The sequence below is a fragment of the Colwellia psychrerythraea genome (genome assembly GCF_000764185.1).
Lineage (GTDB): Bacteria > Pseudomonadota > Gammaproteobacteria > Enterobacterales > Alteromonadaceae > Colwellia > Colwellia psychrerythraea_B.
Genome location: NZ_JQEC01000016.1, coordinates 115,343 through 230,685, shown reverse-complemented (window position 1 = coordinate 230,685; position 115,343 = coordinate 115,343). Strand labels below are relative to the sequence as shown.

Sequence of the window (115,343 nt, the reverse complement as noted above, 5' to 3'; positions counted from 1 at the left end):
TTTTTTTTAGGTGCAGGTTTACTTGTGTAACTTAATTGTTCAGGTTTATGGATATAATATCCTTGAGCATAATCCACTCCTATTTCTTTTAATTTCTCTAATATATCCTTGTTTTCAACAAACTCAGCGATGGTTTTTAATCCCATAGTATGGCCTACCTCGTTAATCGACTTCACCATAGCGTAAGAAGTTGAATCATTGACTATTTCTTTAACAAATGAGCCATCAATTTTTAAGTAATCTACGGTTAAGTTTTTAAGGTATGAAAAAGATGATAACCCCGAACCAAAATCGTCAAGTGAGAATTGAAAACCCAAGGCCTTTAAATTTTTGATCAATATAAGGCATTTATCAATATTTTGAATGGCTGCGGTTTCTGTAATTTCAAAGGTGATACGTCTGGCATCAATATCATGGATTTTTTGTAATGATTCAATATATTGCGCTAAGGTTGGGTCACACGTAGATAGCCCTGAAAGGTTAATGGAATAATTGGTTTTCTTGTCAATATTCGAAAAAGCACATTCGATAACCCAACGATCAATTTGAGGCATAAGATCGTATCTTTCGGCCGCTGGAATAAATGCATTAGGGGAGGTAAAGCTGCCGTCTTCATTTTTTAGTCGTATCAATATTTCATAATGCGCTGTCGAGGTGGTTTGATTAATATCTGAAATTTCTTGAACAAAGAGCCTGAATTGGTTGTCTTTAAGTGCTTTGGTTATTTTGGGTAACCAAGCGACTTGTTGTTTGTGTTGGTTATATTCCCCTGTTTCCAAGGAGGCAACATGGATTTGATTACGACCCTCATTTTTAGCTATTTGGCAGGCATTGTCAGCAGAGTTAATAATGTGGCTCAATTTATTGTTTTGTTGATTGATAACGGATATTCCAGCGGAAATACCTACCTTAATAGAGTGACCTTCATAAATAAAAGCCATCTCATCAACTGCCTTTCTGATAGCTTCTGCTATTTTTTCCGCCATTTTTAAAGGGCAATCGGCTAATAATACCGCAAATTCATCACCGCCAATTCTTGCAACTATATCTCTATTTCTAACATTACTTAAAAGGATAATAGCAACTCGTTTTAATAGCTCATCTCCTGCGGCGTGGCCTGCAATATCATTAACAGGCTTAAATCTATCTAAATCGATAAATAAAACGGCACCCGGTAAGTTATGTTCCACAGCTTTATGAATGTAGGTTTCGACACAGTCTTCAAAATCTTTCCTGTTACCTAAGTTAGTAAGGCTGTCATGGGATGCTTGATAACGTAACTGCTTTTCAAGTTTTACTTGTTTCGTTACGTCTTCAATAATGATTAATGAACCATTAAATAGTTCACGAATACGAAAATTCACTATGTTGAGGCTAATAGAAATGTCGAGAACATCAGCTTCAAATTTATCACCAGACTTAACCAGCGCTTGAAATTTTTTTAACATTTTTGATGAATTAACAAAAGTATCATTATAGCTTGCGTCAATTAAATCATCAGGGTTAGAGTTTTCAAAGCCGAGTAACCTTATTGCTTCGGCATTAATAATCCCTACTTCATGATTAACCGAAAAAGTAATAATGCCAAAGGGAGCGTTGCCAATAATACCTGTTAGGTATTTTCTAAGGTGAGTCGTTTCTACTAATTCATTCATAAGATTTTATCACTATAATAGTAGCGTCGTCATCGGCACGTGCATGGTTATCAAAAATATGTTCGGCATGTTTTTTTGAGTTAAGTGCTAAAGTGTCTATTTTGGGGAGCGAAACACTGTCAATGCCATTGGAATGTAATGCAAAGCAAAACGGGGAAGAAAGTTTAATATGAGTTATTATTAAGCTAGGAGGGAAGTTACTTCCCAAACCGCCTGATAGTTTTTGAATTGGATTCGATGTTGGTAATAAAGTTGTGATTGAAATATTACCAACGATAAGTGATTCTGCGCTGCTTGGTGTTATCCGCAACAATCCCATGTCCATACTCCTTGTATAATTTGCTCCTTTTAACAGCCTATGACAGCCTATAACTAACTCTTTTAAAGGTAGATCATAATGTTCGTTAATAAAAGTATTTATTAATAATAAAGCAGCTTGAACATTAGTTTTAGTTTCGTAACTATCAAACAAAGCAATTAAAATACATTCCCCTTGATAGGTTTTAATACAGAAATTATCTCTTTTATAGTATTCCCCCATTTTAGGAAAAGAAACGCTACCAATGTCTATTACTTCTCTGGGGATGGGTAAGTAACTAGTTAAAGTGATGGCAGTTCCCTTTGAACTGGTATTAATAACCATCTTATCAACAGTTCGTTTAGCTGCTGCTAGTCCTAACCCTAAGCTATTGTGAGTGCTGTAACCTGAGGCCATTGCTTGCTTGATATTTTTAATGCCTGGCCCAGTATCTTCAACTAGGATGCTTAACCCTTTCTGGTTAGTTGTTTTATATACATGGATCTTAGCCCCATTTGCATAACGAACTGCATTTATAGTGATTTCTGAAACAGCTAAAGAGATAAGGCTTGATTGAAACGAATCAAACCCTAGGTTGATAGATGCCTGTTTAACTTGTGCAGAAAATGAATATGCTTGCTCCTCTGTTGATAAAAACAAGGAGGGGAGAATAACCTGGTTATGTTTCGATAACGAGGTTGTGTTTTTACTCATCGTTATTTGTCAGATTAAATGTCAACTATTTTTTGATTGGATAACTCTAGGCTTTTAATCAGTGCTGACTTTAAGTCTCGACAAGTAATATAACGGCCTAAATTAACGCCGGCTGAAATCATTGTTTTTGCGAGCTCAGATGAAATACCGCAAAAAATGGGAATCACGCCTACCAAGCGTAAAACATCTCCCAATTTCACTAAATGCCCTGCAACTGATGAGTCAATGGCTTCGACATTGCCTAGATCAACAATAACCAAACTAATCTGTCTCGCACTCGCTATGGTAGTAACTTTATCTATAATGATGGCCATTCGAGATGAATCTAATGAGCCAAAAAGACCTGAGTAAATACAAGTGTCGGTAATTTCTGTTGCAACCATTGGGACTTCACCACCGATTTGCTTTCGGCTCAGGGCTACTTTTTGAGGTGCCATATAAACTTTCCATGTTGAGTGACTAAGTGGTTAACCTTAGAGTTATAAATATACAATAACAAGAGGCGTATTGATTTGTTTTTAAAGTAAATTAGTCAAGTGGTCAGATGTCTTGAGCGAGTTAGGGTATTAGTACAAATTTTAGGGGTACCTTAACTCATTTAAATTAGCAGAGAGTGTAATTTGCTAACCATGAAGGAAGTTACTTAGGACATTGCTGGGCGGCAAGAAAATTAACAAACAAGAAGTATAAATCACTTAGAAAAGTGATTTATACTTCTATTATTTAAAAGGGGACGGAAGTCAAAAAATTGATAATATACCCGTTAGCATTCAAGAGCTCACTGAAAGCAAGTGCTTTGAATGGTGAGCTAAAAACTCATTTTTAAACCTATATAAGGGAATACACCAATATCTTCTTCACCGCTGATATTAAATTCGGTTGGGGTATCGCCCTCTTCAGGTTCATAATAATAACCAGAGACATTCTTCTGTGCCATGGCATTAATAATAGCCATAGTCCACTGCGCGTCATAACCCCAGTACGTTGTTTGGTAATTCGCTTCTAAATCTAAGCGGTGATAAACAGGTAAAGTTTTTGCGTTTAACTCGCCATATTCAGGTAAGAAATGATCTTCATAGTCTGGGTTTTCACGTAAACCCGTAATAGGTGTATATTTAGCGCCACTACGCAGAGTAAAACGTAAACCAAAATCCCAGTGTTCGTTTAGTTGATAATTTGCTACCACATTGGCAACCAGAGGCGTATCTAGATAATAATCAGCTGAAACATTGGTTAAATCATCAGTACGCTGGCTTTGAGACCAACTTAACGATGCCCAACCAAACCAGCCATTATTTCGCTCATGCCTAACCAGCCATTCAACGCCTTGTGCATCACCAGAAGTATCATTAGTGTAATGTAATTCAAAGTCAGCCTCGGCTGAATGTTCATCGATAGAGCGTGGTAATTCTGTTAACTCTTTATGGTAAATATCAAGAGAGGTAAACCATATGTCGTTCAACTGGTAATCAACACCAAGTGAGTAATGAGTTGATTCCGGAGATTTTATTGCAGGATTACCTAACTTGTTTAATGCGGTATCAACATCAGGGAAGCGACTATAAGTACCGAACTTTGCTTTAAAAGTTAGCCCGTCTGCAGCAAACCAATCTAAAGCAAGTCGAGGGTGAATAAATGTTTGGTCGGTATAATCATTACTTTCAGCTCTCACGCCATAGGTTAATTGCCAGCTTTCACTCATTTGCCAAATATCATGAACATAAATGGCGATATCTTCATCAGTTAAGTTAGCATTGTCTTGAATTCGATCGCCTTTATTTGAGTCACAATCAGCATCATTTTCTGTGCAGTAATAAGGAATGATATCGAAACTGTAATCGACGTCTGATTTACTGTAATCAAGGCCAAAACCTAATTTGTGATCTTCAAGCCAAGTGATTTGTGATGAAAAGCGCAGGTTATATATTTCTTCATCAACTTTTATAAATTGTCCTTTACCAAATATTTCATCGGTTGTATTGACAGTGTGGCCTGCGACTAACTGCATGATCTTTTGTTCATCACCATAATATTGCCAAGAAATACTTTGGCTATCAAACGCGGTTGTTATTTTGAGGTCACCAACGCTATCTGGGTCAATACGACCATCTTCAGATTCTTCAGATATATTAACGCCGCCAGTATCACTGGCACCTGAGGCACTAAAGGTTAGTTTATGAGAGTCACCGATTAACCACTGATACTTACCTTGGTAATCTTCACTAACAGGGGCTTTAAATATGGTATAGCCTTCATCTTCTTCACCTTCAGGTAAAAACAGATGAATTTGGCTACGACGATAAGATATATAAAATGCTTGATCGTCAAAAGTTTCACCTTCAACCATGAAACCACTTTTTAGCATGCTTAGGTCGATGGTGGTTTCAATTTCTTGCTGGCGAGGATCACGTAGTTTTACATCAAAAACGCCACCCGTGGCATTCCCATATTCACTACCAAATGCTGCAGGGTGAAGGCTAAAGTCTTGAATGAGATTTTCATTAAAAATACTGTCACCGAACAAATGAAAAATATAACCCACGGGTATGTCATCTATATAAAAAGCGTTGTCATCAGGAGACGAGCCACGAACAGCGGGTGAGCCAGTATCACCGCCGGCATATACAATACCAGGTAAACTATAAACAGCGCTTAGAGGGTCATTACCAATACCAGCAACACTCATTAGTTGCTCAGTTTGTTCGGTCATTTCACTGTTAGCTTGATTACGTTTTGAGGTAACTTCGATAACCTCAAGACCTTCTTCAGCCACTTTTTTCTGAGTTGTTTTTGCTTTATCTTTTTCTGGTGCAGTTTCAGCAGCAGTTTCTATAGCCATAATGGGTAGTGAAAAACTGAGCAATAAAAGTGAACTTGCCATGCCTGTGGTTGAAGTTAGTCTCATGAGTGGGCGATCCCTGTCCTATTTTAATTGTATATGTGTATTTTGTATGGGTAAATTTTGTCGTACATTGATGTGTAAATCAGTAACCTAAGTGTCGAAAAACTGTCAACTAACTGTAAGAAAGTGTCAGTTCGTATACTCAAGCTGCCTCAATATGCAAGATTCAGTAGTGTTGAAACGTGCACCTTAAACTGGTTTGGCGATGAATTTTATTGTTCTAGCTCATCATGACGCTTGTATTGGATTGACTTGTGAAAGCTTTCCATTAGTATTTCGTGATATAACGCGGAAACAGCAACTCTAGGTGAATTTCATGTCAAATATTAAAGCAAATAAAGCTAGTCAAACGGGTAAGGGAAATAAAGTCCATTTTAATTGGCAAGATCCATTATTACTTGATTCTTTACTCTCTGAAGAAGAGCGTTTACTTCGAGATACAGCACATCAGTATTGCCAAGAAAAACTCATGCCACGTATCCTTTTGGCTAATCGTCATGAAAATTTTGATGTAGAAATTATGAAAGAATTTGGCGCAATGGGCTTACTGGGCGCTACTATTGAAGAGAAATACGGCTGTGCGGGTATTAACTATGTTAGTTATGGCTTAATTGCCCGTGAAGTAGAGCGAGTTGATAGCGGCTATCGCAGCGCTATGAGCGTGCAGTCTTCACTGGTTATGCATCCAATTCATGCCTATGGCAGTGAAAGCCAGAAAATGAAATATTTACCAAAACTTGCCACGGGTGAATATATCGGTTGTTTTGGTTTAACTGAGCCTAATTCAGGCTCAGATCCCGCCAGTATGGCGACTAAAGCCGTTGCGGTTGAAGGCGGTTATCAACTCAATGGCAGTAAAATGTGGATCACTAACTCACCCATTGCCGATGTCTTTATTGTTTGGGCCAAGCTCGACGGTATTATCAAAGGGTTTATTTTAGATAAAGGAATGGTTGGGTTATCAGCGCCTAAAATAGAAGGTAAATTCTCTCTTCGTGCCTCAATTACCGGCGAAATAGTGATGGAAGATGTTTTTGTACCAAGCGAGAATTTACTGCCCAAAGCCAGTGGTTTATCTGGCCCTTTTGGCTGTTTAAATAAAGCACGTTATGGTATCGCTTGGGGAGCACTAGGCGCAGCTGAATTTTGTTGGCATGGTGCTCGCCAATATACCTTAGACAGAGAACAATTTGGTAAACCGTTAGCAGCAACGCAACTCATTCAAAAGAAGCTTGCTGATATGCAAACAGAAATTACTACTGGTTTGTTGGCTTGTTTACAAGTAGGTCGTTTGATGGATGCTAACAACCTTGCACCAGAGGCTATCTCCTTAATTAAACGTAACTCATGTGGAAAAGCGCTCGATATTGCCAGACAAGCACGCGATATGCATGGCGGCAACGGCATTAGTGATGAATTTCACATTATTCGTCATGTGATGAATCTTGAAGCCGTTAATACTTATGAAGGCACCCATGATGTGCATGCCTTAATATTAGGGCGCGCTCAAACGGGAATCCAAGCGTTTTTTTAGCGCCATAAAGAGCGAAAAATACTAATGTAGTCACTAAATTAGTAAGCTGATTTAAGCTCAGTGATCCAAAAATATAAATTGTTTCTATACTTAAGAAACAATTTTATTTTGTCTTACTGATTTTGATTCATAAAGCCCTCACTTTATCTTTGATCACCTTGCTGGTTTTTATTAGCTCGGCTTTGCTTTATTCAAACTTTCAATCTAGTTGGCAGCCGCCGCAATATTCCGTCATGATTGCTGTTTCAAAAACCCCTTTGTCTACACCTTTTTATGTCGCTAAAGCCATTGGTGCTTTTGATGGTACTTGTGTAAGTGTTGAATTTGATCAGGTTGTTGGCGGTCAAAGAGCCTTTGCTAAAGTGATAAGTGGTGAAGTCGACTTTGGCACCAGTTCAGACTCGGTGATTGCCTTTCAGAGCTTGGCCAATAAAGCATTTGTTAGCCATGCTATGTTTGTTCAGTCCGATAATGATGTCAAATTGATTACTCGCCCATCGGCAAAAATCAACTCATCTATTGACCTTAAAGGTAAGCGCATAGGTGTCACTAAAAAAACGGCCAGTGAATACTTTCTTAGTACTTTGTTAGCCCTTGAAGGATTAACTACTGAGGATGTTGAACTTATTCATTTTAAACCAGATGAACTTATAAATGGTTTTATTAATAATGAAGTGGATGCCTTTGTACCTTGGGAACCTTTTGCTTTTCAAAGTGCTCAATTACTGAATGACCAAATAAAAATTCATAATACTAAAAGCTTAAATATACTCAGTTTTAATCTAATTTCTCAAACAGCTGATACGTTATTGGTGGATAAAGCAAAGTGCATAATTCAGGGGCTAAACATTGCCATTGATTATATTGTTTCGAACCCAGCTGAATCCAAGCAGATTGTTATTAATGAACTAGAACTTTCAGCAGAGCTTATTGATTGGGTCTGGCCAGATTATATTTTTAAATTAGCATTGAACCAGTCTTTAATATTGAGTGTAAAGTATCAAGCCATTTGGGCTATTGAAACCCAAATGAGTGAATTTGATGAGATTCCCCAAGTGGAGCAATTCATTGACAGTAGGGCGATGTTGCAAGTTAACCCTAGCGCGGTAAATATCCCCCAATAAAGGAAGAGTGGTCATGAATGGAAGCTTGTCACAACGTATTTACCTATTTACGCTAAGTTGTTGTTTATTATTTACTATATTGTTAGGCAGTGTTATTTGGTCTTCACAAACGGTAGAGCTGGCTTTTAGTCGAGATAGCTATGCACAACAACTCGATAATCAATTAAATACCTTAAAGCAGTTGGTTGTCAGTGATAATATTTATGCCAATCATTACAGTGTTGGTAATTGGCTAGTTTTACAACGAAAACTGACTAGCCTACTCAAGTCATCGCCGACATTAACACCGCAACAGAAAACCATTCAAACCAGTATCAAAAGCCAAAATGACAGCCTAAAACATTTGTTTGGACAAATAACCAAAAACAAATTAAAAAATGCCAGTGTGGCGATTAAGAATCATTTAAAAGCGAGGTTAATGACACAGTTAGAAGCCCTTCGGTCTGATTCTTTGCAATTGTCGGCCATCGCCCATAAAGATATTCATAATACGATTAAACATGAAGCGTTATTCATTATTTCTGTCTCTGCTGCCAGTATTGTTGCGTTGTTATTTGGCGCCTTTACCTTCACAAATATAGTGAGCAAGTCTCTTGATGAAGTAAAACGAGCATTTAAACAAAACCACAGTGGTCACTTTCAAAAAATTCGACTTTCTCATCGCTCTCAAGAATTTGATAGCATAGTTAAAGCTTTTAATACTATGAATGAAAAGTTAAGTGAAACTACGGTATCTTTGGAAGTAATGAAAAAGGTAGTGGAGGAAAGGACGCATGTATTAGAGCACCTTTCTAATACGGACCCATTGACTAAAGTGGCTAACCGGCGGGCATTGTTTGAGCGAGCCAATATGGAATACTCTCGGGCAGTGCGAAGTAACAATAAACTGACCTTACTTTTACTTGATTGTGATTTATTTAAAAACGTCAATGATGAATTTGGCCACTTATTTGGCGATGAATTGTTGATACATATCTGCAAAATTTGTGGCCAAGAGATACGAGATATTGATTTTTTGGCCCGTTATGGAGGTGAGGAATTTATCATTGTTTTACCTAATTGTGATATCGCCGGCGGTGTTGAAACAGCTAATCGCATTCAACAATCATTAGCACAACATTGCATAGCAATAGAAGATAAAGAAGTTTTCGTGACTTTAAGTATCGGCGTTAGCACGCTAACTGAGCGACATAAGAGTTTAGATCAATTAATCAATGATGCCGATAAAGCCATGTATCAAGCGAAGGACAATGGTCGTAATTGCATTGAAGTACTTACCCCCTCTAATTTACATTAAAGGCTTTCACTCAAATCCATCAGTTATACCAATTATCAATTGTTTACCAAATTGTTACATATTTTGAAACAAGATACTCATTGCTCAAAAAAAACTCTGATATAAACTGTCATTTTGACCCAAGGCGCTGCAATCACTAAACATGTGCTCTGCGCTCTATATTCATTAACGACAGCCAAGGATATAACAATAATGATGAAGACAATTCAAGGTAAATTTCCTGCCAAATTAGCTGCTAAGTTAGCCGCACTATCTACAATAAGTTTATTAGCTTTTGCTACGCCACTTTTAGCCGGAACATTGGATTTATCTGGAAGAAGTGATAAAGATATCGAGCAAGATCTTACCCGAAAACCTGTGCAAATTATCGATTTTGTCGGCGTTAAAAAAGGTGACAAGGTGCTCGATTTGTTAGCTGGCGGCGGCTACTACTCTGAATTATTATCCCGTGTTGTGGGTGATAAAGGTGCAGTTACCCTGCAAATACCCAAAGCTTACCTTAAATATGCAGAGAAAGCCTTGGATGTTAGGCTTGCCAATGACCGACTAAAAAATGTTACTTACTTGCTTAGTGAAGCAGATAACTTAAAACTGAGTGAAAACACTTATGACAGTGCATTCTTGGTATTGGGTTTTCATGACATGTTTTTTCAAGATAAAGGTTGGGATTTCACTGCTGATGAAGTAATGCCACAAGTACTTAAATCACTTAAAAAAGGTGGCAAGTTGTTAGTTATCGATCATGATGCGGCAGAGAATAGTGGTATTCGCGATGTTAAAACACTGCATAGAATTGATAGCGCCTTTGTCAAAGCTGATTTAGAAAAGCGTGGTTTTAAATTTATTAAAACTTCAAAATTATTGGAAAATGATAACGATGATCATTCTAAGTTAGTCTTTGTACCTGAATTACGTCGTAAGACCGATCGCTTTGTTATGTTGTTTGAGAAAATTTAACGATAACTATTGGCATGCTCATCTATTTTTAAGGAAACACTTTGAGAAAAATACTCGTTTTTGGTAATTCGGCCAGTGGTAAATCTACCCTAGCCAAAGAATTAGCTAGCACAGAAAACCTGGCGCATTTAGATCTGGATTTGTTAGCCTGGCAAGCGACTAATCCACCGACAAGGACACCTTTAACTGAAAGTGCGCAAGCCATTGAGCATTTTATGCAGCAGCACAATAGCTGGGTTATTGAAGGCTGTTACAGTGATTTATTATTGATTGCTGAGACTGCATCGACAGAAATTATATTTATGAACTTATCGGTTGATAACTGTATTAGTAATGCTAATAATCGACCTTGGGAGCCTCATAAATATGCCTCAAAAACCGCACAAGGTGCTAATTTAGCCATGTTAATAGAGTGGATTTCACAATATGAGTGCAGAGATGATACTTTCTCTAAAGCAGCGCACCTGAATTTTTATCAAAATTATGCCGGTACTAAAACAATGTTAACCAGTAATGTAACGGCTAATGCACAGTATGTTGAACCCTAATGATAGAAAGCTATAGAGAAAATGGTTATTTGCTTATTCGAAACTTCCTTAGTGATAATGAAATAGGCGAACTACGCACAATTCTTAATGAATTTCACCGTTTATGGCAACAAGAAAATGCTGAGTTCTATCAGCAACAGGCGGTTAACTCGGCTTATTTAACCCGTAACGAATTTTTAAATAGCGAACAACGAGAGCGGTTATTTCAATTTATTGGCTCTGAAAAAGTAATGGCTGTTGTTAAGGCTCTGCTGCCTAAACAGCCGTGTTTTTTAAATACTCAGTTATTCTTCAATCCAGTAAATAAAAAGCAGACTAACTATTGGCATCGAGATCCGCAATATCATTTATCAATTGAGCAACAACAGGCGGCTTTAGCATCTTTTGATGTTATGCACCTTCGTTTGCCATTATTAGATGAGCCAGGCATTGAATTGGTGCCAGGAACACACAAACGTTGGGATTCTACAGAAGAGCTGCAGGTGCGTTTAGAACAAGATGGTCATAAAAATAATCAGTCTCTTGCACAGGGAAAAGTTATAAAACTGTTTGCTGGTGATTTATTGGTATTCTCAGCCAACATGATCCATCGTGGTTTGTATGGTATGGATCGTTTGGCGCTAGACATACTTTTTTGTCCGCCAGAGCCAAGTGTCATTGAGTTTGTCAGAGAAGATTGTTTGCCGAATAACGATATTTTAGCTGAGATTGAAGATAATAGTGCTTTTGTTAATACTATCAAGTTAAAAGCACTAAACTAATAGCATTAAATTCAATGCACAGGTAACAAACAATATATCTCATCAAGCACTAAATTCGTCAGTAATAAGTCAGTAAGCACTATGTCAATTAATACTATACCAGTGAACATTAACTCAGTAAAAAAGCCGGCTAATCATAAATTGTCTATAGTTACTTCATTCAGTCGTTAGGTTTATTATTTCTACATTCGCACTGTAGCTACTTTCTTGGGGCAAACATGGCAAAGATATTTACCAGAGCAAACAACTATTATTGGGCCTCCATCGTGATGTCTTTAGGTGTGTTGTTTAATTTACTTAAGCAAAACTTTGTTGGTGTTGGAATATTCCTTATTTTATCGGCTTTATTGATCGCCATTGGTTTTACCATAAGCCGAAAGCATTCAATGAAAGATGAACATGAATAAGCACTAATAATCAAAAAATAATGATTTTTAATATTCATTAACTAACCTGAACTTTGGATAAGCAGCACTTACTCAATATCCCCCCCTTTATCCGATTCTCAGCGTTATAACGTCGATAAATAACCCGTTATTCATAAATGTTTTGCCTTGATAATCGAATAAATTGAAACATTGATAGAGTCTATCGCTACGTAACATAGTTGCTAGTAATCTAAGCTGTTGTTTTTACTTAAACATCAAGTACTCATTACCCAGAGTTTAGGTTAACTAATATTCTATTTTCTTACCCTTTGTTTGTGTTGCTTTTTGTTTGACTACACGTTTATCAACTTGCACCATTTTAATGGTTTGTTCGACCATAGGGTCAGGGCTGAACATCTGCACAAAGACACCAAAAGCAAAGGCTATGCCTTTACGTTTTTTAGCCAATTTTAATAACCAACAGGCAGCAATAGCCAAAACAACAAAAAATAGCCACGGGGCTAGCATTAAATAAAATAAATCTTGCATGGGATTTTCCTAAAATAAACTGTTATCAGCTGCCATTACCAAAAAATATGGTGATAGCGTAAAGTTAAATTAAGAAAAATTTTGTTGGTGTTGTTCTCTTGCTTGATAGCTAGGTTTTTGGGTATACAAAGCGTTATGTCTAGCTTGGATACCTATGTGAATACTGAGTTGTGTTTGATAGGTTTGCTGTATCATCGCCTGCGCAGTTATCTGAGCATTTTTTTGCACAATATCGATATCAAGTTCATTTACTAACCTAAGATAAAGCCTCATAACTAGGCGGTAGTTATGTTCTTGTTGTAATAATGTTAGTAGGCTTTTTTGCAGTTTTGATTGATTATATTGCGGAGAAATAAAATCGTTAAGCTTGGTATTAGCGTTTATCTGTTCTACAAGCACAACACTATCTGTGGTCGCGTAGTAGTTAGTTGCCAATAGCGAAGATAACGGTAATGCCAGTGCTGAATGTACGGATAGGGAAGCACAAAGTAGTAGTATAAATTTTATCAAAAACTGTATGAAAACGTTATGCATTACTTGTTGCCTCCTTTATCTTTTATTAATCCATGACAGCATTAAGTGAATAACTGCTGTCGCTATTGTTGAGATTGGGCTAGAAGTTGAATTTTCAAGATGGGCATTCAATAAAATAAAAAATCCGGCACATGGCCGGATTTTTATGTACAGGATGTACGGTATTAAGCAATTGCAGGACGCACATTTGCGATAATTTTACAATATTACTAAGTTAAAGTTTACTCAACAATATCCATTTCTTCAATTAAGTTAGTGGCGCCATCTACATGCTCCATAACCCAAAGCATATAACGTACATCAACGTGTATTGAGCGATTTAACTTAGTATCGTAATCCCAATCACCAATAATACTTTCATAAACGCCATCAAATACTAAACCAACAAATTCAGCTTTGTCGTTTAACGTAGGAGAGCCTGAGTTACCACCGGTAATATCAAGCGTACCTAAATAGTTAACCGGTACTGAGCCAATAGCCGGTTTAGCATATTCGCCATATTGTTTTTTCTTGATTAAATCTAACTGTTTTTGTGGTGCGTCAAATGGCGACACACCAGTATCTTTAGCAACAATACCTTCAAGAGTAGTATAAGGCGTAGCCGTTAAACCATCTTGAGGGGAGTATCCTTTAACGTTACCGTAAGTAATACGCAAAGTGCTGTTAGCATCGGCATATACTGGTAAGTTATTATCGTTAAAGTAGGCAATAAGTGCTGCCATGTACTTAGGGCGGAAAGCTTGGATATTACCCGCTAACTCTTTTGATTTATCTTCAATAACTTTACGCTCTTTAAACGTAGTAACAGCTAATTGAATAAACGGGTCTTTACTTTTGTTAAAATCGTCTACTGATTTCGTCATTAGCGCTAAACGCTGTTCTTGAGAATTAAGCTTGGTGCTTTTGTACATTCTTTTTAATTGTTTACGTAACTTTTTCTCGTTAAAGTTTTTAGCTGTGGTATTGGTTAAACCAAAGAATTTATCAAATGAGTTGATACGCTCAGCTTTAGGTAAGGCAACGTAGTGCGTTAACATAGCGACAAGAATTTCTTTATCAATTTTCTCATCGTATCGACGATCAACAGATTTCATGCTTTGTTCAAAACGGGCGATATCACGTTCTTGGTAACCACGTTCACGTTCAATGTTTGGTTTAGTGTTTTCTATGGCTAAACGGTGCAGTGATTTCGCCGTAGACAACATTTTGCTGTAACGCATGTAACCTAAAATTAAATCGCGAGCTTGTTGTTTATCATCTTGTTTAACTAATTTATCTAAACCAGATAACGCTGCACCGTATTGTGCTTTACGCTTTGAACTGCTCTTTAACCATTTTGTTAGGTTTGTTTCAAGTTCTTGTTTGCGTTGTAAAAAAGTACCCTTGTTGTAGCTGTGGATCATAGAACCATAGTTTTTAGCATAATTTGCTAAACCAGCTAAGGTGCTTTCGTACTTAATACGCGCTTCACTGCCAACTGCTGAGTGTGTATGAATTAAATCAATAATCTCTTCGCGGTAAGCTTTCGCATGTGGGTAAGTCCAAGAGAAAGTATTTTCAACTTCATAAGCGGTGCGGTAGCGGTTAGTTCTGCCTGGATAGCCAAGCACCATGATGTAATCACCGTCATCAACACTGCTTTTGTTTACTTTTAAGTGATGTTTAGGTTTGTATGGCACATTGTCTTCATGGAAATCAGCAGGTTGACCATCTTTGCCAACATAGGCGCGATAAAAACCGTAATCGCCAGTGTGGCGTGGCCACATCCAGTTATCGATATCGCCGCCGTATTTACCAATACTGCTTGCTGGCGCATGTACTAAACGCACATCACGAATAGTAAGCTGTTTGAATAAATAATATTCTAAACCGCCGTGAAAGTTAACGACACTACAGCGGTATCTATCATCATTTTCACACTCAGCGACTAATTTTTTTGAATTAGTATCAACGGCCTTATAACGATCACTACCTGACATTTTGCTTGAAACACCTGATTTTACCAGTTCAGTAACTTCGGTAATTTCTTCGGTAACATAAATGCGACTACCCGGTGTTGCTGGTAATTCTTCAGCGAATTTTTTAGCTAAAAAACCATTTTTTAATAAGTTGTTTTCTGCTGTTGAATTATATTGTACTGAGCCGTAAACACAGTGATGGTTAGTCGCCACTAGGCCTTGATCAGATACGAATGAAGCAGTACAACCACCAAGACTAACAATGGCGCCCATAGGGAAACCTGTTAGCTCGGTTAAATCATTTGGATTTAATTTTAATCCCGCTTTGGTTAATTCTTTGGCGATTGTGGGTAATTGGTTTGGTTGCCACATTCCTTCATCGGCCATTACTGCGGTACTGCTTAGCGCTAGTACCGGCAACATTACTTTTAAAGTAAGTAATTGTTTTAGCTTTTTCATAATATCCCTAACAATAATTTTTTCGTTATTTTTATAAGAACTCGCCTTTGGCGGAGTTACTCTTTAGACCAAACAGCTCAATAAATTAGCCCGCTGGTCTTATTAACACCTGCCGATTTTGCGCTAGTACACCGACCGAGTCAAAAAAAATAGTTAAAAAATATATCCAGAGGCTGTAAATGAGTTTTTTCATCGAATACTTCGAAGAGGTATTTAATGGGTAGCACAAAAAGTAGAGTTGTTTGTCGAATAGTGCAAATAAGATGTAACAAAGTGTAGACAAATTACTAATCATAGTTATAATGCGAACCATTATCATTTGTACTATAACTTTTAGGGGATTAGGGAACATGAAATTTAGTTCTTTTTCAAAAATATCAGCAGCGTTAATTGTTGCTTTCAGCTTAACAGCTTGTGTTGAAGACGGCGATGACGGTACTTCTGGTGTTGCAGGCGCAGACGGTGTTGCTGGTAAGAGTGGCGTAAGTACTTTTGTAACACGTGATGATGTTATTAAAACTAACGCTAATATTGCTTATGCAGCTTATTCAGACGCACTAATCAGTGCTACTGACCTTAAAGTTGTTCTTGAGTCATTTGTTGCAACGCCAACACCGGCTAATTTTGCTTTAGCAAAACAAGCCTGGTTAGATTCACGCGAACCATACGGACAAACTGAAGTTTACCGTTTTCGCCAAGGTCCTATCGATGAATTAAAAGCTGACGGCACATTAGGTAAAGATGATGCGGGTGAAGGCCCTGAAGGTTTAATTAATGCGTGGCCACTAGGTGAAGCAATCATCGATTATGTTGAACCTGTAGATGGTTTATCTGGTCCTGAAAGCCCAGCCAATGCAATTACAGATAACATTATTGCTAACACTTCAGCTTACCCAACCATTAATGCTGCAACGCTAGAAAATCTTTTCGAATATGGTGAAGATGGCCGTAACGTAACTACAGGTTACCACGCGATTGAATTTTTATTATGGGGTCAGGATTTAAATAAAGATTTAACCGGCGCAGGTGAGCGTGATAATTCGGCGGGTCAACGTCCAGTAACAGATTATTCAAATACAGTTAACGCTTGTACTTCAGGTACAGTTGCTACAACGGATAATATTTGTGTTCGTCGTGGTCAATACCTAGTAACTACAGCTGAATTACTTATTAAAGAATTAAAAGCAGTAACAGCGCAATGGGAACCCGTTTCTGGAGCACATTACAAAAACTTTGTTGCCGGTGGCGATGTATCTTTAGCAAAAATTCTTGAAGGCATGGGTCGTTTAAGTTTCGGTGAATTAGCCGGTGAACGTATTAACATCGCCTTGATTGAAAACTCTCAAGAAGATGAACATTCTTGTTTTAGTGATAATACTCACAGAGACATCTTCTTAAATGCTAAAGGTGTACAAAACAGCTTTAACGCTAAGTATGTTCGCATTGACGGTGAAGTGATTGAAGGAGCTTCAATTTATGACTTGCTTGTCGTTGAAGAGCAACATGAATTAGCGAATAAATTACGTGGTGCGTTAGAAGCAACTATGGCTGCTGCAGCGGTAATTGATACTAAAGCTAAAACAGGTATGCCATTTGATATGTTAATTCAAGAAGGCATTACTCAACCTAATATTAAAGCAATTATTGACGCATTAGTTGCACAAACTGATGATATTGAAGCGGTAATTGAAGCATTAGGGGTAACTACAAATGACCTTAGAGATGATACAGACCAAGATATCTAAGGCTTAATTGATTTAGCAAATATTTTGTTTGTAGGTAATGGGCTCTCATTGAGCCCATTACCATATATAAAGATATCACCATCCACATAAGTGAGTACTCGCTTATGTGGATTGTCTCGTTTAAAGCGAGAAAGAATAAATTGAGAGCACAATAATGTATAAAAGCGCAGTCGTTATTTTCCTAAGTTTCTTTTTACTGAGTACCGTTTTATCAGGTTGTGGAGGCTCTGATACGGTAGCAACAGTCAAACCAGCACCTGAGCCACCAGCACCCGAGCCAGTCCTTGATCACAGTGGTTTAACACCGATAAGTATCGATGTAATAGATAAATTGGAATATTTATCTGGAGGTGATGCCACGGTCTTTGTCAGTAATGAGAATGCTTTTAGCAGAAAACCCGCTTTGATTATTGATGACTTTCAATTAGACGGATTTTTTACGCAAGGTGATCACTTATTTCGCACCCCAGATGATGATATCGGGCCCATTTTAAGCACTGGTAGTTGTCAAGGTTGTCATTTAAATGATGGCCGCGGCGTAGTCCCGAGTACACCTACTACACCCATGAGCAGTATGTTGGTTAAACTAGCCAACGGTAAAGGTGAAGCGGATCCTATCTATGGTGACCAAATTCAACCTTTTTCTATTCATGGTTTTATGGATGGTAATGCTTTGAGCGCAGGTTTCTCTAAACACGATGGTTCAGTGAGTGGTACTGAATTATATGGTGAAGCATTTCCCTTTATTGTTTTTGAGACCATCACTGGTTCATACCCTGATGGCACAGCTTATGCGTTACGTAACCCTGTTTATAAAGTACGCGATTTAAGTTACGGCGCTTTTATGGAAGATATACGTTTTTCTGCCCGTGTCGCTCCACAAGCATTTGGTGTTGGTTTATTGGATGCTATTCCGCAAGAAAATTTACTTGCCCTTGTTGATGAAGATGATAGTGATAGCGATGGCATTTCTGGTCGCGCTTCTATGGTGACTAATGTTTTTACCGGTGAAAAGGTCATTGGCCGTTTTGCCTACAAAGCGCAAAACCCTACAGTGTTACAACAAGTTTCTGGTGCCTATAACGGTGATATGGGTGTTTCTACTAGTATCATTTCTACTGAACCATGTTTAGATACACAGCTTGCCTGTTTGCTTGCCGCAGAACAAGAAAATAAGACAGGTAATGTAGTTGATTTAGGTGATCATTCTCTTGCCTTAGTTGAATTCTATAACCGTGTTTTAGCCGTTCCTGCCCGCCGTGGTTATGATAAAGATAGCGATATTTGGACAGAGGAAGTGACTGCTGGTCGAAAATTGTTTTTACAAGCAAATTGTAGTGGCTGTCATACTCCGCGTCATGTCACGGGTGATGCTAAAGGCAGTGAACTCGGTGAATTAACGTTAGGTGGTTTAACGGCTAATACGGACACTGAACATGCGGAATCTATTGCGGTATTGTCAAATCAAACCATTTACCCTTATACCAATTTATTACTGCATGACATGGGCGGCAGCTGTGCGGTTACTCGAGAAACTGAAGCTGGTTTATCTTGTTCAACGGGCGCTGAGTGTTTATACGTGCAGCGTTGTGATGGCTTAGCTGATGGTGTTATGCAAGGTGATGCCAGCGGCAGTGAATGGAAGACACCAGCGTTATGGGGCTTAGGCTTGGTACAAACAGTCAACCAAGATTCAAGCTTTTTACATGATGGCCGCGCACGCACTATTGAAGAAGCGGTGTTATGGCATGACGGTGAAGCAAAAGACTCTAAAGACACCTTTATGAATTACAGTAAAGCTGAGCGTGAACAGCTACTTGCTTTCCTTAAATCCTTATAATTGGTGGCGTTGTAGTTTAATGCAATTAATAACAAAATTTTTATTTATCACCGGACTGCTAGTTACATTATCAGCCTGTGATAAACCTGTGAGTGATACTGCTAACAAAGTTCGAATACCTGTATTTGATCAAAGTGAAATACAAACGGCTGGCGGTATTACTCATAAACGCTTGTATGCCAGTTACCTATATCCTGGAGAAAAGCTTAGTAGTAAGCAGCAACTCGATTTTTGGACTGGCTTTTCTTTTTTCCGTGACCCTTGGGTCGCGGCGCCAAGTGCAACCGGCAACCGTGATGGCTTGGGGCCATTATTTAATACCCGTTCTTGTATTGCCTGTCATACCGCGGGTTCCCGCGCCAAGATTGATGAAGCAGGTCAGATCCTACCTTTATCATTAGTGGTACGTTTAGGCAGTACAGACCCAGCAATAACAAGTGTTGATCCTGTTTATGGTGGTCAAATTCAACCGCGATCTATTAGCTATCGTTTGACGGATGCAGAGATTATCAAGCAATCATCTTACACAGATAACGTTGGTGAGGCTTGGTTAGATAAAAGTTATGACAAAGTCCTTGGCAATTTTGTTGATGGTGAAGCTTATGAATTACTAAAACCTCGTTATAAATTAACAAAGTTAGCTTATGGCGAACTCGCGCCGCATATTGGTATTTCAGTCAGGCTTGCACCCAATATCTTTGGTATGGGTCTACTTAATGCCATTAAAACTGACGACTTACTTAATCAGGAAGATAGTACTGACAGTAATGGTGATGGTATTTCGGCAAAGTATAACCGTGTGCCTAATGTCATTACCGGTGAGATAGAAGTAGGACGTTTTGGTTTTAAAGCTAAGCAACCTAATTTACATCAGCAGGTCGCTGCCGCCTTTCGTGATGATATTGGCATCACTAATACCAGTTTTACTGATGAAACTTGTACTAAAACACAAGTGGCTTGTAACTATGCAGCTAAGCATGGCGGACATAGTTTGGCGGATTTAGAAATACCTGATAACCGTCTCGACTTTACGGTAACTTTTAATGAGTTTCTGGGTGTGCCTCCCGCTAGAAATCTGCAAAGTGAAACTGTGCAAAGGGGTCGAGCATTATTCTATCAAGCTAAATGCCAGCAGTGCCACATACCTAGTTATGTCACGGACGAAAATTATCCTGTGAAAGCATTAGCTAAACAAACCATTTGGCCTTACACCGATTTAGCCTTACATGACATGGGTGAAGGTTTAGCTGATGGTGTTTATGAATTTAATGCTAGTGGCCGAGAGTGGCGCACAGCACCGCTTTGGGGCATAGGATTACAGCAGTACAAAACCGGTCAACAGCGTTTTTTACATGATGGTCGAGCGCGTACTATTAGCGAAGCTATTTTATGGCATGGCGGTGAAGCCGAGCCAGCTAAGCAAGCTTATGTCGCCCTAAACAAACAACAACGAGATGCCTTAGTGAAATTTGTAAAGGCTATTTAAGGCTATTTTAAAGAGATTGAAAGCAGGATAATTAACATGAAAAGTAAAATGACAATTAAAAATACACTATTAAAAGCAATGCCAACGTTAATGCTTACCAGTTTATTAAGCGCTTGTGGCGGAGGCTCAGATACAGCAACTGATCCCAAGCCTGATACTGGTACACCAATAACGCCATTAATAACAATTGATGATGAATTTGGCTTTTGGTTAACCGATTTAGCCAATAATCATATATTACCAAGTTATCAAAACTTGCAAGATACTTCGGCTTTATTAAGTAGTCAGGCGGTAGACTTTTGTGATCAACAAAATCAAAGCAGTGACGAGCTAACTGCTTTGCAGCAATCTTGGCGTAAGGTGATGAGTAGTTGGCAAACTATTCAATGGTTAAAGGTAGGCCCTATAGTTAATGATAACCGAATTTTTAGAATGCACTATTGGCCAGATAGCAAAGACAGTGTCGGCCGTGGTGTTACTAACTTACTTACTACTAGTGAATTAGTTACCGAGGCGTTTATTGCTACACAAAGTGTTGGTAGCCAAGGTTTACCCGCGTTAGAGCAACTCATTTTTGCCGATAATCAACATAGTTTATTAACCGCTAGTGACCAAGCTAAGCGTTGTGAAGTGCTAACCGCAATAAGTGCTAACGTTGCCACTATCAGCCAAGACGTTAACAGTGAGTGGCAAATAATTGGTGGTAATTATCATGCACAACTGACCCAAGGTACAGGTGACTTTAGTAGTAAAAAAGATGCCGTGGAAGAGCTAGTGACTAACTGGCTTGAGCAAATTGAGCGAGTGAAAGATGAAAAAATGTTAGTGCCTTTATCGGTGGCCAGCCCCGGTATCCCAAGTATTGCCGAGCATGTGCTTAGTGACGAATCAGTTATTAGTATCCAAAAAAACATTGCTACCTTTAAAGTGATATATAGCGCAGGTGGTGGCCATGGCTTTGATGATATTTTGATCGACCATTTAAGCCAACAAAATATTGCCACTGAAATGTTAACAGCAATAGATAACGCTATTGTTTCAGCTAATGAATTAACGGGCAGCTATGAAACCTTATTGAAGACCCCTGAAGGTCGTGTGCAAATTAGCGCAACCATAGATGTATTACGAGCGGTTAGAGATGTACTAACCGTCGATTTCGTGCAAGCGACTGATATCAATATCGGCTTCAATTCAAATGACGGCGATTAGAGGTTAAGTAAATGAAAAACTTTGTAGTAACAAAATCACCCGTGGCACAAGCACTGACTTTAGCTTTAATCTTAACGTTCGGTAGTCAGCAGGCTTTTGCCGCAGATGAAGCTAGCCCCAGTAATGGTGAAAGCTCATCAGTTATGGCACCAGCAAGCTCATCCGTAAGTAAACAAGTAGAAGTGATCAGTATTTTTGGTAGTCATAATCAATTAGAAACGGCGACGGGCTCTGCTGTGGTAATTGGTGAGGCGCAATTAGATTTATTTGAATTTGATGATATTCACCGTGTTTTACAAAGTGTGCCTGGTGTTTATGTGCGTGAAGAAGATGGTTATGGTTTGCGCCCTAATATTGGTCTTCGCGGCGCCACTTCTGAAAGAAGTAGCAAAATTGCCTTAATGGAAGACGGCGTATTAATTGCGCCAGCACCTTATGCGGCACCTGCTGCTTATTATTTCCCTATGATGTCTCGCATGACACAAGTTGAAATTTTTAAAGGTCCATCGGCAATTCAATATGGTCCTAATACCGTTGGTGGCGCAATTAATATGGTCTCAAGGCCTATTACTGATAAGTCAGCCGAGCAGGGCGGAGAAGGCATGCTGGACTTAGCTTATGGTCAAGACAATTATCAAAAAGCCCATGGTTACTACTCACAAAATATCGCCAGCGATAATGCCATTACCGGCAAAGGGCAAGTAGGTGTATTAGTTGAAGCAATTCATTTAGGCTCAGATGGTTTTAAAAGCCTTACAGGTGTTCAAGGTAATGAGTTTGATACAGGCTTTGAGAAAAATGAAGTATTGATGAAACTTAACTATGTTCCGAGTAACTCTGAAAGTAATCAATTTTTTCAATTGAAAATGGCTTACGGCGAAGAAACGTCAAATGAAACATATTTAGGTCTAACGGATGATGATTTTGCTATAGATAGTGATGTTCGTTATCTCGCCAGTCAAAAAGATCAAATGGATTGGGAACATTACCAATTTCAATTATCACATTATATTGAATTAAGTGATGAAGTTAGTTTGTTCAGTCAGGCTTATCATAGAGAGTTTGATCGTGACTGGGACAGATTTAATAGCTTTGTTAGTAACCGTAGTGTGCAGCGAATTTTAACGGAGCCTGAGCATAATCAGCACTTAGTTGGCGTATTACGTGGTGAGAGTGACACCCTTGGCAAGCAAGATAGCTTAGTGTTCACCCTGAATGATCGACGTTATTACTCAAAAGGCATCGAAACTAAACTGACATGGGATACCAATATATCTTCTGCTGAAGTGATTGTTGATACAGGTATACGTCTGCATCAAGACAATGTTACTCGCAAACATACCGCCAGTTATTATGATATGACAGCAGGTATTATGGAACTTAACGGCACGCCAAGTGAAGTTATTACCCAAAACGATGATACCGCAACTGCTGTTGCGGCCTTTACCAATGTTAATGCCGTGATTGATAAATTTCATATCACCCTTGGTTTACGTATTGAGCATATTGAGGGTGAGGCGAAAGATTTGTTGGAAAATACCATCAAAGAAAACTCAGATACAGTATTCTTGCCCGGCGCAGGTTTGTTTTATCAATTAACTGCTGAGCATGGTTTACTTGTTGGAGTTAACAAAGGTTATGTACCTAATAGCCCAGGGCAAGAGAGTAATATAGATCCTGAAGAAAGTTGGAATTATGAATTTGGCTGGCGTTACAGTACTGATGATCTTCAAGGTGAAGTTATTGGTTTTTATAATGATTATAGTAACTTAAAAGCAAAATGTACTTTCTCTAGTTCAAGTGATTGTACACAAACTCTTGATCAAGAATTCAATGGCGGTGAAGTTGATGTTTACGGTATCGAAGCGTCTACCAGTATTAACTGGCAATTAACGAGTAGCGTAACAGTGCCGCTAAAAGTGGCTTATACCTACAGTCAGTCGGAATTTAAAACAAAGTTTAATTCCACTTTTTCTCAATGGGGTAATGTAGAAGTCGGTGATGAATTACCTTATTTACCCGAACATCAATTATCGATAGAAGCAGGTCTGCAAGGTGATAACTGGCAAACATCAATATTGCTTAAATATTTAGCTGAGATGAGTGAGGCAGCGGGCAGTAATACCGAGCTTGAAGGTTTGATGACCGATGAGTTATTGCAGGTTGATTTTTCTGCTTGGTATCAAGTTTATGACCAGCTCAAGCTGTACGGTAAAATTGATAATATAACCGATGAAAAAGTGATTGTTTCTCGTCGGCCGTTTGGTGCTCGTCCAGGTAAACCTAGGCAGGTAATTGTTGGTGTTAAATATAGCTTCTAACTTGCTGGCTGCTTGTCTTTGTAGAGATAAAGCAGCTTGTTGAAGACACCGTGAGCTAAAAGTGATTTGTTGTAGAAGAAGTAAAAAGTATGATCAGTCGTCGAAAATTTTTATTAGGGCTTGGTGCCGTAGGTAGTGTTGCTGCCATTGGTACTATAAGTGCGGGCAGTAGTTCATCGTTTGTGGCATTGTTTAATGGCCAAAAAAATTGGTTAGTGAGTTGCTGCAGCGACAATAAAGGTAATTACTTTGCTGCTGCTTTTGACTTATCTGGTCAACTGATCAGTAAAGTAGCCCTACCTGATCGTGGCCATGATGTTATAGCGATGAAAAGTAAAGCTGGCCACGCCTTGGTTTTTGCTCGTCGTCCAGGTAACTTTGTCTTAGAAATTGACTTTACTCGCGGTGAAGTGGTTTCTCATATTGAGGTTAGTGCGAGCCAGCGTTTTTATGGTCACGGTGTGTTGATAGCAGATGATAATATTTTATTGACCACTGAAAATGATTATCAAAGTGGTAAAGGGCTTATTGTTTTACGTGATAGAAAAAGCCAACAAATTATTGAACAGTATGATTCAGGCGGCATTGGTCCACATCAGCTGGCTGTTATGCCCAATTTAAATGAGAAACAGATTGTCATTGCTAATGGCGGCATTCAAACACACCCAGAGCAATCGCGTAAAAAATTAAACCTTAACTCCATGCGACCTAATTTAGCGTATATGGCATTAGACTCGGGTCAAATTGAAGGAAAGTTTGAGCTGGAAAATAAGCAGCTGAGTATCCGGCATTTAGATGTTAGCTCACAAGGTAAAGTGTTTGCCGGATTGCAATATCAAGGCGCATCAACTGATGAAGTTCCACTTGCCCTTTCCCATCATGGTGAAGAGCAGTTGACCTTGCTAAAGGCGGATATTAATACCTGGCGTAGCATGAATCAATATACGGCCAGTGTCTGTATTAATAGTAACAGTAATACCGTGATGATTACCTGCCCTAAAGCCGATTTACTGACCTTTTGGCAGTTAGACAGCAATGAATTTATTGCCAGTCATAAACTTAAAGATGGTGCAGGCGCTACGTTAATTGTTGATGACTTTATTGCCTCGACCGGTAGAGGACGCGTCATTTTACAAAAGGACCCACTAAAGCCTTACCAAGTGACCGGAGATTTTAATGATCTGCGTTGGGATAATCATATGGCGGCTATTCAAGCCTAAAGTGAAGCCTTAAGTAATGCTTAAAATAAAGTATTAAAAAGTGAATAAGTATTCACTAAGGGAGCATCAATAGTGTAGACTCAGCGTATTCCTATTAATTACAGAAGAAGTTAAATGACTAGCAGCCGTAAAGAGAGAGAATCCTTATTAGTTCAGGCATTTAAACGATTATTAAAAGAGCAATGTTATGGCTCTCAAGAGCAGTTAGCAAAAGCTCTAGCGCTACAGGGCTTTGATGATATGTCACAAGCGAAAATATCTCGCTTATTATCTAAGCTTGGCGCCGTAAAAACGCGTAATACCAATAATGAAATGATTTATATTCTGCCTGATGAATTGGCAGTGCCTAAGTCTAAGCAATCAATTGAATCAGTGGTATTGAGTGTTAAGCATAATAATATGCAAATTATTTTAAAGACGGGTATTGGCGCAGCGCCATTAATTTCTCGTATGCTTGATAGCATGGGTGAATCTGCCGGTATTCTAGGCACACTTGCTGGTGATGATACTATTTTCATTGCCCCGGTTGATGTTGATAATATTGAAGAGATCACTCTTTCAATTCGCAACCTATTAGCGGTAAAAGACTAGTCGTAAAGCTAAGTAACCTGAATTCTGGATAAGCCGTATTTGTTCAATATTCCCCTTTATCCAATTTTCAGCGTTAAAACGTCGATAAATAACCCGTTATTCATAAACGTTTTGCCTTGATAATAGAATAAATTGAAACATTGATAGACTATATCGTTATTTAATCTGATAAATTGTATTTTTAATAAGCGTAAGTTGTTGTTTTTACTTAAACATCAAGCACTCATTATCTAGAGTTCAGGTTAAGTATTAAAGAAAACTCTTTCCTATATTTTCCGCATTAAAGATGTCCTCAGCAAATTGATGAGGACTCTCTTAAAAACTATTCAACTAGTTTTGGTTCTCTAGCCTCAAGTGACACTTTAAAATACGTGGTTGTATTGTGCAGAAACTAAGTATGCATCGCCTTGTGACTCAAATGTCCAATCTTGCTTAAAATCATCAGTTTCAGTAAAGGTTTGAGTTTCACCTTTAACAATACTGACACCAAAATCTAATGATGATTTATTGTCGAAAGTGTAATTTAAACCACCACTTAACCAGACACGGTTGGTATCAGGAATTGAGATGGACATGTGATTTTCATCGGCTGGTGATTCATCATAAGCAATACCCGTTCTTAATGTTACCTTACTGCTAAGTTGGTAGGTGGCACCTAATGCATAACGCATAGAGTCAGAAAAATTCTCTTCTTTTGAAAATACAGGTCCATCTTGTCCTTCGACATAAGCTGCTAGTTGATCAAAGCTGCTCCAGCCTGTCCACAGTGCAGAGTAATGTACTGCAAGGGTATCCGTTAGTTGATGTAAGCCAGAGAATTCCATAATAGCGGGTAAGGCAATATCCATAGCGCCAGGGACAATTGCGCCGCCAAGTGTGACGTCATTGCTGTAATTACCTTCAAGCTCTAGCTTTACTTCACTACGGTAACTAAAACCTAAACGATGTTTTTCATTAAAATCATATGATAGGCCCATGTTCCAACCATAAGATATATCATCACCGGCCATATTTGCCAGCTCGGCTTGAACTGGTATATCAAGAGGGTTTGTACCCGCATTGCGCACCAATGAGGCATCGGCATAAATAACATTTAAACCACCAGCAATGACAAAGTTATCATTCACTTTATAAGAAAGGCTGGTATTGAAGTTAATGGTAGTGATTGAGGTTTCGCCGGCTACTGCTCCAGCAGCGTAGTCGTCATCAAACTCAGTAGCTAAACCAAAGTTAGAGAAGGTACCAAAACCTAGCGAAAACTTATCATTTAGTGGCATAACTAGGTACATAGCTGGAACAATTGCATTTGGCGCTATGCTGCTATTGTTTAATGCAGCAGGGTCTGTACCATTTGATGCATCAATACCCGTTAAGCTGACATCGGGCATAACATACGTGCCTGTAACCGAGAATTCCATTGTTTCAAACTGCGCCATCAGAGCAGGGTTACGGGCAACTACCGAGGCATCATCGGCAATGGCAGCTTCACCTGCAAAGGCTCGACCTAAGCCAGCAGCACTATGCTCTGCTAACTGGAAAGCTGCGCCAACGCTGTAAAATGATGTACAGGTTAACGATAGTGTTAATAAAGTTTTCTTGAGTGTCATAAATCTTAACCATTTAGGAGGGGATAAAGTATTGAGCCTACCTTAAAGGTCAGACCAGAACTGTTATCAATAGTGAAAACTAGTAGCTAAATTGTGAACAAGGGGTTATGTGTTTAGTTACCTCTACTATTTAGTCTTAGAAAAAATATGACTTTGTCGTACTTTTATTAATGTAGGTCAAAGCTCAAACTCAATCGCTGCTTTACTATACAAATATTGATAATAAACAGTAAAAATAGGAAGTAGGATGAGTTCAATTTCAGAGTATATGATAGCGAAACATAGAAAATGTGATGATTTTTTTACTGAAGCAGAATCCGCTGTAGCCGAGGGACATTGGCCATTAGCATTATTAAAGTGGCAGGACTTTGCCCGTGAATTAACTGAGCATTTAGCCCAAGAAGAAGAGGTTTTATTTCCTCAGTTTGAACAAGCGATGGATATGGCAGGGCCTACCCAAGTAATGCGGATGGAACATCAACAGATGCGCGCCTTGGTACAATCACTAGATAATGCTCTTGCTGCGAAGGAAAAAGATGAATACCTAGGTTTGTCAGAAACTTTAATGGTGATGATGCAGCAGCATAATATGAAAGAAGAAATGATGCTATACCCTATGATGGCGCAACACTTAGGTGATGGAGAGCAGATTATTGAAGGTTTTAAAGCCAGCGCCGTAGCCTAATTATTTATGGAGCTATTTGTCGTAGATGTAAAGGATTGCGCCGCCGGAGCGAATGACTGTAATTCTTACTGCATTGGCTATTTGGCACAAGTCAGTTGCTTATTACTGAATCATAGACGACAGCCCTTTCCATTGTATGAAAATCCTGCAGCAGGCAGGTTGGGCTTATCATTGCCAACTACAAAATGAAGATAATATTTCACTGTTAGCCAGAAAATCAACTTGTTCAATAAGGCTTAACTCATTATTATGCCCGCTATCAACTCTATGTAAGCTAAATAGGTTTTTATGAATACAGTTAAATTAGTTTCAAGCGATGAGTCAGTGCAGCAAATAACACCATCAAAAGTCGTTTGTATCGGTCGAAATTATGTCGATCATATCAAAGAGTTGGCCAATGAAGTACCTGATGAAATGGTGGTGTTTTTAAAACCTAATTCAGCCATCAGCACAGTGCTTAATGCTAAGCATAATAACGATGTATTGCATTATGAAGCAGAGTTAAGTTTTTTGTACCAAGGTGGGCAATTTATTGCGGTGGCGCTTGGTCTAGATTTAACTAAACGCGAAGTACAAGCTAAGTTAAAAACTAAGGGGTTACCTTGGGAACGCGCAAAAGCTTTTGATAGTTCAGCTGTGTTTAGTGACTTTGTTAGTTTCGATCAAAAAAATATGAGTCAGTTAAGTTTGTCGCTAACCATCAATAATATCCTTAAACAACAAGGCGGTGTAAAATTGATGATGGTTAAACCGAATGAAATATTAAAAGACTTACAATCATTTATCACCCTTGAAGATGGCGATATAGTGATGACAGGAACACCCAAAGGTGTTGGTGTTATTACAATCGCAGATAACTTTGTTAGCCAAGTTTATTTACAGCACGAAGATAACCTAATTGCTAACAACGTTTTACTTGAATGCCAGTGGCAAGCACAGTAATAAGCTGATAAAAATTCACAATTTGTGGTGAAAGCTTTGCTACACTTAATGTAGGCCCTTTTATAAGATTACCGATAGGAAAGGCTATGGAATATGAATTTGTACACGACGCTATAACAGGCGAAGCCAGAGCGCTCTTTTCGCTAGAGCATGAGGTCATAGGTCCATGGATGGAAGTTGAATTAGGACATAATGTCACTAAACTTACCGAGTTACTCACCGCGATAGATAATATTGAAACAGGTAAGTCGCAAGAAATACTCATCACCGGTAGTGAATACTCTATTACCTTAAATCATGAAGATGTCTCAATTCAAACCAACGTCAGTATGAATGGTTCATTAAATGGCAGCGGTGAAGGTTTACCTGAGATGTTAACTGATGAGCATATTCACTTAGATCAAAATGAAATGGCCGGCTGTGGTTTGGATGACTTTAGAGCATTGTTACTTTCTTGGGGGCAATTTACTAACGGTTTATCGTAAAAACAAATTACGCTAAGTTAAACTCGAGAAAGGTGCTAACAAAGTACCTTTCTTAATTCAATTATCTCTGTCATAAGCTGTGAAGCTATTGACTATCAGTAAATTCAGTAACTAGAATTTCTAAAGTATCCTCATCAATGGCAAGTATCTTACATACTTTTTCTTGTACATAAGGCCAGTCTGCCGACGCACAATCTGAATGTTTTAATGAGATTAACTGTTCACTCAATTTAAGTACTGCAAATAAATCCTGTCCTTGTGTGCCATTAAGTACATTTAAAAAGTCTCTTTCATGATGTTGTAAAATTATTTGGCAAACATCCTTAGGTAAACGCCATGAACTGGCAACGTAGTAACCTATAGTTGCATGGTTAACGCTATAATGTTGCTCTTCTACTGCTGTAAGCGCTAGTTCTGGAGAGGTTAATGCTTTATCTAATAGCTCTTGATAGTCATCATATTTCATTGCCATCACAGGAACACCGCATGCATGAAACAAACCTAGACTAAAAAATTTATCATTAACTATTTGAGGTTTGTACCTTTGCCCGATTAACATTGCCGCACTGGCAATGTCTGAGGTGATCTGCCAAAAATCTTCTAGATCGATGCTACAGCTTTTAGGATCAAAACTCTTTTTAAGTAAACTACCAGTAACTAACATCACGACACCATATATACCAATATAATTTACCGACATTTTGATATCTGTGACTGTTCTACCTAGGCCGTATAAGGGGGAGTTTATAGTTTTTAGAATAGCTGCGCTAACGGCAATATCTTTGCTGATAGCTTTACTAATCGCATTAATGTCTGGGTTAGTATCAGCCATCAGCTTTAATAGTTCTAGTAGTAGTTTCGGCTGAGCAGGGACTGAAAACCCACGGCCAATATCATCTAAAACACTTTGATCAACAATCAACATAAACCAATAAAATCCTATAAAAACATAACTTAAGTGTATGACATAAAAATCGTTTTTGCTCTGTTTTACTTTATTTTGGCTCAACATTAAGGCATTGTTTTTGAAAAATATTTTAACTTGCCTGGCTACAATAAGCCCTAACACCGTTATGTAGCAATGTCTGATTAGCTTACTGCTATGCTCGGCGTTTGGAAATTAGATCAATGTGTTACATAAATCATCATCACGAAAAAACCGATGATGATAGTGTTAAAGGCGAGGATATAAGTAAACCCCTTGATGCCCTGTTTTAGAGAGTAGTCATTGGCTTTAAGGTACCAAGTCCAAATAGCGCACATAATAATAGGCATTAAAAAGAAAAATTTTATCATAAGGTACTCGAGTTAAGTTTTTGTTCATTCCATGGGGCAACTTTAAATAACATTAACATACCCGGAATGGCTAAAGCCGTGCAAAGAAAATAGAAGTTTGTCCAACCAATTTGCTCAACGATAACGCCGGTTGTTGCATTGGCAAAAGTGCGTGGAACAACAGCTAAGGCCGTAAATAAAGCAATTTGAGTAGCAGCAAAAGCAGGGTTAGTGGTTTTAGCTATAAAAGCGGTAAAAGCAGCAGTACCTAAACCAACACCTAAATATTCAAATCCCATGGCTATTGCCAAAGCATAGGTGTTATGTCCTATTTCAGCTAGGGCAGCAAAGCCTAAAATACTTAATATTTGCACAAAACCAAATAGCCATAAGGCGCGGTTAATGCTGAGTTTAATCATCACTAAGCCACCAACAACAATACCTATGGTCATGGCAATTAATGAGGATGTCTTTGCTACAACACCAATTTCTGTTTTACTAAAGCCCATATCAATAAAAAATGGCGTTTGTAATGCTGTTGCCATATTGTCTCCTAATTTATAAAGTACTAAGAACAATAAGGTATAACCAGCAGATTTGAGCCCTTTACTCTGGATAAAGTCTTTAAAGGGCAGAACTACAGCTTGTTGTAATGTTTTTGGCGCACCATGCTCTGACTCTAACTCTTTAATAAACAGTGTTAATAACACACCTAATAACATGAAAGCCGCAACAATAACGAAGACGGATTGCCAGCTCATATGATCGGCCAAAATAAAACCCAGTGAGCCAGGCACCAAGCCTGAAAGCCTGTAAGCTTGTACATGAATAGAGTTACCTAAACCAAGCTCGTTATCGGGCAATAATTCTCTTCGATAAGCATCAAGTACAATATCTTGGCTCGCACTGAAAAAAGCCACTGCTGCAGCTAAATAGGCCACAGACCATATATCCATAATAGGGTTAACGAAACCAAAACCAGCAATAGACACTAACAGTAATATTTGCGTGGTTAACATCCAACTTCGACGTCTACCAAGAAAGCCTAAAGAGTAGCGATCCATCAATGGCGACCACAAAAATTTCCACACATAAGGGATGCCAATTAATGAGAATAAGCCAATTTCGGCAAGGCTTACGCCTTCATCACGTAACCAACCAGGTACCAGTTGATACAAAACAAAGAGCGGTAAACCCGAACTAAATCCGGTAAAAATACAAATAAGCATGCGCTTATTTAAAATGGCTTCTTTAAAGGAGTTAGTCTTCGCTGGAGAGGTTGTTGGCATTAACAAGTCATTTAAGGTGATAAAAAGGTTATACTTTTAAGTCTATCAGAGGCTTGTGATTTTCAGAAGGGGCATGCGTCAATTGAATTATTATTTAATCACTCCTAGGTTTAGTTACGCGATTGGGCGCCAGCCAATACAATCAATAGGATAACTGCCAGAGCCGTTGAAAAAATCTAAACATGTATTCATTTCACTCTTAAAAAACAAGTCTTGGCTTAGTGCTTGAGCGCCGTGTAAGCTAACTTCGTGCATTAAATGCCAAAACACACGTTCTTTTGCACTGTGTGGAGTTTCATCAACCACTCTTAATAAAGTCCACTCCGACATAGTGTCTAAAATGAAGCGATCTAATTCAGTATAATGAAGTTCTTCGTCGATGACAGCACTAACATAGGCATGCATTTCTAGTATTTTTTGATCGATAAACTGCTCAATTATCATGGAGGCCCCTTAAAGCACACGTACAGCTTGACACTTATGCGTCGGTGTTTAGCGAGAATGTATATTTTTCACCGACAAAGAATTAGCGCCTTTATTTTTTCTTCACTTTTAAATTATTATTTGTGAGTTTTTTATTGGCTTACTTATTTATCGGTGATAATTGGTTTTTTGTCAAAAAATAGTGATGTTTATTTTGTTACTTAATTGTTACTTTTTTGTGAAAGGAGGCTTGGTTAAGATATGTAAATTGACCTAATCACCCGCAGGTAAAAGAGTCGCTTTGATTAAGGTGACGGGTTTTAACGGTACATCATTCCATGCCATGGCTTCATTGTAATCTGTTGGTACTTTAGCGATAGCTGCTAGTACTTCTTCACCTTCAACAATGGCGCCAAAAACTGCATAGCCCCACTTTCTGCCGGGATCTAAAGTGGTATTGTCAGCAAGATTAAAAAAGAATTGACGATTAGCTGTATGTGGTCTATTTTCTTTAGCCATGGCAATAGTGCCAACTTCATTTTTTAAGCCATTGCCCGACTCATTTACAATACTTTTACCTAATTTTTTAGCGGTAAACTTAGCGTCATAAGCGCCACCTTGTACAATAAAATCATCAATTATGCGATGAAATATAGTGTTGTTATATTCACCTTTGACAACATATTCTAGAAAGTTATCGACGGTGATTGGTGCTTTAACCCTATCGAGTTCAATAATAATTACCCCCATTGAGGTTTCCAGTTTTACTTTCGGGTAAATATTTGTCGGGTCAACAGCATAACTAAAACTACTAATGGCTAGTAAAATAGATGCGATCATCAATTGGAAATAATTCTTCAAAATAACTTACTCTTAATAAAGTTAGCAGCGCTGACGGCGACTATAAAAACGTTTTAATATCTTTACTGGTTAAAACCTGTATCAACAAGGTACTCAAATGTTGATTAAACTCACGCTCTAGTACCGCAATGTCAGCCGTGAGAGCGCCTTCACTATGGCCACGTGTTTTAAAGTTACTGGTCAATGTTTGTTTACCATTATCAATGGAGACCTTGAGAATAATTTCACTTTGGGCGGTATAAGTAACGCTTTCTTGCTCAACACTGATGATAGCTTTTTCTATGGAAACGGTAATTTTATTCTGAGCTGAGTTAGTGAAGTTTAAGCCTTGCTGCTGCCATTGCTCAATTAATAATTTTTGAGTGATATCTTCAAGGCGGACTTTCGACGAGAGTATGATTGCCGCTTCATCTTTTTCTAATATTTGAATGATATGTGTACTGGTACGCATATCAATAACGTTCAATTGCGCTTCTTTGTGAGATAACTGGTTTGAGGGCGACAGGTAAACTTGTGGTGAGACAATTAAATGAGTTGGCGCTGTGCTACAACTAACGATGTTGGCCATAAAAAAGGCCAATGTTATAAATTTCAAGCTAAGTAATTTCATGATTTGATCTACTTCTTATCGTTTGATAGCTGATTGAGTAACAAACTTATTATTGCTGGCTATTAAAGTCTCATTACCAAAAAGGCGCTGTAATTTAATATGATAAGCTAATTGTTGATTGCCGATAATGCGTAACTCGCCACCTTTCTTTAAGACTCTATGACTGTCTTTAAACATCTGCCACGCGATATGATCGGTTGTTGCTGTGTTTTGGTGAAAAGGTGGATTACATAAAATTAAATCAACACTTCCGCCTTCAATATCGGTCAAAGAATCGTTCAGAGTAAACTGACAATTATCAATTGATTCAGGTAGGTTTGTTTTTATATTTTGCTCAGCAGAAGCAATGGCCATGGTCGACTCATCAATGAACTGCACCTGTGCTTCAGGTTGATTGGCTAAAACGATAAGGCCAATAACACCATTACCACAACCTAAATCTATTACTTTGCTGTTAGCGGCAACTTTAGGTAAGTTTTCAATAAAGTAGCGGGCACCAATATCTAACTTTTCTCGGGCATAAACATTAGCATGGTTGCTAATACTGAAGTCACGAGAAGGTGAATCATTAGTAGATATGTGTGCTAACGACCACACCGTTGGGAAGGGTGATTGATGTATTTGTTTATTATCAAATTGGCAAAATACTAAACGTGCTTTCTTTACTGCTAGGGATGTTTTGGTGGTGCCTAAGTGCTTTTCAAATACTTTTAAGGTTGCGCTGTGAATTTCTTTAGCGCGATCTGCGGCGATAAAAATACAGTTATGGTTAACTGATTTTTTTATTTGAATAAGCTGCTCGATTAAAAGTGACTTGCTTTTAGGTATCTTAAATAAAATGATATCAATATCATTCGGCAAGCTATCAAGTGAGTTTAACTGATCAATATTGCTATCATCTAAGGAATTCTGTTCTAGGTTATAGCTTATTCCTTGGCTACTAATATAAGAATCATTGATGCAAATAACTGTCGGTTTTTCACTAGCTGAATGACAAAAGTTGCTAGCCAATGCGCCAAATGCATCATTAAAAATAGCCACCTTGGTATTAGCGTTAATTAAACCTTGTTCTTCAACATAGTTTATTAGGTACTCATCGGCTGAGTCCCATGCTTGTAAACTGCGGTTTACTTGCGCAACAGGGAAACGGCTTAGGAATAAGTTCTTATCATTAACAATAAAAGGACTGATCATAAAAATTGGCTAAAGTTCAGTGAAAAATTGCCCGCTATTGTGTCATAATTCACAGCATATTGTTGGTCTATCCACTTAATTCAGCGAGAAAAGAATGACTGTTGCCGCTATAATCGAACAAAAACTACTTAAAGCATTCGAACCTTCACATTTAGAAGTGATTAACGAAAGTAATAACCACAATGTACCGCCTGGTAGTGAATCTCACTTTAAAGTGGTTATTGTTGCGAAGGCCTTTGAGAAGGAAAGGTTAATTAAGCGCCATCGCTTAGTAAATACAGTACTTGCCGAAGAACTTGCTGAAAAAATTCATGCACTGGCATTACACACTTATACCGAATCACAATGGAAAGAGCAGTATGCGAGTAATACACCAAGCTCACCAAACTGTTTGGGTGGCGGTAAATAGTAATTCGTTCTAAAAAACTTGCCTTCTGGTCGTACCTCTTTATGCTTAAGGCAGGGTACAATGTCACAAAATTATTGAAAGTCTCTTTCAAACCTTAGCTATGATTTATGCAAATGGCATACGGTAGCTGAGTCACTAATATAAATAAAAAAGGTCTACTTATGGTTATCAAGCCAAAAATTCGTGGTTTTATCTGTACTAATGCTCATCCTGTAGGTTGTGAAGCGCATGTGAATGAGCAAATTTCTTATGTAAAAGCACAAACATCGGCGACCTCCGGTCCTAAAAATGTTTTAGTTATCGGTTCCTCTACTGGTTATGGTTTAGCTTCACGTATCACAGCTACTTTTGGCCATGATGCAAAAACATTAGGTATTTTCTTCGAAAAACCGCCGACAGAAAGAAAAACAGGCTCTGCTGGTTGGTATAATACGGCCGCTTTCGTAAAAGCCGCAGATGAAGCAGGCATTTACGCTAAAAACATTAATGGCGATGCTTTTTCTCATGAAATAAAAGCAAAAGCGATTGCAGCAATTAAAGCTGATATGGGGAAAATTGATTTAGTTGTTTATTCATTAGCATCACCACGTAGAACTAATCCAGATACTGGTGAAGTATATTCTTCTACGTTAAAACCAATTGGCCAAAGTGTTACCACTAAAAACCTTAATACTTCAAAGCGTACTATTGATGAAATATCTGTTGAAGCAGCTAACGATGCTGAAATTCAAGGTACTATCGATGTAATGGGCGGCGCTGACTGGGAATTATGGATGAACGCGCTTGGTGACGCTGATGTATTAGCTGAAGGCGTGAAAACTGTCGCCTACACTTATATTGGCAAAGAGTTAACTTGGCCAATATACGGTAAAGCGACTATTGGTAAAGCTAAAGAAGATTTAGACCGCGCTGCAACGGCAATTAATGCTGCAACGGCTGATTTAAATGGTCAAGCGCGTGTTACCTCATTAAATGCCGTGGTAACGCAAGCAAGTTCTGCAATTCCGATTATGCCATTATACATTTCAGCAATGTTCAAAGTGATGAAAGCTGATGGTACTTATGAAGGTTGTATCGAACAAATTGCTAATTTATTCAAAGAGAACATTTATAGTGATTCTCCGCGTTTAGATGAGCAAGGTCGTTTCCGTCAAAACTATAAAGAATTAGAAGACAGTGTTCAGCAGCGTGTTACTGATATCTGGAACAGTGTTGATACTGATACTATTGATGAATTAACTGATTATGTTGCTTATCATCAAGAGTTTTTAAAACTGTTTGGTTTTGGTATTACTGATGTTGATTATGATGCTGACGTGAGCCCAGAAGTTACCATTAATAATTTAATATAATCATTTAGTTTACTAACGATAATTGCCGAAAGGCGCTTATCGTTAGACATTTAAAAGCCGCATTATTTAATATTAAATAATGCGGCTTTTTTGAGCGTGCTTATTTAATTATTAATGCAGGATGATGAATTTTTAATTCTACACATACCAATAAATCATTAAAAAGTGGCAGGTCACTCCGCCTAAAACAAAAAGGTGCCAAATAGCATGAGTGTAAGCAACTGTCTTTTTGACATAGAAAAATATACCAACACAATAAACCAAACCACCTAATGCTAATAAATGTACCGCTTGTTCAGGCAAGGCTTCATAGAGCTCACCTAGGATAGCCAATGCTATAAAACTAATACCGAGATAAGTAGCCAGTGATATTTTTTTGTATTTATTGCCAAACTTTAATTTAAAAAGAATACCTGAAAGGGCAAATAACCAGATAAAGGCGAGTAGGATATAACCAAGTGGTCCTGATAACGTAATCGCTAATAATGGTGTGTACGTACCAGCGATAAGTAAATAAATTGCGCAGTGATCGAGTAATTTAAATAACTTTTTAGCGCGATTATTAGTGAGGCTATGATAAATAGTTGAAGCTAAAAAAAGTAAAATACCGCTACTAGCAAATATGGTAAAACTGATAATACGGCTAATCTCGCCATGACTATTATTTAATAATAAATACAGCGCTAAAAAACTTAATAATAAGCCAATACCATGGCTGATGGCGTTGAGGATCTCTTCACCTCTACTATAAGATGTTGTTGAAGGGGAGTTCTTTAGATTAACCATAATGAGTTGCTTTAATTAAGTGTACAACTGAACGCTGAACCTTTATGCAAAGCAAAGATAGTGTTTGTCTAAGGCTAAAGCATTTTTTAGCCTTGAGGGGTAAACTGAGCTTAGTTAAATTAAAGTGCTAACTCAATAACCATATCTCTTAATTCATCTTTAGAAATGGAGTTGCTGTGGTTTTTATCAAAACGGTTAAAAATAGTTTCGCACATGCGAATACCTTTATCCTGTAATAAAACATCAATAAGCTCAACAAACTCAGTACGACTAATTACACCGTCTTTGTCTTCGTCAAACACTTCAAACAATTCATCTACCCACTGATTTAAGTCCATATGTAATCCTTAACACCAATTAAAAAGCTATGACTAAACCATATCGCTTATTTAAGTGTTTGGGAATGGCTATTTGTACTTTTTTATTTTTGTGATGGATAAAGTAGCAATTTGCTTGCTTATTGATTACTTGCAATGTGTTTTTTGCTTGGTTGAGCGCAGAGGCAATGCAGGTATAGGGTATTAGTCTGCTTGGTTTTTGAATAATTAAACGATGTAGGTAGTACTCATAATAAAGTTAATTTAATCGATTTATTTATCAGTTCTTTAGGATTTTTTAAATTTATTTTTATTCTGCTGTAATAAATTCCTAATCGTTCAGACTAACTGTGCAATGCTTTATTAAGGAAAGATAAAATGAAAATTATGTGGAACAAAACCTGGAACAAATTTTTTACCCTAACCTTGTTGTTAATGCCGGCAATGGTATGGGCAAATGATAATAAAATAACTTTAGATAACTGCCATTTAGGCGATATACGCTCACAAGTAAAATGTGGCAAGCTTGAAGTTCCTGAAAACTATCAAAAACCAAATGGCGATAAAATATCTATAAATTTTGCTGTCCTACCAGCCATTGATAATAGTGAATATAAAGCACCGTTGATGTTTCTAGCGGGAGGACCCGGTCAAGCGGCGGTTGAATTAGCTACCGGGCTTAATCGTGTATTTCGTGAAGTACGTAAAACCCGCGATATTATTTTAGTCGATCAACGTGGTACGGGTGAGAGTAGTGCTCTTTCGTGTGAATTCGAAGCGGTAGACAATGTTTACAGCACTCTGCCTGACGCATTGAACCCTCAAGAAGTAAAAGATTGTGTTAGTCAGTTTAAAGGTGACGTCACTCAATACAACTCTGAAAATGCCATCCGTGATTTTGATGCAATACGTGCAGCCCTGGGTCATGAAAAATTAAATATTTATGGAGGCTCTTACGGCACACGTGCAGGTTTAGTTTTTATGCGCATGTTCCCTGATTCACTTGAGAGTGTTGTACTTGATAGTGTAGGCCCAATTGAAGTGCCTATTGGTATGTTTGGTCAAAGTGGCGCCCGTTCTTTTAATTTACTGATAGAAAACTGTAAAAATAGTGACTCTTGCCATAAAGCCTTCCCTGACCTAGCAGAAGAGTTTCAAACGGTTAAAGCACGTTTAGCCAAAGATCCCGTTAGCATTGATATTTTACATCCGCGCTTAGGCACACCAACAAAATTGGTTGTTGATGAGACCAAGTTTACCGGAAATTTGCGCTTTCAACTTTATGGTATGGAAGGGCGTTCTATGGTGCCATTGGTTATTCATCAAGCTTTCTTAGGCAATTATCAACCGTTAATAGGCTTAATGGCTCGCACTGAAGGTGAGCAACTTGTTTATACTGGTTTGCTGTTTAATATTGTTTGTAATGAAGACATGCCACGGTTATCAGCGCAAGATAAAGCGACTGATGCCAATAATAACTTTGATGGTAAAGATAGTCACCTAGCGTGGGATATGGTTTGCCCATTCTTCCCGAAATACAGTCCTAGTGAAGACTTTTACCAAAGTGTCACCGCCGATATTCCAACCTTGATTCTTTCGGGTAATCTAGACCCAGTAACACCGCCAAGTAATGGCGAATATTCAGCAAAAACGTTACCTAATAGCCATCATATTATCGTTGAAAATGCTTCGCATACGGTTGCTATGAGCACTTGCGCTAGTGATATTATTAATGAATTTTTAACCAGTAAAACCCCGAAAGAACTTGATGAGTCTTGTTTGAAAGATATTCCACAAGAGAGCTTTATGACCAGTGTTAACGGAATTCAATAGAGCGTCACTCATTGCAGTAAATTGCACTAGTTGGCTCGAAAATGGAAATAACGATGTTTGAAGGAAAAAGAAATGATTGAAGTAAATAACTTACATAAAAGCTTTATCGATAAAAAAGACAAAAAAAATACGGTTAAAGCATTAGATGGTTTATCGTTCACCGCCAAAGATGGTGAAATAACTGGGATATTAGGACCTAATGGCGCGGGTAAAACCACTTGTTTACGTACGTTGTACGGTTTGCTTTCTGCCGATGAAGGAGATGTCACTGTCGATGGAATTGAAGTGGCAGAAAACCCATTAGCCGCGCGCGCTAAATTGGGTATATTCCCGGACAAATTTGGTTTGTATGAGCGCCTTACTGCTTATGAGCAAATTGATTATTTTGCCAGTATCCATGGCATGACAGGTGCTAGTAAAAAACAAGCTATTGAACAAGTACTCAAAGATTTAGACATGGAAGAGTTGGCGCACCGTAAAACCGTCGGCTTTTCTCAAGGTCAGCGCATGAAAGTCACCTTGGCACAATCGTTGGTGCACCAACCACAAAACTTTGTGCTTGATGAACCAACACGTGGTTTAGATGTAATGAGTACCCGTATATTGCGCAATCATTTAGCCAAATTTAAAGCCAAAGGGCACTGTATTTTATTTTCATCTCACGTGATGCAAGAGGTTGCGGCTTTATGCGACCGAGTGATCATTGTTGCCAATGGCAAGCTTGCAGCACAAGGCACACCGCAAGAGTTATGCGATTTAGCGGGTGAGGAGCACCTAGAAGACGCCTTTGTTAAATTAATTGGCTCAGATGAAGGGGTGGCAGCATGATTAGTTCAAATTTTAATGCCCATATGAATCAGTTAAAAGCATTGATATTAAAAGAGTATCGAGAAGCCTTTCGTGATAAACGAGCGTTAATGGTTGCGCTAATGATGGCCTTTTTGGCACCTATTATGATCATGGTAATGTCAAAGATCATGATTGAAAAATTAGTTGATGAACCACCTATTTATATAAAGTTTACTGGCGCTGAATTTGCGCCTAAGCTAATGAGCCATTTGGCGGACAACAATTTATTAAACTTTGTTGATGTACCCGAAGATGAAAAAAACACTTGGCAGCAGCGTAATATTACTATAGAAATTCCACAAGATTATGCCTCTGATATGGCTGCAGGCAAGACGATAAAACTGCATTTACAAGCAGACTTTACTGATAAAGCAGTGAAACCACCGGTAAGACGTATTAATAATGCTGTACGTGAATTTTCTTTATCTATTGGTTATAAGCGATTATTACTACGTGGTGTTGATATCCGATTGCTAAATCCGGTTAAATTAATTGAACAAGATACAGCGAAGCCTGATGCCACCTTTATGTTGATTTCAATGATGTTAGGTATTTATCTAATGTTAGCGGCCTTTATGTCTGGTTTATCCGTTGCTATTGATTCAAGTGCCGGTGAGCGCGAACGTAATGTACTTGAAATGTTACTTTGCCAGCCAGTGAGTACGCTGAAAATAGTATTAGCGAAATTGATTGGCGCTTCTACAATCGCCGTTATTGGTGTGGTGTTAGTACTGGTACTTACTTCTCTTTCTGTTGGTTTTGTTGATTTAACTAAAATTGGTGCAACTTTTAGCTTAGATTTGTCGACTGCGGCTGTTTTATTGTTGCTACTACTGCCAATTTGTTTCTTTGCTTCTGCATGTCAATTGTTTGTAGCATTTCAAACGAAGAGCTTTAAAGAAGCACAATCAACAGTAGGTATGCTTATTGGTATTCCTGCTTTTGTTCCTTTTGTTGTTTCTATGATGGACGATAGGCCTGAGTGGCTGAATTGGCTACCTATTGCTGGGCAATCAATGATCATTGAAAACATCTTTAAGGGTCTGGAAGTGAATTGGCTAGCAGTTTTTGCTACGAGCAGCGTAACCATTGCAATTACGGTTGCTTTAGTTTTGGCATTAGCTAAAAAATTGAAGTCTGAAAAAGTGGTTATGGCGCTAAGCTAAGTGAGGGCTAGTGTGCTGGATTAGCGCCTTAAGCTAACCCAGCACAGAAATTGATGATTAATCCTGTAGGTATAAATGATGATCCAAAAGCGATTTTTATGTTAAATTCTAGTAAATTAATATTATCAAAAGCAAAATTTTCCTATGCTAGGGCAGGGGATGTTAACTGCCAGGAAAGCGAATTGGATCATCATTCTTTTGTAGATCACCAAGCACTATTCACTCAATGGATGACGGACCATGAGAAGTTGCTACGTCATATCATTACCGGCTTTGAAGCAAAGGTTGCTATTCAAGATGAGTTATTTCAAGAAATCGCTTTAAATATTTGGCGTGCCTTGCCTAAATTTCGTCATGACTCTGCGGTGAAAACCTTTGTCGCACGAATTGCACATAATGTTTTAGCTACGCACGTTGCCAAAGCGGTGAAAACTATCAAAGCGGACCAAGACTTAAGTGACATAAGTGTAGAGGCAGAAAAAGATCAACATCAGCCGACACCTTATCAATCACTTAATCAGAGTCAGCGACAACAAAAATTGGCTAACGCTATTCGTCAATTAAAGCTTGAGCAACAACAAGTGATTACCCTGGCATTAGAGGGGATGAGCTATCAAGAAATGGCGGATGTTTTAGTGATTACTACTAATTTAGTTGGCGTACGACTTCAACGTGCTAAAACATTGTTAACACAGTTGTTGGAGGGATCAGAAAATGGATAAATCAGTATTGGAAAATGAAGATACATCGTCGGTAGAGCCCCATAAACTAGAAACAGAACATAGTATTATTGTTAAAACAAAACAGATTGATCTAGCCTCATTGGCCCCAAAAAACAGTTCACCAGAGCCAGATAAAGAGTACCCGCCATTAGATGACAACTGGTTAGCCCTTAGTCAAGACTGGCAAAGCCAACCTTATGAAAAAGCAGATGTTCAGGCGCTATTAAAGCTAACTAAAAAGCGAACTTTACTGGCAAAATCTTTGTTAGCCATTGACATATTAGCCACAGTCGGACTTATCATTGCGCTAATAGTTGGTTTGTATCTAGGCGATTGGGGCATAGCTACCATCGCTTACCTTGCTTTTGCCAGCCTAGGTTCAATAATTTTTGTCTATTATGAAATAAAAATACGTTTGCGGATTTGGCAACAGTGTTGTGATAGCCCTGATAAAGCGGTAGCCAACGCTATTGCAGGGGTAGAGTCTTCAATTAAATATATCAAACTTATAAAGCTGTCGTGTTGGTTATTACTGCCAGCCGCTAATTGGTATATTTATGTGATGCTTAAAGAGTCAGAGAAGTCACCTTGGCCGCCTTTTATTGTGATGAATAGTTTTGTAATTGTTATGTGGGTTATTACTCATTGGTTCCATAAAAAAAGACATAAAGAATTAGCGAAATTTGCATCATTATAGCTATTCACCTTAAGCACTATTGAAAGGTTAGGCTAAAAGTTGCAGCAAGATAACAGCAATAAATGAACGGCATTATTGAAAAGTATTCAATAATGCCGTTTTTATTTTTAATTGCGTAATATTTTTCACGTGTGACATGAAATATTTGCGCTTTACTGCACTTGTTGTTTATTGTTCGGATTTTTGTTGTGAAACCTGTTTTATATTCGTTGTGTCTTGGTTTTTTATTGGTTATAGTCTGTGCGCTTGTTTTGGTGAAAGCTTTTATTGCACTTCTTAGTAACATAGCTTAATAAATTAGGTTATAGAAGAGTATTAAATGCACTAAAACTAGCCCGTTTTGCCGTGTACATACAGGTAAAAATCAGGCAATATACTGCCATTAATTTTTGTGTGTCCTAATTCACTTTATAAAAAAAGTATTAGGGCATTGTTTGCAGCCTTGGGCTGAAATACTTAAGGAATAAACCATGTTTACTCGTGAAATGAATATTGCCGAATTTGATCCAGAACTAGCTCAAGCAATAAGCAATGAAGTTGTTCGTCAAGAAGAACACATTGAATTAATCGCTTCTGAAAACTACTGTAGCCCACGTGTTCTTGAAGCACAAGGCTCTCAACTTACTAATAAATACGCAGAAGGTTACCCTGGTAAACGTTATTACGGTGGTTGTGAGTATGTTGATGTTGCTGAGCAATTAGCCATTGACCGCGCTAAAGAATTATTTGGTGCTACCTATGCTAACGTGCAACCACATGCTGGTTCACAAGCTAACGCAGCTGTTTTTCAAGCTTTAGTTTCACCAGGTGGTAAAGTGTTAGGCATGAGCTTGGCTCACGGTGGTCATTTAACTCATGGTTCACACGTAAGTTTTTCAGGTAAGTCTTATGAAGCATTCCAATATGGTCTACACCCTGAAACTGGCGATATCGATTACGAAGAATTAGAGCGTTTAGCTTTAGAACACAGACCAGAAATGATTATTGGTGGTTTCTCAGCATTCTCAGGTGTTGTTGACTGGGCACGTATGCGCACGATAGCTGATAAAATTGACGCTATCTTCTTCGTTGATATGGCTCACGTTGCAGGTCTTATCGCTGCAGGTCTTTACCCAAGCCCATTACCACATGCACATGTTGTTACAACTACTACACATAAAACATTAGCCGGCCCACGTGGCGGTTTAATCGTTTCAGCTTGTGATGACGAAGCTATTTATAAGAAGCTTAACAGCGCTGTTTTCCCTGGTGGCCAAGGAGGCCCATTAATGCACATCATTGCTGCTAAAGCGGTAGCATTTAAAGAAGCGTTAGAGCCAGAGTTTAAAGTTTATCAGCAAAATGTTTTAGATAACGCTAAAGCTATGGTTGCAGTATTACAAGAACGTGGTTACAAAGTTGTATCCAACGGTACTGAAAACCACTTATTGTTACTTGATCTAATTGATAAAGATATTACTGGTAAAGATGCTGATGCGGCTTTAGGTAAAGCACACATTACAGTAAACAAAAACTCTGTACCAAATGATCCGCGTTCTCCGTTTGTTACTTCTGGCCTACGTTTAGGCACTCCAGCAATCACTCGTCGTGGTTTTGGTGTAGAAGAAACTCAAGCGTTAACAGGTTGGATCTGTGACATTCTTGATGATATCGAAAATGAAGATGTTATCACGCGTGTTCAAGGTGAAGTTAAAGCGTTATGTGCTAATTTCCCTGTATACCAAAAGTAAAATACTGAATGAAAAACTAATTCACTAAAATAAGTGAATTTATATTAAAATGGTCGCCTTGAGCGGCCATTTTTCGTTTTAGTCCATAAACTACCGCTTATATCTTTTAGCTTTAATTTTCGTAGGTAATCCATGTATTGTCCATTTTGTTCCGCTAATGACACTAAGGTCATAGATTCACGTTTAGTTTCTGATGGCCATCAAGTGCGACGACGTCGTGAATGCTTAGCTTGTCATGAGCGTTACACCACCTTTGAAAGTGCTGAGTTGGTTATGCCACGTATTATTAAACGTGATGGCAGCAGAGAGCCCTTTAACGAAGATAAGATGCGTAGTGGTTTATCCCGCGCCCTAGAAAAACGCCCAGTTAGCATGGAGCAGATAGAGCTAGCTGTTAATAAGTTAAAGTCACAAATGCGTGCTACAGGCGAGCGAGAAATCAGTAGTGAAATGCTCGGTGACTTGATCATGGCACAACTAAAAGAATTAGATAAAGTCGCTTATTTACGTTTTGCTTCAGTGTATTTATCTTTTGAAGATATCAGTGAGTTTGCTGATGAGATCACCCGTTTAGGTAAAGAAAAAAACGGCAAGGCAAAAAAAACTAAGCAAGTGAAAGCAGTTAAATAATATGAAAACTACTATAGCTGATAAAAAAAACTTTACTGATCAAGACCACATTTTTATGGCAAGGGCTATTGAATTAGCCAAAAAAGGTCACTTTACCACTTCTCCCAACCCGAGGGTTGGCTGTGTTCTCGTTAACTATAAAAATGGTATTGGCAAAATAATAGGTGAAGGATATCACCAAAAAGCAGGGCAGGGTCATGCTGAAGTTAAAGCGTTAATTGCAGCGAAAATAAATTATGCTTTTTTAATCAAAGGGGCTACAGCTTATGTAACGTTAGAGCCTTGTAGCCACTTTGGTCGTACACCACCTTGTGCACAAGCGCTGGTTGATGCCGGAGTGAAGCATGTTATCGCTGCTATGGTTGATCCTGATCAACGTGTTTCGGGTAACGGTTTAGCTTTATTAGAAAAAGCAGGTATCAAAACACAATCTGGTTTATTAGAGCAAAGTGCCAGAGTACTTAACATAGGCTTTATTCATCATAGGGAAAGTAAGCTTCCTTATGTACGCTGTAAACTGGCCGCTAGTCTTGATGGTAAAACAGCTATGGCCAGTGGCGAAAGTAAATGGATCACATCAAGTGCAGCACGCCAAGATGTGCAACGTTTAAGAGCACAAAGTTGCGCAATCATTAGCGGTGCAGACTCAATTATCTTCGATAATGCTAAAATGACGGTGCGTTGGTCACAATTAGGTGATCTAAAGAATAGTTATCCAGAAGAAATATTGCGTCAGCCATTACGTGTTGTTATTGATAGCCAAAATAGGTTAACGCCAAACCTTGCAATATTCGAACATGAATCACCAATCTTGGTCATCAATGGCATAGTTAATGCGAATAATGCTAAAGTTGAAAATAAACTTGAGTCAGATCTTGAAAACTTACCAAAATGGCCTCATTTCGTAGAACATGTACAATTACCAGTGATTAAAAACTCGCAAGGTAATTCAAAAATTGATTTAAGATCTTTGTTAGCATTACTAGCAAAACGCGATCTCAATGATGTTTTAATTGAGTCAGGCGCAAACTTAAGTGGTGCTTTTATTGAGCAAGACTTAGTTAATGAACTTATTCTTTATCAAGCGCCTAAATTAATGGGTGGTGATGGTAAAAACTTAGTGGCAATGCCTGCAATAACCAAGTTGAATAAAGCCAAGGAATTAGCCATTAGTGATCTTCGTATGGTTGGTGCTGATATTCGCATTACTAGCCAGCTAATAACAAATAAACAAAATATTAAATAGAGAAGTCTATGTTTACAGGAATTATCGAAGCGGTTGGTGCTATAAAGGCCATTAACGTTAATGCCCAAGGTGCTCGTTTAGTTATTGCTACCAATGATTTAGATATGAGTGATGTTAAATTGGGCGACTCAATAGCAACCAATGGTATTTGTCTTACAGTTGTTGATTTTGATAGCGCGAAAGGCAGTGGCAGTTATAGTGCGGATGTTTCTAATGAAACGTTGCAGCGTACTGGTTTTGCAAACTATCAAGTGGGTAGTAAAGTTAACCTAGAAAAAGCGATGTTGGCAAGCACACGTTTTGGCGGTCATATGGTTTCAGGCCATGTTGATGGTGTTAGTGAAATATTATCCATTAATAACAATGGTAACAGCATTGAATACTGGTTAAGTATGCCAAGTGACTTAGCACATTATATTGCTGAAAAGGGTTCTGTTACTATTGATGGTACTAGCCTAACGGTGAATGCATTGAGTGAAAACGGTTCAATAGGGAAGTTTCGACTGACCATAGTGCCGCACACAGTAAAAGAAACCATCTTTGCCAACTATCAAGTAGGCACCAAGGTGAATATTGAAGTGGACTTAATTGCCCGCTACCTTGAACGCTTGCTAACTAAAAGCGAATCAAATGAGCAAGCACCAAAGTCGAACGTTAGTGAAGCTATGTTATTGAAAGCGGGCTTTATCAAGTAGCCAATTTAAATTTAAGTGAAGAGTTAAGTTAAATAATCAAATGATGAGAGCATATTAATTATGAACTCATAAAATATCATAATTATGCACAGTTAAAATGGCGCTAACAAAATAGCTAGCCATCAAAGAGGCCGAAATGAATTTAAATACCCCACAAGAAATCATCGCAGACATTGCCTTAGGTAAGATGGTTATTTTAATGGATGATGAAGATAGGGAAAATGAAGGCGACTTCATTATGGCTGCTGAAGCAGTAACCCCAGCAGCCATTAACTTTATGGCAACTCATGGTCGTGGTTTAATTTGTATGCCAATGAGTCGTGAAAAATGTGAAACGTTAAAAATACCTTTGATGGTAGATAAAAATGACGCGCAATTTAGTACTAACTTTACTGTATCAATTGAAGCGGCTACCGGTGTAACTACCGGTATTTCTGCTGCGGATCGTGCTACTACTGTGCTTGCTGCCGCTAATAAAGGCTCGACACATCTTGATATAGTACAACCTGGTCACATCTTCCCGTTAATTGCTAAAGATGGCGGCGTATTAAATCGTGCTGGCCATACTGAAGCGGGTGTTGATTTAGCACGCATGGCGGGTTTTGAGTCAGCTGCTGTTATTGTCGAAATTTTAAATGAAGATGGCACTATGGCGCGCCGTCCAGATTTAGAAATTATTGCGCAAAAACATGATATCAAAATGGGCACTATTGCTGATTTAATTGAATTTAGAAATGCTACTGAAACCACTATCGAAAGAGTTTCTCAATGTAAATTACCTACAGCCTTTGGTGAGTTTGATTTAACTGTTTTTAAAGACACTATTGATGGTCAAGCGCACTTTGCTTTAACGAAAGGTGAAATCAAAGCTGAACAGCCGACACTTGTACGTGTGCACTTAGAAAATACTTTTAGAGACTTATTATTCAGTCAACGTGAAAGTGTCGCGACTTGGCCTATGGCAAGTGCACTAGAAAAAATCGCTAAAGAAGGTGGTGTACTAGTATTATTAGGTAAACATGAGTCACCGACTGAATTAATTAACTTAGTTGAAAAATATGCCAAGATAGATGCTGGTGAAACAGTAAAAGAAATTAATCGTCATGTTGGTTCACGTAATGTTGGTGTCGGCTCTCAAATATTAGCTAACTTAGGTGTAAGTAAAATGCGTTTATTAAGCTCACAAACCAAATACCATTCACTATCTGGTTTTGGTTTGGAAGTGGTTGAATATATAGCTGATTAATCATTAAGTAAATTTTGATTGAAAAAGGCAATGTAGCTCAGCTGCATTGCCTTTTTTTATAAAAAAACACAGGCACTTGTAGTAACTTCGTGATACTTAATTTTTACCTGTATTTCATCCATATTCTTGTTTAAGCCCCCTTTGCTTAAACCCATTCTAGGAACCTATTTTATATACGAGATCTTGTATATTTACTTCTGTCGGTGGCGTTATAACTTGCATAAATACTACGCTTAAATTCACTTGTTTGATTTTTGTATAAAGAGGTGATTCAGGCCGCTGAATAATGAATGAAATGGAGAGGAGCATAACCCTCAAGCATATATATTTTAATTGAGATTTGTATGTTTTTGTGACACTCTCTGTGCGTTAAAATTACACATGGACGTTTGTAAGTACCTTGTTATAAAAGCGTTTGTTTTATTGGTATGTTGAGTATAAGGGATATATTGAAATGATATTGAAAAAAAATATAATTGCATTCGCAATTGCTAGTTTACTTGTTGGTTGTGGCGGCGGAGGTGAAGAATCTGTGGCACCAGAACCATCTCCGACACCAGAACCAATTCCGGCACCAGAGCCCGATCCAGTTCCAGACACATCAGCAGCTGTTACCTTTTTATTGACGGGTGCGGTTAGTGTTGTAACCACAAATAATACTGCTGTAGCGACACCTGGTGGTTCAAGTCTTGTTGGCGCTGCAAAAAGTGCTAATGGAAAATTAAACTCATTTACCTTCATCGATGCTGATAATACCGAAGACTTTAAACAGAAAAAGCGCGCAGCTTTAGCGCCGAGAGGTAGAAGCTCAAACGCTGTAGCAAAAGAAGGCGAAGGGGGCAGCGCCAGTAACTTATTTATTATCGATGAAAATGGCGCAATGAATTTTGCTGCCGAAACAGAGTATGACTTTAAAGTTTCTTATTCTGTTGTTAAAGATTTAAAGAACGAAGATGGTGAAACAGAGCAGTTTGTTTATTTTGCTATTACAAATCATGATAAACATGATGGTATAACACCAAATGACTTCTGGCTTTCACTAGAGTTTATTAAAGCAACGGGCAACTGTGCCATTTTTAAAGTAGCAACGACTGATGGTGCTTGGAATTGTGTAGCAGCTAATACCTTACCAATCTCAATGGATGTCTCCTATCATCAAACCATGAGTGATGATAAGCGTAAACCATTACAAGTTGATGAGCAGGGTAATGTTTTTGTTTTAGCCCGTAATCTTATTATTACTAATGAGTTGGATACTACAGGCGATGGTATTAATGATTTGTATGATCTGCAACCAGATTGGAATGTACAGCCTACTATTCGAAAGATAAACCCTGCAGGTGAAGTAAAAGAGATTACTCGTGACGATACCTGGGTACAAAGTTATATTAAAATTGATGAGGATAGCTTGGTTTACAGCTATTGGGGTGATAATACTGGTCTTAAAATGATCGTTGGCCTAGCTGGTGATACTCAATCAACGGTAGAGCTTGGTAAACAAGGTTATTGGAATGATTTCTTTTATGCTATTGATGACCATAACACTATTATTTTCAGCCAAAATGGTGGTGAAAATAATAAAGGCATAAGTTTTGGTCAGAAAAGTACTACCTTTGCTGGTGGCGCTGAAACCTTCAACTTAAATACCAAGCCTTTTTCAAGCAACAGCTGGGATAGTACACCACGTCGCGTTATTTTAGCGGATGATGGTAGTATTTATGGCCTATTTGAAGATTACACTTGGAACAACGATACTCAATTATCAGAGTCTTGGGCAAATTTAAAGCGTATTTTACCTTACAGTAAAGCAACTTTTGCGCGTTTTAATGTTGGTAGTAATTGGTGGGGGTATTTTGATAATGGCAAACGTAACATTCAACTATCAAAAGGTTATGCTTTTTATCTAGAGGATGAAAGCCATAATGCTTACGGTAAACGTACCAACATTAAGGCGGTTCGTATGGTGGATGGTGAATTAACTACTATGCTTGACGGTGAATGGACAACGGAGCGTTACGAAATTTCTACTTGGAAACTTTCTGGTGATATCATCTACTTCTCTGGTTTCGACAGTGCTAATAGTCAGATGATCGCGGGTCAAGTTGATACCTTAAAAATGAAACAAGGAGCAAGCGTTGATGAATATTTAACAATCGGCGCTTCAGCATCAATTGTTGGTGAAAATAATGTCATCGAAGATTATGAAGTATTACGAGCTTCTGAATCTGATAATTTTACCGGCGGTAATCCGCGTATAGTACAAGTTTACTCAGACCCTGAGAATGTATACTCAGCGAGTGTAGAGTTTAATAAATACATGAGTGCTGATTCAGTCAATGCTTTAATTTCTGTTAACTACCAAAGTGAACTTGATGAGACTGTTGATGTAACCAGTATGAAAGTATGGTTGGGTCGTCGTTTACACCTTATATTTGATAGTAACTATGTAATCGATGATGAAGGGAAAACAGATCCTTTACCATATGATACAGATTTAAATATTTCCGTTGGCGGTGATGCTCTTGATTTAGAAGGTTTGCAGTTGTTAATGAGTGAAACACCCTTAACTACTAAGTTTACGACCCGCCCTGAAACCGGATTTTACACCAGCTTAGCTGAAGTCATTGATGGCGTTAGTGATGGTACTGTATTACGTCACTCTGCAGCCGTTGATAATAATGGTAAACAAGCGGCTGTGAACTTAGCTACAGATATTAAAACTATTAACCATAGAGTTGAATTTTCAACGCCTGCAATTATTGAAGGGCGTTTTACTTTACGTCTAACAGACCCATACCAAGTAAATTGGAATAATGTTGCTAATAATGTAATTGATACTGCAGATAGTAATAGAGAATGGCATAGTTTTGATTGGTTTGATGTTGATGTTCATAAAAATGTTTATCGTCAATATAGAGCTGATAATGCGCAAATTGATGTTAAGTGGGAGCGTATCCTCGATTCTTTAACTGTTACTCCTACAACGGTTGCAGATGTAGATGGTAAGGTATTCTTAGATACCGCGATTGCAAAAACTTATATTGAGATACCAGATCATTATGAAAATATTGATGGCGTTATGTTTTCTCATCAATATGATAGTTTGAGTGCTAAAAATGTTCGTAAAAACTTAACGACTGGCGTGAAGTATCATTCACAAGCTGGCTACATGACAGACAGTGATACCGAAATTGTTTATCATCACAGCTTTGGTGAATGGCGTGATACTGAAGGAAATGTTTTACCACCTGCAGCAAACACTGTATATACTCAAGAGCAATGGTTAGATGAAGTTTCTGGTGATATCCTCTCTGACAATTTACAGTGGGTGGGTCAAACTTGGATGAATATTGCTGATAATACAGAAATATTTACCAGAGAAAATACTAATTGGGTGGAAAATTATTACGCTTCAGATATTGATGGCGATACAAAAATTGATGTTTCAGCATTAGCTGCTTTTGGTGGTCGTACTCTAGCTGAGGGGGAGATTGCCGAAGTTACTCGTGACTGGTTAAGTACTTGGGAGTGGCAAGCTGACTTTGTGGCCGCTAACTTTGAAAAATCAACTGATGATTATCGCTGGTTTAGTTTTGCTGAGTTTGGTGGTTATGGTTTAAATAACGCTCAACGCAACTTTAACCATATCGGTTTAGATAATACTTATACTAATCACTTTAGTCATGATTGGTCTAATACTATTAATAAAGACTTAGTTACTAATTCTACATGGTTGAAACATACCTTTGAATATACCACTGATGCACAAGACAGTAGTAAAGTGAACTTAAGTTATGTAGTTACTGATACAGAAGGTGTTGAAGTTTATAATATGACTAAAGCCTTATTTGTTGATGTTTTTGAAGCAAGTTGGCAATATTTTACTGCTGATGATGCTCAAGGTGGCTTTGGTTTGCAGTTAAGTATTGAAAACAATGGTTCAACCTCTATCGATAACCTAAAAGTTACTGATTTAACTGATTTAGATAATGTCGATACTGGTGGTGTAATTTTCTCAAGTGAATTCACCAATGGTAATGAAGGTGTATTTGTTAAAGTTCAAAACTAGTAAGATAACTAATAACTATCTGTTAAGTTAACAGCTTTTAAGTAAGTAACTTTAAAATTAAAATCCGATGGCGAAAGCCATCGGATTTTTTGTTTTAAGGTCAAATGATCTCTGTTGCACCTAGCTGATTTCTATTAGTATGTTAGACATACAAATTTAACTATTGATTGAATATAGTTAAAGCTAGCCCCTTATTCCCCGCAAGAGAAAGTTTATGAAATCATCGACAATTTTTTATTCGCTATTATTTACCTTATTAACAACGGCAAGTGCATTGAGTTACTCAATGGCAAGTCAAAGCAATACTCAGTTAACTATTGAAGAGCTACGCGTAGAAAAAGCGCAGCAAGTTATGCCAATATTAACAACATACTTTGATTGGAGTGATTTTAACGGGCAGTGGTCAAACATTACCGATTATGCAGTTGCCAAACGTGCCATGAGGCAACTTGGCGATGAACTTTGGCAATACAGTAAGCAACAAGCCCAAAGTGGTAAGGTAGTTGATGATAGGCCTTTATACTGGACTAGGTTGTCAATTCATTCTTTTGTAAAATCGACAAAACATAACTTTACTCAAAGTGAATTAGAAAGCTTGTTAGAAGTATTTGAAAAGAGTTCTCGCGGTTATAGTGACTTGGCTTATAAAAAAAGAACCAACAAACGTATATTGTTAACCGGTTTTGACCCCTTCTTGCTGGATAGAAATATCGAGCAATCTAATCCTTCAGGTTTAGCTGCGTTACTCTTTGATGGCCTAGTAATCGAATATCAACTTGGGAATAAAATATTCACCGCAGAAATTAACACGGCGATGGTGCCTGTTCGATATGAAGACTTTGACCAAGGCGAAATAGAAAGACTACTTGCGCCTTTTTATGCACTTAATAGTGTTGATATGATTGCTACTATATCTATGGGACGCAGTGATTTTGATTTAGAGCACTTTCCTGGCTTAAGACGCAGCGCAACAGCGCCAGATAATGTGAATGTATATACTGGCGCTAATAAAACTAATCCGCTAGTGCCTAATTTACTTTCTTCGCCATTAAACGGTGATGAATTTGTGCTGTTTAGTTTACCTTTTAAGAGCATGATGCAAGCTAAAGGCGCTTATAAAATTAATGATAACCGCGGTGTAACTATTTTAACTGATGGTAAAGCTAAAGATATTACCGTTAATAGTTTAACGGAGCTTACTGATAAAGTGTCAGTACAAGGTGGTGGTGGTGGTTATCTATCAAACGAAATCTCTTATCGCAGTATTGTACTGCGTAATAAGCTTGGCTCAATTATTCCTACTGGTCATATTCATACGCCACGTATTAACGGATTTGATGAGAAAACTAACCAAGCAATCATTGCGCAAATAGAAGCAATGTTAGTACAAGCTTTAAAAGAAATATAGGAGCTGAATTTAGGTGTCTTTACATAGGAGTAGTAGAAAATATCATAAATGGCTGATGTTATTCATTGGCTTACAGCTTGTTGTTTGGTCTGTTTCAGGTACCTATATGGTACTAATGGATATTGATTATATTCATGGTGACTCGTTAGTTGCAAAGCAAAAAAAAAACATAGCCCCCGGGCAAGTTAGTTATAGTTTTAAGCAGCTACTCGCAGAACACCCTCAGGCAAGTAAAATTGAACTTGGCATAATGTTAGATAAAGTTGTTTATCGTTTTAACTTAGCTAAGAAAAAAGTGACCCTTTCTGCCAGTAATGGCCAGCTCATTTCGCCAATAAGCAAGGACATAGCGATTGAAATTGCTAAACATAATTATGCCGATAAAAGCATAGCAATCAGTAGTGTTAAGCTAATCACTGAAAATACAATAAGGGAACTCAGCTCTAGGCATCTTCCTGTATGGCGTGTTGAATTTGATGATTTTGCTAGCCCAAGTTTTTATATTAGTACTAACTCAGCTCAGTTAGTGACCAAACGACATGATTATTGGCGAATTTTCGATTGGATGTTTGCTTTCCATGTTATGGATTACATTGACGAATCTCCAGACAATAAACTACTACTCATTGTCTCTATACTGGCTTTTATAGCCAGTATATTTGGACTAATACTGACTTACTATCGCCTTGCTCCTGCGCAGAATAAGCGCAGGAAAGGCAAGTCTGGTCGAGTTAAGTTAAGTAAATCCAAGCCAAAGAAAACCTCCAAAGCAAAGCTAGAGGCTACTAGTGAATAAAGCTAATAAAAAGAATACTAAATACTTTATGTTATCAACCATTAAGACACTGCATAAGTGGCTGTCATTATTAGTATTTATCCAATTATTTATTTGGCTAAGTACCGGTTTGTTTTTTAACTTGATGGATCATGATAAAGCGAGTGGCAATCAATATAAACAAAACTTAGTCAGCCAAGATATCGACCATCAACGTTTGTTTGATCCCAAAGAGTTGTTATTGGCTAGTAATACATCCGCTAGCGAGGTCGCTTTGATTCAACGACTTGGTAAGCCGTATTACTTATTAACTCATGATAAAGGCTTATATAAACACTTCGACAGCCACTTTACTCTAGTTGATGCTTATACTGGTTTAATTAAAAAGTTAGATATTGAAATGGCATCGGCGTTAGCACAGGCTAGTTATAATGGGCCAGGGAAGATCGCTAATGTATTACTAGTTAAACCGCCCATTAATGACTTTTTAAAAGAAGAAAACAATTTATGGCAAGTTAACTTTTCTGATGAATTGCATACCAGTGTTTATATCAATGCCAGCTCAGGCCGTTTGATTGGCCATAGCAATGAAGATAAACGTTTTGTTGATTTCTTCTTTATGCTGCACTTTATGGATTACCCTTTATTTGGCCAAGGTGCTGTTGGCGGCTTTAATAATTTGCAGATTAGCATTTTTGCCATATTAACTTTGTTCTTTTGTTTGACCGGTTTGATTTGGACTTTAGAGTTATTAATAAAAGGACGTTATAAGTAAAGGCTATTAAGGAGTTTTTGGCTGTAAGGTTATTAATTGTCGAGGCAGTGGGGGGTTATAGAATAAGCATGGAAGCTAAGCTCTAATGAGCTAAGGTTGCAGAGGTAATACAGAAGCGTTTAAATAGAAAAGGAAGGGCAGAAATAAAGTAGCAGATACAAAAAAACGAAGGACGAGTTAACTCATGCTTCGTTTTTTTAGCTTAGCTTTATAAGTTAAACTTATACAGCTAGTACGTTTTCTGCTTCAGGGCCTTTTTGACCTTGTTTAACAGTAAAAGTAACTGCTTGACCGTCAGCTAGAGTACGGAAACCGTCTCCAGAGATAGCGCTGAAGTGAACAAACACGTCAGGACCATTTTCTTGCTCTATAAAACCGAAACCTTTAGTTTCGTTGAAAAATTTAACTTTACCAGTAACTGTATCAGACATACTAACATTTTCCCGTAGTCATAAAATAATAATGTGGCTCTATTCCAGAATGGATAGAAACCGTTTTTACCCGAGTAAATGCCCTCTACCAAAAAGTACAGGAAGAGGAAGGAAACAAACCATATTCGACACAATCATTGCTTCAAACAATAGTTTGCATTGTTTAAAATCCGCCTGTGTAGAATATTCAAGTATATCATCACACTTTAGTGCATCAGATAGAAAACCTACAACAAAAGTCAGTATAAACCTTCATCTGCAACGCAAGAACTCAACGCAAAAGTAGTCTAGCATAGTTATTTTTAATATGCTTTATAAAAAATTGGATTAGTTCAACATTTTTTCGTTTTAAATGATACTGGTTACCCAAGCCAGTGGAAATACAGCGATAAGAGATAATTAGCGGGGCATAAAACAAAAAAGTGATGACTGGTTAGACTAGTCATCACTTTTTTGATATTGAGAAAGGTTACAAACTAGAGCGCAGCAATTTGCTCTTTTTGTTCAAGCATTTTCACCAGAGCAGACTCTGCTTCAGCTAACTTTGCTTTTTCTTTTTCAATAACAGCTGGCGGTGCTTTACCAACAAAGTTCTCGTTACCTAGCTTACCACGAGTTCTCGCGGCATCTTTTTCAAGCTTTTCCATGGCTTTATCTAAACGTGCCAATTCAGCTTCTTTATCGATTAAACCTGCCATTGGGATAAGCACCGATAAATCACCAACAACAGCAGATGCTGACGCTGGACCTTGATCATCGTCAGCTAGTACGGTAATGCTTTCAAGTTTGGCTAAGGTTAATAAGAATTGCTCATTGTTACTTAAGCGGCGTAGATCAATGTCGCTAACGTTTTTAAGTAAGACGGGTAATTCTTTACTTGGTGATATATCCATTTCCCCACGGATATTACGAATGGCAACAATAAATTGTTTTACCCACTCTAAGTCATCAATCGCTTGTTGATCACATTTGCTCTCATCAAATTGAGGGAAGGCTTGAATCATGATTGAATCACCAACCTTTTCAAAGTCACTTAATGGCTGCACACGTTGCCAAATAGTTTCGGTGATAAATGGCATAATTGGGTGCATTAAGCGTAACAAACCTTCTAAAACGTTTACTAAGGTATGACGAGTTCCACGCTGTTGCGTTTCATTGCCTTTAAATAGTACTGGCTTAGTAAGCTCTAAATACCAATCACAGAATTGGTTCCAGGTAAATTCATACAAAGCTTGTGAAGCAAGATCAAAGCGATAAGTATCAAAAGCTTCATGAACAGTTTTAACTGTTTGCTCAAATTGACCAATGATCCAACGATCAGCAAGTGATAATTCCATTTCACCAGGTGCGCCATTCTCTGAAGCTTGACCACAATCAAATTCTTCAGTATTCATCATTACATAACGACTAGCATTCCATAATTTATTGGTAAAGTTACGGTAACCTTCAAGGCGCTTCATGTCCCAGCTAATATCACGACCTGTGGTAGCAACTGAAGTTAAGGTGAAACGTAGCGCATCAGTACCGTGTGCTTCAATACCGTTTGGATATTCTTTTTTGGTCAGTTTTTCAATTTTCTTGGCAAGTTTTGGTTGCATCATATTGCCGGTACGTTTTTGCAACAAATCTTCAAGAGAGATACCGTCAATCATATCTAATGGATCAACAACATTACCTTTTGATTTACTCATCTTATCGCCATTTTCATCGCGAATAAGGCCGGTCATGTAAACTTTCTTGAAAGGTATTTGTGATTTACCATTCTCATCTTTGTTGAAGTGCATAGTCATCATGATCATGCGGGCAACCCAGAAGAAAATAATGTCAAAACCTGTAACCAGTACATCGGTCGGATGGAAAGTTTTTAAATCATCAGTGTCTTTTGGCCAACCTAGGGTTGAGAAAGTCCATAAAGCTGATGAAAACCAAGTATCAAGTACATCATCATCTTGACGTAGCTTCATATCGTTAGCAATATCATTGTTTTCACGTACTTCTGCTTCGGTACGACCAACATACACTTTACCGCTTTCATCATACCAAGCTGGGATTCTATGTCCCCACCATAGTTGACGTGAAATACACCAATCTTGAATATTGTTCATCCAAGAAAAATACATGTTTTCGTATTGCTTAGGTACAAATTCAATTTGACCATCTTTTACAGCATCAACGGCAGGACCTGCTAATTTTTCAACACGCACGTACCATTGGTCTGTTAATAACGGCTCAATAATAACACCTGAGCGATCGCCGTAAGGGGCAACTAAGTCATGGTCTTTTACTTCAACTAATAAACCAAGCTCATCAAATTTAGCGACGATAGCCTTACGGGCAACAAAACGGTCCATACCAGCAAAATCGCTCGGTAAGTCTGTGCTGTAAGCGGTAGATGCTTCGCCTTTAGTATCATAAACTTCAGCAGCAGCTAAAATTGCGGCATCTTTATCTAAAATATTAATTTGTGGCAGTGCATGACGTTTACCTACTTCATTATCGTTAAAGTCATGAGCTGGAGTGATTTTCACACAACCAGTACCTTTTGCCATATCGGCATGATCATCACCAACAATTGGAATTAAACGATTTACTAACGGCAATAATACTTGTTTGCCAATTAAATCTTTGTAACGCGGATCTTCAGGGTTAACTGCAACGCCAGTATCACCTAACATGGTTTCTGGACGAGTGGTGGCAACCACTAAATAGTCATGACCTTCGGCGGTCTTTTCACCATTAGCAAGTGGGTAACGCAAGTGCCACATGTGGCCTTTTTTATCTTTGTTTTCAACTTCTAAATCTGAAATAGCAGTATGGAATTTAGGGTCCCAGTTTACTAATCGTTTACCGCGGTAAATAAGGTCGTCTTCAAAAAGACGAACGAATACTTCCTGTACTGCTTCAGACATACCGTCATCCATAGTAAAGCGTTCGCGGCTCCAATCAATAGAGTTACCTAAGCGGCGCATTTGTTTACCAATAGTACCGCCTGATTCTTCCTTCCATTGCCAAATTTTATCGATAAAACCTTCACGCCCGTAATCATGACGAGTTTTGTCTTCTTCCGCGGCAATTTTACGTTCAACTACCATTTGTGTGGCTATACCGGCATGGTCGCAACCTGTTTGCCATAGGGTATTTTTACCTTGCATGCGTTGATAGCGAATTAGCGTATCCATGATGGTTTGCTGAAAAGCATGACCCATATGTAAGCTACCAGTAACATTTGGTGGCGGGATAGCAATGCTGTAACTGTCACCTTCACCTGTTGGGCTAAAGTAACCTTGCTCTTCCCAGCTAGTATAAAGGGACTGTTCAATGTCGGTAGGGTTAAAGGTTTTTTCCATCATAGTTTCCGGTAATAAGTTTATTAGTTGTTCGTTGTTTTGTTGTACTGCTTATCTGCATTAACTTTTCACGAGCTCTGCAGTAAAAGCGCAACAAATTCAAAGTGCAAGGAAGTAAAATTCATTGCCATGGTATTTGCTCTTAACGTTCGTATTTTTCTTGGTGTTTCTCTTTGTACTTGTCGCTATGTTAGGCAAGCCACTAATCACTGGCTTTCTCTGGCACAGTTACCGCTTGGTTATCCACTTGAAAACCCCATTGTCGGCAAGTTTTAAAGCGTTCTCTCGCTTGTTGCTTAAGTGTTTCATCACTCGGTACAAAATCGACTATAAATTGAAATTGATTAGCAAAATTAGGCACTGTACTGGTCAAGTTAATGAGTACTTGCCGACGCCCTTGTGGCGCTTGAAAGCCTATTTCAACAGCCGCGCCTTGTTTAGGGCCTTCACCAACTAGGTTGTGTGGTACAAAACTATCACTATCAAAAGCCCAAAGCATTTCATCAATTTGTTCAGCATGTTGTTGATCTTTTGCGTAAATATAGACTCGCTGTTTTTGGCGATAAAAATAGCTAGCTTGCAAACAGGCATGATAGAGCGCAGAACGAGTATCGTTTTCTGCTTCGTCTGTTAATTCATCCTTAAGTAGATAAAACATTACTTGGGTTTGCATTTTTTTTACCTAAATATAAAGGCCGAAGTTAATAGGGCAAAGTTAATTGACCCACTTTCATTCGCAAATGAGAATAACTAAACCCTAATAGCATAACTACTAGGGTTTATTTTTTATGCCATAAGCTAACTATTTCAGTTTACGATTTTTGCTTGCAAGGACTGGTCTACTCGCCTTGTTCTTGACCTGCGCGGTTAAGCAAGAACTGGGTAAGCATGCTTACCGGACGACCAGTAGCACCCTTGTTTTTACCGCTACGCCATGCAGTACCGGCAATATCTAAATGCGCCCAGTTATATTTTTTAGTGAATTTTGATAAGAAACAAGCCGCCGTAATGGTGCCTGCCTCTTTGCCACCTAAATTGGTAAAGTCAGCAAATGGGCTTTCAAGTTGATCTTGATAATCATCCCATAATGGTAAGCGCCATGCTCTGTCACCACTTTGCTCTGAAGCATTTAATAGCTCGTGGGCAAGTGGGTTATGGCTACTAAGCAAACCTGTTGCATGTGCGCCTAAAGCTACTACACAAGCACCAGTTAACGTTGCCACATCAATAACAGCATCAGGGTCAAAACGCTCAACATAGGTAAGCGCGTCACACAATACCAAACGGCCTTCGGCATCAGTATTTAATACTTCAACAGTTTGCCCTGACATAGTGGTTAAGATATCACCAGGACGATAAGCATTGCTGCTAGGCATATTTTCACAACCGGCTAAAACGCCAATAACATTAATTGGTAGATTAAGCTCGGCGAGGGCATGCATAGCACCTAAAACACCAGCAGCGCCACCCATATCATATTTCATTTCATCCATGCCTAAGCCAGGTTTCAATGAAATACCGCCACTGTCAAAAGTTAAACCTTTACCCACTAATACCAGAGGCTTTGAATCATCATTTGCGCCATCATATTTTATGATGCTCATTAATGATTCATTTACTGAGCCACGACCTACAGCAAGGTATGACCCCATACCAAGCTCTTCCATTTCTTTTTCGCCAACAATGGTAGTGGTGACATTTTCATAATCACTTTCAAGGATCTTGGCTTGTTCAGCAAGATAAGCAGGATTACAAATGTTTGGCGGCATATTAGCAACATTTTTACAGGTCGTAACACCTTCAGCTATGGCTAATGCATGGGCAACTGCACGTTCACCAATAGGCAGTTCACGGCGAGTAGGTACATTGAAAACAACTTTACGCAATGGACGACGCGGCTCGGCAATACGAGTTTTTAAACTGTCAAAACTGTATAAACCATCTTGTGCTGCTTCTACGGCTTGACGAACTTTCCAGTAAATATCACGGCCTTTAACATGTAACTCAGATAAGAAGCATACAGCCTCCATTGAACCCGTTTCATTTAGAGTATTAATTGTTTTGGTAATGATTTGACGATACTGGCGCTCATCAAGTTCTCGCTCTTTACCACAACCCACTAATAAAACGCGTTCGCTTAAAATATTAGGTACATGATGTAATAATAACATCTGTCCTGATTTGCCTTCTAAGTCACCTTTACGTAAAAGGTTGCTAATGTAGCCTTCACTAATTTCATCAAGCTGCTCGGCGGTACCGCTAAGTCTGCGTGGTTCAAAAACACCAACAACAATACAAGCGCTACGTTGTTTTTCGGGACTGCCGCTTTTTACACTGAACTCCATGACTTTTCCTTTTACAATTTTTATAAGGTAATTAATTTGCTAAAATAAGTAAAAAATAGCACTCTTGTCTATTCAAGTGATATTGCTAAGGGCTATAATTATAGCCGCACTCATCAATATTCGTTAGTTACTGACTATATAGTTTACTTATGAAAACGGCAAGTTTACTCAATATTTGCCAATATGTCAGATAAAAACTAAGTTTTTACAGGATCTTTTTGTGATCATTTTTCGTTATTTATTAAAAGAAGTCGCCAAAACACAATTAGCAGTATTTTTTGTGTTGATGACTATTTTTATCAGTCAAAAGTTTGTCCGTGTACTCGGTGATGCATCAGAAGGAAGCATTCCGGGGCAATTGGTGATGACTTTTATTGCCTTGAAAATACCAGATCTTGCTGGGTTTATTCTACCACTTAGTTTGTTTCTCGGCGTTTTACTGGCTTATGGCCGCATATATGCGGACAGTGAAATGACTGTGTTACATGCTTGTGGTGTTAGTGAGTGGTATGTAGTACGAGTCACCTTAGTGTTGGCGGTAATCACCGCAATTTTTACTGGTATATTCACCTTATACCTTGCGCCGCTCGCTTCAGAGTATCAATATCAAGTAAAAGAAGAGCTTGCTGCTGATTCCGGCTTAAGCGCATTAGTGTCGGGGCGATTCCAGCAAACGGGTAATCAAGATGCAGTGGTATTTATTCACGGTAAAGATAGAGAAACCAATCGTTTAAATAAAGTGTTTGTTGCCCAGTTACCTGAGGGTGAAAATATTGGCGCTAGTATTATCAATTCCAGTATCGTATACGCCAAAACCGGTCAGGTTTTTGAGGATGAACTAGGCTCTCAGCAATTAGTATTAGGTGATGGTATACGTTATCACCGAGATATAGATAGTAATGAATTCCAGTCAGTAGCTTTCAAAAAATACTATATACAAATTAAAGATCAAGAAGTTGAACATCAACACCGTAAATTAAGCGCCTTAACTACGCTAGAATTGTATAATAATATGCCGCCTGAATTAGAGTCAGCTTATCGAGCGACTATTCAATGGCGTATGGCTTTCCCACTACTGTGTATCATCTTAGTTTTCATTGCAGTTCCGTTAAGTGTGGTAAACCCGAGGCAAGGTAAATTTGCTAAAATGCTGCCGGCTTTAATGTTATTTTTGGGGTATTTATTATTATTAACCTCGATGCGATCAGCCATAGAAAAAAATGCTATTCCTAGTGTTATTGGTTTATGGCCTATACATATTACTGCCTTGTTTATTGGCATGATGTTATTGATGAAAGAGCGAAGTAGCGGCAGAATCATAAAAGCAAAATTACCGAACTTTAAACGTAAGCAGAAGAAAAACACTCAAGGCAAAGGTAATTAATGCGCATTCTTGATTTTTATATTGGCCGTGTTATTGCGTCGACCACTTTTATTACTTTAGCGGTATTTATTAGCGTTAGTGGCATTATTAAATTTGTTGAGCAAATGCGCGCTATAGGACGTGGTGATTACGATTTAGCCCACGCCGCCTTATATGTCCTCCATATGGTTCCTCGTGATGTTGAAGTGTTTTTTCCTATGTCAGCGCTGATTGGCGGTTTAATTGGTATAGGTATGCTTGCCAGTAACAGTGAGCTGATAGTGATGCAGGCCGCAGGTTTATCAAAATTAGATATTATAAAGTCGGTGATGAAAACGGCCATTTTATTAATCTTTGTCAGTATGGCCATTGGTGAGTGGTTGGCGCCTAGCGGCGAAGCAAAAGCACGTCAAATTCGTGCGCAAGCTATTTCAGGTGGTAGTCTCATAGCCTCTAAAAATGGCGTTTGGGCTAAAGATGGCGATTATTTTGTTAACATTGGTGAGGTATTGGATAAAGGCCAGTTGAAGAAAATTCAAGTCTATGGTTTTAATGATGAGTTAAAAATTGATAGTTGGCTTTCCGCAAAAAGTGCTGTTTATCGAGACAAAAGTTGGTTGCTCAGCGACGTTGAGGAATTTGTATTAATCGATAATCAAATTATCACAAAAAAGCATAGTACAAAAATTTGGAATTCATCGTTAACACCTAAAAAACTTGGCGTAGTGACCGTTACACCAGAATCTCTCTCCTTACGAGGTTTGACTGATTATCTAGATTATTTAGAAGCCAACGAGCAAGACCCTAGTCGTTATCAATTAGCATTTTGGCGAAAAATAATGCAGCCATTAACCGTTGCGGTCATGCTGCTAGTGGCTCTGTCGTTTATTTTTGGGCCATTACGTTCAGTTTCTATGGGAGCGCGTATTATGATGGGGGTCTTTACTGGCATTCTATTTTTTATTAGTAATGAAGTGTTAGGCTCGTTGAGTTTGGTTTATCAGCTACCACCAGTGCTGGGAGCAATGGCGCCAAGTTTAATATTTGTGAGTGCTGCTTGGTATATTATAAATAAAAAGGCCTAGTTAACCTGAACTCTGGATAAGCAACATTTGCTCAATATTCTCCTTTATCCAATTCTCAGCGTTAAAACGTCGATAAATAACCTGTTATTCATAAACGTTTTTCTTTGATAATAGAATAAATTGAAACATTGATCGAGTACATCGCGATTTAACTTGGTAAGTTTTATTGTTAATAACCGTAAGTTGTTGCTTTTACTTAAACATCAAGTACTCATTATCCAGAACTCAGGTTAGTTAACGTTAAAGGCGTTAATAGCCTTAGAATATACTGATTTGTAAAAATTAGCTTGAGTTAATAATTGGCTAACAATGAGCGCTATTCACAATGGCAATAGCCCTACTGAGGACGTAGCGTTTATAAGCGTCCTCGATTAGCCTCTAGAGACAACCGCACAACTTCAGTTTTGGTCAGCCTATCTTGTAAGCTAAGCTTATTTTTACGGTCAAGAATAACTAAAATATTACCTAAACCTAACAAAGTAGGTACTAAGCGTTTAATAGCTGTAGTTTTACTTATGAGTGAACCATCAAGGTTTTGTAGGCGTAAACGCCACGCCCTCATACCCAGTGTTTGACCACTTTTAGTCCAAAAATAAACAAAGAAAAAACCTACCCAAGCCATTTTCCATAATTCATTTGGCCACTTTAACCAAGCTGTATTGGCAATGGTATCGGAAAAGTGTTGCTCTCCTTGCATGCTATACAGACCAAAATAATGCCCTAGGTACAGTAATAAAAACGAAACCGCACCAGCGACCATATAAACAGCAAAAGAAAGTAGGAAGTCGTAAATCCATGAGCCAAAACGTCGTCTAAAGCCTGCGCGAGGAAAACTGTTAGCGGTTGTGTGAGGGGTTGTATCAGTCATTGAGTCTTCTTTATGTTAGGTATTTGAGAGTAAAAGGTGGAAATATTTTTTGCAGTTTAACAAAGTTTACCTTAATTGAGTATCCCCGCCAGTTAGCGTAAAATAGCTAACAGCTCAGCAGTTAATTTTATGTTGAGTTATTACATTTTTGAGTAAAGGATAATATCAGCTAAATGGCTATTAACTTTCCAGCGCACGGCAAGATAAATATTAATATTGAAGATAATATCATTATCCTTGAATGTGAAGGTCCGTGGAACTTAGAGTTTTTCCATATCCTGCATCAAGATCTTTATAACGCTGTTAAGCAAATTGCCTATAGTAAATATGCGGTATTACTCATTCCAATAGGTGAAGCTATAGGTACCGCTGAAACAATGGACTATCATATAAATTTTCTTAAAAAAGGTCAGGCTACAGCGGTCGCTGTAAACTTATCACGTAGTGAAGTGCCGTCTACTACGGAGCATATTTGTCGTATTTCTTATCAAGCAGTTAACCTAAAGCACGAATTTTTTCTTGATAATGATACCGCTAAACGTTGGCTTAAAGAGCAACTAAGTTAATTCTCTTTATCGGTATTTTTCGCTAACGTAATTAAAAGAAAAGCCAATCTTATTTAACAATAAAATTGGCTTTTTTATGAGCTAGTTCAAAAGTGAATGCTAAGTTAAGTTAAGTTAACTTAACTTTAATTGAATTGTCACGAGTATCCGAAATTTTATAAAAACCACAATAAAGTGCAGGTACCACGGCTAGTGTCAATATGGTACCTATACCTAGGCCAAAAGCTATAACGTTAGCCATGCCATAAAACAGCGGGTCTTTGCCAATAATTAACGGTAATAAACCCATCACAGTCGTGATTGTCGTCATGGCTATCGGCCGTAATCTTGTTAAACAAGCATCGACCACAGCTTGATAATCAGACTTACCAGTCGCGGTTTCAATTTTAATTCTGTCAATTAACACGATAGCATTATTAATAATGATACCGGCTAAGCTATATAGCCCTAAGGTTACCATAAAGCCAAACGGGGCTTGCATCAAAAATAGGCCCATAACAGCACCTATAAAGGATAGTGGGATAGTTAAAGTAATAACCGCGGCTTGCCTGAATGAATTAAATTGCGCCACTAATAAGATTAATATTAAACCTAATACTATTGGCATACTAGCTCCTAAAGCTTTTTGTGCAGCTTTAGACTCCTTAATCACACCATCATATTCAATACTATGATTAATAGGCAAATCGGCAGCTAAGGCTTGAATTTCCTCATCAATAATTAACTTAAGATCCTCTGCGGCGACATCAGTATTTCTAGCTTGAATACTAATGGTACGAAATAGGTTTTCATGATGAATTATCGAAAATTGATTATAAGGCGCTAAATTGGCAACTTGGAATAAGGGCACAGTTTGGCCAGTTTTATTCGAATAAATATTAAGGGTTCTAAGCCTATCAAGGCTCTGTCGCTCAGCTTGCTCTGCGCGCAATACTACAGGGATAACATTATCACCTTCGCGAAATTCAGTGATTTTTGAACCAGAAAAATAGGCTTCTAGTGCTTGAGCAATTTCTTCAGAAGTAAGGCCTGAACGCTTTGCTCTATGTTGGTCTATTTGCACATCAATTTTAGTGATCAAGTTTTCCCAATCAGTACGAATATCTATAGTGTTAGGCACATCGTGTAATACTGACATTATCTGTTGGGCTTTTTTGTAGATAACGTCTTTATCAGGGCCTTTTACTTGAATTTTAATGGTGCTTGAATCTGAAGGACCTAAAAACATTTTTTTGACCCGTGCCGAAACATTGGGAAAGTTATGTTCTATTTGCTCATCCAGCATTAATACTGTGGCACTGATATCAGTGCCATCCTTAACGTTTAATACCATAAAACCTTTATTTTGTGCCGGATCTTCAGGGTTAAGCGACATAACAAATCTAGGACCACTAAAGCCGACATAGGCAGAGTAGCTTTCAATGAAAGCAAAGTGACTATCATTGTCTAGCCAAGTAAAAATGTCTTTCATCTGACGATTGGTTTCTTTAGATGAAGTGCCATTAGGTAAGTCGATATTAACCAGTATTTGTGTACGGTCAGAATCTGGAAAAAACTGTTTAGCAACATACTTCATTGATAGTACAGAACCAATAAATAGCGCTAACATAGCAGTCATAAATAAGGCTTTATGTTTTAGTAACCAGTGGAGAAAATTTTCGTAATAACGATAAAACTTACTTGGTTCAGCTGCTTTACCTTTAGGCTCTTCACCTTTGGCATGTTTATTATCAGGCAAGGTAATGAAGAAGTAACACAACAATGGCGTAACGCATAGAGCCAAGATCCAGCTGGTAAGCAAGGTAATTAGAATAACCAGAGAGATAGATCGGGTATATTCACCGGCAACATGCTCGGCCAACATTAGGGGTAAGAAAAACAAAATAGTTGTTACCGATGAACTGAGTAGGGGAATAGCTAGCTCTTTGCTACCTTGCAACATGGCATTATAACGGTCTACACCATCTTCTAAACGACGTTTAAAATCCTCGGCGATAACAATGCCATTGTCTACTAATAAACCCAAAGAAATAATGAGAGTTGCTAAACTCATACGTTCGAGTTTCATATCACTAAATTGCATTATGCTTAACGTGATTAACATAACAAAAGGCACAATAGCGCCAACAATCAATCCTGTTCGTAGACCTAAAAATAAGATAACCACCACTAAAACAATCGCCAAGGTTTGCAAGACATTAACAGAGACACCATTAATGGTTTTTTCTACTTGATCTGCTTGATAAGTGGCAATATTAAGCTGGTAGCCTATCGGGAGGCTCGATTCAATTTCATTGATTTTAGCGAGTACCCGTGGGGCATATTCTAAAAGGTTGTCTTGTGGTAACTTTGATATCGCAAAGAATATAGCCGACTGACCATTTAGATAAGCGGTTTTATCAGGCGGATCAATAAAATCTCGACGCAAGCTCACTATATCTTTTAGGGCAATAAAGTCTTCGCTATTTGGGATATTTATATAAGTATCACCAATATCCGCAAGGCTATCAAAATTACCAGAGGGCTCGACAATAAAGCTGATAGCGCCGGTATCTATTTGGCCGCCAGAGCGAACAATATTTTGCTTTTGTAATTCATTAATAAGCGATTGTGGTGATATACCTAATTGAGCAAGTCTAGCATTTGAGGCCTCTAAAAAAATGCGCTCTTCTTGACGACCTAATATTTCAATCTTTTTAGTGCCAGCAACACCATATAGAGTATCGCGAATATGCTGTGAAATATCATACATTTCACCTAAGTCAAAACCATCAGCGGTAAGCGCTAAAGTAACAACAGAGACATCACCAAATTCATCATTAACATAGGGTGTGTGTGTGCCAGAGGGCATTTTGTTATGCGCGGCGGTGACTTTATTTCGCAGGTTTTGCCAAATATCGTCAAGGTTAAAGTAGCGGTCGTAAATCTTAACGTGGATTATAGATATGCCGGTGGCGGAGCTAGATTTTATTTCTTTTACTTCCGGAATTTTTCGTATCTCTTCTTCCAGCTTTTTAGTGATTAATTGTTCTATTCTATCCGGAGCCATACCAGGGAATGAAGTACTAACAATAGCTTCGCGTATGGTAATGGTTGGATCTTCTTGAGCAGGTAAAGTGAAGTAGGCAAAAAAGCCATTCACTAATAACACCGCCATAATCAAAAACACGCTTTTTCGGTATGTAAAAGCCAGTTGGGTAATGTTCATTATTTTATATATCCGAAGCTAATTAAAACGCTGAATGGTGTTATCTGTCAAACTGACTTGTTGACCATCACGCAAAAAGGCTACACCAGCGGTAGCAATAATATCGCCGGCTTTTAACCCTGATGAAACGAAGACTTCATTTTTGAAAATATTTTCTGTCTGTACCTGAGTTTTAATGACTTGTTGGCTTTGAGGGTTATAAACAAAAACGTAGACTTTCTGTGCTAACCCCGCACTTAATGCGGTTGCAGGAATACGAAAAACATCGCCTTTATGGCCTGTTCTACCCGTGCCAGCAAATGAAAATTCTACTTCTGCGGTCATACCGGCGCGAAGTAAGGGGTTATCACCTTGAAGCACAACAGTAACAGGGAAGGCATTAGCAAACTCGGCACGTGTACCTATTTCGGTAATTTGTCCTTGTATTGTTAGTTCAGGCAAAACAGGAAAACTGATTGGAATAATTGCATGTTGGGTTAATTCGCGAATGAGGGTTTCCGGTACCATGACATGCACTTCAAGGCCGTGATTTCCTTCAATTTCAAAAAGAGATTGTCCAGCAGATATTTGCTGAGAAGGCTCAAATAAACGTTTGGTGATAATGCCGTCATAAGGTGCTAATAAAATACTATCTTGTAAATTCTTTTTGGCAATATCTAACTGTGCTTGGGCGACATCTGCAGCACTTCGACTAGCATCATAAGTTGCTTTGGCATTATCGAACCCTGATTGTGATACCACACCTTGTTTGAGTAATTTTTCGTATCGTCTATGGCTATTTTGAGCATCAACCAAAGTGGCCTTAGCCTGTTGGTATTGCGCTTGTGCAGATTGTAATCCCAAATTGAAATTACGTTGATTTAAACGCGCTAGCTCTTGTCCTTTAACTACTTCATTGCCAAGGTTTACTGCAATGCTTTGAATTTTTCCTTGTACTTCAAAGCTCAGTTTAGTTGCTTCTACGGGGGCAACAATACCTGATAGGGTTCGGATTTGTTCAAAGGGAGATATTGCAACTTTAGTCCACATTATCGGACGAATAGGTTTGGAAGTTTCTTTAGCTGGTTCATTACAGCCAACGAGTAATAAGGTAATTATTATAAATGAGAGCGAGCGCATGCTTGTTCCTTTAGTTACTTTTGATTGGGCAAAAGTTCAGGGATATCCCTATGAGTAAAGATCATTTTTGCTGAACTGTACAATTGGTACTGCTCAGTACCGTATAGTTTGGTACTATACAGTACCAAAGTCAACAATATAGTTACAATTACGGCAATCCCGATGGTCATAAGCAATACCTTAGAAATCACCAAGCTCAGCGCAAGAGGCCTGTTGATATTAGATGCAGCGCAAAATCTTTTTTATCATCAAGGCTTTGATGAAACATCTTTAGCAATGATCATTAATGAGGCGGGCGGCTCTAGACGGTCTATTTATAATGAGTTTGGTAACAAGCAAGGTTTGTTGATGGCCGTGATTCAAAGACAGGTAAAAGAACAGTCTGAAATTTTGACCTCGATTAATCGTGATATCGAAGCAAAATTAGCACTTAACCAGGTTTGCTTTAAATTTGTTAAAGGCATGCTCTCGCCAGCTCTAATGTCACTCTTTCGTTTAGTGGTTCAACAAGTGGTGAAGTTTCCTGAATTGGGTGAAATGATTTATCAAAAGGGGCCAATGGCTGGCATCTTACCTTTAGTTGATTATTTAGAATGGCTCACTGAACAAAAAATTTTAAAAATCGACAATTATCATTTAAGTGCACAAATGCTTATTGAAATGGTAAAAGGACCGTTGCATACCAGAAGCTTGTTATTACCGAATAAAGAAGTTACTGATGAAGAAATAAGCCAGCAAGTTGCCAAGGCAGTAGAGATATTTTTAAATGCCCATCAGCTATAAAACCTCAATGTTAGTACCGATTTTATTGAAAATACTTAACGACAGTAATCCTACTACTTTAGAGAAAACAAGGAAGTAACATGTTAATGAAAGATGGATTAAATATATCGTCGGCAGAGAGAATTTCGGGCGCAATTAGTCAAGTTTACCCAGACTTTGCCGCCGAGCAGTTTTTGCAACAAATTGAAGTTGGCTTAACATCACTTGAACTTAAACAAAGAGTGAACCACTTTATTGAGGTATTAGCTAAGCATTTACCCGCAGATTTTTCAGCGTGTCATCATATTTTTACTCAGCTAAAACCTCATTGGGATTATGGCGAACCTGATGACCCATTACGATCGTTTGCGGCGTGGCCAGTGACAGATTTTGTCGCTAAATATGGTCTAGACCATCCTGATTTAGCCTTTGATTGTTTACGATATTTAACCAATTTATTTTCTGCTGAGTTTGCTATTCGACCTTTTATTGAAAAATACCCTGAATTATCGGCTAAATATTTAAAACAATGGGCGACGGATGAAGATTATCATGTAAGGCGGTTAACCTCTGAAGGCACAAGACCACGGCTACCTTGGGGCATAAGGTTACAGGCTTTTTGCCAAAACCCTGAACCAAATTTAGCCTTGTTAGAACAACTTAAAGATGATGACAGTGAATATGTACGCCGCTCTGTTGCCAACCACCTAAATGATATAGCAAAAGACAATCCCGATATTGTTATTGATATGTGTAAACGTTGGCAAAAAGATGCTTCAAATAATACTCAATGGGTTATTAAACATGCTTGTCGTAGTTTAATAAAGTCAGGGCATCCTCAGGTATTTCCACTGTTGGGTTTTACTAAAAGCCCAAAATTATTAGCTGAAGATTTATCCCTAGTAAATAGTCAATTAACATTAGGTGATACGTTAACTTTTACTGTGCAGTTAACATCCACATCAATGAGTAATCAAAAGCTTGCCATTGATTTTGTCATCTATCATATGAAAGCGAACGGACAGTTATCAGCTAAAGTTTTCAAGTTGAAGGAATTGACCTTAAAAAGTAAAGCAAGTATTGAGTTAACGAAGCAACATAAGATTAAAGCTATTACCACACGTAAGTATTATTCGGGTAAACACAAAATAGCAATACAGGTAAACGGTAAAGAAGTTCTAATAAAAGACTTTAACCTTACGGTGCCTGATTAATTCCTTTATTCAGTTATTACTTTCTTAAATTACTATTGGCAGAGAACATAATGAGCTGAAGTGGTGTATTGCTACAGGAATAGCGTAAATAAACACCAGTTAGCATAACTGCTAAGAAAAACTTGTTGCTTAGTTAATTAACTTTCGTATAATGCCACCTCTTTAGCGCATAGCTAAAGTTAGTAAAAGCTTTAAAGCCTTTACCAAATAAATTTCCAGATAGTTGAGTTATCAGCTAGCTAAAAGTTTATGCCGCAGTGGTGGAATTGGTAGACACGTCGGATTCAAAATCCGATTTCGAAAGAAGTGACGGTTCAAGTCCGTCTTGCGGTACCATACATAGAAAGCCCTGATTCGAAAGGATCGGGGCTTTTTTGTGTCAAAATTGCGCGCAAAGACAGCACAGGAGTCATTCAAGTTCAAATCGAATTTAGAGTCTGAGATCTATCTCCCTATCGCCCCCTAAGCGAGATAAAATATTGCATCAGCTATCTCTGATAAACCAAAAAACCTATGAGATAGCTTTATCTTGATTGATTTACAGTTATTTAACCCTTCTTGGGATGAGCTTTTAAAGCATAAACTTTATGTAAATATACCCTTGGAGGCAGGTGTCCTCTAATCTTATCTTTAAGCGCACCTTTCACTTCACTTACTGGAATGAATATTCTCTGACCATCTTTAACAACGGATACAAATACCTTTCGGGTTATTTCTTCACGGATTAGCCAAGTACCATTATCTAAACGTTTCAGATCACCTTTGACATCCCCGTCAGCACCACGTACCTGCCATGACTCTTCTTCACTATTTTTTATCGCTGTAATTGTTTTATCAGTAAGTTGTGAACTAACAGTTATGCCGTCTTCATTAATGATAATTTCACCTACACGTCGTTCACCAATATGTATAGAGTAGAGTGTCTCTTCATCATCAGAACGCTCTTTCATCACTGAAAATTTATTGATCGGGTTCTGAATATTATTTTCAATTGGGTGTGAAGGCACTGGTACTTCAGTGTCTATATCTGGAATGTAAACATAGCCAAAATCAAAGCCAAGTTCCGGTAACTCTTCAGAATCAGGCGCATCGGTACCATAACCAGAGTCGACATTTTCAAACCCTAGATCACCATCAAACTCAGGAGGTTTCGTTTCACCACTACCACCAGAAGAGCTACAACCAGCAACTAGTGAAACCATCAATGTAATACAACTCAGTTTTAAAACGTTTTTCATACAAACCTCTTTTTAAAATAACTACTAATTGATATTTTTCGATATTTACCATTATTAAAATGAAACACCTAGCCCATAGGTCATTGACCAGTCTGAACTTTTTGATTTGTCTACACCAACGGTGAGACTGACATTGTCGAGCATGTACGTAAAATCTAGTCCATAGAGAGGTTCATATTGAGAACTTTCCGTTTTTTTTCCATTTATCTCAGAAACATTTCTTATCTGACGAAGACCTAAAGAAGGGGTGATATAAATCTTTTTTGTGGCTGAAATAGGCAGTGTTAGCGATATATCTCTTTCGGTATAAGTTGACGAATAATCAAAATCACTCATATCTTGATCATATCGATATGCAGAAACTTCGATTCCTATACCAATTCCACCTTGTTCATAACGATTAAAAGCGAAATACATGTCTTTTGAGTTACCTTCGAACGATCCGCCAAATGAAACGCTATCTATATGTTGTTCAGTCCAACCTTCTGCTGAAATAGGATGAGGTGATAGAGCCCCTACTATTATTGATAAACTTGCGAGTAATCTGATAGCGTGTTGTCTTTTTTCACATCAATGCTCCTCTGTTAAAGAGTGAGAAACAGTGATGTTTATGTATTACACTGCTTTCTCAGGACGAGTGAGATAATACCCAAGGTGAATAGGTATTAGAAATGGTGGATTTTCATACTGCTTATAACCTAGGGTTATAGCGATAGCAATTGGTCATGAAATTATGTCTCTGCCTATTTTTATCATTGTATCGATAAGCCAGTTGTAAAATAGATCACTTGTTAAGCCAGACGTCCAGCTCATACAAATATCAATATTAGGTACTTGATTAAGCAGGATATATTGAAATTCTTCTGCATGCGCTAAATCACGCATAACGGGTGTAGGGCCAATCAATACAGCATTAGAGTATTTAAGCGTGTCAAGTGCTAACCACATACTAGCTTGATCTAGCATGATGGGGTTATCTGGAAAAGTAGCGCTATAAATTTTTTGATATTGTGTAGAACCCGATATACGGATCAATGGAAAGCTTGAAAACGGTGAAGTATCAACATTATGACTAAATAATGGATGATCGTTTCTAGCAATGAACGAGGTTGTTACTGCTCCTAGCTTAATGCTTTCACATTGCCCATTAGAAGCAGGTATTGGACCAAGCGCAATATTTAATTCCCCTTTGATAAGTTGATTTATGTTTTCTTTACTCCACTCTTTACACGCTATGGTAACGTTAGGCGCTTCTTTATGAAGCTCACGCAATAATCTACATATCCAATGTGGGCTACCATAATCAGAAAACATTATGCTTACTGTAATTTTTATTTCTCGTAGATTCAGTTCGTCAGGAATGACTAATTGTTTAACTTGTTCGCATAATGAATGGACTTTTGGCTTTATTCGTTCGGCCTTGGGAGTAAGAAGTAAGATATTCCCTGATCTTACAAATAAAGGATCATTAAACATGCTACGAAGCTTAGTGAGTTGCTTACTTACGGCTGGTTGGGATAAAAAAAGTAGCTCAGCACTTCTTGATATATGTTTGTGCTCGAGTAGGACCGATAATGTTTTGAGTAAATTTAAATCTAGATCTCTAAGCTTGGTAATATCACTATCTCCCATGGTTATAAGCTTCTTGTTTTGTTATTCCCTATATCATGGATCTTAGGTTAACTTTTATAAAAAGAACAATATTAATAGGCTGTTTGAATTGAGTTCGCAGGGTGTAAACGATTATTTTTGGTATCACGACGCAAGCGAAAAACCGACTGACGGAGCGTGTTTTGACCATGTCATTGTGTAATAGTCATGCTAGATGAAAGTTTGTATATATTATCAAATACTTCACAGAGGAAGTTAAGCATGTACCAGATCGTTATGGCGAAAAATGGGGAAATACCAAGAAAATTTCACTTACGTAGAAGATCATAAGATAACAATTGAAAACTTATCGAATGACCATTTTGGTGGCGGAGCTGACTATTTGCTGTGATAAATACGTGTCTAAATTAGATCCGAAGTGTAGTAAAAGTGAGCCTTAGCCTTTAACCAATGAATAGTGAAAAATAGTTCATCGCTAATGGCTTATGGTGCGCATTATAGCCATTAGCATCATTGTTTTTATCGAAACTATTGCCACTTTATGAGTATAAAAAACCATTTAATTTAAACGGCTAATATTCATTGAACAAGGGGAAGAAATAATAGATTTTCTCTGTTTGCTAAGTGATATTGAATCGCTTGATAGCAATTACTCGCTAGAACGGCATGGTAAAGTTTAATGTTGCAGCTAATACCAAATGTATAAGGCTTTTTGTCCGTGTAATGTCATGTAATATTTTAAAAAAAATTATCTGCTATATTTATTTTGCAAGGAGTTACAAGCTACACCAAGGAAGGGAAGTACCCATCTTAACCTACCTATTCTAATAGTTTGTTACCTGTAACTTTTTACACAACACAAATTTTTTCAAGTGTATTTATTAATATGGAATTAGCAACACCTAGAAATTATTTTTCGAGTTGTTGAAACAAATCCATTAAGTACAGTGATCTTAATTATTTGTCTCTATCAAAATAGAGACTGTTACGTTAATAGCTGAAGGAACTAGCACCATGAATAATAAAACACCTTTTAGAGTCTATTCATCACTGTCTTTTCAGCTAAAGAAAACTACTGGAAAAAATTGGATTGCCGTTGGGGATGCTGCTATTTACTTCGATCCAAGAACTTCTCAGGGAGTTCATAAACCTTTGCTTACCGGAATTGCTGCGGCTAAATCGATCATAGATACGTTTAAAGGTTTATCAGATTTACCTTTTCTCTATGCAGAGCAAAGAAATAAATATTTCAATGCATACCTAACCACTAGGCAATTTTTTTATAAACAGGAAAAACGTTGATCTTTTGAACATTTCTGGTAATCCCGGCAAGCTGATAGTGGTTACTCAGATGTACAGTTTTTAAAAGATGAGAGGGCAGTGTTTTTCTCGGATATTGATAGCAGGTGATGTTGTCAGAAAATTAATTATAAACAAGGATAATGTTATGACTAAATTCGTAAGAAGACCTAAGTTAAAAGGAATGATTTACGCAGATGATCCGCTGCATGGACAGTGGGGAAATGTGGTTGATATTGCTCCTGATTTAGTTAATACCCCAAGCGGTACAAAGGTACCTCAGTATTCGAAAACAGTCATAGGCACATCAACTGCCTATGACCCAGCGGTAAACTGTGAAGGTAACTTCATGTCTTACAAGTTTCAACCTAATAATAATTGTTATAACTATTCAACTAACTATGCCACAAACTCATTTGCCCAACCGGGAAGAATGACGCAAGACAACTATCAGCCAGTGAGTATTGTACTTGATGAACAGGGAAAATTGTCAGCTACTAATAACAGTTATCCTACAGGCCCTTCTATAGTGACAGGCGCAGTATCTGACGGCCTAATAAATATTGGTCCTGGTGTTGCTAAGACAGCAGATAATATCAAGATCACTGGTTCCGAATTACTTGATAAATTACCCTCTGACTATTTCATTAAATTACGCGATGAATCTCCAGAAGGTGTTTCACACCTGGTGGCACTTCTTATTTCAGAAGCTAATGAGTCAAAAGGCTGGCCGGGAGATTTCCACTGGGTGCGTTGTGATGATTTAGTGTCTTTTACATGGTCACAAAAAGATGGCCCTGATCAAATCACTAACTTCGATTTTGCAGGTAAGCCAATTGATTGGGAAAACCCTCCTCATTTGGCAAATTGGACATGTAATAACGGTCCTACTGCCCCTACACCAAGTGTTCCACATCCTGTTAAAGGAGATGATGACATAGTATCAGTGTATAAATTTTATACCTATATGTGGGTACCAAGTTCAGGGATAAATATTATATAACTATTGTGATAACAGCTAACAAATTCAGCAAAAAATAAAGCAATTAACAAATGAATAAAGATATTGAGATGCATTAAACAGTTCTAAAAGTAACCAAAAAACAAAGGATGAATACAATGGTAAAGTTAACACGGAAATATAAACTTAGTGGCTCATTTAATGACGATGATGCCATGCACTCACCAAGCCTTCATGCAAATCAGGCAATAGATAATGATACAGATCGGGTTGTAGCCCCAACTTATATTCAGGTGCCTGTAGGTGATCCTGTTCCGCAATATTCAGCAACTGTAGTGGGTGAGTCAACAGAATACAATCCGTCGGGAAATTGTAACGGCAATTTTATGTCTTACAAATTTCAGGTGAACAACAACTGTTATAACTATTCAACTAATGTTGCTACCAATTCTTTTGCACAACCTGGTCGAATGACAGGTAAGCCGCTACAAAAAGGATGGACTGGACAAGATGTAGTTGATGGCGCTGTTTCTGACGGACTAATATATCTTGGTAATTCTGACTTTACACAGGAAGATATCCAAAAGCAGGTGGCAGAAATGGATGGTCATATAGTTGCGTTAATGATCTCAACCCCCGATGCTGCTGTTGACTGGCCGGGCGACTACCATTGGGCAAGAATGGATGATATTGATACGCTGCAATGGTCACAAAAAGACGGAGGCGATCAAGTGACAAATTTTGATTTTGCCGGACACTCCATTGTAGGGCCAATATTTACGGGAACCAAAACCCCTCCAATAGGTGGACCTAGAGTCGCCAACTGGACAGTCAATCAAGGGCCAATGATAAAAGGCAGTGAAGATGATGTTGTAGTGAGCTATGAGTTTTTTGCATATATGTTTGTTCCTGCATCGGGAATTAAAATTATCTAATTACATTCAGCTTGTTTCCCCTTTTTTCTGGGTTAGGGCTGGGGCATTTCTATTGCTCCGAAAATGGTTAAGGGGTGTGAATTTACTTGCACCTATTCTCCTCCTTTAAAGAAAAAAGTATTTTTAAGTAGATGTTTAAACTGTCAATTCATTACATAGCATTTTCGCTAGTTTAGCTTTATCAAAGCTAAACAAATAAACTCAAAGAGGTCATCATGCAAATAGGTTTAATTTATACCGGCGGTACAATCGGATGTACGCAGAACCCTTTAACGCCATTAGATAATTCAGCATTTACTACGGGAATTACCGATGTTGTTCTACCCATTATAAAGTCGCAACACGAAGATTGTAGCTTTACTTATATCGAGTTTAATCCAGATGGCTCTACCCTTGACAGTACTAACCTTCAGCCCTCTGATTGGTGTCAAGTAGCGCAAAAAATTCTTGATTATTATCCAAACAATACATTAGGTAATACACCTTGCGATGCCTTTTTAGTGCTTCATGGTACTGATTCTATGGCATGGACCGCATCAGCACTATCATTCCTTCTTACCGGTCTTGATAAATACGGTAACCCGAATGCCGTACTCGATAGACCGGTGATCGTTACAGGCTCTCAGTTACCATTATTTTATCAGAATATATCAACTGATCCGCTTACTCTTTTATACAACACCGATGCCCTGCAAAATATATGCGGTTCAGTTGAGGCTTGTTATTCGGGCATTACAGAGTCGTGTCTTTATTTTGATGCAGAGCTTTACAGGGGCAACCGTGCTGTTAAGACAAATGCCAGTGAATTTGATGCTTTCTCGACACCGAATTATCCATCAATGGGTGAGTACGGTGTAGAGTTTGACCTTTATACAAAAAGAATACTTCCTCTTCCTGTGAATTCAACAGTCTCTTTAAATACAGCTTCTGTACTTACTGAACTTAACGCCCAGCTGGCACATGTTACGGCAAGCTTAGCCTACGGTGATAACATGGTTAAGGTTAAGCCATTCCTCTCTTACCCTGCTCCTTATAGTAATGGTACGGGCACTTCAGCGAGTGAAATAGGCAAAGGTCAAATAGCTGATGAGATAAATTCGCTTGTCGCTGCAGGCCTAGATGGCCTAATTCTTGAGAGTTACGGCGAAGGTAACTTTCCTTCAGGTGACCCAGATAACCCGACATATGGCGGGACATACAATGCCCTTCTAAATGCCACAACACAGGCAGATCCTGTCGTACTAATGGACTGTACTCAGGTTATTCATGGCACTGTTAATGCTACGGCATATGCATCTGGCTCGTGGTTAAGTAATGTAGGAGCCCGTGGCGCCTATGACATGACGGCTATTGCAACACTTGCAAAACTTAACTGGCTAAAGGCTTTGAGTGATTACACTCCTACAGGTGGTACAGTTTACGACTGGGATGCTACAGCGATAGGCGATCTAATGCAGAATGACCTTAGGGGGGAGATTATGGATATATTCTTTCTTGATTCAAGGGGAGCTGTATTTCTTTCACCAGGTGAGTCTATCTCAGCGTTACATGATGTAACAACGGACACGTCGGCTGTATTCCTTAATGACCCAACACTTGGCCCTGTACTTCAGACTATCTACACGGACCCAACAACGGGAGAAACTACCACAACAATCCTGTGGTCAGCTCTATCTAGTTCAAACAATCCTCAAAACCCACCCAGTGATTACAATATGCCGGGAAACATGGTTATGCAAAGTGACGGTAATCTTGTGTTTTACGATAACTCTAATACGGCAGCTTATGCTTCAGGCTATGTATCTTCGAGTGTAACAACAAAATTGATACTCGAAGCTGGAGCTAACAACGAACCTTATCTCTATGTGTATGATTACAGAAATAATGAGGCAATAAGTGTTATTTACGGCATGTCTAATTTATAACGTAGTCATAATGAAGGGAGAATAAAATGAAATTTAACTTTCATAACAAACAAAGTAATTTACCCATACCGGATGGTTTTTATTATGTGGATCAGGATAACTACTACATTGCCAACCTTAATGAACCTGCGGTAGGTAATCCTGAGAAGTACTTATATTCTGATAGTGCCACTTCCTGTATTATAGTAGTGGTAGAGGGGAAGAATACAAAAGGTGACCCTATAGTAGCCCTAGCTCATCTTAGCCGTACAGAGAGGTTTGAGACATTTTTTGAAATTGTTGAAAACAATTTTGTCGGGCCTGTAGATGTATTTGCCCAGGGAGGTAATCCTGCTAATGCTGAAGCGTCTCAAACAAATTCTGAGACAGTGCTTACATGGATACAGGCGAACCGAACAAGTAGGGCAAGTAGTGGCGCCTCTTGGTCGATCACCAATGTAACCCTAGCCCTTGGTCTTGGTAATCCGCAGGAGGATAACAGAGGGTCTTACGGCATAAACCTTATGCTTATGACAGTAAGTAACGACTCCTTCAAACTGACAATGAAGGACCGTGACCCCACTGGCGGTTTGCAAATACTCTATTGTGTATTTGGTTTGAAAGTTGCACCTGTTATCCATCTTCATCACAGAGGTACTGCCTTTACGGCAAATGAGATTAACAGCCTTGTGGCAATGGCTAACTTACCGAAGAATGATTGGGTCGGCCTACTTAAGAAGACGCAAGCGGAGGTACTTAAAATTTCATCTACTCCTAATTGTGAGGTTCCGTGGTTTTATGAAGAGATTCGACAAGCAGCTCTATATGTGAAAGAACATCTTTAATTTCGGGTAAAGCATAGTTAAAAGGAAGCTTGTGAAGTGGCCAATATTATTTGCCCACTTCACAAGCTTCCTTTTTATATTTAATTGGTGAGATAAAAACGTCATCTACGGCTCTGATGAATCGACTAATAAAAAGTCCTCTTTGATTAAGCGTGCATAAGTTCATGTCAGTCACTATATCGGCTACTAAAACGCGAAGCTGACAGTGAGCTTGCCAGTGTTCAATTAGGTTTGAGTTTTACCGAGAAAGTATCACGTTCAATTACGCCTTTACTCAACTTATCTACACCACTCCTTGACCAGGTAGCTGAACAACTAAATATTGCGCCATGGACAATAGGGCGAAACTTAATTAGCGAGGGAGGCAGTTTTCAAAAGGTGCTTAATGATACTCGGCGCGATTTGGCAGTCAGTTATGTTAATAGTACGACGTTGTCGTTAGGTGAAGTCGCTTACTTGTTGGGCTTTGGCTCATCAACCGCGTTTCAATACGCATTTAAACGTTGGACAGGGCAAACACTAGGTAGTCTTAGGCACTAAATATTTATATGTGGAGGCTGGTATAAACCAAGCGAATAAAATAAACAAAGGTTAGTTTTATTCTGACTCATTTATTATTAACTATAATAACAAACGCACTATAGGTTTAATGAGAAGACTACCATGATTGATGCTTTTAATTTTATCAATAAGCTAAATCGGCGATTGCTGACTTATATTCTATTATGCAGCGTCTTCTTTTCAATATGTTCGACCCTAATTCAATTATATTATTCTTTTCAAAATGACTTGCTATTGTTAGAGCAACGATTTGATAATATTGAGAAAAGTTATATTCCTGCCCTTGCTGCAAGCTTGTGGGATTTTAATGACTCCCTAGTTACTGTGCAATTAAAAGGCATTGTTGATTTACCTGATATCCGTTTGGTTAAAATATCTAATGATTTTGATTACCAACGCCTGTTGGGGCAACCTGATATGACTGTCGAAAAAGTAGTTGAGTATCCAATAAGCTATTTAGACAATGTGGTTGGCAAGTTGACCGTCTATGCTGACTATCAAGAGATATACCAAAAACTATACCAGCAAGCGGGTTTTATTTTATTGAGCGAGTCGATAAAGATATTTCTGCTGACTTTTTTTATTCTATTCATTGTTAATCAGCTCATTACTCGACATTTATTTCGTATTACTAAGTACGCCCAGCAGCTAGGTAGCCATAATTTAGAACAAGAGTTAACTATATTAAATCGTTATCAAACGAGGGATGAATTAGATGATTTAGTTGATGCGATTAATACCATGCGAATCACTTTAAAAGCTGATATTAGTAAACTGGAAGATGTTGAGAATGCATTATTGACATTAAATAGTGAACTCGAAATTAAAGTGCATGATAGAACCGCTAAGTTAGCTGAGAGTAACCATCAATTGCAGCAGTCTTTTGATGATTTAACACTGGCTAAAGATAAGATTGTACAGTCAGAAAAGATGGCGTCATTAGGCCAGTTGGTTGCAGGGGTTGCTCATGAAGTTAATACACCTTTAGGTATTTGTGTCACCTCCATTTCTGCACTAAGGGAAAATATCGATAGTCTAAAATCTGCGGTCAATAATGAAAAGTTAACCAAATCACTATTAGTTAATAAGTTATCTTCACTTCATGAGTATGAAAAAATTATCGAGCGTAGTTTGATTAAGTCAGTTGAGCTTATTCAAAGTTTTAAATCAGTGGCAGTTGAGCAGCATACCGATCCCGAGGTTGATATTAATTTAGCAAAACATGTTAATAATGTAGTGAATACAGTTAAAACAATGTTTAAGACTAAAAACTACATTATTAAAGTTGATGTTGATGAAAAACTTAACTTGGTAACTTACCCGAGTGCTTGGAATCAGATTTTAACTAACTTTATGGTAAATTCTCATATACATGGTTTTGAAAACAGCCAAGAGGGTGAAATGTCTATTAGTTTTACTGCTGAAAATGGCTATTTAACTTTGCTGTATAAAGATAATGGCAAAGGTATTAGTGATGAAATTAAAAATAAAGTTTTCGAACCTTTTATTACCACTAAACGTGGACAAGGAGGCTCTGGTTTAGGTTTAAATATAGTCTTCAACCTTGTTGATGCTAAATTAGGTGGCACAATAAAGAGTCTTGAAGTTGATAATGGTGTGTGTTTTAAAGTAAGAGTACCTATGCATCATAAGTCGGTACCTATAATTGCTTCTTGAATTAAGCTTAGGTGTTGATGTTATAGATGCTTATAGGGAAAAACATGAAAATCACCAAGCCACATGTCAAGGTAACTTAATTTTGAAACTATTTTATATTTTCTTCATTATATGGATAAGCCTTAGTCTCAGTTTTAGCTGTAAAGCTATTGAAACTATTAACTTAAGTACTTTCGAATACCCTCCAGAACATTCACAAGTATTACCTCACCATGGCGTTGTTAGCCACATAATAGAGCTTGCCTTTGCTCAAGTTAATATTAAGGTTAAGTGGAGCTATTACCCAACAACAAGAGCATTTATGATGGCAAAGTCAGGCCGGGTAGATGGTACTGCCTCTTATGGTTATTCTAAGGAGCGAATTGAGGGTATGTACATGAGTAATAGCATTATATCCTCCGCAACTTATTTTTATCATTTAAAGTCCACTGATTTCAACTGGCATAATATCAAAGATTTGGCAGGGCTTAGGGTTGGTATCACCAACAAATTAAACTATGGAGATCTTTTTAATAACGCTGTAAAAGAAAATATATTTATTGTTGATGGTGCTCAACATGATGATTTGAATTTAAAAAAACTTCTTGCTGGGCGTATTGATATTTTTCCTATGACTTCAGGAATTGCAGAATATGCACTAAAGACACGTTTCCCAAAAGGTGCTTTAGAGAAAGTCACCTATAACAAAAAACCCATTAGAGAATATGATTCTTTTCTGTTTTTACCCGAGAGCTTACTAAAGAGTGAAGCGCTTCTAGCAAGCTTTAATCAAGGTTTACAAAAACTCCAAAAAAGTGGCCAATATCAACAAATATTATCCAACTACTACAATGGCTACTACTCAACGGCAATTGTGAATGCTAAAAAATAATATTTTTAGCAGCAGACTTAAGCTATTACTTTATTAAAAAGTTACTTTCAGGCAAAGACTATTTAGCTAGTTCTTTGTAAACCATTCTGTTATATAAGTAAATTGTCGATTTATTTTACTAGCTTACTAAAGCAAAAAAAATCATATATTTATAAACAAGTAACCAGAAGGCTAACTAACACTAGCAAGGAAAGCAGCATAATGACCAGCTCAAGCTCTAAGTCGAATGAAGAATTATCAATTATATTTTTACGATGCATTATTAGTATTATTATCGCCAGCCACGGTTGGCACCGATTTTATGAGGGGGGTTATGTGCCATTTGGTGAGTGGCTATCAAGCCTTGGTTTACCCTTTGGTGTTGCTATCGCCACAGCAATTACATTGTTTGAAATTATTGGTTCACCCCTGCTGGCGCTCGGTAAAAAGGTACCTTATCTTTGTGCTGGTTATATCGGCATCTACTTAACAGGTTTGTTTATTAATCACCTGCAACATGGTTGGTTTGTTGTTGGGCCTGGGCGTAATGGCATAGAGTACAGCACACTGATCGTTGCCTGCTTATTTTGTATTGCTTTTCCTCAGGTTTATAAGCGCTTTAAAACACAAGCTTAGTGATATTTAGGGTGTATCTTAATATCCCTGTTTAACATTTACAGCACCGGGAATAACATTGTTTTCACGATAATTTGTTATATTTTTAGCAATAACCTTTGCTGCCGAGTGCATGTTGGTGGGGGCTGATATATGCGGTAACACTGTGATATTAGGGTTAGTCCAAATAGCATTGGTTGGCGTTAAAGGCTCATGTTCAAAGACGTCGAGCACTGCATGGGCAATGTGGCCATTTTCTAATAAGTTCAACAATGCTTTGCTATCAATAACTGCGCCACGAGAGAAGTTTATCAGCTTGGCGCCCCTAGGCAGTTTACTTAATAAATCTTTGCCAAGCAGGTGATGAGTTTCTGGTGTGAGTGGTAACAGGTTTATTAAAATATCTGTTTTGCTTAGCATTGTATGTAAGCCTGCAGTGCCTAAGTAATTTTTAATACCATCAAGCTGCTTTGCTGTTCTGCTCCAACAACTGACTTGGTAATCTAATTTCTTAAGCACTGTTAAAGCGGCAATGCCAAGTGCTCCTGCCCCTAATACACTTACCTGAAGTTCTGAGCAAGATATAGAAGGCAACTGTCGCCACTGTTTATTGGTTTGCTGTTTAGCATACTCAACCATGTTTCGTTGTAAATAGAAGGTCCAGGCAAGTACAGATTCAGCCATGGTCTTTGCCAATTGTGGATCTTCTAATCTAACGAGTTTTACTGGCTTATCAGTGACTGCACTAACTAATTTTTCGACACCAGCCCATAAGCTTTGTATCCAAACTAGATTAGGAAATCGGGCCAAGTCTTTTGGTTCAGGATTAGCAACAATCGCAATGTCTACCTGCTTAGCTTGAGACTCACTGATCTGCTCAGGTAGAAGTATGGTTTCATTTACTATTTCTTTCTTGAGTATTGTTAGCCATTGAGACTTAGTGGCCGATTCTGAGCCACAGATGAAGACTATATTATTCATTAATTAAAAAACCTCTTAAAGAGCTAGAGTTATTAAAATTATGCATAAGTAAAATTATTGGGAAACATCATGATAAAGCTGCTCAGCGAGTTGTTGTAACACTTGTGCTTCTGGGTGAGTATGGGCAAATGTTCTTAGACCACATATACCCATCAAAAAGTATCGTGCTAGATGATGACAATCCTTGTTTGTACTAATACTTTTTTCGGCTTTAGCTTGTTCGAATTTTTCTGCGATCGCCTGTTGTAACATAGATAAGTTATTACTAATCACCTGTTGTATTTCACTGTCTTGTTCAGCTATTTCATTCAATGCCTTGGTTAATAAACAAGCTTGAGCACTGTCGCAACTGACACATTCAAGCACAATATTATCAAGGTAGGCTTTTAAATTAACCATAGTTAATGTTGAGTTGGCAAACAATTTATCAAATTCAGTTTTTCTATCTAAACGATATTGTTCAAGTGCTGCTAGTAATAAACCTCGCTTATTTTCAAAAGCACAGTAAATAGAGCCAGGGTGTAAACCTGTGGCTTTTTTAAGATCTTGCATACTAGTTTTAGCGTAACCTTTATGCATAAAAGCCTTCATGGTCGCTCTTAGTACTTCTTCTCTATCAAACTCAGCATTACGCATTAAATTATCGTCGTCATTTTAGTAGATGTCATGATTATACCTAATTTTGAACAAGCATTCAAAATAGTAGTTGAATGTTCGTTCAAATAACGTTATCTTGAATGTACATTCAAGATAGAGACAAAATCATGACCGAAAATTTATTCAAACCTTACGCGTTAAATAACAGCATTAATCTAAACAATAAAATATTAATGGCGCCATTAACACGTTGTATGGCTGATGATAATTTAGTCCCAACTCAAGCAATGGCCGAGTATTACGCTCGCAGAGCTGAGTCCGGATTAATCATTTCAGAAGCGGTAATAATCCGCCCTGACGGTCAAGGTTATCCAAATACACCAGGCTTATTTACTCAAGCACAAATTGATGGTTGGCAGGCCGTTACTACTGCAGTACACAACAGTGGCGGAAAAATATTTGCCCAGCTTTGGCATACAGGTCGCGTTGCACATCCGTATTTCTATGGTGAAGGCAACGATGATGCGCCAGTATTAGCACCATCTGCTATTGGTGTTGAGGGCAGTGTGCCTAGAATGCGCGAACTAACCTATAAAACTCCTAAAGCGGTAAGCATTGATGAAATAAACTCACTAGTGAGTGATTATGCACTCGCTGCAGAAAATGCGATTAAAGCGGGTTTTGATGGTGTTGAGATTCACGGTGCTAATGGTTACTTAATCGATCAATTTCTACATCATGACAGTAATCAACGCAGCGATGAGTATGGCGGTAGCAGTGAAAATATGATCCGCTTTGCCTTGGAAGTGGTTGACGGCATTATCTCAAAAATTGGCAACGACAGAACGGCATTAAGAGTATCACCGGGAGCCTACTTTAATATGGCCGGTGACAGTCGCGATCGCCAAGTATTTGATTTATTATTACCCGAGTTAGAAAAGCGTGACTTAGCCTTTTTACATATTGGTATATTTGACGATAGCATGGAGTTTGATTATTTAGGTGGCAAAGCCTCAAGTTATGTTCGAGCAAACTACAGTAAAACTTTAGTTGGTGTAGGTAGCTACACCGCAGAAACGGCAAGTGAGGCTATAGAATCTGACAAGTTTGATCTGATCGCCATTGGCAGACCTTTTATCGCCAACCCTGACTATGTTTCGAAGATAAGAAACAATGAACCATTGGTTAGTTATTCAGATGAGATGTTAACCAGCTTAGTCTAAGTTAAGTTTAATTTGCTTACTTAATCGACTTAGCTTCATTGGTTAAGCTTGAACTAAAAGGCCTGACTATTTTGTCAGGCTTTATAAATCACCTTGCAATGCAGTGGGCTGCGGTTATAGCCCCTGAAATTTTTCTTTTACTAAATAATTCCATTCTCTTCTCAAACGTCGCAGCACCTTTACTTTAAATTATCTTGATCAAGCCCTGCGAACAGATACCAGTAAAGCTCCTTCATAAAATAAATAATTATTTTTACCCCTACTGACACTACGGTGTCAGTAGGGGTTCTTTATTATCTAACTCGTTACATAACTCGAATAAAAAAAGGAATGAAAAATGACTACAACTGTAATTGAATTAGTGACCTATAAATTAAAGCCGGGTATTGATAAATCTGCATTAGAGACAAGCCATCCTAAAGTTAATGATTTTCTTAAAGCGCAAGCGGGCTTTTTATATCGCTCATTAAGTGAAGATAAAAATGGCCTACTGCATGACATTGTTTACTGGCAAGATATGAGCTGTGCAGAACAAGCCAGCAAGGCTTTTGAGCAGTCCTCAGCATGCGCTTCATTAATGTCTATTACTGATATGGAAAGTGTTACTATGCAACATATGACCGCGATGACAGAAGCAATGTCATGCCAAGGTGAGCCTGCATAAGGCAATTCGCGGAAAGCTTATAGCGCACAGAAAAACCTGTGCGCTAATATAAGGATTTAGATTGAGAAAAGCAGAGCGATTGTTCCAAATTTTGACCTACTTACGCAGTCGACGAAATGTTGTTACTGCTCAGCAGTTGGCGGCAGAGTTAGCGGTTTCAGAACGAACTATTTATCGAGATATTCAGGCACTATCGTTATCAGGTGTGCCAATAGAAGCTGAAGCAGGCGTTGGTTATAAACTAAAAAATAACTTTAATTTACCGCCATTAATGTTTGATGAAGCAGAAATTGAAGCGCTGTTGGTGGGTGTCAGGATGGTGGAAAGCTGGAGCAATAAAAAAATGGCTACGTCGGCCACATCAGCCTTAGCTAAAATTCATGCGATATTGCCCGATAAATTACATCAAAGCTCAGTACAGCAGCCTGAATGGGTAATAGTACCAAAGTTTTCCCAACATAATACTGAGCACTTTAGTGAACAAATATCGTCAGCAATAAAAGCTTTTCAAGTGGTGACATTATTTTATCAAGATGAAAGATCCCAGAAAACTCAACGTGAAATTTGGCCTTTAGGGCTAATTTATTGGGGGAAAACTTGGACCATAGTGGCTTGGTGTACCAAACGTGATGATTATCGCCTATTTCGTTTAGACCGAATTCAAGAGCTTACTTTGAAGAACAGCTACTTTCAATTAACGGCTGAAATTAACCTACAACGTTACATTAAAGTCCAAACAGAACTGTATGGTGAATATTTATAGAGCGGTTATTTCCTTGTTAACAAATAAAGCACCTAAATTGCTTTAGGTACTTTAATTTTTTTTGAATAGTGTGTTAGCAGAGTACTTATGAAGCCGACTATTGCTGACTAGCAACTAATGCTTGTTCAACATCAGCCAAAATATCTTCAATATGCTCGATACCTATAGATAAACGTACCATTTCTTTACTTACGCCAGCTTTAGCTAGTTCTTCTTCATTTAATTGTCTATGTGTTGTGGATGCTGGATGACAAGCGAGTGATTTAGCATCTCCAATATTAACAAGACGAACAATTAGCTGCAGCGCATCAATAAATTTAGCACCTGCTTGTTCGCCACCTTTGATGCCAAAACTTAAGATACCACTGCTGCCTTGTGGCATGTATTTCTGCGCTAATTGATAGTCAGCCGAAGTTTCTAAAGATGCATAATTTACCCAATTAACCGCACTATGCGTTGCTAAGTATTGCGCAACACGAATACTGTTAGAGCAATGGCGCTCCATACGTAGCGGCAAGGTTTCTAATCCTTGTAAAATCAAAAATGCATTCATTGGCGAAATAGCTGCACCCATATTTCTAAGTGGTACTACTCTTGCTCTAGCAATAAAAGCTGCGTTACCAAAAGTCTCAGTGTAACTAACACCATGGTATGAAGGATCTGGCTGGTTTAACTGGGCAAAGCGTTGGCTATGTTCATGCCAAGGAAATTTTCCTGAGTCGACAATAATACCGCCAATTGAAGTACCATGGCCGCCAATATATTTAGTTAAAGAATGCACAACAATATCGGCGCCATGTTCAAACGGACGACACAAGGCTGGACTTGCTACTGTATTATCCACTACCAGCGGTACACCATGTTTATGAGCAATAGCAGCCATTTTCTCTAAATCAGCAATATTACCGGAAGGATTACCAATGGTTTCACAAAAGACCGCTTTTGTATTTTCATCAATTAAACTTTCTAATGCGGTAAAGTCATCATGACTGGCAAAGCGCACTTCAATACCCTGTTGTGGCAAAGTATGAGCAAATAAGTTATAGGTGCCGCCATATAATTTATTAATGCTAACAATATTGTCACCCACTCTTGCTAACGTTTGAATGGTCGCGGTAATTGCTGCCATACCAGAAGCTAAAGCTAAACCAGCAATACCACCTTCAAGTTCAGCTACTCTTTGCTCTAATACCGCTTGGGTTGGATTACCGATACGGGTATAAATATTACCTTCAACTTTTAAATCAAATAAATCAGCCCCGTGTTGGGTGTTATCAAAGGCATAACTTGTCGTTTGATAGATAGGCACAGCAACGGCCTTGCTGCTTTGCTCTGGAGTATAACCCGCGTGGATAGCCATAGTTTCTTTACGCATATTCTTCCCTAAGTTGCTAGTTAATAAAGTTATTTTAATTCATCATATCGAATATCGCACAATGAAGACAAGACTGTCATGCCATTAATATAGTTATTTTAGTTATAAAACGGTGCATCAATACTTTATTACTTTTGAGCGGCCAGACTTAACGTGGCTGCAATCGGCTAACTAGGGGAGGCGAATGATGAGTTAATTAGTTATAAATGAGATAAGGGTTAGTTATGGGGATAAAATAAACCGTCATTCTTTTATTTTACTAATACCTATTAAGTCACTGCACTTCAATCACAGCGCCACTAGGCTCCGCTTGATAGCGAGCAAACATACTGGCGAGGCTTTCATGGTCAGTGCTAATCAGTTTTTCTTTTAAGAACGCTGGATTATAAAGTTTGTCATAAGAGCGCTCAGCCAAGTCACAACAAAAGGTGACAATAGTTTTGCCTGGGCCCATTTTGGCGGCAGCATATAAGGCACCAGCAACATTTAAAGCTGAACTACTGCCGAGTAATATTCCATCTAGTTGGCTGAGCTCTCGGGAAATGCTCACTAAGTCTTGATCCGGCAAACTGATGGCCTTATTTACCTTGGCTTGACGGAAATTTTCAACGCAGCGCATTATGCCAATGCCTTCGGTAAACGAACTACCACTTGCTTGATACTTACCCGTTTTTAAATAATTGTAAATACCTGAGCCGTGGGGATCAACCAGCCAAGTTTGTAATTGTGGGTTCTGCTCTGATAAGTACATTGAGTTACCCGCTATGGTACCGCCAGTACCAACGACTGAAACCAGTGCGTCAATGTTGCCTTGGCTTTGTTGCCAAATCTCTGGTCCAGTATTGAGATAATGCGCTTTACAATTACTAGTATTTTCAAACTGATCGGCCCACCAATAATCCGCATGTCGTTCACCAAGATTTTTGGCGGTATGGTAGAAATGTTTAGGATCAGAAAAGGGACAAGCATCAACTAACAATAATTGCGCATTATACAGCGTGATCATCTGTTCTTTCTCTTTAGCTTGCCCTCTAGGCATTACCGCTAACATTTTATATCCATAGGCTTTGGCAACTAGGGCTAAGCCTATGCCGGTATTGCCTGCAGTGCCTTCAATTATGGTCATGCCCGGTGTCAAATGACCATTTTTTATGGCGTCTTTTACTAACTGTAAGGCCGCTCGGTCTTTAATCGAGCCTCCCGGGTTTTGTTGCTCACATTTTAATAATATTTCGCAGCCCGTTAGCTTGCTTAGGCTATTGATACGTAATAAATCGGTATTACCAATCAAGTTGGTGATGTTATTAGCAATGTTATTTGTAATATTAGCGGCAGTGCTGTGGCGGAGTATAGTCATGGCATCTTCAAAGTTGCTAGCTGTCTATAAAAGCGTAGACCTGGCTAAGGCTAAGTCAAGATTCACCTAGCGGAATGATTAAACTAAATTTTGCTCCGCCTATGGTCGATTTTTCAATGGTGCACTGGCCTTTATGCCAGTCCATTATTCTTTTTACTATGGCGAGACCTAGACCAAAGCCACCTTGTGCTTTGTTCCTACTTTTGTCTAAACGGGTAAAAGCTTGGAATATGCTTTCTTGATCCTTGTCATCAATACCGCAACCATCATCGCTCACCGAAATAATGAGTCGATTATTTTGCATACTAGCTTTAATTTCAACTTGCTTATCTGCATAACGAATTGCATTGGTAATTAAATTTTGGCTGGCTCGCTCTATTAGGTGTCCGTTACATAAACAAACAAGTTCATCTGGCAGTACAACTGTAAGTTCTTTCTCCGTGCTGCGTTTTTGCTTATCTACTTGATTTACTAACAGCTCACTGATGTTAACCATGGTTTTGCTATGGGCTTGTTCAAGGGTTTCAATACGAGAATAATTGAGCATCTCATCGACGAGTGTTTCCATTTCTTGTAAGTCATTGGAAATACCTTCTACCTGTTCAGGTTTGGCATTATCTAACATAGCCAAAGAAAATCTGAGTCTGGACATGGGTGTTCTTAATTCATGAGATACGGCATTAACCAATTGGGTTTGCTCCAAAAGCAATTGAGTAATTCGCTTTGCCATGTCTTGAAAGGTTTGTACCACTATCGCTGTTGGAGAGCTTTTATTTATTTTACAGCTTATGGCGAGGTTACCCGCAGAAATATCACTGGCCATTTGTTTTAATTTGACTAAATCTAGCCAAATAGGACGGGTCCATAGTGCGATAAAGGCAGCGAGCAGCAAATAGGATATGGCTAAAATAATATATTTTAATTGAGTGTTTTCATCATGGCTTTTTTCAAGGGAATTGTCAGCATGGTAAGTGATTTCAAGCGGACCAAGCTGATACAGCCTTTTACTATTGCCAGCTTGCAAGTAAATGAGCGGGCGTTGCTGGCGATCATAAATGACTACGGCTTCACCTTTTAGCAGGCGTGTTCTTTGTTCACTTAACCAAGCTATATCATCTACTGAAATTATTGCCAACCCAATGTTAGATTGTTGGCTAAAAACCTGCATTTTTTTTGCATCGTTTTCTATCAGTGCCGGCAGAGCCTTGGCAATATTTACCGCCTGTTGAATTTCAGCAATATTTTCAGTTTCATCAGTTAGCGTTAAATGTTGCCATAACAGTTCAGAGCCCCAGTTAATGGTGAGCAAAGCTATGACTATTGCCAAATACAAACTGATAAATAGTTTTATCATGGTGAGTTGTTATCCAAATATTATCGCTTTAGGCTGATGATTAAAATTATTGCCATGCAGAAGAGCAAAATAAATACCCCTTGCCCCAAATGGTAATTATTTTATAGGGTTTTTCGGTATCATCGGCTAATTTTTTACGCAAACGAGATACTCTTACATCGACACTTCGGTCAAAACCATCATAATCGCGGCCTATCATTTCTTGATGGATAAAGTCACGACTCTGTGGTTCGTCAGGGTTGTTGGCCAGTAGCCAAAGTAATTCGAACTCATGGCTCGTTAGCTCAATATGTTCTTTATTTAGATGCACCTGACGAGATTTTTTATCAATATTGAGTTGACCAATTTGAATATTGTCTTGCTCTGTTGCCTTTTGTTTTTGTGTACGCCTTAATACCATATTGATTCTAGCGAGCAGTACATGGGGCACTACAGGTTTGATGATATAGTCGTCAGCACCAATTTCTAAGCCTATTACGTGGTCTAAATCACTGTCTTTGGCGGTAAGAAAGAGTATAGGTTTGCTAAACTGCTTTCTTACACGTCGGCAGATACTAAAGCCGTCGAGTTTGGGCAGCATAATATCAAGAATAACTACATCGGGTTGTTTGGCTAGAATAAACGCTGGTGCTTGTTCTCCGCTATGCAAAACAGTTACTTTAAAATTGTTGGCTTGCAGGAATTGTTGAATAAGACTGGCAAGACGCACATCATCTTCAACTAATAATATATGTAGCATTAAAATAGACTCCAACCGGCCCGTAAACGACGTCGATATTTTTTAGCAAGGCTGCTATTGATGGTGATCAATTGCTTGGCAATAATATGGTGATTATCATCTTTTAAGGTATATTCCATATTTTCCTCAATGTTGATTTCAATCACAGCAGTAACCTTGTTTTGCTTAAGCCAGCAGGCCACTTTTGTTATGCCCTGATAAAGGCAGCTGTTAATGATTTTTGGTGATTGCCAGCTAACTGTTGCTGTCATGCTACAGGCGTCTCCTGGTTTTTTAACAATACAAATTAACGGTTTTATTGAAAATTCAATGACACTTTTATCTTCGGGTTTATCATTATTAGCAAGGGCAGTAAAAGAAAAAAAGCTAAAAAGTAATAGAATTGTCCAGGTGTTATAACGCATATTCTACCCCAACAAAAAAGGTATCAATAACATCATCATGCACCAGAGGACTATTGGTCAGTGAACTGTCTAACCACTCTCTTTGTAGTGTTAACTTTAACGACCAATTTTCATTAAAGGCATATTGGTTAATGAACTTTAAATAAGGACTTAAACTTGCCTTACCTTGATAATATAATTCTTCTGCAACCTTATCTTGTTCGTCAATGCCATAATAATAATCGACTTGTTCTTTGCTTTGCCAATTAGCCCCTACGGTCAGGGTTAGCAGATTGTTGGGTATTGCAGTAAAAGTAAACGGCTGCTCTAATGCTAGCTGAGCATTTAAACCGTTATAGACATTATTTATATTGTGCAGTAACTTCACCTGAAAGTGACTATGCTGGAAGAAAAACCAATTTATTTGTAAACCCGCATCGAGTGCCCACTTTCGTTCTTGAACTTGGCCCAGTTCAACTTCAATAATCTCAGCATCATTGCCACCAGAACCATCTATGGCGTCAATGACCTCATCTAACTGAGCTTCACTTCCTATGCTATTAGAGAGGGAATTAACAAAAATATTATTGGGATGCCAGCGTTGGAAAAATGAATTTTCACGATTTATCTGGCTAACAGCGCTAAATGACAAAGCGTCTCTTTCGTAGAATGTAAAACCTAATGCATTGTTATCTACGAATACTTTTTCGCCATAATAACTAAAATTAGGCACTATAACTAAGGGGATATTATCGCCATCATTTAGTGGATTGGTGATGACACCAGCACCCAAAGCAATGGAGAACTGCCACTCACCTACGGGCACACAGCCGCTATCTGCAGGTGGACATTGTGCATATACTGACTGGCTAAAAATAAATAGCAGGAAAATTAGATACTTCAAGTTTATGACTTCTAGTGGATAGCTATGGTTTTGCCTATAAGTTAACACTGAAGCAAGGGTAGGTCACTCTCGATTACATAAGGTTACACTTGGTTGCACCTGGCAACGGAATTATTACTGACACTCGGTAAGCTGGGTTTAAACATAACAAAGGAGAAAGAATAATGTTTAATAAAAAGTTTAAGCTTTTATCTGTGTTTACTCGGTCTGAGTTTGCACTTTGTTCGCTGCTTAGTCTGGTTACACTTACCTCAATGTTAACGGGCTGTATGAGTGATAACAGCAAGGAGGTTCCTGAACTCAATGAATTACAGATGAGCTTAACGCCCTTGGCAAGGGAGACAACCAATACAGAAACTACTTTTGAGCAGCATATTAAAAATGGCCTCTACTTACGCAGTGTGCAAAATAATTATGTTGTAGATGGCGCAATGGAGAGCGCTGCTGTGGCTGATCAGGCAAGCGATGGTGATGCTGGGTTTTCTCAAACCAATGTTCAGCAACAGGGCGTTGCTGAAGGGGATAGAATAAAATATGACGGCGAGCATATGTTCATTGCTAACAACCAATATGATTTTCATGTACTTGAAAGCTCAATGTCACGGGAAGCTCAAAGCTCTGTCAGAGTGATGCAGCGAAATGATAATGGCGATGTAAGTGAAGCAGCAAGTATTTCCTTAAATTTACCGTCGGCTAATATTAACAGCTTGTATCTAAACAATAATACCTTGGTGGCCGTTTCAGATATTTATCAAGGTCAAGCTATTTATATGAATGGTACCTATATTGCCGCGGATTCTATTATGCCAACTAAAGCACAATTTAATGTTTCATTGATAAATGTCAGTGAGCCAAAAAATAGTACCACTATAGGCTCACTTACCTTTGATGGCTCTGTTGTTGATAGCCGCAGAGTGGGCGACATCTTATATGTGGTTAGCCGCTATTCCCCCGTAGTAAATGATTTAATTTATGCTGAAAGCAAAGCAGATAAGTGGGCAAACTACCGTCGCATTATGGATACTGATATTAGTGAATTATTACCTAAATATCGTGACCAATACGGTATTGAGCGGGCGTTAGTTACCGCTGAAAATTGTTACCTTCCTGAGAGTGCCACTGATAAAGATGGCTTTGATGACATGGTAACGTTAACTGCAATCAATATTAATAATCCGCAGCAGTTAAGCTCTGCTTGTGTGAATAGCCAAGTACAAGGGATTTATGCTACATCTTCCTCTGTTTATTTGTATAGCACTAACTATGTAAACCAATTTTTCTTTGATAGCCAAGCTAGCGAACAAGCCTCTGTGATTCATAAGTTTACTCTTGATGGTAGTGCAATTGATTATGTTGCATCAGGCACTATTTCGGGCCGTTTTGACTGGCATATGTCTAACTTAAGATTTAGTGAGCATAATGGTGATTTACGGGTAATAACCACAGAAGGTAATCGCTCTTCAGGTTATCAGCATAAGTTGAATATCCTTAGACAAAATAATAAGGCGTTAATCCTAGTGGCACAACTGCCTAATGCAAGTAACCCTAAACCAATAGGTAAGGTAAACAATGATGGCATAGTCTTAGAAGATATTAAGTCGGTGCGATTTTTTGGTGACCTAGCCTATGTGGTAACGTTTTTAACAACCGACCCACTGTATGTGCTTGATTTATCAGACACGATGAACCCCGTTATTCGCGGAGAGTTAGAAGTTCCGGGTTATTCTTCCTATCTACATCCGATATCACCCACCTTATTATTAGGCATAGGACAAAATGTCGGTTCGGGTATACTCGAAATAAATAACGGCCAAGCACTGCCAGCAGAAGACTTTCCTCTTGTTGATGGCGCAAAAGTTAGCTTATTTGATGTTAGCGATTTATCTGCGCCAAAAGAAATACGCTCTTTAGTGTTTGCAGATGCTTATACTCCCGTTGAATATAATTATCATGCTTTTACTTCTTTAGCGACTGAGGGTGACTCATATCGTATAGCTATCCCTTTTGAGCGTTGGTTAACCACCAGTAACGTGCAGGAAGGTGGAGGCATAGTGTATGAGTGGAATCAGGAAAACTTCCTTGGTCTATTTGATATTAGCAATATCACTCAAGGTGATAGTAGTGCTGAATTAAATTATATTGGCAACCTTGATGCCCTTGATACAGAGCAGACTTTTAATCATGCCTCATCTTGGGATGACCGAGCGATATTACATGATGATGACATTTATTATATTCATGGCATGCAAGTTTGGAAATCCTTATGGCATAGCCCGGGACAAGTTATGGGGCCATTTTAGCTCAACAGCCCAGTCTTTGTGAATAAGTAAACGGCCTAGATCAGGTTACTTACCAAGCTCTCATCATGAGAGCTTTTTTATGACTAAAATAACGGCAACATTTTATTCTGTTAGATAAAGCCCTGGCTTGTTGATTTGCATCATTGATTGCGGACTGTCGATAGCTCTAAAAGCAAACTTTTTATAAAGTTCGTGGGCATCAAGGGTACACAGCATAAATCGTCTTAAACCTTGTAAGTCACTATGCTGCATAATAAAGTCTATCAAGGCGGTGCCTAGGCCACGATTGCTATATTTAGGTAATACAAAGACATCGGCTAAATAAGCAAAAGCGGCTTTGTCAGTAATTACCCGCGCAAAACCTATTTGTCGATCATTAAAGTACAAGCCAAAACACATGGAGTTGCTAATCGCTGTTGTAACCAATCCCCTTGATATGCCTCTCGACCAATAACAACTAGTTAAGTAGCCATGAATAACGTTAAGTTGCAGGCTGGCCTTATCATCACTTACTAAAAAGCGTTGTTCTTGGTTGGTTATTTCTTTTTGAGAATGCTTTTGCAGTTTATCTTGCTGGTGACCTTTGATATTGTCTGTCATATTAATTTCCTATGATCATCGCTATGCTGGCTAACGTAGCTAATGCCAGCGTGATATTAAATATTTGCCAATGACGAGGTGTTTTCAACAACTGCTGCATTGCTACCCCGCAACAAATCCAAAATAAGCTGCCAATAAAGCCAGTTATGCTCCAAGCAAAGATCACCATAAGGACCGAATAAAAGTACGCTTCACCAACTAGAGTAAAAGCAGAAAGACAAGTAAGGCTTGTCATCCAGGCTTTAGGATTAATAAATTGAAATACCACGCCATGCCAGAAACTTAATGGTTGAGCACCTTTATCTTGTTTGCTAACAGGTGATGCAAAAGCTATTTTCATCGCTAGGTATAGCATATAAGCAATACAAATTAGCTTAAGTACCTGTTGTGCTGCAGGGTAGTTAGTAAATATGGCACCGAGACCAAGACTGAGCAAAACAACCAGCAATAAAATGCCTAGGCGAATGCCAAAGACAAAGGGCATACTGGCGCGAAAACCAAAGTGTGCACCATTGGCTGAAAGCAACATATTGTTTGGACCAGGGGTTGAAGCTGCGGTAAGGGTGAAGATCAGCAGGGGTAACATTAGCGCAAAAAGTTGTTCGTACATAAAAGTCCTTGCATTAAATTAATTGTATGCATACAATTATTATTTGTTAGGGTGTCATTGTTTGAATGTCATCATATTGATTTTTTTTTATTACTCAAGGATTTTATTGACACCATGACAATTTGGATCCCAATACTCGATAGTGCATTGCCAAAGTATTTGGCCTTAGCCCAGGCTATAGAAGAAGCAATTAATAAAGGTGAATTAAAACCCGAAGATAAGCTGCCACCACAGCGACGTTTAGCCGATGCAATAAAGGTAACCATAGGCACAATTTCTCGTGCTTACAGTGAGGCTGAACGGCGTGGCTTGGTCATGGCCAAAACGGGCAGTGGCACTTACGTTCGAACAAAGAATAATATCAATGCAATAGTTGACGACATGGCCCAGGACACTGCTGGAAAAATTGATATGCAAGCGGCGTTTGCGCCAGAAGGCCCGCAAATAAAAATGTTAAGTCGCGCAATGACATCAATGGCTGAAAGCGAGCAATTACTGGGTAATTTACTGCATTATGCCCCTGAACTTGGTTACCCTAATCATCGCAAGAGTTTTCAGCAGTGGCTTACTGTTGAGCCTGTAGCATTAAAAGGCTGTGATTTCTTGTTCACTCATGGTGGCCAACATGCCATTAGTGTCGCAATTAATGTTTTATGTCGAGAGGGGGATATCATTCTCACCGAAGATTTAGTCTTCCCTGGTATCTTGGCAGCAGCGCAAAATAAAGGTGTTAAAGTTGTCTCTATTGCCATGGATGAGCAGGGCATCATGCCAGACAACGTTTTACAAGCTTGCCAGCGGCATAAACCGCGAATGATATATTTAACACCCAATAGCCAAAACCCCTGTGGAACACAATTATCAATTGAGCGACGCCAAGCTCTTGTAGATATTTGCCGTGCACATAAGGTATTGATTCTTGAAGATGATGTGCAGTTTATTGCCAGTAAAGATAAACCAAAAAGCATGCAAGAATTGGCACCTGAGCAATGTATTTATTTAAGTAGTTTTTCTAAACGCTTTAGTGGTGCAATGCGTATTGGTTTTTTGGTAGCGCCTCATGCCATTTATAATAAAATTAGACTATCACTGCGGGCTTCTTCTTGGACAAACTCTCCCATATTAATCCATTGGTTGTGCCAGTGGATGGATAATGGTGAACTTGCCAAGTTAGAGCTGTGGTTAGCAGCAGAGATGACAGCACGACAAGCACTGGCCAAGCAGCACCTTGCTGCTTGGACGCCGAATAGCCAACAAACCAGCTTTAATTTATGGCTAGAGTTACCGCCAGGGTGGTTGAGCCATGAATTTGTTGCGCAAGCAAAAGAACAAGGAGTATTAGTGCGCAGTGCTGATGACTACCGAGTGGGTCAACAAATACCATCACCAGCTATTCGCCTTTGCCTAAGCAGACCGAAAACTCATGTACAACTTACCGATGCATTAATCATAATTAAAACCATTTTAGAGCAAGGGCCATCTTTAAAAGAAGCGGTGATGTAAAGCTGCGGCCTAAAGTGAGTTGCTATTGATATTGATTAAATTACAGTTCAAAGAATGAGTGACATTAGCTCTTTTATAACAGTAAAAAGCTAATGTCTTGATACGTGATAAGGATCTTTTTATTGGTGTTTATCCTAACTCTCCATATTTCCTCCTAAGTCTGCCCTTATTCTTACAGCTAAGTCACTTTAATAGAGTCTCTATTTACACTAGGGAGTCGTCAATAAACCATACGTCAGTCATTAAGCTTTTTGATATATCGAAATACTTGTATCAGCGCTGCCGTTAATTTATGCCAAAGCTATAAAATTTACGGTGACTCACTCTACAACCATTAAAATTTACAATAAGGAATATTCATTTGTCTAGAGCGATTTTTAGTTTCATTCGTAAAGTATGTCTGGTCACTGCATTATTAGGTGCAACAAACAGTCAAGCTGGCCTCATTGTTGTTTCAGGCGAGCTGATCGGTGCCACTGGTGTTGTCATCTCTGGTCTTGGAACCTATGACGTATCTTTTGAAGATGGTAGTTGTGCTAGTGTATTCTCTGGCTGTGATACTCTTTCTGATTTTTCCTTTACCAGCTCCGATCATGTTATTTCTGCAGGTAGGGCGCTGCTTGAACAGGTGTTTGTTGACAGTGAATTTGGACAATTTGACTCCAGTCCTGAGCTGATCAGAGGGTGTGAAGACGGTAATAAGTGTATTGCCTTGATCCCAAACAAATTTAGCCCAAGCTGGGTGTTCAGCCAGAATATTGTTAATTACAGTGACAATGGCACTGATAAAATAAGCTTTAACTCGAACCTAGCCCGAGACCAGAGCATCCTTGACAGAAGTAATAGCACTTTTGCGGTATTTACTAAGGTGGCGCAGATACCCACTCCGGCCACTGCATTACTATTTGGCTCTGCTTTATTTGGCTTAGTTAGTTTTAAACGAAAAAAGTAACTTTAAAGTTAGCTTCTTTACAGCTATTTTTAAATAAATTATAAAGGCTACATTGTAGCCTTTTTTTCTTATTATCATGCCAGTGTATGACATATTGCTATTACCTAGTGATTAATTACGGGTTGCCAGCGGCTAGCGATATTGTCAACAAACCTAGTCCCTATTCACATGTCTATGTCCAAATGCTTATCTCTCTTTATCGCAGTGTTTTCATAATTAAATATTGATAACAGGGCAATCCTTAGTAAAAGACAAAATTTGAATCATTCATTTTTTGAAATTACGTCTGTATCAAAATTGCGACTCTCTGTAATCAACACTGTGTCGAAAATGACACACCTTAGTATCCGTTGAATTATCAACACTTTAAAATATTATTTATTATCAGTTATTTAAGTTTTATTTTTACTATGGCACAAGACTTGTAATAACTAATCATCTGCTTAAACAATATAAGATGAACTATGGATATACCAAGACAAGCCATTGAAAAGCCACTTTGGAAAACACACTGGTATGTTTTACCCGTTTTCATTGTCGTTATAGGCACTTACTCATTAAGAAGTGTTTTAGGCAATGCTTCGTATTTTATTGAAAGAAACGCTGTTGTCACTGCCAAAGTGGAACAGGGCAACTTTCGTGTAAATGTTCGTGCAACTGGCGTATTAAAACCGTTAAATATTCGTTGGGTATCTTCACAAGTTTCAGGCAGGGCTGAGCAAGTTTTTGTTAAAGCTGGCGCGAAAGTCAATAAAGGCGATGTGTTAGTACAATTATCTAACCCTGAATTACATCGTAATCTAGAAAAAGCTCGTTGGGAACTTGAAGCTAAAAAAGCTGAAAGCCATGTTGCTTTTGTGATGCTTGAATCCCAGATGGTTGATTTAGATAACTCAGTATTGTCTGCCGAATATAGTTATCAATCAGCCAAGTTAAAGTTGGATGCAGAGACTGAATTACTTGCTCAAGGTAACGCGACAGTATCGGCACTCGAACATCAAAGGAGCAAATTAGCTGTTAAGCAACAAATGCAATCTTGGCTCGCTCAACAACAAAAAACTGAGAAAATGCAAGCGAATATGGCGGCAACAAAAATTGCTCAACAAGCGCGTATTGGCTTAGTTGAAAATAATTATCAGCGAGTAAAAGAACAAGTAGCGGCACTAGAAGTAAGATCATCAACCTCTGGTATTGTGCAACAAGTATCACTTGAGCTAGGTGAACGTGTACAAGTGGGCGATAGTGTTGCGCTGGTGGCAGATCAAAATAACTTATTTGCCGAGTTACAAGTACAAGAAGTTAGAGTGAAAGATATTGCTTTAGGGCAGTTAGTGACTATAGATACTCGCACCAGCGAAATTATTGGTGAAGTGATCCGTATCGACCCTGCGGTAAAAGGTGGCATGGTGTTAATTGACGTCAAATTAACCAGTGAACTACCTACTGAGGCACGTCCAGAGTTAACCGTTGATGGTTTAATTGCTATCAGTAATATCGAAGGTGCTTTGTATGTAAAACGGCCGGTTTATGCGCCAAGGCACACTAAAGTTGGTCTGTATAAGTTGAGTCCAGATCAGCAGTTTGCCAGTAAACACTTGGTTGTTTTAGGTCAAAGCTCCGTTAATAAAATTCAAATTATAGATGGCTTGCTGGTGGGTGATGAAATTATTATCTCAGACACATCAAGCTGGCAAGAACATGAAGGAATTAAGATCAATTAGCTTTTGCCACTAAAGCTAAAAATTATATTAACAAATGAAAATCAGCAGAGCCTTACTGGCTGATACAATATGGAAATAATTATGACAGCACTCATTACCTTAACGAATATTGGTAAAACATTCTTAACCGAAGAGATAGAAACACGGGCGTTAAACAGCATTAATTTGGTGATTAATAAAGGCGAATACCTTTCACTTAGTGGCCAGTCAGGTTGTGGAAAATCAACTTTATTATCTTTATTAGGCCTATTAGATTCGCCTAGTTCAGGGAATTATCATTTGGACGGCAGTGATGTCTCTGCTTTAACGCGGGATCAACGAGCAAAAATACGCAGTAAACAAATAGGTTTTGTGTTTCAGTCGTTTAACTTGATATCAGATCTGACGGTATTTGAAAATGTGATGTTGCCGTTGACCTATCAAACAGGTAAATCGAAAAAAGTCATTGAAGATAAAGTCAATGAAGTCTTAGCGAAAGTAGAAATGGGGCATCGCAAGAATCATTATCCATCACAGTTATCTGGGGGACAACAACAGCGCGTCGCTGTTGCTAGAGCTTTAGTTAACGACCCTGCCATTATCCTAGCAGATGAACCTACAGGTAACTTAGACTCAAAAAATGCCGAAGCTGTTTTACAACTCTTTGATCAACTTCACCATGATGGCGCAACTATTTGCATGGTTACTCATGATCCATCGTCAGCGAAAAGAGCGAGTCGTTGTTTAGAAATGTTTGATGGGAGAATGATAAAAGATAATGTTAATCATGATCGTAATAGCTCCGTTAAACCACTTGATTTAGCTGCAGGTTAAAGCTTAGGAGAATTATTATGTCGATGTTAATAGATATAAAATACGCATTTCGTTTGTTATTTAAAGCGCCTAAATTTACTGCGATGACCTTAGGTGTACTCATTGGTGGTTTATCCATTAGTTTATTTACTTTTTCATTTCTATATTCTGTGATTTATAAAACATTGCCCTTACCGGAAGGTGATAGCGCAAAAGCCATAGTTGTCTACTTTAATGATAAACATCGCTATATCACGGGCTTTGAATATCAAAATATAAAAGATAAATTACTAACTTTTGATGAGTTTGGTATTTACGACAATCTAGATATAAGGCTGAGTGTAGGGCAATCAGGTAAAAACTACTCAGCAAGTTTAGTCCGCCAAGGTTTCTTTGAATTTAGTCGGACTGCCCCTATTATTGGTCGGACTATTCAAGCGGAAGATACGGCAGAGGGAGCTAGTCCTGTCGCATTAATCAGTTATCAAGTTTGGCAAGATGAATTGCAGGGCAATGAAAACGTTTTAGATAAAACTATGATTTTCAATGGTGAAATTACTCAAATTATTGGCGTTATGCCGCAAGGTTATCGTTTTCCAAACTCTTCAAAGGTTTGGTTACCGTTACAAGATAAATTATTAATTGTGCCGCCTGATGTCAGCGGCTCATATTATTCATATGCACGTCTTAAAGGTGGCGCTACCGTTGAACAAGCAGGGTTAGAATTAGGGCAAGCTGTTAATCAAATTTATCAGCAAAATGTTAAGTTGTATGATCTGCCAGAACTAGAGAAATCAGCTAAGTTGCTAACTTTTCAAATGGCACAAACCGGTGGAGAAGGAGACGTTGCTTTTACCTTTTTAAATATAGTCTCTTGGCTTATTCTCTTATTAGCCTGTATTAATGTCGGTAATTTATTATTAGCGCGTACTGTTGAACGTCAAAAAGAAACGGCAATTCGCGCTGCATTGGGAGCAACTACTTGCCGTTTAGTCAGTCAATTAATGTGGGAAGGCGTTATTATCTCAACGGTTGGCGGCATTTTGTCATTACTGTTAGTCGGAGCCGCACTTGATTACACTGAAATTCTGTTGCATTCATGGCTGCCAAATGGCGGTTCGTTTTGGTGGCATTGGGGCATGGACTTACCCACTTTGTTAATGGGCCTAGCCTTTACTGTCGTCACCATATTATTGTCTGCATTTTTACCCGCATGGCGTTCGGCAAGACAAGATATTAATACCACCTTAAGAGACGGTACCCGTGGTGCACAAAGTAAAAAGGCTGGCAGGATCTCTCGAATATTAGTTACCAGCCAAGTATTTTTGGTTGCCACGCTAATGTTAATAGGTTCGGTTTCTGGTTATATATCATATAAGTTTATCAACCTAGAACTGGGCGATAACTATACTGATGTGATGACCGCAAGAATGTCGATTCCTGAAAATAAATACCCAGAACAGGTCCAACAATTGGCATTATTTCAATCGTTAAAAGAAAAAATTGCGCAACACCCTCAAGTTGTTAATGTTGTTGCCAATAATTGGCTAGGTGAATCAATAGTGACTTTACCTGGAAAGGATTACGCCTCAGAAGACAACAAACCTAAAATTGATACTATTTCGGTCATCGGCGATACCGAAACTGTGGGAGTTAATTTAGTGGCAGGGCGAGGATTTACCCATTTAGATAAGTTAGGCCATCGTAAAACAGCATTGATAAGTCAATCAATGGCAAAGCGTTACTGGCCAGGAGAGTCGCCATTAGAAAAGAGTTTTCAAATAAAAGTTGCTGATAAAAATGAAAACGTTTTTGTGGTGGGAGTTGTTACTGATCGTATGAATCCTTCAACGCTTTTTAGCCGCTTAGATAGCGCAGATGAAATTTATTTATCAGGCTTGCAATTTATCAGCAGTTTTCAAATCGTTTATTACCGTATTGTGCCAAATACACCTAACGCAGAAGAAATTTTCTATCGGGCTATGTTTGCTACCGATCGGACTATTGAGATGACTTACTCAGTGCAATTAGCCAGTAAAAACCGTCATATGATGCGAGACTCAATGCGCTTAATGTCCAACGTCACTTTTGGTACTGGTTTTTTTGCGTTATTGTTGGCGATGGTTGGTATCTATGGTTTAACAGCAAATTCAGTGGCCCAACGTACTCATGAAATAGGTATTAGGCGTGCTGTTGGTGCTAGTGATAAAAATATTACTCAGATGTTTTTAAAACAAGGGGCTCGGCAGTTGGTTATTGGCTTGGGGTTAGCTGTGGCACTTTTTGCGCTACTCGCTTTTGGCTTCCATAAGTTTACCGAAGAACTATTTCCAATATTCTTCTACTTCGGTATCGCTGTTACTGTCGTTGTTGGACTCTCGACCACGGTCATGTTGGCAATGTTTGCGCCGACCAAACGTGCGGTGAAAATGGAGCCGAGTATGGCCCTACGTTACGAATAAAATGTTAGCAATAACGTATTAAAGGAAAATGTTTATAGTTAAGACAAAAGAGCGGCTAATTTTGAGTGATTATCCGCTTTGCTTTAATGTTACTTGTCCCTTTACTTAATATTACTTAAAGTAATGAAATAACCTCGGAAACTTAACTACTTATGATTAATGATGCTTGTGAATAAAAGAATCCTTATCGCTGATGATGATATTAATATCATAGCCAGTTTAAAATTTGTTTTAGCCGATGAAGGTTTTGACATTATAGCGGTCACTACCCCGCAAGCAGCTTTAGAGAATTTAAAAAATCAAAGTGTTGATTTAATTCTACTTGATATGAATTTTCAGCAAGACACTACATCCGGCGCTGAAGGCGTACAATTAGTTGAAGCTATTACTGCACTTGAACTTAATATCCCTATTATCGTCATGACTGGCTGGGCGACCATTGATATTGCAGTGGAAGCAATGCAAGCTGGCGCTAAAGATTTTATTCAAAAACCCTGGGAAAATGAGCGTATGCTCAGCGCGATTGATAACCAATTAGCCTTGGCAAAGTCAGATAAAAAAGCCCAGCGTCTTAATCAACAAAATAAGCTACTTATCTCGCAAGCTCACCCCGGCAGTCGAACGGGTATCATTGCCCAATCTCCAGTCATGCAAACACTATTATCTACGCTAGATGATTTAGCCAAAAGCGATATGAGTATTTTATTAACCGGCGATAATGGTACCGGGAAAAGTATGCTTGCCGCCTATGTACATAGTGTATCAACGCGAGCAAAAGGCTCTTTTGTACCAGTGAATATGGGAGCGATACCCGAATCACTGTTCGAAAGTGAAATGTTTGGTCATGTAAAAGGGGCATTTACAGATGCTAAAGAAAATCGCATTGGTCGATTTGAGATGGCAGAGCAAGGCACACTGTTTTTAGACGAACTTGCCAATATCCCCTTTGCACAACAAGCCAAGTTATTGCGGGTTTTAGAAGAGCAAAAATTTGAGGCGGTGGGCAGCAGTAAATCATTACATGCCGATGTACGCATCATTTCGGCGACTAACAGTGATTTATTGGCAGATATTCAAAGTAATATTTTTAGACAAGATTTGTATTACCGTTTAAATACTATTGAGTTAAGAGTACCGTCATTAAGTGAGCGTGTTGAAGATATGCCTGCGCTCGCGGCTCATTTTCTACAATTATTCAGTGCTAAATATCATAGAAGCTGCCCAACACTTTCAGAGCAAGCTATAACGGCAATGCAGCAATATAATTGGCCGGGCAATATTCGTGAACTAAGCCATATGATGGAGCGGGTGCTATTTACCTGTAAAAAAGAAAGTATTGATAGTGCAGAGCTGATGCTAACTGGCGCTAATAATGTTGATGAAAGTAGTGCAGAGTCTTTAGAAGACCCTAGGTTAAGCTTGGATGAAATAGAAAGAAAAGCGCTAATAAAGCGACTTAAATTTCACCGTGGTAATGCTACTGAAACCGCAAAATCTTTAGGTTTAAGCCGAAGTGGATATTATCGACGTTTGAGTAAATATGAACTGGATTAAAAACCTTTGGCAGTTACTTTTTACTAAGTCAAAAAAACATAGAGCTGATAATCAAGATACACTTATGTTGTTGGTGTGTGTGCCATGTTTTATCACTACGGCCATCGCGCTGGTCTTAGCACAAGTATCACCTTATTTAATTGCCTTTATCCTCATTGTTTTATTACTGTTATGTAGCTTTGTTATGGTAGCGAGTAAACAAAATTCGCAGTATCAAATTCGCACCTTATCAAACCTAATCGAATCGATGATTGATGGTGATTATACGTTAAGGGGGCGCTTACAAACCGATCAAGCGTTCCAAGAATTACTCAATTCAGTCAATGTATTAGCGGACACTTTGTCGAAACATAAAGTTGAAGCGAAAGAATCCCGATTACTGCTAGAGCGTATCATGGAACAGATGGATGCCATGGTTCTGGCAACTGATGAGCAAGGTTTTGTCGTTATGGCAAATGCGTCGGCACATAAGCTTGTTTTGGGGACGGAAGATCACACAAGCAATAATCAACTAAATAACATTCAATTAGCGTCTTTACCCATTGGCGCTGAAATTATTAGTGCCGGTGCCGGCATTATTAATTTCAAAAACGGCAGTATTACGGGAGAACATTTTTTATCGAAAGAGTCTTTTTTAAGTGATGGCGAACAGCATCAACTTTATACGCTGACCAATGCCGAACGTTTATTAATGGAGAAAGAACGTAAAGCTTGGCAAAGCCTGCTTCGAGTTTTAAGTCATGAAATGAATAACTCGTTAACGCCTATCGTTGCCATAAGTCAATCTATGCAAAAAAGGCTACAAAGTCAGGCAAGTGCAATAGATAAAGAGTCGCTACTTGGCGGGGTAAATATTATTCATGAAAGGGCCGACTCATTAAGTCAATTCATCGCCAGTTACAGTCAGTTATCTCAATTACCCAAACCCAATAAGTCGGTATTCAAATTAGTGTTAATGATTGATAATCTAGCAACGCTTTACCCTCGGTGCAAAATACAAAGTGAATTAGATACTGAGTTATTAATTGAAGCAGATAAGGGGCAACTTGAACAAGTACTGATAAACTTATTCAAAAACTCGCTTGAAGCGATGAGTAATATTGATGAAAAAGTCATTGAGGTTAGCAGTACAAAAGAGGGCCGTTGGCAACATATTTCTATTCGAGATTTCGGCTCGGGTATTGCGAATTTAGATAATGTCTTTGTGCCATTTTACACGACCAAATCTCAAGGTAGTGGTATTGGTTTAGCACTGTGTCGACAAATTTTGTTTAACCATAATGGTTCGATTAAAATAGATAACTATCAAACGTTCCCTGCTGCTAAGAGCAAGAATATTGGCGTGAGCACTTATCAAGGTGTGGAGGTGGTGTTGTCTTTTCCCGTTTTGGAGAGCTAGAATAACCCCAAGATAATACTAGCTCATCATTGTCAATACATTCATCATCAACTTAACATTGGCTGTTCTAGTGAATTACTAAACTTATAAGTGACCCACCTTCACCAAGATAATTGTTTCTTGCTCTACATACGGGAAATGCTCGCTCAAGTGCGGACTACGTATCCAAGAGCCTTCGGGGTAACGGCCATACTCATCAATGAACTCGCCACTTATGACAAATATTTCTTCGCCGCCGAAGTGTCGGTGCGGTTGAAATCGCTCACCTTTTGGCCACTTAACTAACGCGGTAGATTGACCTTGGTAATTGTGCAATGGCATCACCATCAAATTGCCCATGCCCGGTGACCAGCTTTTTTTGTTCATATCAATAACAACATGTTTATTATCACCCGATTGAAATTGGTGAAGTTTTACTAATAATGTACAGCCGTCTTTACTAAAAGGCGCATGACGAAATCCCTCAGGATTTCTAAAGTAGCTGCCAGCATGATAATCACCAGTGTGATCAGAAAAGCTGCCGGATAATACCAGGATCTCTTCGCCTAGCGGATGATCGTGTTCATTAAAGCTAGCGCCGGGCTCAAACTTAACTAAGCTGGTGGCATGGCCTCTTTCGGCATCTTCTCTGGCTAAGGGTTTACGCCAAACACCAGCATGCGGACTAGCTAGCCAAGGTTGCTCTTGGGTATTAATGACGACTTTTTCAGTGAAGTTCATATTCAGCATGGTTTTTCCTCTAATACCAATTAATTAAATAATCTACTTGGTATAATATCTTCTACTCAATACTATACCAAGTACGCACAATATGGTTTGGTAAGCACTTTTAGGTACATCTTTATGAATAGTAAGACAATTAAATTTTCAAGAAAGTCAGCACCTGAAAAAACTGCGCGCATGGTCGAAACTATTGTCGGCTGTAAATGGTCACTCACCGTTTATAATTTACTGAAACATGAAATTCGTCGACCAGGAGAAATGGTGAAAAATGTTGAAGGTTTAACCACTAAAGTGCTGAATGCTTGTTTGAAGCGTAATATAGAATTTGGCATTATCGAACGGGAAACCTTTAATGAAATTCCGCCTAGGGTTGAATATAGGGTGACGGAATTTGGCGATAAATTTATCAAGATATTGACAGAGTTAGAAAAGCTGCAAACAGAAATAGATGACAGTAAACTTTAATCCATTTGCTATTAGCTCTTTTGTGATATCTTTGCGCTACTAAAAACTCGTCACTGTCGAAAGTATTATAAGCCTTTAATAACCACCACTAATCTATAACTAAGCTGTAAAGAACCTATGAACGCTAATTCACTCATCATTCTCGATTTTGAAACAACCGGCCTCTCCCCTGATAATGGCGATAGAGCCATCGAAATAGGGGCTGTTAAACTTGAAAGTGGTGTGGTCACCGAACATTTTCAAGAGCTGATGTACCCAGGTCGACCTGTGAGTCACTTTATTGCCGATTACACGGGCATTACCAATGACATGTTAAGTAATGCTGCGCCATGTCATGAAGTTATGGCACGTTTTGCTGACTTTATTCAAGGACATAACCTTGTTGCCCATAATGCTTCGTTTGATAAACGTTTTTTAGACAGTGAGCTGAAACGAATATCCAGAGGTTATGATGGGCAATTTGTTTGTTCATTATTACTGTCTCGCCGATTAAACCAAGACGCACCTAATCATAAATTAGGCACACTGATAAATTACAAAGGAATAGCCTCAAACGGTAGTTTCCATAGGGCGTTATACGACTCTGAAATGACAGCAAAACTTTGGTTGGCGATGTTAGCAGATATTCAAGAAAAAGCTGATATTGATGAGGTACCGTTTTCTTTAGTGCAAAAACTGACTAAAACCACTAAAGCCAATGTCGGTAAATTACTAGCTACTTATTAGTAAACTAATCATTCATAAGCTAAGTATTCATAAATTTGTCGAAAGCTATTAGCAGGTAGTGCTGAAATTGTCAGCACTACTACAGAGTCACTGAAAGTAGCCTGTTAAGCTTGAGTTTTTTTTCTTATTTGATTGGCACATTTGGCTAAAACAATGGCGCCAGCAGTGGAAACATTTAATGAGTTACCCATACCAAACATAGGGATGTGTATTTGCTGATGACTTAATTTCAGCGCAGCTTCACTGACACCTTTACGTTCATTACCTAATACCAATACCGACTTAGCTGGGTAAGTTACTTCGCTGTAATCGATAGAGTCTCGACATAATTCAACACTGTAAAGTGTATGTCCTTCATCTAATAAAGCTTGTAAACTTGCGGTAGTGTCATCGCTGTATTCAACACAAACCCATTTAGCTTCATTTCTTGAGGCTTTTTTCATCTTTTTATCTGAAATAGTTAGCGCACCGCAGACAATAACTTTTTCGATGGCAAAAGCATCGGCCAAACGAATAAATGCACCAATATTGTAGCTATTGGTGACATTATCTAATACCACGATCAAAGGGAGCTTTGCTTTGTCTAAATATTCATTTCTCGTTGGTTTGTGTTCTCTAAGTTCTTCTTTGCTAAGCTGAATTTTTTCACTCATGGTTGTTACTCTTATTACGTACACTGATCACTGGCTAGTTGACTTTACCTGTAATTAATACAGGAAAAGTCAACGGAGGATTGTGCGACTTTATTCAGTGAAGATCAAATGATTGTTTGTCGGATGCTCTTAATTAGCTAAGACACCTTGTTACTTATTTGACTAGTAAAGTACTCTTTTAAAAAGTTAAGCAATAACCTCAATTTTTTAGAGTTGGCAGTACCTGGCGGAAAAACACCATACACATTGATATCACTCAGGCTGTAGTCATCGAGCACTGTTGCTAAAGTGCCAGCCTTTATTTTGGGTAAGGCATCATAAACAGGAATACGGCCTAAACCATGGCCCGCTTCAACAAAAGCAGTGCGCGCTGCGGCATTATTAGTACTAATACTGCCTTTTGTGGTTATGCTAAACGAGCGACTACCCTTAGTTAAAGTTACTACTCCCGACGTTAATTTGTAAATCACCCATTGATGATTACTTAAATCCGCTGGATTTTTTGGTTGCCCATATTGAAGCAAATATTCAGGTGCAGCACACAGGCAGGTTTGTAGTGTGGCGAGCTTACTTGCTTGTAAACCAGAGTCAGGCAATGGCGCACCACGAATGGCTAAATCTATACCTTCTTTCATGATATTAACGACTTCGTCAGTCAACATCACATCAAGCTCAATTTTTGGGTAGATTTTTTTAAACTCATTAAGGGCAGGCACTACTGTTTGCAAACCAACATTTACCGGGCAAGTTATCTTAAGTAATCCAATAGGTTCATTTTTGAAATTTTCAATTTGTTGATTGGCAGCACTGGCTTGCTCAGCAATAACTCGGCAGCGCTCATAATAGGCTTGGCCCGCTTCAGTGAGGTTAATAGAGCGAGTAGAGCGGTTAAGTAGTTTAACCTCGAGTTGTGCTTCAAGCTTTTTTAAATGATAACTGACCACAGCACGAGATAAACCTAAATGTTTCGCAGCGGCGCTTAAGCTGCCTTGTTCAATAACTTGCGCAAAAACAACCATGCTCTTTAGTTGTTCAAATGAAACATCCATAAGTTATACCTAGTAATTAGAAATACATGTTTAATTAGTATTGTATCAATTATTGATACAATGTTGTCAGTTTTATCTGCATTGTTCATGATGATTTGTAGGCATATACTAGCTCTATTGAAAGTGAAGGTGAACATAAGAACGCACTTGCACTTACTTCTAAACATTTAAATTGATGGATGAATGACATGACTAAAACAATATTGATGGTACTTACTTCACACGATGAGCTTGGAAACACTGGCCAAAAGACAGGTTTTTGGGTTGAAGAATTTGCTGCGCCTTATTACGCATTTATTGATGCCGGCGTTGAAGTAACTTTGGCTACACCAAAAGGTGAGCAAGCACCTATTGATCCTACTAGTACACTTGAAGATTTCCAAACATCAGCCACTGAACGTTATGACAGTGATGCTGTAGCACAAGCTAAAATTGCTAACACAGTACAATTGTCCTCCCTTAATGAGAATGATTTTGATGGTGTATTTTATCCCGGTGGCCATGGTCCATTATGGGACCTTACTGATAATAGCGACTCAATTACTTTGATTGAAAGCTTTCTTAACGCTGGCAAGGCTGTTGCGACAGTTTGTCATGCCAGTGCAGCCTTATTAAATGTTAAACAAGCATCAGGTGATTTTGCCATTGAAGGCAAGGCAGTCACTGGTTTTACTAACAGCGAAGAAGAAGCCGTGCAATTAACAGAAGTAGTACCTTTTTTACTTGAAGACGAGTTAATTAAACGTGGTGGCGATTATCAAAAAGCAGAAGACTGGCATGCCTTTGTTGTGCAAGACGGTCTTATTATTACCGGTCAAAATCCAGCAAGTTCAGCATTAGCTGCGGAAAAATTATTAGCTCAGATTTCAGCTTAAATTAATTCGATTAGTTAACCAGCTCAGTTAAGCCGTTTGGCGCTCTTGTTAGAGAATAATATAGGAATATAAATGTTAAATTTTAATTTTCAAAACCCAACAAATATTCATTTTGGTGAAGGACAGATTGCTGTCATTGCAAAAGAAGTTCCTTTAAACGCAAAAGTACTAGTGGTTTATGGCGGCGGCTCGGTTAAAAGTAATGGCGTCTATCAGCAAGTGATTGATGCGCTTAGTGAACATATTTTCTTTGAATTTTCGGGCATAGAGCCAAACCCAACATATGATACTTTGATGAAAGCCCAAGAAATCATTAAGGCAGAAAATATTGATTATCTTCTCGCTGTGGGTGGTGGTTCTGTTGTTGATGGCGCTAAATTTATTGCTGCAGCGGCGTTCTTTGAAGGCAATGTTGAAGGAAGTAGTGAAGGTAGTGACCCTTGGGATATTCTTGCTAAACAACAAGCGGTAACAAAAGCATTACCGATTGGTGCGATATTAACCTTACCTGCGACTGGCTCAGAAAGTAATGGTAACTCTGTGGTAACACGAGATGGTAATAAATTACCTTTTTCTAGTCCTTTAGTTCGCCCATTATTTGCCGTGTTAGACCCTAGTGTTACCTTGTCATTATCGGACCGTCAAATCAGTAATGGTGTCGTGGATGCCTTTGTTCATACTATTGAGCAGTACCTAACTTACAGCGTTAATGGCAAAGTACAAGACCGCTTCAGTGAAGGATTATTGCAGACTTTAATTGAAGAAGGACCAAAAGCGTTAGTGCCAGCCACTAAAGAAAACTTAGACGTTAGAGCTAATATTATGTGGTCGGCAACTATGGCATTAAATGGCCTTATTGGTGCGGGTGTACCACAAGATTGGTCAACTCATATGATAGGCCATGAATTAACCGGCGCTTTTGGTATTGACCATGCTCGCACTTTATCCATTGTTTTACCTGCGGTAATGAAAGTACGTAAAGAGCAAAAGCGTGAAAAATTACTACAATATGCATCACGTGTTTGGCAGATAACGGAAGGTGATGATAATGCGCGCATTGACCAAGCTATTAGTTTAACTGAAGAGTTTTTCGAAAAAATGCAAGTACCAACACGATTGTCTGATGTGAACCTTAGCAGTAATGACATTGATTTATTGCTTGAACGATTAGCGCAGCACGGTATGACGGCATTGGGCGAACAAAGTGATATCACTTTAGCAATAAGCCGTGAAATTTTAACTAAAGCATTGTAATACCAATTGAAATAATGAATGAGCAATTCATTACTTCAATTGGTATAAGCAAAAGGAAAGAACATGACTCAAACAACTGATATCAATCGCCAAATGATTTTGGCATCACGCCCTTTTGGTGCGCCAATCGCTGAAAACTTTACTCTCGTACAAAGTGAAAAACCAGTAGCTAAAGCAGGTGAAGTATTACTTCGTACCGTGTTCCTTTCACTCGACCCCTATATGCGCGGGAGAATGAACGATGCTAAATCTTATGCCGAACCTGTTGCTTTAAATGAAGTAATGGTTGGTGGCAGTGTCTGTCGGGTAGAAGAGTCAAACCATGACAACTATCAGGTAGGTGATTGGGTTGTTGCCTTTGGTGGTTGGCAAGATTACAGCGTTATCAATGGCAGTGAATTACTGAAACTGGATA

General features: G+C 38.5%; 102 protein-coding genes and 1 tRNA gene (2 of these 103 running past the window's edge). 64 read left to right on the top strand and 39 right to left on the bottom strand.

From position 1 onward, the window contains the following. The 4 genes from GAB14E_RS0122835 to GAB14E_RS14000 form a co-directional block, all read right to left on the bottom strand. Nucleotides 1-1,655 carry the 5' portion of a sensor domain-containing protein gene (locus GAB14E_RS0122835; RefSeq protein ID WP_052093609.1) on the bottom strand. The gene continues 58 nt to the left of window position 1, outside the view, so 1,655 of the gene's 1,713 nt are visible here — the first part of the coding sequence; it begins with the start codon at nucleotides 1,653-1,655; the stop codon falls past the left edge of the window. Next, nucleotides 1,648-2,613, bottom strand: coding sequence for an ATP-binding protein (locus tag GAB14E_RS13990; protein WP_033081861.1), 966 nt, complete (start codon nucleotides 2,611-2,613; stop codon nucleotides 1,648-1,650). Before GAB14E_RS13990 ends, GAB14E_RS0122835 begins: the two co-directional genes overlap by 8 nt. Before the next feature lie 68 nt (nucleotides 2,614-2,681). Further along, on the bottom strand, nucleotides 2,682-3,104 hold the full coding sequence (locus GAB14E_RS13995; RefSeq protein ID WP_033081860.1) for an STAS domain-containing protein: 423 nt from the start codon (nucleotides 3,102-3,104) through the stop codon (nucleotides 2,682-2,684). Between the two features lie 371 nt (nucleotides 3,105-3,475). Beyond that, nucleotides 3,476-5,572, bottom strand: coding sequence for a TonB-dependent receptor (locus tag GAB14E_RS14000; RefSeq protein WP_033081859.1), 2,097 nt, complete (start codon nucleotides 5,570-5,572; stop codon nucleotides 3,476-3,478). A gap of 313 nt (nucleotides 5,573-5,885) precedes the next feature. Between GAB14E_RS14000 and GAB14E_RS14005 the strand changes: the two genes are divergently transcribed. The 7 genes from GAB14E_RS14005 (at nucleotide 5,886) to GAB14E_RS0122830 (ending at nucleotide 12,197) form a co-directional block, all read left to right on the top strand. After that, nucleotides 5,886-7,103: an acyl-CoA dehydrogenase gene (locus tag GAB14E_RS14005; RefSeq protein ID WP_033081858.1), complete on the top strand. Its 1,218-nt coding sequence runs from the start codon at nucleotides 5,886-5,888 to the stop codon at nucleotides 7,101-7,103. A gap of 233 nt (nucleotides 7,104-7,336) precedes the next feature. Continuing rightward, on the top strand, nucleotides 7,337-8,227 hold the full coding sequence (locus tag GAB14E_RS14010; RefSeq protein ID WP_231562015.1) for an ABC transporter substrate-binding protein: 891 nt from the start codon (nucleotides 7,337-7,339) through the stop codon (nucleotides 8,225-8,227). Between the two features lie 13 nt (nucleotides 8,228-8,240). Continuing rightward, nucleotides 8,241-9,524: a GGDEF domain-containing protein gene (locus GAB14E_RS14015; protein WP_033081856.1), complete on the top strand. Its 1,284-nt coding sequence runs from the start codon at nucleotides 8,241-8,243 to the stop codon at nucleotides 9,522-9,524. Nucleotides 9,525-9,716: 192 nt separating this feature from the next. Continuing rightward, the gene (locus GAB14E_RS14020) at nucleotides 9,717-10,481 is read left to right on the top strand and encodes a class I SAM-dependent methyltransferase (RefSeq protein ID WP_231562014.1); all 765 of its coding nucleotides are present in this window, start codon (nucleotides 9,717-9,719) and stop codon (nucleotides 10,479-10,481) included. 41 nt (nucleotides 10,482-10,522) lie between these two features. After that, complete coding sequence (locus tag GAB14E_RS14025; RefSeq protein WP_033081855.1) at nucleotides 10,523-11,029, top strand: P-loop NTPase family protein; 507 nt, start codon at nucleotides 10,523-10,525, stop codon at nucleotides 11,027-11,029. Continuing rightward, a complete protein-coding gene (locus GAB14E_RS14030; RefSeq protein WP_033081854.1) occupies nucleotides 11,029-11,790 on the top strand; it encodes a phytanoyl-CoA dioxygenase family protein in 762 nt (253 codons plus the stop codon). Before GAB14E_RS14025 ends, GAB14E_RS14030 begins: the two co-directional genes overlap by 1 nt. A 218-nt stretch (nucleotides 11,791-12,008) precedes the next feature. Then, complete coding sequence (locus GAB14E_RS0122830; protein WP_033081853.1) at nucleotides 12,009-12,197, top strand: hypothetical protein; 189 nt, start codon at nucleotides 12,009-12,011, stop codon at nucleotides 12,195-12,197. 267 nt (nucleotides 12,198-12,464) lie between these two features. On the opposite strand, the gene GAB14E_RS14035 is transcribed toward GAB14E_RS0122830, so the two are convergent. The 3 genes from GAB14E_RS14035 to GAB14E_RS14045 all read right to left on the bottom strand — a co-directional run bounded on the left by GAB14E_RS14035 (nucleotide 12,465) and on the right by GAB14E_RS14045 (nucleotide 15,658). Next, nucleotides 12,465-12,707, bottom strand: coding sequence for a hypothetical protein (locus GAB14E_RS14035; protein ID WP_033081852.1), 243 nt, complete (start codon nucleotides 12,705-12,707; stop codon nucleotides 12,465-12,467). Between the two features lie 69 nt (nucleotides 12,708-12,776). Next, entirely contained in the window at nucleotides 12,777-13,241 is a 465-nt protein-coding gene (locus GAB14E_RS14040; RefSeq protein ID WP_033081851.1) for a hypothetical protein, read from the bottom strand. Between the two features lie 221 nt (nucleotides 13,242-13,462). Beyond that, nucleotides 13,463-15,658, bottom strand: a complete 2,196-nt coding sequence (locus GAB14E_RS14045; RefSeq protein ID WP_033081850.1) for a S46 family peptidase — start codon at nucleotides 15,656-15,658, stop codon at nucleotides 13,463-13,465. A 350-nt stretch (nucleotides 15,659-16,008) separates the two neighbouring features. Here GAB14E_RS14045 and GAB14E_RS14050 point away from each other — a divergent pair, with 350 nt between their 5' ends. The 7 genes from GAB14E_RS14050 (at nucleotide 16,009) to argR (ending at nucleotide 26,070) form a co-directional block, all read left to right on the top strand. Next, nucleotides 16,009-17,403: an imelysin family protein gene (locus GAB14E_RS14050; protein ID WP_033081849.1), complete on the top strand. Its 1,395-nt coding sequence runs from the start codon at nucleotides 16,009-16,011 to the stop codon at nucleotides 17,401-17,403. Nucleotides 17,404-17,557: 154 nt separating this feature from the next. Continuing rightward, nucleotides 17,558-19,243 carry a di-heme oxidoreductase family protein gene (locus tag GAB14E_RS14055; protein ID WP_033081848.1) on the top strand — a complete coding sequence of 562 codons (1,686 nt, stop codon included), beginning with the start codon at nucleotides 17,558-17,560 and terminating at the stop codon, nucleotides 19,241-19,243. Between the two features lie 19 nt (nucleotides 19,244-19,262). Continuing rightward, the gene (locus tag GAB14E_RS14060; protein WP_033081963.1) at nucleotides 19,263-20,729 is read left to right on the top strand and encodes a di-heme oxidoreductase family protein; all 1,467 of its coding nucleotides are present in this window, start codon (nucleotides 19,263-19,265) and stop codon (nucleotides 20,727-20,729) included. A gap of 36 nt (nucleotides 20,730-20,765) precedes the next feature. Further along, nucleotides 20,766-21,938, top strand: coding sequence for an imelysin family protein (locus GAB14E_RS14065; protein ID WP_052093608.1), 1,173 nt, complete (start codon nucleotides 20,766-20,768; stop codon nucleotides 21,936-21,938). 11 nt (nucleotides 21,939-21,949) lie between these two features. Beyond that, a complete protein-coding gene (locus GAB14E_RS14070) occupies nucleotides 21,950-24,259 on the top strand; it encodes a TonB-dependent receptor family protein (RefSeq protein WP_033081847.1) in 2,310 nt (769 codons plus the stop codon). An 89-nt stretch (nucleotides 24,260-24,348) separates the two neighbouring features. After that, nucleotides 24,349-25,479, top strand: coding sequence for a DUF1513 domain-containing protein (locus tag GAB14E_RS14075; protein ID WP_033081846.1), 1,131 nt, complete (start codon nucleotides 24,349-24,351; stop codon nucleotides 25,477-25,479). A gap of 114 nt (nucleotides 25,480-25,593) precedes the next feature. After that, nucleotides 25,594-26,070 (top strand): transcriptional regulator ArgR, encoded by a 477-nt coding sequence (argR, locus tag GAB14E_RS14080; protein WP_033081845.1) that lies wholly within the window; start codon nucleotides 25,594-25,596, stop codon nucleotides 26,068-26,070. A gap of 362 nt (nucleotides 26,071-26,432) precedes the next feature. On the opposite strand, the gene GAB14E_RS14085 is transcribed toward argR, so the two are convergent. Continuing rightward, nucleotides 26,433-27,677, bottom strand: coding sequence for an outer membrane protein transport protein (locus GAB14E_RS14085; protein WP_033081844.1), 1,245 nt, complete (start codon nucleotides 27,675-27,677; stop codon nucleotides 26,433-26,435). 247 nt (nucleotides 27,678-27,924) lie between these two features. Here GAB14E_RS14085 and GAB14E_RS14090 point away from each other — a divergent pair, with 247 nt between their 5' ends. From GAB14E_RS14090 to GAB14E_RS14100, 3 genes are all read left to right on the top strand, one after another. Continuing rightward, complete coding sequence (locus GAB14E_RS14090; RefSeq protein WP_033081843.1) at nucleotides 27,925-28,362, top strand: hemerythrin domain-containing protein; 438 nt, start codon at nucleotides 27,925-27,927, stop codon at nucleotides 28,360-28,362. Between the two features lie 288 nt (nucleotides 28,363-28,650). After that, nucleotides 28,651-29,304 (top strand): fumarylacetoacetate hydrolase family protein, encoded by a 654-nt coding sequence (locus tag GAB14E_RS14095; RefSeq protein WP_033081842.1) that lies wholly within the window; start codon nucleotides 28,651-28,653, stop codon nucleotides 29,302-29,304. An 86-nt stretch (nucleotides 29,305-29,390) separates the two neighbouring features. Further along, a complete protein-coding gene (locus tag GAB14E_RS14100) occupies nucleotides 29,391-29,789 on the top strand; it encodes a YacL family protein (RefSeq protein WP_033081841.1) in 399 nt (132 codons plus the stop codon). A gap of 85 nt (nucleotides 29,790-29,874) precedes the next feature. On the opposite strand, the gene GAB14E_RS14105 is transcribed toward GAB14E_RS14100, so the two are convergent. The 6 genes from GAB14E_RS14105 to GAB14E_RS14130 form a co-directional block, all read right to left on the bottom strand. Further along, nucleotides 29,875-30,714 carry an HDOD domain-containing protein gene (locus GAB14E_RS14105; protein WP_033081961.1) on the bottom strand — a complete coding sequence of 280 codons (840 nt, stop codon included), beginning with the start codon at nucleotides 30,712-30,714 and terminating at the stop codon, nucleotides 29,875-29,877. A gap of 367 nt (nucleotides 30,715-31,081) precedes the next feature. Next, nucleotides 31,082-32,353 carry an AmpG family muropeptide MFS transporter gene (locus GAB14E_RS14110; protein WP_052093606.1) on the bottom strand — a complete coding sequence of 424 codons (1,272 nt, stop codon included), beginning with the start codon at nucleotides 32,351-32,353 and terminating at the stop codon, nucleotides 31,082-31,084. A gap of 114 nt (nucleotides 32,354-32,467) precedes the next feature. Further along, complete coding sequence (locus tag GAB14E_RS14115; RefSeq protein WP_033081840.1) at nucleotides 32,468-32,797, bottom strand: hypothetical protein; 330 nt, start codon at nucleotides 32,795-32,797, stop codon at nucleotides 32,468-32,470. Between the two features lie 252 nt (nucleotides 32,798-33,049). Then, on the bottom strand, nucleotides 33,050-33,616 hold the full coding sequence (locus tag GAB14E_RS14120; RefSeq protein WP_033081839.1) for a peptidylprolyl isomerase: 567 nt from the start codon (nucleotides 33,614-33,616) through the stop codon (nucleotides 33,050-33,052). Nucleotides 33,617-33,677: 61 nt separating this feature from the next. Continuing rightward, nucleotides 33,678-34,247, bottom strand: a complete 570-nt coding sequence (locus GAB14E_RS14125; RefSeq protein ID WP_033081838.1) for a YajG family lipoprotein — start codon at nucleotides 34,245-34,247, stop codon at nucleotides 33,678-33,680. A 15-nt stretch (nucleotides 34,248-34,262) separates the two neighbouring features. Further along, nucleotides 34,263-35,441 (bottom strand): methyltransferase, encoded by a 1,179-nt coding sequence (locus GAB14E_RS14130; protein WP_033081837.1) that lies wholly within the window; start codon nucleotides 35,439-35,441, stop codon nucleotides 34,263-34,265. A 94-nt stretch (nucleotides 35,442-35,535) separates the two neighbouring features. Here GAB14E_RS14130 and GAB14E_RS14135 point away from each other — a divergent pair, with 94 nt between their 5' ends. After that, nucleotides 35,536-35,850 carry a BolA family protein gene (locus tag GAB14E_RS14135; RefSeq protein WP_033081836.1) on the top strand — a complete coding sequence of 105 codons (315 nt, stop codon included), beginning with the start codon at nucleotides 35,536-35,538 and terminating at the stop codon, nucleotides 35,848-35,850. 161 nt (nucleotides 35,851-36,011) lie between these two features. Then, a complete protein-coding gene (gene fabV, locus GAB14E_RS14140; protein WP_033081835.1) occupies nucleotides 36,012-37,202 on the top strand; it encodes an enoyl-ACP reductase FabV in 1,191 nt (396 codons plus the stop codon). Nucleotides 37,203-37,340: 138 nt separating this feature from the next. Here the strand turns inward: fabV and trhA are convergent, their stop codons facing one another. Then, nucleotides 37,341-37,988 (bottom strand): PAQR family membrane homeostasis protein TrhA, encoded by a 648-nt coding sequence (gene trhA, locus GAB14E_RS14145; RefSeq protein WP_033081834.1) that lies wholly within the window; start codon nucleotides 37,986-37,988, stop codon nucleotides 37,341-37,343. A gap of 119 nt (nucleotides 37,989-38,107) precedes the next feature. Beyond that, nucleotides 38,108-38,326: an EF-hand domain-containing protein gene (locus GAB14E_RS14150; protein WP_033081833.1), complete on the bottom strand. Its 219-nt coding sequence runs from the start codon at nucleotides 38,324-38,326 to the stop codon at nucleotides 38,108-38,110. Between the two features lie 357 nt (nucleotides 38,327-38,683). Between GAB14E_RS14150 and GAB14E_RS14155 the strand changes: the two genes are divergently transcribed. The 14 genes from GAB14E_RS14155 to GAB14E_RS14220 all read left to right on the top strand — a co-directional run bounded on the left by GAB14E_RS14155 (nucleotide 38,684) and on the right by GAB14E_RS14220 (nucleotide 56,146). Then, the gene (locus GAB14E_RS14155; RefSeq protein WP_033081832.1) at nucleotides 38,684-40,138 is read left to right on the top strand and encodes an alpha/beta hydrolase; all 1,455 of its coding nucleotides are present in this window, start codon (nucleotides 38,684-38,686) and stop codon (nucleotides 40,136-40,138) included. Between the two features lie 72 nt (nucleotides 40,139-40,210). Next, nucleotides 40,211-40,966 (top strand): ABC transporter ATP-binding protein, encoded by a 756-nt coding sequence (locus GAB14E_RS14160; protein WP_033081831.1) that lies wholly within the window; start codon nucleotides 40,211-40,213, stop codon nucleotides 40,964-40,966. Next, nucleotides 40,963-42,153: an ABC transporter permease gene (locus GAB14E_RS14165; RefSeq protein WP_033081830.1), complete on the top strand. Its 1,191-nt coding sequence runs from the start codon at nucleotides 40,963-40,965 to the stop codon at nucleotides 42,151-42,153. The genes GAB14E_RS14160 and GAB14E_RS14165 overlap by 4 nt, the downstream gene beginning before the upstream one ends. A 98-nt stretch (nucleotides 42,154-42,251) precedes the next feature. After that, on the top strand, nucleotides 42,252-42,875 hold the full coding sequence (locus GAB14E_RS14170) for an RNA polymerase sigma factor (protein WP_033081959.1): 624 nt from the start codon (nucleotides 42,252-42,254) through the stop codon (nucleotides 42,873-42,875). After that, a complete protein-coding gene (locus GAB14E_RS14175; protein WP_033081829.1) occupies nucleotides 42,868-43,572 on the top strand; it encodes a hypothetical protein in 705 nt (234 codons plus the stop codon). The genes GAB14E_RS14170 and GAB14E_RS14175 overlap by 8 nt, the downstream gene beginning before the upstream one ends. Nucleotides 43,573-44,042: 470 nt before the next feature. After that, nucleotides 44,043-45,302 carry a serine hydroxymethyltransferase gene (glyA, locus tag GAB14E_RS14180; protein ID WP_033081828.1) on the top strand — a complete coding sequence of 420 codons (1,260 nt, stop codon included), beginning with the start codon at nucleotides 44,043-44,045 and terminating at the stop codon, nucleotides 45,300-45,302. A gap of 132 nt (nucleotides 45,303-45,434) precedes the next feature. After that, nucleotides 45,435-45,932 carry a transcriptional regulator NrdR gene (nrdR, locus tag GAB14E_RS14185; RefSeq protein WP_033081827.1) on the top strand — a complete coding sequence of 166 codons (498 nt, stop codon included), beginning with the start codon at nucleotides 45,435-45,437 and terminating at the stop codon, nucleotides 45,930-45,932. 1 nt (nucleotide 45,933) lies between these two features. After that, on the top strand, nucleotides 45,934-47,178 hold the full coding sequence (gene ribD / locus GAB14E_RS14190) for a bifunctional diaminohydroxyphosphoribosylaminopyrimidine deaminase/5-amino-6-(5-phosphoribosylamino)uracil reductase RibD (RefSeq protein ID WP_033081826.1): 1,245 nt from the start codon (nucleotides 45,934-45,936) through the stop codon (nucleotides 47,176-47,178). A gap of 8 nt (nucleotides 47,179-47,186) precedes the next feature. Then, nucleotides 47,187-47,873, top strand: a complete 687-nt coding sequence (locus tag GAB14E_RS14195; protein ID WP_033081825.1) for a riboflavin synthase — start codon at nucleotides 47,187-47,189, stop codon at nucleotides 47,871-47,873. Nucleotides 47,874-48,009: 136 nt separating this feature from the next. After that, a complete protein-coding gene (gene ribB, locus GAB14E_RS14200; protein ID WP_033081824.1) occupies nucleotides 48,010-49,119 on the top strand; it encodes a 3,4-dihydroxy-2-butanone-4-phosphate synthase in 1,110 nt (369 codons plus the stop codon). A 454-nt stretch (nucleotides 49,120-49,573) separates the two neighbouring features. After that, nucleotides 49,574-53,188 (top strand): hypothetical protein, encoded by a 3,615-nt coding sequence (locus GAB14E_RS14205; RefSeq protein ID WP_033081823.1) that lies wholly within the window; start codon nucleotides 49,574-49,576, stop codon nucleotides 53,186-53,188. A 214-nt stretch (nucleotides 53,189-53,402) separates the two neighbouring features. Next, on the top strand, nucleotides 53,403-54,596 hold the full coding sequence (locus GAB14E_RS14210) for a hypothetical protein (RefSeq protein WP_033081822.1): 1,194 nt from the start codon (nucleotides 53,403-53,405) through the stop codon (nucleotides 54,594-54,596). Nucleotides 54,597-54,609: 13 nt separating this feature from the next. Next, complete coding sequence (locus tag GAB14E_RS14215; protein ID WP_231562013.1) at nucleotides 54,610-55,392, top strand: PepSY domain-containing protein; 783 nt, start codon at nucleotides 54,610-54,612, stop codon at nucleotides 55,390-55,392. Then, on the top strand, nucleotides 55,385-56,146 hold the full coding sequence (locus GAB14E_RS14220) for a PepSY domain-containing protein (protein ID WP_081967778.1): 762 nt from the start codon (nucleotides 55,385-55,387) through the stop codon (nucleotides 56,144-56,146). The genes GAB14E_RS14215 and GAB14E_RS14220 overlap by 8 nt, the downstream gene beginning before the upstream one ends. Nucleotides 56,147-56,367: 221 nt before the next feature. On the opposite strand, the gene GAB14E_RS14225 is transcribed toward GAB14E_RS14220, so the two are convergent. The 4 genes from GAB14E_RS14225 to pepA all read right to left on the bottom strand — a co-directional run bounded on the left by GAB14E_RS14225 (nucleotide 56,368) and on the right by pepA (nucleotide 62,269). After that, on the bottom strand, nucleotides 56,368-56,577 hold the full coding sequence (locus tag GAB14E_RS14225; protein WP_011041587.1) for a cold-shock protein: 210 nt from the start codon (nucleotides 56,575-56,577) through the stop codon (nucleotides 56,368-56,370). A 476-nt stretch (nucleotides 56,578-57,053) separates the two neighbouring features. Further along, nucleotides 57,054-59,924, bottom strand: coding sequence for a valine--tRNA ligase (locus tag GAB14E_RS14230; RefSeq protein ID WP_033081821.1), 2,871 nt, complete (start codon nucleotides 59,922-59,924; stop codon nucleotides 57,054-57,056). A 202-nt stretch (nucleotides 59,925-60,126) separates the two neighbouring features. Further along, the gene (locus tag GAB14E_RS14235) at nucleotides 60,127-60,597 is read right to left on the bottom strand and encodes a DNA polymerase III subunit chi (protein WP_033081820.1); all 471 of its coding nucleotides are present in this window, start codon (nucleotides 60,595-60,597) and stop codon (nucleotides 60,127-60,129) included. Nucleotides 60,598-60,763: 166 nt separating this feature from the next. Continuing rightward, complete coding sequence (gene pepA, locus GAB14E_RS14240; RefSeq protein ID WP_033081819.1) at nucleotides 60,764-62,269, bottom strand: leucyl aminopeptidase; 1,506 nt, start codon at nucleotides 62,267-62,269, stop codon at nucleotides 60,764-60,766. Between the two features lie 220 nt (nucleotides 62,270-62,489). On the opposite strand from pepA, the gene lptF reads away from it, so the two are divergent. Together lptF and lptG are read left to right on the top strand one after the other, a co-directional pair. After that, nucleotides 62,490-63,653: an LPS export ABC transporter permease LptF gene (gene lptF / locus GAB14E_RS14245; RefSeq protein ID WP_033081818.1), complete on the top strand. Its 1,164-nt coding sequence runs from the start codon at nucleotides 62,490-62,492 to the stop codon at nucleotides 63,651-63,653. Continuing rightward, nucleotides 63,653-64,717: an LPS export ABC transporter permease LptG gene (gene lptG, locus GAB14E_RS14250; RefSeq protein ID WP_033081817.1), complete on the top strand. Its 1,065-nt coding sequence runs from the start codon at nucleotides 63,653-63,655 to the stop codon at nucleotides 64,715-64,717. Before lptF ends, lptG begins: the two co-directional genes overlap by 1 nt. A gap of 355 nt (nucleotides 64,718-65,072) precedes the next feature. On the opposite strand, the gene GAB14E_RS14255 is transcribed toward lptG, so the two are convergent. After that, on the bottom strand, nucleotides 65,073-65,585 hold the full coding sequence (locus GAB14E_RS14255) for an RDD family protein (RefSeq protein WP_033081816.1): 513 nt from the start codon (nucleotides 65,583-65,585) through the stop codon (nucleotides 65,073-65,075). 173 nt (nucleotides 65,586-65,758) lie between these two features. Here GAB14E_RS14255 and GAB14E_RS14260 point away from each other — a divergent pair, with 173 nt between their 5' ends. Continuing rightward, complete coding sequence (locus tag GAB14E_RS14260) at nucleotides 65,759-66,151, top strand: hypothetical protein (protein WP_033081815.1); 393 nt, start codon at nucleotides 65,759-65,761, stop codon at nucleotides 66,149-66,151. A gap of 109 nt (nucleotides 66,152-66,260) precedes the next feature. Here the strand turns inward: GAB14E_RS14260 and GAB14E_RS14265 are convergent, their stop codons facing one another. Next, entirely contained in the window at nucleotides 66,261-69,359 is a 3,099-nt protein-coding gene (locus tag GAB14E_RS14265; RefSeq protein WP_033081814.1) for an efflux RND transporter permease subunit, read from the bottom strand. Nucleotides 69,360-69,377: 18 nt separating this feature from the next. Beyond that, a complete protein-coding gene (locus GAB14E_RS14270) occupies nucleotides 69,378-70,478 on the bottom strand; it encodes an efflux RND transporter periplasmic adaptor subunit (protein WP_033081813.1) in 1,101 nt (366 codons plus the stop codon). Nucleotides 70,479-70,640: 162 nt separating this feature from the next. On the opposite strand from GAB14E_RS14270, the gene GAB14E_RS14275 reads away from it, so the two are divergent. The 3 genes from GAB14E_RS14275 to GAB14E_RS14285 all read left to right on the top strand — a co-directional run bounded on the left by GAB14E_RS14275 (nucleotide 70,641) and on the right by GAB14E_RS14285 (nucleotide 72,790). Beyond that, the gene (locus GAB14E_RS14275) at nucleotides 70,641-71,261 is read left to right on the top strand and encodes a TetR/AcrR family transcriptional regulator (protein WP_033081812.1); all 621 of its coding nucleotides are present in this window, start codon (nucleotides 70,641-70,643) and stop codon (nucleotides 71,259-71,261) included. Between the two features lie 80 nt (nucleotides 71,262-71,341). Beyond that, nucleotides 71,342-72,454 carry a DNA alkylation repair protein gene (locus GAB14E_RS14280; protein WP_052093604.1) on the top strand — a complete coding sequence of 371 codons (1,113 nt, stop codon included), beginning with the start codon at nucleotides 71,342-71,344 and terminating at the stop codon, nucleotides 72,452-72,454. 251 nt (nucleotides 72,455-72,705) lie between these two features. Further along, nucleotides 72,706-72,790: transfer RNA gene (locus GAB14E_RS14285), tRNA-Leu, on the top strand. 212 nt (nucleotides 72,791-73,002) lie between these two features. Here GAB14E_RS14285 and GAB14E_RS14290 read toward each other — a convergent pair. From GAB14E_RS14290 to GAB14E_RS14300, 3 genes are all read right to left on the bottom strand, one after another. Further along, nucleotides 73,003-73,692 (bottom strand): hypothetical protein, encoded by a 690-nt coding sequence (locus GAB14E_RS14290; RefSeq protein WP_052093603.1) that lies wholly within the window; start codon nucleotides 73,690-73,692, stop codon nucleotides 73,003-73,005. A 54-nt stretch (nucleotides 73,693-73,746) separates the two neighbouring features. Next, nucleotides 73,747-74,109: a hypothetical protein gene (locus GAB14E_RS14295; RefSeq protein WP_033081811.1), complete on the bottom strand. Its 363-nt coding sequence runs from the start codon at nucleotides 74,107-74,109 to the stop codon at nucleotides 73,747-73,749. A gap of 306 nt (nucleotides 74,110-74,415) precedes the next feature. Continuing rightward, a complete protein-coding gene (locus tag GAB14E_RS14300) occupies nucleotides 74,416-75,324 on the bottom strand; it encodes a LysR family transcriptional regulator (RefSeq protein WP_033081810.1) in 909 nt (302 codons plus the stop codon). A 993-nt stretch (nucleotides 75,325-76,317) separates the two neighbouring features. Between GAB14E_RS14300 and GAB14E_RS14305 the strand changes: the two genes are divergently transcribed. The 9 genes from GAB14E_RS14305 to GAB14E_RS0122820 all read left to right on the top strand — a co-directional run bounded on the left by GAB14E_RS14305 (nucleotide 76,318) and on the right by GAB14E_RS0122820 (nucleotide 84,971). Beyond that, nucleotides 76,318-76,605: an NAD(P)/FAD-dependent oxidoreductase gene (locus GAB14E_RS14305; RefSeq protein WP_033081809.1), complete on the top strand. Its 288-nt coding sequence runs from the start codon at nucleotides 76,318-76,320 to the stop codon at nucleotides 76,603-76,605. 145 nt (nucleotides 76,606-76,750) lie between these two features. Next, nucleotides 76,751-77,605 carry a hypothetical protein gene (locus GAB14E_RS14310; RefSeq protein WP_033081808.1) on the top strand — a complete coding sequence of 285 codons (855 nt, stop codon included), beginning with the start codon at nucleotides 76,751-76,753 and terminating at the stop codon, nucleotides 77,603-77,605. A 116-nt stretch (nucleotides 77,606-77,721) separates the two neighbouring features. Beyond that, complete coding sequence (locus tag GAB14E_RS14315; RefSeq protein WP_033081807.1) at nucleotides 77,722-78,498, top strand: hypothetical protein; 777 nt, start codon at nucleotides 77,722-77,724, stop codon at nucleotides 78,496-78,498. A 215-nt stretch (nucleotides 78,499-78,713) separates the two neighbouring features. Then, entirely contained in the window at nucleotides 78,714-80,423 is a 1,710-nt protein-coding gene (locus GAB14E_RS14320) for an asparaginase domain-containing protein (RefSeq protein ID WP_033081806.1), read from the top strand. Nucleotides 80,424-80,449: 26 nt separating this feature from the next. Next, nucleotides 80,450-81,247 (top strand): hypothetical protein, encoded by a 798-nt coding sequence (locus tag GAB14E_RS14325; RefSeq protein WP_033081805.1) that lies wholly within the window; start codon nucleotides 80,450-80,452, stop codon nucleotides 81,245-81,247. A 231-nt stretch (nucleotides 81,248-81,478) separates the two neighbouring features. Then, the gene (locus GAB14E_RS0122825; RefSeq protein ID WP_052093602.1) at nucleotides 81,479-81,787 is read left to right on the top strand and encodes a helix-turn-helix transcriptional regulator; all 309 of its coding nucleotides are present in this window, start codon (nucleotides 81,479-81,481) and stop codon (nucleotides 81,785-81,787) included. A 123-nt stretch (nucleotides 81,788-81,910) separates the two neighbouring features. Further along, nucleotides 81,911-83,485, top strand: a complete 1,575-nt coding sequence (locus GAB14E_RS14330) for a sensor histidine kinase (protein ID WP_033081804.1) — start codon at nucleotides 81,911-81,913, stop codon at nucleotides 83,483-83,485. Then, entirely contained in the window at nucleotides 83,475-84,356 is an 882-nt protein-coding gene (locus GAB14E_RS14335; protein ID WP_033081803.1) for a substrate-binding periplasmic protein, read from the top strand. The genes GAB14E_RS14330 and GAB14E_RS14335 overlap by 11 nt, the downstream gene beginning before the upstream one ends. A 201-nt stretch (nucleotides 84,357-84,557) precedes the next feature. Further along, the gene (locus GAB14E_RS0122820) at nucleotides 84,558-84,971 is read left to right on the top strand and encodes a DoxX family protein (RefSeq protein WP_052093601.1); all 414 of its coding nucleotides are present in this window, start codon (nucleotides 84,558-84,560) and stop codon (nucleotides 84,969-84,971) included. Nucleotides 84,972-84,989: 18 nt separating this feature from the next. Here the strand turns inward: GAB14E_RS0122820 and GAB14E_RS14340 are convergent, their stop codons facing one another. Both GAB14E_RS14340 and GAB14E_RS14345 read right to left on the bottom strand, forming a co-directional pair. After that, nucleotides 84,990-85,931, bottom strand: a complete 942-nt coding sequence (locus tag GAB14E_RS14340) for a 2-hydroxyacid dehydrogenase (protein WP_033081802.1) — start codon at nucleotides 85,929-85,931, stop codon at nucleotides 84,990-84,992. Between the two features lie 54 nt (nucleotides 85,932-85,985). Beyond that, on the bottom strand, nucleotides 85,986-86,567 hold the full coding sequence (locus GAB14E_RS14345) for a TetR/AcrR family transcriptional regulator (RefSeq protein WP_033081801.1): 582 nt from the start codon (nucleotides 86,565-86,567) through the stop codon (nucleotides 85,986-85,988). A gap of 128 nt (nucleotides 86,568-86,695) precedes the next feature. Between GAB14E_RS14345 and GAB14E_RS14350 the strand changes: the two genes are divergently transcribed. The 3 genes from GAB14E_RS14350 to GAB14E_RS14360 all read left to right on the top strand — a co-directional run bounded on the left by GAB14E_RS14350 (nucleotide 86,696) and on the right by GAB14E_RS14360 (nucleotide 89,178). Next, nucleotides 86,696-87,751, top strand: a complete 1,056-nt coding sequence (locus GAB14E_RS14350; protein WP_033081800.1) for an alkene reductase — start codon at nucleotides 86,696-86,698, stop codon at nucleotides 87,749-87,751. A gap of 337 nt (nucleotides 87,752-88,088) precedes the next feature. Further along, entirely contained in the window at nucleotides 88,089-88,415 is a 327-nt protein-coding gene (locus GAB14E_RS14355; RefSeq protein WP_033081799.1) for a hypothetical protein, read from the top strand. Nucleotides 88,416-88,476: 61 nt separating this feature from the next. Continuing rightward, nucleotides 88,477-89,178, top strand: coding sequence for a helix-turn-helix transcriptional regulator (locus tag GAB14E_RS14360; RefSeq protein WP_033081798.1), 702 nt, complete (start codon nucleotides 88,477-88,479; stop codon nucleotides 89,176-89,178). Between the two features lie 97 nt (nucleotides 89,179-89,275). Here GAB14E_RS14360 and GAB14E_RS14365 read toward each other — a convergent pair whose 3' ends face one another. The 6 genes from GAB14E_RS14365 to GAB14E_RS14390 form a co-directional block, all read right to left on the bottom strand. Continuing rightward, a complete protein-coding gene (locus GAB14E_RS14365; RefSeq protein ID WP_033081797.1) occupies nucleotides 89,276-90,553 on the bottom strand; it encodes an O-acetylhomoserine aminocarboxypropyltransferase/cysteine synthase family protein in 1,278 nt (425 codons plus the stop codon). A 274-nt stretch (nucleotides 90,554-90,827) separates the two neighbouring features. Then, complete coding sequence (locus GAB14E_RS14370) at nucleotides 90,828-91,910, bottom strand: cysteine synthase A (protein WP_052093600.1); 1,083 nt, start codon at nucleotides 91,908-91,910, stop codon at nucleotides 90,828-90,830. A 55-nt stretch (nucleotides 91,911-91,965) separates the two neighbouring features. Next, nucleotides 91,966-93,264 carry an ATP-binding protein gene (locus tag GAB14E_RS14375; protein WP_033081796.1) on the bottom strand — a complete coding sequence of 433 codons (1,299 nt, stop codon included), beginning with the start codon at nucleotides 93,262-93,264 and terminating at the stop codon, nucleotides 91,966-91,968. 46 nt (nucleotides 93,265-93,310) lie between these two features. Beyond that, entirely contained in the window at nucleotides 93,311-94,003 is a 693-nt protein-coding gene (locus GAB14E_RS14380; protein ID WP_033081795.1) for a response regulator, read from the bottom strand. Then, a complete protein-coding gene (locus GAB14E_RS14385; RefSeq protein ID WP_033081794.1) occupies nucleotides 94,003-94,407 on the bottom strand; it encodes a DUF3019 domain-containing protein in 405 nt (134 codons plus the stop codon). Before GAB14E_RS14385 ends, GAB14E_RS14380 begins: the two co-directional genes overlap by 1 nt. Continuing rightward, on the bottom strand, nucleotides 94,397-95,290 hold the full coding sequence (locus GAB14E_RS14390) for a MipA/OmpV family protein (protein ID WP_197061178.1): 894 nt from the start codon (nucleotides 95,288-95,290) through the stop codon (nucleotides 94,397-94,399). Before GAB14E_RS14390 ends, GAB14E_RS14385 begins: the two co-directional genes overlap by 11 nt. Nucleotides 95,291-95,454: 164 nt before the next feature. Between GAB14E_RS14390 and GAB14E_RS14395 the strand changes: the two genes are divergently transcribed. Continuing rightward, nucleotides 95,455-97,590: a beta-propeller domain-containing protein gene (locus GAB14E_RS14395; RefSeq protein ID WP_033081793.1), complete on the top strand. Its 2,136-nt coding sequence runs from the start codon at nucleotides 95,455-95,457 to the stop codon at nucleotides 97,588-97,590. A gap of 102 nt (nucleotides 97,591-97,692) precedes the next feature. Here GAB14E_RS14395 and GAB14E_RS14400 read toward each other — a convergent pair whose 3' ends face one another. Then, complete coding sequence (locus GAB14E_RS14400; RefSeq protein ID WP_081967775.1) at nucleotides 97,693-98,190, bottom strand: GNAT family N-acetyltransferase; 498 nt, start codon at nucleotides 98,188-98,190, stop codon at nucleotides 97,693-97,695. Nucleotide 98,191: 1 nt separating this feature from the next. Then, nucleotides 98,192-98,800, bottom strand: coding sequence for a LysE family translocator (locus tag GAB14E_RS14405; RefSeq protein ID WP_033081792.1), 609 nt, complete (start codon nucleotides 98,798-98,800; stop codon nucleotides 98,192-98,194). 114 nt (nucleotides 98,801-98,914) lie between these two features. Between GAB14E_RS14405 and GAB14E_RS14410 the strand changes: the two genes are divergently transcribed. The 7 genes from GAB14E_RS14410 (at nucleotide 98,915) to GAB14E_RS14440 (ending at nucleotide 109,183) form a co-directional block, all read left to right on the top strand. Continuing rightward, nucleotides 98,915-100,303, top strand: coding sequence for an aminotransferase-like domain-containing protein (locus tag GAB14E_RS14410; RefSeq protein ID WP_033081791.1), 1,389 nt, complete (start codon nucleotides 98,915-98,917; stop codon nucleotides 100,301-100,303). Between the two features lie 361 nt (nucleotides 100,304-100,664). Beyond that, nucleotides 100,665-101,255 carry a hypothetical protein gene (locus GAB14E_RS14415; protein ID WP_033081790.1) on the top strand — a complete coding sequence of 197 codons (591 nt, stop codon included), beginning with the start codon at nucleotides 100,665-100,667 and terminating at the stop codon, nucleotides 101,253-101,255. A 464-nt stretch (nucleotides 101,256-101,719) separates the two neighbouring features. Continuing rightward, nucleotides 101,720-102,976 carry an HlyD family secretion protein gene (locus GAB14E_RS14420; protein WP_033081789.1) on the top strand — a complete coding sequence of 419 codons (1,257 nt, stop codon included), beginning with the start codon at nucleotides 101,720-101,722 and terminating at the stop codon, nucleotides 102,974-102,976. A gap of 81 nt (nucleotides 102,977-103,057) precedes the next feature. Beyond that, nucleotides 103,058-103,789, top strand: coding sequence for an ABC transporter ATP-binding protein (locus GAB14E_RS14425; protein WP_033081788.1), 732 nt, complete (start codon nucleotides 103,058-103,060; stop codon nucleotides 103,787-103,789). Nucleotides 103,790-103,806: 17 nt separating this feature from the next. Further along, on the top strand, nucleotides 103,807-106,230 hold the full coding sequence (locus tag GAB14E_RS14430) for an FtsX-like permease family protein (RefSeq protein ID WP_033081787.1): 2,424 nt from the start codon (nucleotides 103,807-103,809) through the stop codon (nucleotides 106,228-106,230). A 168-nt stretch (nucleotides 106,231-106,398) separates the two neighbouring features. Continuing rightward, on the top strand, nucleotides 106,399-107,784 hold the full coding sequence (locus GAB14E_RS14435) for a sigma-54-dependent transcriptional regulator (RefSeq protein ID WP_081967784.1): 1,386 nt from the start codon (nucleotides 106,399-106,401) through the stop codon (nucleotides 107,782-107,784). After that, complete coding sequence (locus GAB14E_RS14440; RefSeq protein ID WP_033081786.1) at nucleotides 107,771-109,183, top strand: sensor histidine kinase; 1,413 nt, start codon at nucleotides 107,771-107,773, stop codon at nucleotides 109,181-109,183. Before GAB14E_RS14435 ends, GAB14E_RS14440 begins: the two co-directional genes overlap by 14 nt. 84 nt (nucleotides 109,184-109,267) lie before the next feature. On the opposite strand, the gene GAB14E_RS14445 is transcribed toward GAB14E_RS14440, so the two are convergent. Continuing rightward, a complete protein-coding gene (locus GAB14E_RS14445) occupies nucleotides 109,268-109,912 on the bottom strand; it encodes a cupin domain-containing protein (RefSeq protein WP_033081785.1) in 645 nt (214 codons plus the stop codon). Between the two features lie 114 nt (nucleotides 109,913-110,026). On the opposite strand from GAB14E_RS14445, the gene GAB14E_RS14450 reads away from it, so the two are divergent. Continuing rightward, the gene (locus GAB14E_RS14450) at nucleotides 110,027-110,371 is read left to right on the top strand and encodes a winged helix-turn-helix transcriptional regulator (protein ID WP_033081784.1); all 345 of its coding nucleotides are present in this window, start codon (nucleotides 110,027-110,029) and stop codon (nucleotides 110,369-110,371) included. A 117-nt stretch (nucleotides 110,372-110,488) separates the two neighbouring features. Then, entirely contained in the window at nucleotides 110,489-111,097 is a 609-nt protein-coding gene (locus GAB14E_RS14455; RefSeq protein ID WP_033081783.1) for a 3'-5' exonuclease, read from the top strand. Between the two features lie 104 nt (nucleotides 111,098-111,201). Here GAB14E_RS14455 and GAB14E_RS14460 read toward each other — a convergent pair whose 3' ends face one another. Together GAB14E_RS14460 and GAB14E_RS14465 are read right to left on the bottom strand one after the other, a co-directional pair. Then, on the bottom strand, nucleotides 111,202-111,750 hold the full coding sequence (locus tag GAB14E_RS14460) for a TrmH family RNA methyltransferase (RefSeq protein ID WP_033081782.1): 549 nt from the start codon (nucleotides 111,748-111,750) through the stop codon (nucleotides 111,202-111,204). 137 nt (nucleotides 111,751-111,887) lie between these two features. Then, nucleotides 111,888-112,799, bottom strand: coding sequence for a LysR family transcriptional regulator (locus tag GAB14E_RS14465; RefSeq protein ID WP_033081781.1), 912 nt, complete (start codon nucleotides 112,797-112,799; stop codon nucleotides 111,888-111,890). Nucleotides 112,800-112,987: 188 nt separating this feature from the next. Here GAB14E_RS14465 and GAB14E_RS14470 point away from each other — a divergent pair, with 188 nt between their 5' ends. From GAB14E_RS14470 to GAB14E_RS14480, 3 genes are all read left to right on the top strand, one after another. After that, nucleotides 112,988-113,674: a type 1 glutamine amidotransferase domain-containing protein gene (locus tag GAB14E_RS14470; protein WP_033081780.1), complete on the top strand. Its 687-nt coding sequence runs from the start codon at nucleotides 112,988-112,990 to the stop codon at nucleotides 113,672-113,674. Nucleotides 113,675-113,746: 72 nt separating this feature from the next. Then, a complete protein-coding gene (locus GAB14E_RS14475) occupies nucleotides 113,747-114,928 on the top strand; it encodes an iron-containing alcohol dehydrogenase (RefSeq protein ID WP_033081779.1) in 1,182 nt (393 codons plus the stop codon). A gap of 63 nt (nucleotides 114,929-114,991) precedes the next feature. Then, nucleotides 114,992-115,343: the 5' portion of an NADP-dependent oxidoreductase gene (locus GAB14E_RS14480; protein WP_033081778.1), read on the top strand. The gene runs 692 nt beyond the window's last position; 352 of the gene's 1,044 nt are visible here — the first part of the coding sequence; its start codon is at nucleotides 114,992-114,994; the stop codon falls past the right edge of the window.

Excerpts from the sequence above, each read along its gene's own strand:
- GAB14E_RS13995 (WP_033081860.1), bottom strand. The coding sequence starts at position 3,104 with ATGGCACCTCAAAAAGTAGCCCTGAGCCGAAAGCAAATCGGTGGTGAA.
- GAB14E_RS14000 (WP_033081859.1), bottom strand. The coding sequence starts at position 5,572 with ATGAGACTAACTTCAACCACAGGCATGGCAAGTTCACTTTTATTGCTC.
- GAB14E_RS14005 (WP_033081858.1), top strand. The coding sequence starts at position 5,886 with ATGTCAAATATTAAAGCAAATAAAGCTAGTCAAACGGGTAAGGGAAAT.
- GAB14E_RS14010 (WP_231562015.1), top strand. The coding sequence starts at position 7,337 with ATGATTGCTGTTTCAAAAACCCCTTTGTCTACACCTTTTTATGTCGCT.
- GAB14E_RS14015 (WP_033081856.1), top strand. The coding sequence starts at position 8,241 with ATGAATGGAAGCTTGTCACAACGTATTTACCTATTTACGCTAAGTTGT.
- GAB14E_RS14020 (WP_231562014.1), top strand. The coding sequence starts at position 9,717 with ATGATGAAGACAATTCAAGGTAAATTTCCTGCCAAATTAGCTGCTAAG.
- GAB14E_RS14030 (WP_033081854.1), top strand. The coding sequence starts at position 11,029 with ATGATAGAAAGCTATAGAGAAAATGGTTATTTGCTTATTCGAAACTTC.
- GAB14E_RS0122830 (WP_033081853.1), top strand. The coding sequence starts at position 12,009 with ATGGCAAAGATATTTACCAGAGCAAACAACTATTATTGGGCCTCCATC.
- GAB14E_RS14035 (WP_033081852.1), bottom strand. The coding sequence starts at position 12,707 with ATGCAAGATTTATTTTATTTAATGCTAGCCCCGTGGCTATTTTTTGTT.
- GAB14E_RS14040 (WP_033081851.1), bottom strand. The coding sequence starts at position 13,241 with ATGCATAACGTTTTCATACAGTTTTTGATAAAATTTATACTACTACTT.
- GAB14E_RS14045 (WP_033081850.1), bottom strand. The coding sequence starts at position 15,658 with ATGAAAAAGCTAAAACAATTACTTACTTTAAAAGTAATGTTGCCGGTA.
- GAB14E_RS14050 (WP_033081849.1), top strand. The coding sequence starts at position 16,009 with ATGAAATTTAGTTCTTTTTCAAAAATATCAGCAGCGTTAATTGTTGCT.
- GAB14E_RS14055 (WP_033081848.1), top strand. The coding sequence starts at position 17,558 with ATGTATAAAAGCGCAGTCGTTATTTTCCTAAGTTTCTTTTTACTGAGT.
- GAB14E_RS14060 (WP_033081963.1), top strand. The coding sequence starts at position 19,263 with ATGCAATTAATAACAAAATTTTTATTTATCACCGGACTGCTAGTTACA.
- GAB14E_RS14065 (WP_052093608.1), top strand. The coding sequence starts at position 20,766 with ATGAAAAGTAAAATGACAATTAAAAATACACTATTAAAAGCAATGCCA.
- GAB14E_RS14070 (WP_033081847.1), top strand. The coding sequence starts at position 21,950 with ATGAAAAACTTTGTAGTAACAAAATCACCCGTGGCACAAGCACTGACT.
- GAB14E_RS14075 (WP_033081846.1), top strand. The coding sequence starts at position 24,349 with ATGATCAGTCGTCGAAAATTTTTATTAGGGCTTGGTGCCGTAGGTAGT.
- argR (WP_033081845.1), top strand. The coding sequence starts at position 25,594 with ATGACTAGCAGCCGTAAAGAGAGAGAATCCTTATTAGTTCAGGCATTT.
- GAB14E_RS14085 (WP_033081844.1), bottom strand. The coding sequence starts at position 27,677 with ATGACACTCAAGAAAACTTTATTAACACTATCGTTAACCTGTACATCA.
- GAB14E_RS14090 (WP_033081843.1), top strand. The coding sequence starts at position 27,925 with ATGAGTTCAATTTCAGAGTATATGATAGCGAAACATAGAAAATGTGAT.
- GAB14E_RS14095 (WP_033081842.1), top strand. The coding sequence starts at position 28,651 with ATGAATACAGTTAAATTAGTTTCAAGCGATGAGTCAGTGCAGCAAATA.
- GAB14E_RS14100 (WP_033081841.1), top strand. The coding sequence starts at position 29,391 with ATGGAATATGAATTTGTACACGACGCTATAACAGGCGAAGCCAGAGCG.
- GAB14E_RS14105 (WP_033081961.1), bottom strand. The coding sequence starts at position 30,714 with ATGTTGATTGTTGATCAAAGTGTTTTAGATGATATTGGCCGTGGGTTT.
- GAB14E_RS14110 (WP_052093606.1), bottom strand. The coding sequence starts at position 32,353 with ATGCCAACAACCTCTCCAGCGAAGACTAACTCCTTTAAAGAAGCCATT.
- GAB14E_RS14115 (WP_033081840.1), bottom strand. The coding sequence starts at position 32,797 with ATGATAATTGAGCAGTTTATCGATCAAAAAATACTAGAAATGCATGCC.
- GAB14E_RS14120 (WP_033081839.1), bottom strand. The coding sequence starts at position 33,616 with ATGATCGCATCTATTTTACTAGCCATTAGTAGTTTTAGTTATGCTGTT.
- GAB14E_RS14125 (WP_033081838.1), bottom strand. The coding sequence starts at position 34,247 with ATGAAATTACTTAGCTTGAAATTTATAACATTGGCCTTTTTTATGGCC.
- GAB14E_RS14130 (WP_033081837.1), bottom strand. The coding sequence starts at position 35,441 with ATGATCAGTCCTTTTATTGTTAATGATAAGAACTTATTCCTAAGCCGT.
- GAB14E_RS14135 (WP_033081836.1), top strand. The coding sequence starts at position 35,536 with ATGACTGTTGCCGCTATAATCGAACAAAAACTACTTAAAGCATTCGAA.
- fabV (WP_033081835.1), top strand. The coding sequence starts at position 36,012 with ATGGTTATCAAGCCAAAAATTCGTGGTTTTATCTGTACTAATGCTCAT.
- trhA (WP_033081834.1), bottom strand. The coding sequence starts at position 37,988 with ATGGTTAATCTAAAGAACTCCCCTTCAACAACATCTTATAGTAGAGGT.
- GAB14E_RS14150 (WP_033081833.1), bottom strand. The coding sequence starts at position 38,326 with ATGGACTTAAATCAGTGGGTAGATGAATTGTTTGAAGTGTTTGACGAA.
- GAB14E_RS14155 (WP_033081832.1), top strand. The coding sequence starts at position 38,684 with ATGAAAATTATGTGGAACAAAACCTGGAACAAATTTTTTACCCTAACC.
- GAB14E_RS14160 (WP_033081831.1), top strand. The coding sequence starts at position 40,211 with ATGATTGAAGTAAATAACTTACATAAAAGCTTTATCGATAAAAAAGAC.
- GAB14E_RS14165 (WP_033081830.1), top strand. The coding sequence starts at position 40,963 with ATGATTAGTTCAAATTTTAATGCCCATATGAATCAGTTAAAAGCATTG.
- GAB14E_RS14170 (WP_033081959.1), top strand. The coding sequence starts at position 42,252 with ATGTTAAATTCTAGTAAATTAATATTATCAAAAGCAAAATTTTCCTAT.
- GAB14E_RS14175 (WP_033081829.1), top strand. The coding sequence starts at position 42,868 with ATGGATAAATCAGTATTGGAAAATGAAGATACATCGTCGGTAGAGCCC.
- glyA (WP_033081828.1), top strand. The coding sequence starts at position 44,043 with ATGTTTACTCGTGAAATGAATATTGCCGAATTTGATCCAGAACTAGCT.
- nrdR (WP_033081827.1), top strand. The coding sequence starts at position 45,435 with ATGTATTGTCCATTTTGTTCCGCTAATGACACTAAGGTCATAGATTCA.
- ribD (WP_033081826.1), top strand. The coding sequence starts at position 45,934 with ATGAAAACTACTATAGCTGATAAAAAAAACTTTACTGATCAAGACCAC.
- GAB14E_RS14195 (WP_033081825.1), top strand. The coding sequence starts at position 47,187 with ATGTTTACAGGAATTATCGAAGCGGTTGGTGCTATAAAGGCCATTAAC.
- ribB (WP_033081824.1), top strand. The coding sequence starts at position 48,010 with ATGAATTTAAATACCCCACAAGAAATCATCGCAGACATTGCCTTAGGT.
- GAB14E_RS14205 (WP_033081823.1), top strand. The coding sequence starts at position 49,574 with ATGATATTGAAAAAAAATATAATTGCATTCGCAATTGCTAGTTTACTT.
- GAB14E_RS14210 (WP_033081822.1), top strand. The coding sequence starts at position 53,403 with ATGAAATCATCGACAATTTTTTATTCGCTATTATTTACCTTATTAACA.
- GAB14E_RS14225 (WP_011041587.1), bottom strand. The coding sequence starts at position 56,577 with ATGTCTGATACAGTTACTGGTAAAGTTAAATTTTTCAACGAAACTAAA.
- GAB14E_RS14230 (WP_033081821.1), bottom strand. The coding sequence starts at position 59,924 with ATGGAAAAAACCTTTAACCCTACCGACATTGAACAGTCCCTTTATACT.
- GAB14E_RS14235 (WP_033081820.1), bottom strand. The coding sequence starts at position 60,597 with ATGCAAACCCAAGTAATGTTTTATCTACTTAAGGATGAATTAACAGAC.
- pepA (WP_033081819.1), bottom strand. The coding sequence starts at position 62,269 with ATGGAGTTCAGTGTAAAAAGCGGCAGTCCCGAAAAACAACGTAGCGCT.
- lptG (WP_033081817.1), top strand. The coding sequence starts at position 63,653 with ATGCGCATTCTTGATTTTTATATTGGCCGTGTTATTGCGTCGACCACT.
- GAB14E_RS14255 (WP_033081816.1), bottom strand. The coding sequence starts at position 65,585 with ATGACTGATACAACCCCTCACACAACCGCTAACAGTTTTCCTCGCGCA.
- GAB14E_RS14260 (WP_033081815.1), top strand. The coding sequence starts at position 65,759 with ATGGCTATTAACTTTCCAGCGCACGGCAAGATAAATATTAATATTGAA.
- GAB14E_RS14265 (WP_033081814.1), bottom strand. The coding sequence starts at position 69,359 with ATGAACATTACCCAACTGGCTTTTACATACCGAAAAAGCGTGTTTTTG.
- GAB14E_RS14270 (WP_033081813.1), bottom strand. The coding sequence starts at position 70,478 with ATGCGCTCGCTCTCATTTATAATAATTACCTTATTACTCGTTGGCTGT.
- GAB14E_RS14275 (WP_033081812.1), top strand. The coding sequence starts at position 70,641 with ATGGTCATAAGCAATACCTTAGAAATCACCAAGCTCAGCGCAAGAGGC.
- GAB14E_RS14280 (WP_052093604.1), top strand. The coding sequence starts at position 71,342 with ATGTTAATGAAAGATGGATTAAATATATCGTCGGCAGAGAGAATTTCG.
- GAB14E_RS14290 (WP_052093603.1), bottom strand. The coding sequence starts at position 73,692 with ATGAAAAACGTTTTAAAACTGAGTTGTATTACATTGATGGTTTCACTA.
- GAB14E_RS14295 (WP_033081811.1), bottom strand. The coding sequence starts at position 74,109 with ATGTATTTCGCTTTTAATCGTTATGAACAAGGTGGAATTGGTATAGGA.
- GAB14E_RS14300 (WP_033081810.1), bottom strand. The coding sequence starts at position 75,324 with ATGGGAGATAGTGATATTACCAAGCTTAGAGATCTAGATTTAAATTTA.
- GAB14E_RS14305 (WP_033081809.1), top strand. The coding sequence starts at position 76,318 with ATGAATAATAAAACACCTTTTAGAGTCTATTCATCACTGTCTTTTCAG.
- GAB14E_RS14310 (WP_033081808.1), top strand. The coding sequence starts at position 76,751 with ATGACTAAATTCGTAAGAAGACCTAAGTTAAAAGGAATGATTTACGCA.
- GAB14E_RS14315 (WP_033081807.1), top strand. The coding sequence starts at position 77,722 with ATGGTAAAGTTAACACGGAAATATAAACTTAGTGGCTCATTTAATGAC.
- GAB14E_RS14320 (WP_033081806.1), top strand. The coding sequence starts at position 78,714 with ATGCAAATAGGTTTAATTTATACCGGCGGTACAATCGGATGTACGCAG.
- GAB14E_RS14325 (WP_033081805.1), top strand. The coding sequence starts at position 80,450 with ATGAAATTTAACTTTCATAACAAACAAAGTAATTTACCCATACCGGAT.
- GAB14E_RS14330 (WP_033081804.1), top strand. The coding sequence starts at position 81,911 with ATGATTGATGCTTTTAATTTTATCAATAAGCTAAATCGGCGATTGCTG.
- GAB14E_RS0122820 (WP_052093601.1), top strand. The coding sequence starts at position 84,558 with ATGACCAGCTCAAGCTCTAAGTCGAATGAAGAATTATCAATTATATTT.
- GAB14E_RS14340 (WP_033081802.1), bottom strand. The coding sequence starts at position 85,931 with ATGAATAATATAGTCTTCATCTGTGGCTCAGAATCGGCCACTAAGTCT.
- GAB14E_RS14345 (WP_033081801.1), bottom strand. The coding sequence starts at position 86,567 with ATGCGTAATGCTGAGTTTGATAGAGAAGAAGTACTAAGAGCGACCATG.
- GAB14E_RS14350 (WP_033081800.1), top strand. The coding sequence starts at position 86,696 with ATGACCGAAAATTTATTCAAACCTTACGCGTTAAATAACAGCATTAAT.
- GAB14E_RS14355 (WP_033081799.1), top strand. The coding sequence starts at position 88,089 with ATGACTACAACTGTAATTGAATTAGTGACCTATAAATTAAAGCCGGGT.
- GAB14E_RS14365 (WP_033081797.1), bottom strand. The coding sequence starts at position 90,553 with ATGCGTAAAGAAACTATGGCTATCCACGCGGGTTATACTCCAGAGCAA.
- GAB14E_RS14370 (WP_052093600.1), bottom strand. The coding sequence starts at position 91,910 with ATGACTATACTCCGCCACAGCACTGCCGCTAATATTACAAATAACATT.
- GAB14E_RS14375 (WP_033081796.1), bottom strand. The coding sequence starts at position 93,264 with ATGATAAAACTATTTATCAGTTTGTATTTGGCAATAGTCATAGCTTTG.
- GAB14E_RS14380 (WP_033081795.1), bottom strand. The coding sequence starts at position 94,003 with ATGCTACATATATTATTAGTTGAAGATGATGTGCGTCTTGCCAGTCTT.
- GAB14E_RS14385 (WP_033081794.1), bottom strand. The coding sequence starts at position 94,407 with ATGCGTTATAACACCTGGACAATTCTATTACTTTTTAGCTTTTTTTCT.
- GAB14E_RS14395 (WP_033081793.1), top strand. The coding sequence starts at position 95,455 with ATGTTTAATAAAAAGTTTAAGCTTTTATCTGTGTTTACTCGGTCTGAG.
- GAB14E_RS14400 (WP_081967775.1), bottom strand. The coding sequence starts at position 98,190 with ATGACAGACAATATCAAAGGTCACCAGCAAGATAAACTGCAAAAGCAT.
- GAB14E_RS14405 (WP_033081792.1), bottom strand. The coding sequence starts at position 98,800 with ATGTACGAACAACTTTTTGCGCTAATGTTACCCCTGCTGATCTTCACC.
- GAB14E_RS14410 (WP_033081791.1), top strand. The coding sequence starts at position 98,915 with ATGACAATTTGGATCCCAATACTCGATAGTGCATTGCCAAAGTATTTG.
- GAB14E_RS14420 (WP_033081789.1), top strand. The coding sequence starts at position 101,720 with ATGGATATACCAAGACAAGCCATTGAAAAGCCACTTTGGAAAACACAC.
- GAB14E_RS14425 (WP_033081788.1), top strand. The coding sequence starts at position 103,058 with ATGACAGCACTCATTACCTTAACGAATATTGGTAAAACATTCTTAACC.
- GAB14E_RS14430 (WP_033081787.1), top strand. The coding sequence starts at position 103,807 with ATGTCGATGTTAATAGATATAAAATACGCATTTCGTTTGTTATTTAAA.
- GAB14E_RS14440 (WP_033081786.1), top strand. The coding sequence starts at position 107,771 with ATGAACTGGATTAAAAACCTTTGGCAGTTACTTTTTACTAAGTCAAAA.
- GAB14E_RS14445 (WP_033081785.1), bottom strand. The coding sequence starts at position 109,912 with ATGCTGAATATGAACTTCACTGAAAAAGTCGTCATTAATACCCAAGAG.
- GAB14E_RS14450 (WP_033081784.1), top strand. The coding sequence starts at position 110,027 with ATGAATAGTAAGACAATTAAATTTTCAAGAAAGTCAGCACCTGAAAAA.
- GAB14E_RS14455 (WP_033081783.1), top strand. The coding sequence starts at position 110,489 with ATGAACGCTAATTCACTCATCATTCTCGATTTTGAAACAACCGGCCTC.
- GAB14E_RS14460 (WP_033081782.1), bottom strand. The coding sequence starts at position 111,750 with ATGAGTGAAAAAATTCAGCTTAGCAAAGAAGAACTTAGAGAACACAAA.
- GAB14E_RS14465 (WP_033081781.1), bottom strand. The coding sequence starts at position 112,799 with ATGGATGTTTCATTTGAACAACTAAAGAGCATGGTTGTTTTTGCGCAA.
- GAB14E_RS14470 (WP_033081780.1), top strand. The coding sequence starts at position 112,988 with ATGACTAAAACAATATTGATGGTACTTACTTCACACGATGAGCTTGGA.
- GAB14E_RS14475 (WP_033081779.1), top strand. The coding sequence starts at position 113,747 with ATGTTAAATTTTAATTTTCAAAACCCAACAAATATTCATTTTGGTGAA.